We start from the raw sequence: 113046 nt of genomic DNA, 5'->3' as shown, positions 1-113046 counted from the left end.
TGCGCCTGGAGGACCGCGCCCTCCACGGCGTTACGGGCGTCGGCCGACTGGATCGCGACGATGCCGGGGAACGCGACGACGAGGCGTCCGTCCTCGTGCAGTGACGCGATCGCGGCGTCGGCGACCCTGCTGGGCCCACCGGCGAGGAAGGCGGCCTCCAACGGATCGAACACCGCGCCGTGCTGCGCGTCGGGCTGCGGAGGCGTCGGCTGCCGGATGCGGGAGACACCGACCAGCAGACCGGCCGCCGACACCCCGATCAGGATGGCGAAACAAGCCGACAGGATCTCCAAGACCATCGCCCCCTACCCCCGTCGCAGCGTGAATCGCGCCGCGCGCAACCACCGTGTGACCGGCCCCGCGTCCAACGGTGCGGGCCCGGACCGTTCGAGCCACCACCGTGTCAGCCTGCCGCGCGCCTCCGCGTCCTCGGGCTGCCCGGACAGGAGCAGCCGCTCGGCGAAGTCCAGCGCGTCACGCCGGTAGCCGCCGGACATCGGCCGGGTCTGGGCGTACGCGAAGAAGTCCGCGCGAAAACTCCCGCCGAGAATCTCCGGCAGCTCGGGCGCCACCTTCGCCACGACGTCCGCCCGCTTGCCGGTCAACGCCCGGCTCTGCACGGCAAGCCGGGCCCGGTCGAACCCTTCGGGCGCGGGCGTCCCGGCCACCAGGGCGGACAGGAGCGCGGTCTGCGCGAGGGCGAGCCGCTGACGGGTGGCGTCGGGCACCGCGGCAGCTTCACCGGTCGCCGGGGCTGTGCCGGAAGCGCCCTCACCGGAAGCAGGCGCCTTCGTCCGCACGGTCTCCCGTATCGCGTCGAGCTCCCGCTCCAGCTCCCGCGGCGCCGGAAAGTTCTCGTCCCGCTCCAGCAGGACACCCGGCGGGCTTACCCGTGCGGCCAAGTCCGAAAGGATCGCGAGGACCGGCTCGGGCACCGGGTGCGCGTGGCTGTCGTGCCAGACGCCGTCCCGCTCGAAACCACCGGCGACGTGCACGTACGCGATGGCCTCGACCGGCAGCTCGTCCAGGGCCTTCGACGGGTCCTCGCCGCGGTTGACGTGGTTGGTGTGGAGGTTCGCGACGTCGATGAGCAGGCGTACGCCCGTGCGCTCGACGAGCTCGTAGAGGAACTGTCCCTCCGTCATCTCCTCGCAGGGCCAGGAGATGAGCGCCGCGATGTTCTCCACGGCGAGCGGCACCGGCAGCGCGTCCTGCGCGATGCGCACGTTCTCGCACAGCACGTCGAGGGCGTCACGGGTACGCGGCACCGGCAGCAGGTGGCCCGCCTCCAGCGGCTGCGAAGCCGTCAGCGGGCCCCCGGCGCGTACGAACGCGATGTGCTCGGTGACCAGCGGCGAGCCCAGTGCCTGCGCGCGCTCGGCGAGCGCGGCCAGGCGCGTCTCGTCGGGGCGGTCGGCCCCGCCGAGGCCGAGCGAGACGCCGTGCGGCACCACGGTGACGCCGCGCTCGCGCAGCCGGAGGAGGGAGTCGGGGACGTGCCCGGGGCACAGGTTCTCCGCGACAGCCTCGACCCAGTCGATGCCGGGCATCCGTTCCACGGCGTCCGCGATCTCCGGACGCCACCCTATTCCGGTCCCCAAATGCTTCATGTTCCCCCTCCTCCGCCAAGACCCCGCGTCGTGCCCCGTGTCTTGGGAACGTGTGCAGGAGTCATGGCCCCGGCCGCAGCGGCCGAACCCCTGAGGAGGGACGTTCAGAGCTACATTTGAGGTTCCGGCCGGTTCGTGTTGACTTCGCCGGGCGGCGGGGGCGAAGGCCGTGACGTGGTGGACACATCGCCGGTCGGACCGGCCGCCGGGGGCACCGGAGGGACGCCGGAGGGCGGGGGAGGACCGCTGGGGCTGGCCGTCGCGGTGGCGGCGCCGCCGTTCGCGATGTCGTCGAAGTCGACGAGGCCGGTGGCCTCCAGCATCGTGATGTGGTCGAGGACCGTCTGGTTGGAATCGGTGGCCAGCTGCCGGATCAGGGTGTTGCGGGTACTGTCACGCACATCGGCGATCGCGCTGAAGACCTTGCCGTGCGATACCCGCAGCAGATTCGCGAACTTCCGCTGGTACGTCTCGCCGCTGGCCTCGGTCAACTCCTGCAGCCAGCCCTGCTGTTCGGCGGTGGGCTGGTTCGGCAGCTCCACGCCGAGCTGCGCCGCGACCGAACGGGCCCGCTTGTCGAGGTCCGTGTGGCCGACGATCAGATGGTCACCGGCCTCCTTGATCGCCTCGGTCGGCGCCCGCTCGACGGCCTGCTGGCCCGCGGGTATCTCCCAGAGGCCGGCGAGCCGCACCTTCACCAGCAGATCGCGGTCGGCGGCGGAGAGCGGACCCCACTGCGTGGCCACGGACCCGGCGGCCAGATTGGCGGGCCCCGTGCCCGAACGGTCGGCGTAGGACCACATGGGGAACGCGAGCGCGCCCAGAGTGACCACGAGTGCCGCGATGATCAGAGCCGTGCCGTTGATTCGCCGCAATGTGCCGTGCCTTCCTGCCCGTCAACCTGCCGTGGGGGCAAGCTACTTCCTGGTACCGGTTACTGGTACCGGGAGATACGGAAGAGGCGGGCGTGATGTTCAACGCTTTTCAAAGCCTTCCCTGTCCGGTGTGATGCCCCGGCGACCGCCCCAGGAGGGCCAGCATCTCCTCCAGCGGCGATGCACCCTCGCCGGTGGGCAGCGGCGGCGCGAACGCGGCTCCGGGGCCTCGGTGTTCGGGGTCCTTCGGGACCCGGCGGGCTACGTCGAGCGCGGCATCCACGACCGGCCGGGGGAGGTCGAGGCCGACGCCGATGTCGATTCCGAGGGTGGTGGCCACGTCCCAGGAGTGCACCACGTAGTCGAGCAAGTGGAAGCCGACGGCGGTCCGTCCCGGGAACGCCCCGCCGACCTCGGGCAGCGTGAACCCCCGCTCCAGGACACCCTCTTCGGCGAACGCGGCCAGCACGTGCCGCACCGACTCGTCATAGACCTTGAACGGGTCGCGGCCGAGATCCGGCGCGATCCAATACGTACGGTCGGCCCCCGAGCCCCGCGCCGCCGCCGCGAACCCGTGGTGTTGCGCGGCCATGTGCGCCACCAGATCGCGCAGCGTCCAGCCGGCGCAGGGGGAGGGGCGTTCCCAGTCGGTGTCGCGGGCGATGCGGAGGATGCGGAGTGATTCTTGGAGGGCGGTGCGGTCGAGTGCGATGAGGTCGTGCATGAGGTCTCAGGGTCCCTTCGGAGAGTTAACTACCATGTCTGGCCAGGGAGTTGGGTCGCCGATGAGCGTGCTCGCAGTCGCCCAGAGAGTGCCAGGGGCGAGCCCGTCCACCGCCCAGGCGGTGGCGCGCATCGAGCCCCGGCTCCGGTGCGCGCGGACGATCCGCAGATGGTCGGGGCGTCCGACGAACGCGTGCAGGGATCGCTCGTCGGTCCAGACCGAGACGGATCCCGAGCGCTTGCGCCACGGATCGATCCAGAGCCACATGCCGACGGCGCCGGGCGTCCGTGGCCAGGTCCGACGCAGTCGGAGCCCTGACAGGGCGATCGGCACGGTCTGGGTGTGCCGGTGGGCGGTGAACTCCGTGACACTCACCAGGAGTTGGCCCGGCGCGTGCACCTCCGGGCCCGCTTGCCACGGCGTACGCATGATCGATCGGGGGATCGGTGAAGACATGCGACGAGCTTAAAGCTAAACGAACGGTCGTGCTACTTGTTTGACCGGAGCGGGCCCGGAACCAGGTCGGCGGGGCCGCGCTCAGGAGTGTTCTGGTGCGGCGTCCAGGGGGGTCTGGGGGATTTGAGGGACCTGTGACGGGTCCGTCGCCGCAGCGCGCAGGCGTGCCGTGATGGCGGCGCCCGCCCTGCGGTAGACGCTCGGCTCGTCGTGCAGCACCGAGTGCGCGTTCGCCATCTCCATCAGCGCGATGAGCTCGAAGGCGAGCTGGGGGACGTCGGTGCCGGGGTGCAGCTCGCCGGTGTCGCGGGCCTCCGCGACGCACCGCTCGACCGTGCCGGTCCATTCCCGGTCGGCGAGGACCAACGCGTCGTGCACCGCGCCTTCGCGGGCGTCGAACTCGGCGATCACCCCGTGGAAGAAGCAGCCGCCGGGAAAGACGCGCTGTTTCGAGTAGTCGAGCCAGCGTGCGCACAGGTGCCACACGCGGTCGAGGCCGGGCGGGGACTGCGTGGCCGGTTCCACCACCGCGTCGAGGAAGATGCGGCCCGCCGCGCGGATGGTCGCGAGCTGCAGTTCCTCCTTGGAGCCGAAGAGCGCGAAGACCCCGCTCTTGCTGAGCTTCAGCTCGGTGGCGATGCGGCCGACCGAGAGCGCGTCCAGGCCCTCGACCGAGGCGATGTCGACCGTGCGGCGCAGGACGAGACGCCGGGTCTGGTTGCCGCGTTCGACGCGCCCGTCGAGCTTGGAGCCGCGTGGGCGGGCGGCGCCGGTATCTGCACCTACGCCAGCACGCACGCCTGCATCCGTGCCCGCATCCACGTCGTCGCTCGCGCCGAGCTCGCTCGCCATGTCGGTCTCCTCAGCGCCGTTCGGTCGTGCGTTTGTCGAGGTACATCCTCCCCCGTGGCACCGGGCTCGGGAGCGGCCTCGGCCCCACGGTCACCCTCGACGCGGGGCGGGAGGGTCTCCTCAACGCAGGGCGGGGTGGTCGGCCACCACGGTGCAGGAGCCGGGGGCGATCTCCGTGAAGCCGGCGTCCCGCACCACCGGCAGGCCGCTCGCCACGAGTTCGCGCCAGAGGGCGGCGTCCGGGGTGCGGACGGAAAGTGGGAAACCGGCGTCCCGCCAGGCCACGCGCTCCTCGTCCGACAGCTCCCACCAGGCCAGTTGGGCACCGTGCCCCGCCTGCGCCATCGCCTTGCCCGCCGACATGTCGACATCGGGGCTCATCCACAGGACCGGCGCGGTCGCGTCCGCCGGTGGAACCGCCTCCGGGTCGTCCAGGTCCGTGCCCGAGACCTGGAGGCGGGCCAGGTCCTTGGGCCAGCCGTCCAGCGGCACCGGCGGGAAGACGCGGACCTCTGCCGACTTGCCCGTCACCGTGATACCCGGGAGTGCCTCGGCCCGCCGCCACTCGGCGCCGCGGGCCCGCCGCACCACCTTGCGGATCCTGGCGTCCTGCCAGTCCCGCATGGCCTGCGCCCACTCGCCGTCGCCGCCGGACCGCTCGTCGCCGAGCATGACGAGCACCGCGCGGGCCGCGGTCTCCAGGGCGTCCGTACGGTGCGGGGGCTCGGCACGCTCGATGCGGGCCACCAGCGGCAGTACGTACTGCGGCGCTTCGTCGCGTGTCGTCTGCTCCACGCGGAAGGGGCTGTCCTGGGAGTCCGGGGTTTCCGGGGTGTCCTGCGGCTGGGGATTCCCGGCGGTCTGGTCGCTGCTCACGCGTCCAGTCTGCCAGGCGGAAGATCGGCGGTCGGGCCGGCCTGCGGGCTGGCATCGCGCAGGGGGTGAGCGCGCCGCTGCCGGGTCCGGGCGGCGGGTGGCAGGTGCCCGGTGGGTCAGCCGGAGCAGGCCGTGCGCTGCGCCTCGTGCCACTCACACACGGGGCACAGCGTCACACCCTTGTACGACTCCGGGTACTCGGTGGGCTCACGGCACAGCACACACTCGGCGAGCGGGCCCGAGTGGGAGGTGGCGGATGCGGTGTCGTCCATGTCGGCAGCCTAGCCGCGTGCGCGAGCCTCCCCCGCCGCCCTGATCTGCTCCGACACCCGGACGAACCGGAAGCCGCGCTCGCGCAGCTTCGGGACGATCGTCCGCAGGGCACGTTCCGTCGTGGGAGCCGCGCTGCGGGTGCAGTGCATGACGACCACCGAGCCGGGCCGCACCCCGTCGAGCACCTGCCGGGCCACCGCGTCGGCGTCCGTCGCGAAGGCGTCGCCGCTCACCACGTCCCACTGCACCGCCGTGACACCGCCCGGAGCCAGCGCCCGCAGCGCCCGCTTGTCGTAACAGCCGCCGGGGAAGCGGAAGTACGGCACCTGGCGCTCGACACCCGCCTTGCGGAAGGCGGCGAAGGCGCGTTCCACGTCGGCGCGCATACGGGAGGCGGGGACGGTCGGCAGGCCGTAGCAGCGGTCGGTGAAGGCGTAGTGGCTGTACGAGTGGTTGGCCACCTCGAAGAGAGGGTCCCGGCCGATGTCCTTGGCCTGCGCCGGGTACTCCTCGGCCCACCGCCCCGTCATGAAGAACGTCGCGGGCACCTTCAGCCGGCGCAGGGTCGACACCAGCGCCGGATTGTCGAACCGTTCACCCGCCGCGGCGCGTGGCCCCTGGTCGGCGGTCATGTCGGCGTCGAAGGTGAGCGCGACGGCGGGGGCGGCGGACGCGGGTGAGCGGGGGGCGTTCTTGAAGACGGGAGTGAGGCCCGCGGGGCCGGGGGCGAGCGTCGCCGGGCGGGGCGGTGCGCTCGCGGTGGGGCGCGCGGTCTTGTCGCGGTTGCCGGGTGCGGGGTCCGTACCGCAGGCGGCGAGTGCGGTGAGGGCGAGGGCGGTCAGGGCGCAGGCGGCGGTCAGTGTCCGTGTCGGGGCGATCATCTGGCGAACGTATCGACATAAAAAGGACAAACTGCCGAAGGTGGCGGCCACGCTGCCCAGCACTGCCCCGGACGGCCGAATCATCGCCCGCGCCGCTGACGCTGACGTACTGCCTGCGGCGGTGTCGGTGTCGGCGTTGGCGGGGCGGAGGGGCGACCGAAAGCCCATTGGGCACCGACCTGCCCGGCCGCCGGTGCCCCACGCGGCAGCCAGCAGCTCGCGCGGTCGTCAGTGCGACGTCAACTTCCTTACAGGAAAGCCTCGTTCGCCGACTTCAACGGGCCCGAGTCACCCCACGCTGCCCCTAGATCCAGCCGTCCAGCGACCCCATGTACGCGTCGAAGTCGTCGCGGTGGATGGTGTGCCCGGCGCCCTTGACCGTCCGTACCTCGAACCCGCGCCGCTCCAACTCCCCCCTCAGCTCGTCGGACACGAGGAAACTGGGGTCCGCGACCTGCACCAGTGACGGGACCGTCGGCGCGGCGGGCGTGCGGTCGATGGCATTCGTCCCGGAGACGGCGAGCGCGGTGTCCGGGTCCCAGACGGCCAGCGTGGCGACCTCGACGTCGAGATCGGCCTCGTCCCAGCGCGGGTTCAGATTCGCGATCGTCGTCCGGCTCGCATGCCGGAACTCGACGAATACGGAGGGGTCCACGCCTGGCGCACCGAGCGCCCACGCCGGGTCGGAGTACACGGCCCGTGCCGGCGCGAGCCGCTCCACGGCGAGGGCCAGCGCCATCCCGCCCAGCGAGTGCCCGACCGCGAGCTCCACCCCGCTCGGCACGGTGTCGACCAGGTCGTCCGCGAATATCTCCGCGCTGTACGGGCCGCGCCCGCTCGCCCCGTGCCCGCGCAGGTCGACACCGATCACCCGGTATCCCTTGTCGGCGAGGGCGGGTCCCACGCGGCGCCAGGTGCGGTGGTCCGACATGATGCCGTGGACCAGGACGGCGACGCGCTCGCCGGTGCCCCATTCGCGGGTGTGCAACTTCATGCTGATGACCTGCTTTCCAACGTCTGCCTGCCTTGCGGTGTTCTTCTTTCGAGCGCCTTGCTTTTCAGCGTCTCGCCTTTATACGTCTTGCTTTTCAGCGCCTTCTTTCGCAGCGTTCGTACGTTGTCCTTGCCGATGCCTCAGCGAACTCCGCGTATCGGGCGGACCGCGAGCGCGCCGAGGACGGACAGGACGGCGCCCGCGATGAACAGGGCCGTGTAGCCGCCGCCGTCACTGCCTCCGCAGAGCGAGACGATGACCGACGCGACGAACGGGGCCAGGATCTGTGGGCCCGCCTGTGCCATGTTCAGTACACCCAGATCGCGGGCCGCGTCGTCGGCGCTCGGCAGGATCATGGACACGAGCGCGTTGTCGACGGCCATGAAGCAGCCGAAGCCGAGGCCGTTGAGGGCGGCGAAGACGAGCATCGCGGTCCAGTTCGGCGAGACGGCGGGGATGAGAAGGGCGACGGCGGAGATCACCGCGGAGGCCGCGACGAACAGCTTGCGCCGGTCCATCCGGTCCGAGAGCACACCGCCGGCGACCGTGGACACGGCCATCGCGACCGCGCTGATGGGCGCGAGGACGGCGACGGCGTCCTCCGGGTCCATGCCGGCGGGCAGGGCGATGTGGTCCTGGAGTATGTAGAGCTGGTAGCCGAAGACGCAGAAGTAGCCGAGCACGAGCAGGGCGCGCCCGATGAACGCCCAGCGGAAGTCGCGGTGACGCAGGGCGCCGAGAAACGCCGCGAACTGCTTCTTGAGCGGGGCCGACGCGGGCTCATCCGACGTCTCCTGCTGCGGAGTTGGCTCTTTCCGCGCGGATGACCTCGGCTTCTCCCGGGCGAAGGCGGTGAACAGCGCCGCCGAGAGCGCCACGAACAGGCCGAGCACCAGATATCCCGTACCGAGGTGGTCGGCGAACACCGAGCCGATGAGCGCGCCGAGGGTGGAGCCGATCGGCAGGCCGATGCCGACGGCCGCGGACGCCCTGCCGCGGGCGGCGAGCGGCACGCGATCGGGGACGACCGAGGTGAGGGCGGCCTGGAAGACGTTCATCACCGCCTGGCCCAGACACCAGGCGATCGTCACGAGCAGCACCGTCCGGACCCCGCCGAGCAGGGCCATCGCGCCGACGGCGGCTATACCGCCGCCCAGAATCCAGGGATTGCGCCGGCCGCTGCGGTCGGAGAGGGCGCCGGCCACGGGGTTGAAGATGGTGGCGAAGACCGCGCTGACGCCGCTGACGAGGCCCAGCATCGCGACCTTGTCGGCCTTGTCGATGTGCTCGATCTGGAGGGGCAGCAGCACGCTGCCCACGCCGACGTAGAGCGTGTACATCGCGGTGTTGGCCAAGGTCAGGAGGGGCATGAGGCCGCGGGGAGTGCTGGGGGTGCCGGTGGTGTTGGGGGTGCCGGCGGTGCTAGTGGTGCCGGCGGCCGGGGGCGGCTGGTCCTGGTGAGCGGAAAGGGCCACGATGCCCTCCTCCTCAGAAGGTCGGTCGTGACGACCGAAGGGGTGGGTGACACGTGTAACTTGACACGTGTAAGTGCATTCCTAGCACCCGCCCCACGTCCGCACCAGAGCCGCGGCGGCAAAAAGCCGCAGTGAAAGGATGGGCAGCAGATGAACGGCAGCTCGGACCCTCAGAGGGGTGGCATGTCAGGTCCTCAGACAGGTGCGGGTGGGGTCGCGGGTCATCAGGCAAGCGGCACTTCAGGTCCTCCGAGGGCCGTGCCGACGCCGACCAGCACCTCTGTCGCCCGCCTCGCCGGTGTCTCACGCGCGACCGTCAGCTACGTCCTGAACGGCCTGGCCGCGGGGCGCGTCAGCGACGCCACGCAGGAGAAGGTCCGCGTGGCCGCCGAGGAGCTCGGATACGTGCCGCACGCCGCCGCCCGCTCCCTGCGCTCCGGCAGCAGCGGGCTCGTACTGATCGCCGTGCCCGCCGATACGGTGCCCGCCTTCGGGCCGCTGTTCACGAACTTCGTCGCCGCGTTCCAGGCGGAGTTGCAGGCGTACGGATACACCGGTGTGCTGCACGGTGCCAGTGCCGGGAACACCCCGCGGGACGCCGCCCGTGCCTGGGCCGAGCTGCGGCCCGCCGCCGTCATCGCCATGATCGGCGCCCCGCTCGACGAGGCCTCCGTCGAGACGCTGAAACGCTCGGGCACCTCCGCCGTCGTCTCCTACGGGCCGCCGCCCGCACCCGGCGCGCACGGTATCGCCATGGACCAGGAGGAGGTCGGCGCCGTGGCCGGTGCGCATCTCCTCGGAGCCGGGCATCGGCGTATCGGCGTCGTCGTCCCGGTCGAGCACGGCCTCGCCATGTTCAGCGCGCCGCGCCTGGCGGGCGTTCGGTCCGCTGCCGCCGCGTATCCCGACGCGCGGGTGGGACCGGTCGAGCTCGCCTACGCGGAGGAGTCGGCGGCGGAACTGGCCGCTGGCTGGCGGGACTTGGGCCTGGATGCGGTATTCGCCTACAACGACGAGTACGCCATGCTCCTGATGCGGGCCTTGCAGGACACCGGAATCGACGTCCCCGGCGAGGTGGCCGTCGTCGGCGCGGATGATTTGCTGCTCGGCAGGCTGCTGCGGCCGAGACTGACGAGCGTACGCATCGAGCTGCCCCCGCCCGCCGAGGTGGCTGCCTTGGTCGACCGCCTCATCCGCGAGCCGGACACGCCGCCGACGGTGCACGGGCGATCGACGGCGCACATCGAGGCCAGGGAGTCCAGCGGCAGGCAGGGGTGAGACTTCAACCAGCAGTCGGCAATTGACGACCTACAACTGCCGTCCAGCAAAAGACAACTGACGCGCCGCCACTTAAGGAAAGGCCTCACCCATGCGCTCCACCCTCTACAACGTTGCCTTCGACTGTGCCGACGCATACGAACTGGCCCAGTTCTGGAGCAAGGTGGTGGGCCACCCGCTCAACGACGACGATCTCCCCGGCGAATCGACCGCGGCCATCGCCCTGCCCACCGGTCTCCACCTCTATTTCGCCGAGGTCTCGGAGCCGAAGACCCAGAAGAACCGTGTCCACCTCTGCCTGCGGCCCGAGAGCACCCGTGACGCCGAGGTGGAACGGCTCCTGGAGATAGGTGCGACCGTGGCGGCGGACCGCCGGAACGCCGATGGCTCGGGCTGGGTGGTCTTCACCGACCCCGAGGGCAACGAGTTCTGCGTGCTGCGCAGCGCGGCGGAGCGTGCGGTCGGCGAAGCGGCCAGTTGTGACCGTGCCGCTGTGTGAGAGCACCGGGCTCGGTCCCTCAAGCCTCTACAACACCTTCGGCGGCAAGCGTCAGTCGTATCTGCGCGCACTGCGGCGCTACTACGAGACCAGCACCGCCGAGCAGGTGGCGATCCTGCGGGGCGAGGGCTTCGACCGGGTGGAAGGAGGAGCTGCGCGCGGTCGTGACGGCCGGAAGGCGCAAGGGGGAGCTCCGGTCGGCGGCCGACGCGTGGACCGTGGCCCGCCGGGTGCAGAGCACGTACTACGGCCTGCGCGTTCTCGCCCGCGTGCAGGACGACCGGCAGGCGCTGCTCGACACGGTGGAGAGCGCGCTCGCCGAGCTGTGACCGGCGGGTCTTCCCGGCGGCGCCCCAACGGCGCCCGCGTGCGCGGCACTTGAGTGCTGCCGGGTCGCACAGAATCGGCGCGTCATCGCCGCGGGATCTTTGTTCACGTGCAGTATCCCCAGAAGTAGCGGCGGCTGGTTGGATGTGCGACGCCCACCCCCCGTTCGGACGCCCATCCCCGTTCTCAGGAGATTCAGTGCCGCACCCAGCGCTGCGCAGGACGCACGCCGCCGCGATCACCACGGTGCTCGCCGCGGCCACACTCGCCGCCGTCGCTCCGTCCGCGACCGCCGCCGACGCGCCTGCCGCCTCTGCCGACACTCCCGCACTCAAGGTGCTCTCGTACAACGCGTTCCTCTTCAGCAAGACCCTTTACCCGAACTGGGGTCAGGACCACCGCGCCAAGGCCATACCGGCCGCGGACTTCTTCCAGGGCAAGGACGTGGTCGTCCTCCAGGAGGCCTTCGACAACTCCTCGTCGGACGCGCTGAAGGCCAACGCCGCGAACCGTTACCCGCACCAGACCCCCGTCATGGGCCGCAGCAAGGGCGGTTGGGACGCCACCGGCGGGGCGTACTCCTCGGTGACCCCGGAGGACGGCGGCGTGACCGTCCTGAGCAAGTGGCCGATCCTGCGCAAGGAGCAGTACGTCTACAAGGACGCCTGCGGCTCCGACTCGTACTCCAACAAGGGCTTCGTCTATGCCCAGTTGAACGTCAACGGCACGAAGGTGCACGTCGTCGGCACCCACGCCCAGTCCACCGACCCGGGCTGCGGTTCCGGTGAGGCGGCCGCGACGCGCGCCCTGCAGTTCAAGGAGATGGACGCCTTCCTGGACGTTAAGAACATCCCGGCGGGCGAACAGGTCATCGTGGCGGGGGACTTCAACGTCGACTCCCGCAGCGGTGAGTACGCCTCGATGCTCGCCGACGGCGGCTTCGCCCCCGCCGATGGCCGCGACGGGCACCCCTACTCCTTCGACACCCAGGACAACTCCATCGCGTCCGAACGCTACCCGGACGACCCCCGCGAGGATCTGGACTACGTCCTGCACCGCAAGGGCCACGCCCGCCCCGCCAGCTGGCGCAACGAGGTGGTCAAGGAGCAGAGCGCGCCCTGGACGGTCTCCAGTTGGGGCAAGGAGTACACGTACACCAACCTGTCCGACCACTATCCGGTGATCGGCTCCTAGAGCCTGACCCGAGCGCCCCTGGGCGCTCGGGTCAGAGCCGGTCAGCTCCGGTCAGGTCCGGTGCCAGGGGCCCGTCACCGCGAACGTGGTGCCGGGGGTATAGCAGTTGACGTACATCGTGTCGTGGTCCGGTGAGAACGAGACGCCCGCGAACTCGCCCCACTCGGGCTCATCGGGGGTGCCGATGTTCTGCCGGCCGCGGGCCATCGCGTAGACCTCGCCGCGGCGCGTGAGGCCGTACACGTGCTGGGCGCCGCCCCCGTCCTCGGCCACCATCAGGCCGCCGCTGGGCGCGAGGCAGATGTTGTCGGGGGACTCGCCCGGCAGCTGGATGTCGGTGCTCGGGCCGAAGACGATCACCAGGGTGAGGCGGCGCTTCGACGGTTCGTAGCGCCAGATCTGCCCGAAGTGGTCGGCCGCCGAACCCTCCGCGCTGTGGGCGAACGACGAAACGAAATAGACGGAGCTTCCGCCCCAGTAGCAGCCCTCCAGCTTCTGCGCGTGCGTGATGCCCTTGGGCCCGAAGTCCTGGAGGCGGATAGGAGTTTGGGCGGCGAGCGGATCCGGTACGTCGACCCATTCGATGCCCGTGAAGCACGCGCCCGTCTCCTGGACCGCGGACAGGTCGGGTACGCCCGGCACGCGCATGGCCTGGAGCTTGCCGCCCGCGCGGAGCGAACCGCGGCCGCCCTCGGGCTTCTTGGGCAGGAAGCGGTAGAAGAGGCCGAAGGGCTTCTGGAAGGCGTCCTCGGTCTCGTAGACCACGCCCCGCCTGGGATCGACGGCGATCGCCTCGTGCTGGAAGCGGCCCATCGCGGTGAGCGGCACGGCTCCGGTGCGGCGCGGGTCGACGGGGTCGACCTCGAAGATGAAGCCGTGGTCCTTGGTGTAGCCGTTCGTGCCTGCTTTGTCCTCGGTCTCCTCGCAGGTCAGCCAGGTGCCCCAAGGCGTGGGCCCACCCGCGCAGTTGACCGCGGTCCCGGCGATCGCGACGCGCTCGCCCAGGACGTTGTTGTGGCGGTCGAGCGCGAGCGCCGTACAGCCGCCCTTGCCCATCGGGTCGTAGGTGAGGCCCTTGACCGTGGGCACGGGGACTCTGCCGTCCGCGCGGTTCTCGTGGTTCCGGACGAGATGGGTGCCGCCCTTCCTCCCTCGGAAGGCGGCCATGCCGTCGAAGTTGCTCGGCACCTTGCCCTCACCGGAGGACAGTGCGTCGCCCTCCCGGGAGAGGACCTTGTAACGGAAACCTTTCGGCAGATCGAGCAGCCCGGCGGGGTCGGGCACCAGCGGCCCGTACCCGGCCTTGCCCTGCGCGGCAGCGCTCCCCGCGAAGAGTTCAGTGAGCGCACCGGTGAAGGCGATTCCCGCACCCACCGCACCGGTACGGGCTAGCACTTGCCGTCGTGTCGTGGACATAAAAGGTCGACCTCCTGCTGGCGGACAGGAACATGACCGGATGTGTGTACCACGCGCTTGGGCGTGCGGGAACCACGCGCGTAGCGGTGAGTCGCTACGGCTTTACGAGGCCCCTCGCGTCCCGTGCGAGCGCCGTGAGCCGGGAGATGGCCCGGAAGTACTTCTTCCGGTAGCCGCCGTTCAGCATCTCCTCGCTGAACAGCTGGTCGAAGGGGACGCCCGATGCCAGTACGGGCACCTCGCGGTCGTACAGCCGGTCGGCGAGCACGACCAGGCGCAGGGCGGTCGACTGGTCGGGGACCGGCGTGACGTCGGTGAGGCAGACGGCCCGGAGGTCGTCGGTGAGCGCTCCGTACCGGCTGGGGTGGACGCGTGCGAGGTGGTCGAGCAGCTGCGGGAAGTCGTCGAGGCTCGCGCGGTCGGTCGCGTACGCGGCCTTGGTGACCTGCTCCTCCGAGTACGGAGCGGGCGCCTCCGGAAGACCCCGGTGGCGGTAGTCCTCGCCGTCGATGCGCAGCGACTTGAAGTGGGTCGCAAGACCCTGGATCTCGCGCAGGAAGTCGGCGGAGGCGAACCTGCCCTCACCGAGCTTGCCCGGCAGGGTGTTCGAGGTCGCGGCGAGCGCGACGCCCTCGTCGACGAGCCGTGCGAGCAGCGAGGAGACGAGCACCGTGTCGCCCGGGTCGTCGAGCTCGAACTCGTCGATGCAGAGCAGCCGGTGACCGCTGAGCGTGCGCACGGTCTGCTGGAAGCCGAGCGCCCCGACCAGGTTCGTCAGCTCGACGAAGGTGCCGAACGCCTTCTGCTCGGGCGCGGCGGGCGTCGCGTGCCAGAGGGAGGCGAGGAGGTGGGTCTTGCCCACGCCGTAACCGCCGTCGAGGTAGACACCGCGGGGGCCCGTGGGGGCGGCGGGCTTGGCGCGGCCGAACCAGCGCTTCTTGCCCGACCCGGATGCGTGCGCCCCGCCGAGCCCGGCGGCGAAGCCGCTCAGGACCCGCACGGCCTCGGTCTGGCTCGGCTGGTTCGGGTCCGGTATGTACGTATCGAAGCGGACGGAGTCGAAGCGCGGCGGCGGCACCATCTCGGCGACCAGACGGTCGGCGGGCACATGGGGCTCGCGGGCGCACAGCGACAGGGGAGCCGCTTCGGCTATGGGGCTCTGCCCGGGGGCGGCGGTGGAGGACGACACGGTTCCTAACTCTAAGCGCCGTGCAAGACTGCTGGACATGCGACGCCTGTTCCCTGTGACCGACCAGACAGACGAAACATCCGTACGACCGGACGAGACATCCGTACGAGCGGACGAGGCATCCGTACGAGCGGACGAGGCATCGGTACGGGAGTGGGAGCTCGGGGAGCTCGCCGACGCGTACGCCTACCCGCCGGGCGACGCCCCCTGGCTGCGCGCCAACATGGTGTCCACGCTGGACGGGGCGGCCCAGCACGACGGCCGGTCGCACCCCATCTCGAACGCCACCGACATGCGGATCTTCGGCACCCTGCGCTCGGTCGCCGATGCCGTGGTCGTGGGTGCCGAAACGGTACGCCAAGAGGGTTACCGCCCGGCACGCGCGCGTGAGGCCTTCGCCGAGCGCAGGGCTGCGGCCGGGCAGACGGTGGTGCCCGCGATCGCGGTCGTCAGCGCGAGCCTCAACCTGGATTTCACCCTTCCGCTTTTCACCTCGCCCCTGGTGCCCACACTCGTGGTGACCGGTGCGCAAGCGCCCGCCGACCGGGTCGCGGCGGCCGAGAAGGCGGGCGCGGTGGTGGTGGTCGCGGGGGAGGGCGCCGTGGTCGAGCCGGAGCGGGTCGCGCCCGCCCTGGCCGAGCGCGGCCTGACCCGGCTGCTCACGGAGGGCGGGCCCCGGCTGCTCGGCCAGTTCGTGGCGGCGGGCGCCCTGGACGAGCTCTGTCTGACGGTGTCCCCGATGCTCACCGCGGGGGACGCGCAGCGGATCGCCTGGGGGTCCGCGCTCGCGGTCCCGGAACGCTTCGCACTGGCTTCCGTACTGGAGGAGGCCGGGTTCCTGTTCACCCGATACCGTCGAACCTGACAATCAGCGGAATCAGCCGTTCCGTTTCGCTTCCGTTGGGCACACTAAAAGTCGCAGACCCCGTGCGGCCACGGGGCAGGATGGTTTCCGCAGGGGCCTGCCGAGACAGACTCTCGGCAGCCCACGGATGAGAAGGGCGCCTGTCGTGTTCACAAGCGTATTGATGATCGAGAAGGCCCTGACCTCCGCCGACGTGGAGTTCGTCACCACCTTGCACGGCGAGGAGACGGTCACCTTCCGGGTGCTGCTCCAGCCCCGCGGCGACCAGGCGGACCGCCTGCTGCGGGCCATCGACGACGTGGCTCTGGGGGAGCTCGACGAGGCGGCGAAGGAAGGGGACGTCCCCGAGGGGCAGGACGCCACGGCCCCCGCGCAGAAGGCGCTCGCCGTCTCGCTGACGGCCCTGCGCGCGTCGGGCTGCGACGCGACCGGACAGCTGATCGAGGACCACCCGCTCGACGCGCTCAGGCAACTGGTCGACGAGGCGAACGCGGACGAGGTCATCGTGCTGACCGACCCGCACTACGTGGAGGAGTTCTTCCACCGGGACTGGGCGTCCCGTGCCCGGCACAAGGTGGGCGTGCCGGTCCTGAAGCTGTTCTCGCACACCGAGGACTAGGAATTAGGCTGGGCCGGCCCAGTTACTAGGCTGGACCCCGCCGGGCCGCACGGCCCGGCGCGTTCAGTCGCCGTCACACCTGGAGAAGAACCTATGGCACCCGGCCTTCCCACCGCCATGGACCGACCGCACTTCATCGGCATCGGCGGCGCCGGAATGTCGGGCATCGCCAAGATCCTGGCCCAGCGTGGCGCCAAGGTCGCCGGCAGCGACGCGCGGGAGTCCGCGACCGCAGAGGCCCTGCGGACCCTGGGCGCCACGGTCCACATCGGCCACGACGCCGCGCACCTCGCGTCCGACGCGACCTGCGTGGTCGTCTCCTCCGCCATCCGCGCCGACAACCCCGAGCTCGCCCGCGCCACGGAGCTCGGCATTCCGGTCGTGCACCGCTCGGACGCGCTCGCCTCCCTCATGGAGGGCCTGCGTCCGATCGCGGTGGCCGGCACGCACGGCAAGACCACGACGACGTCGATGCTCGCCGTCACCCTCTCCACCCTCGGCCTCGACCCCTCGTACGCGATCGGCGGCGACCTGGACGCGCCGGGCTCGAACGCGCTGCACGGCGACGGCGACATCTTCGTGGCCGAGGCGGACGAGAGCGACCGCAGCTTCCACAAGTACGCGCCCGAGGTCGCCATCGTCCTGAACGTGGAGCTCGACCACCACGCCAACTACGCGTCGATGGACGAGATCTACGAGTCCTTCGAGACCTTCGCGGGCAAGATCGTCCCCGGCGGCACCCTGGTGATCGCGGCGGACCAGTCGGGCGCGGCGGAGCTGACGCGGCGCGTGCGCGACGCGGGCGACCTGAAGGTCGTCACGTACGGCGAGTCGGAGGGCTCCGACCTCCGCATCCACAAGATCACCCCGCGCGGCCTGACCAGCGAGGTCACGGTGATCCTGAACGGCAAGTTCCTGACCTTCACGGTCTCGGTCCCCGGCCGCCACTACGCCCACAACGCGGTGGCCGCCCTGGCCGCGGGCATCGCCCTCGGCATCCCGGCGCACAACCTCGCATCGGCCATCGGCTCGTACACCGGCGTCAAGCGCCGCCTCCAGCTCAAGGGCGAGGCCGCGGGCGTACAGGTCATCGACTCGTACGCGCACCACCCCACCGAGATGAGCGCCGACCTGGAGGCGATGCGTTCCGCCGCGGGCGACTCGCGCATCCTCGTCCTCTTCCAGCCCCACCTCTTCTCCCGCACGCAGGAGCTCGGCACGGAGATGGGCCAGGCCCTGGCCCTCGCGGACGCCTCCGTGGTCCTCGACATCTACCCGGCGCGTGAGGACCCGATCCCCGGCATCACCAGCGCCCTGATCATCGACGCGGCCGTGGCGGCGGGCGCCGACGTGCGTGCCGTCCAAGACAAGGCGGAGGCCGCGGCGGTCGTCGCGGGAATGACGCGGCCCGGTGATCTCGTTCTCACCATGGGAGCGGGCGACGTCACGGACCTCGGCCCGCAGATCCTGTCAGAGCTGTCGAAGTAATCGACCGCGGTTCTCGAAGTAAGGGGTTCAGTCTCATGTCGTACGACGTCGAGAAGCCGGACGAGCAGTGGCGCGCGGAGCTGAGCCCCTCGGAGTACGCGGTGCTGCGCCAGGCGGGCACGGAGCCCGCGTTCGTGGGTGAGTACACCGACACCAAGACCAAGGGCGTCTACTCCTGCCGCGCGTGCGGAGCGGAGCTGTTCACCTCGGCGGAGAAGTTCGAGTCGCACTGCGGCTGGCCGAGCTTCTTCGACCCCAAGGACACGGACGCGGTCGAACTCCTCCAGGACTCCTCGCACGGCATGGTGCGCACGGAGGTGCGGTGCGCACGCTGCGGCTCGCACCTCGGCCACGTATTCGAGGGCGAGGGCTATGCGACACCGACGGACCAGCGGTACTGCATCAACTCGATCTCGCTGACGCTGGCGGCCGAGGAGGGCTGAGCGGCGGTTCACGTGACGGGCGCCCGGCAGCGGACAACCGCTGCCGGGCGCCCGTTCGTGGTCCGGAACGTCAGAACGTCAGCTTCCAGCTGTTGATGTAGCCGGTGTCCTGCGCCGCCACGTCCTGCACGCGCAGCTTCCAGGCGCCGTTGGCCGGTTCGCTCGATGCGTTGACCGTGTAGGTCGCGATGACGTTGTCCGCCGAGTCGTTGCCGCTCGAGTTCTTCAGGCGGTATGCCGTGCCGTCGGGGGCCAGCAGGTCGACGACCACGTCTCCGCGCCAGGTGTGCCGGATGTCGACGTCCGCCTTGAGGGTGGCGGGGGCGTTGCCCGTGCGGCCGGTGATGTTGATCGACGAGGTCACGGCCGCGCCGTTGTCCGGGATGGCGACGTCAGCGGTGTTCTCGTACGTGTCGCCCGGCGGGACGGGAGTCTCCGTGCCGAGCGTCCAGACGGCGTGGGCTATGGCGTCGCTGTTGCGGTCCAGGGCCGTGTCGTTGATGTTCGACGTCGTGTCGCACGACGAGTGGTAGCAACGGTCGAAGGCCTGGCCGGCCGTGCCGCCCCACTTCTGGGCCTGGGCGCTGGACTTCGTACGGCTCGCGCCGGTGAAGAGGCCGCCGACCGGGATGCCCACGTTCTTGAAGCTCGCGTGGTCGGAGCGGCCGTCGCCCTCGGTCTCGATCTCCGTGGGGACGTTCAGGGCCGCGTAGTAGTCCTTGAAGGTCTTCTCGATCGTGGGGTCGTCGTCGTAGACGAAGTAGCCCGGGTTCGGGGAGCCGATCATGTCGAAGTTGAGATAGCCGGAGACCTTTGAACGCTCGGTGGTGGGGAGGTTGTTGACGTAGTACTTCGAGCCGATCAGACCCAGTTCCTCCGCGCCCCACCAGGCGAACCGCAGGTGTTTCGTCGGCTCCAACTGCGCGCGTGATACCGCGAGTGCCGTCTCCAGGACTCCTGCCGAGCCCGAGCCGTTGTCGTTGATGCCGGGGCCCGAGCTGACGCTGTCGAGGTGGGCGCCCGCCATCAGGACCTTGTTCGGGTCGCCGCCCGGCCAGTCAGCGATGAGGTTGTAGCCGGTGGCGCCGCTGGAGGTGAACTGCTGCACGGTGGTGGTGAACCCGGCCGCGTCCAGCTTGGCCTTCGCGTAGTCGATCGAGGCCTTGTAGCCGGGGCGTCCGTGGGCGCGGTTGCCGCCGTTGGCCGACGCGATGGACTGGAACTGGGAGAGGTGCGCCTTGACGTTGGCGAGCGGGATGTCGGGGGCCGCGAGCGTCGGGGAGGGCGCGGCGGTGGCCGCGGGCGCGGCGGTGGCGAGCAGTCCTGCGGCGGCGAGGGTGGCGACGCCCGCGGTGGCCCGTCTCAGGGCGCGGGGTATGGCGGGTCTGGAGATTCTCATGTGGGGCTCCGAATTCCGAACAACGAGGGGGACGGAACGTACTGACGCCCTGCGACGCGGATGCCGCAGGGCGCTGGAGCTGTGCTGAGCAGAGGTGCAGAGGTGGGGCGCGTGGTGCGTTGCCTGATGTTGGGGCTGGGGCGGGGCAGCGTCAAGAGGCGAAACCGGTCAGATGCCGGTCAGCCAGTTTCGGATAGCGGACACCTCGCGCGCCGACGCGTCCCACCGGGTCCTTGCCGTCGCCGGGCTCAGTCCTCTTCCGGTGTCTCCGGACGCAGCAGCGGGTGCTTCACACCCGGGAACACCCGGGCCTTGATCACCGGCTCGGCGTCCGCACCCTGGACCACCGTCTCGGCGATGCCCCAGGGGCGGCCGGGCAGGACGACGAAGATGGTGTACGAGGACGCGCAGCCCATGCACTCGTAACGGTCCACCCAGGTCTCGACCTCGGTGCGGCTGCCGGGATAGCGGGCCACGTGGCGGTGGCGGGCGTGGCAGCGGTCGCACTTCTCACCCGGCTCGCAGGTGCCGCCGCAGGGGCACGGCACGTCCAGGGTCTCGGCCGGCTGCCAGCGCTGCGTGACGACGGCCTCGCGGGTGGCGCCCATGTCCTTCATGGCCTTGAGATTGCGGGCGGCGACGTTGTACGACTCGCCGGTCGACGTCATCCGGTTCCGGATCACGTCCTTGCGTCCGCGGTTCGTCGTCATTCTGGGCCTCCTGGGGTTCACGCAGCCCACCAGGAGGCCCATGAGATCGGTCCCTCTACGGTACCCGCCGTCCGGCGCGGGCCCGAATTCCGGACCGCGGTCCGGACTACTCGATGACCAGCTCGACCTCGATATTGCCGCGCGTGGCCTTGGAGTACGGGCAGTACGCGTGCGTGGCCTCGACCAGCTGCTGCCCGGTCTCGCCCGCCAGGGAGTCCGGCAGCTCCACGCGCATCACGACCGCGAGCCCGAAGCCCGCGTCGTCCTTGCCGATGGAGACCTCGGCGGTCACCGAGACGTCCTTGGTGTCGACCTTCATCTCACGGGCCACCGCCCCCATCGCACTGGCGAAGCAGGCCGCGTACCCGGCGGCGAAGAGCTGCTCGGGGTTGGTGCCCTGTCCGTTGCCGCCGAGGGCCGGGGGCATGGCGAGCGCGAGGTCGATCTGACCGTCGGAGCTGACGGCGCGGCCCTCGCGGCCGTTGGCGGTGGCGACGGCGGTGTACAGCGCGTTCATGGGTGTCCTCTTCCCTCGGGGGGCGTGCTCGGTGGCTATGCCATAACCATTGCACACAATTAAGTTGTGCACAACTTAATCGTGCGTGCCAGGTACGCTGGGACCCATGACGTCATCGCCGACCGCCGTACCCCCCGGGCCGACCGGGCCTCCCGGGTCGACCGGAGGCGAGCTGCCCGGCGTGCCCGACGCCGAGCTGCTCCGCCTCGACCACCAGGTCTGCTTCTCGCTGCACGCCGCCTCGCGCGCCTTCGGCGGCGTGTACCGCGATGCCCTCAAGGATCTGGGGCTCACGTATCCCCAGTACCTGGTCATGCTGGTGCTCTGGGAACACGGCCCGCAGCCCGTCAAGGCGATCGGGGAGCAGCTGCGCCTCGACTCCGGCACGCTTTCGCCGCTCCTCAAGCGACTGGAGAGCGCGGGACTCGTGCGCCGCGAGCGCAGCGCCGCCGATGAGCGCTCCGTCACCGTTCAGCTCACGGACGCCGGAGCCGAGCTGCGCGAGCGGGCGCTGCCCGTCCCGCGCCGGATCCTCGCCTCGACCGGCCTGACGGTCGAGGAGGTGCTTGCCCTGCAGGGGCTCCTCGGCCGGCTGACGGGGGCGCTGGACGAGGCTCAGTGAGACGCGGATCAGCCGGTCGCGGCCCGCGTCACCGCTTCAGATCGCGCACGTACTTCGCGAACTTCTCCAGGCCGTCGATGTTGCGCGGCCCGCTGATGCCCTCGTTGTAGTCGAGGACGAAGAAGTTGTTCTTCTTCACGGCGGGCAGGTCCTTGGTGTGCGGGGACTTCTTCAGGAAATCGATCTTCTTCTTGGCGGGCATGTCGCCGTAGTCGAAGATGATGATGACCTCGGGTTCGGCCTCGGCGACGGCCTCCCAGTTCACCTGGGTCCAGCGCTCGTCGAGCCCGTCGAAGATGTTCCTGCCGCCGGCTGCCTTGATGATGTCGTTGGGCGGGACCTGGCTGCCCGCCGTGAAGGGCTGGTCCGTTCCGGAGTCGTAGAGGAAGACGGGGAGCGGGTCGCGCTTGAGGGATGTGGGGGCCTTGGACTCGGCGGCGGCCACGCGCTTCTTGAGGCCGCTGACCACGTCGTGCGCCTTCTTCTCGACCTTGAAGATCTTGCCCAGGCGGTCCAGGTCCGAGTAGAGCGCCTTGAACGGGGTTACTTTCTGCGGGTACTTGGGGTAGTTGAAGCAGCTCTCCGTGTGCATGAAGCTCTGGATGCCGAGCTTGTCCAGGATCTGCGGGGTGATGCCGCGCTGGTCGCTGAAGCCCGAGTTCCATCCCGCGACGACGAAGTCCGACTTGGCCTCCACGACGAGTTCCTTGTTGAGCAGGTCGTCGCTGAGCATCTTCACCTTGGCGTACTCCGAAGCCCAAGGGGACTCGCTCACCGGCGGGTTGGCCGGAGGCATCACGTAACCGTGGACGTGTTTCGTCAGGCCGAGGCTGAACATCTTGTCCGCGCTGCCGCCCTCGTAGACCACCGCGCGCTGCGGGGTTCGGTACGCGACCGGCTCACCGCAGCGCTTGACGGTGACCTTCTCGGAGGCGCCCGCGGACCTGGGGTCCGGGTTGACCTCGGCGCCGCAGCCGGCGAGCAGCAGGGACGCCGCGAGCGCCGATCCGATGGTGGTGCGTGTTCTGGGCATGGTCCGGTGGTGCCTTTCACAGGGGAGTGGAGGGGGCTAAAGGGGAGTGGAGGGGGCTAAAGGGGAGTGGAGGGGGCTAAAGGGGAGTGGAGGGGCTGAGCGCGTAGAGGAGTTGGGGGTCGCCGGTCAGCGGGTGGGTGATCACGCTGGCCTTGACGCCGAACACCTCGTCGACGAGACCGGTCGTGAGCACCTCTTCCGGCGTACCGGCGGTCACCAGTGCGCCCTGGGACAGCACCCCGATGCGGTCGCACGCGGCCGCCGCGAGGTTGAGGTCGTGCAGGACCACGAGGACGGTGAGGCCCGAGCCCTTCAGGAGCGAGAGGAGCTCTATCTGGTGGCGGACGTCGAGGTGGTTGGTCGGCTCGTCGAGGACGAGGATGCGCGGCTCCTGGACCAACGCCCTTGCCAGCAGGACCCGTTGGCGTTCGCCGCCCGACAGGGTCAGTACGCCGCGGTCGGCGAGGCGGGTGAGGTCGAGGAGCGCCATCGTCCGTGCGCACAGGTCGCGTTCGCGTGCGCCGAGTGCTTGGTTGCCGCGCAGGTGCGGTGCGCGGCCGAGGGCGACGACTTCCTCCACAGTGAAGTCGAGGTCTACTGCGCCGTCCTGGGCCATCGCGGCGACGAGCTGCGCACTGCGGCGCGGCGCCAGGCGTGAGAGGTCGTCGTCGCCCACCCTGACCACGCCGGAGCTGGGGCGCAGCGCGCGGTAGACGCACTTGAGCGCGGTGGACTTGCCGCTGCCGTTCGGGCCCACCAGCCCCACGATCTGGCCGCTGCCGACCTCCAGGGACAGGTCCCGGACGAGGAGCTTGCCGTCGATCGTCACGGACAGACCGTCGAGTGCGAGATTCATGGCATCCATCTCAACGGCCCCCGAACATATAGCCCTTGCGCCGCATCAGCGTGACGAACACCGGTACGCCGACCAGTGCCGTGATGACCCCGAGGGGCAGTTCGCGCGGCGCCACGAGGGTGCGCGACACGAGGTCGACCCAGACCATGAACACCGCTCCGACCAGCGGTGCGACGGCGAGTACGCGGGCGTGGGTGGCCCCGACCACCATGCGTACGAGATGGGGCATGACCAGGCCGACGAAACTGATCGCGCCGCTCACGGCGACCATCACCCCGGTGATGAGCGAGGCGAGCAGGAGCAGGCCCTTGCGGTGCCGGTCGGGGCTGATGCCCAGGCTCGTCGCGGTCTCGTCGCCGAGCGCGAGGACGTCGAGCGCCCGGCTGTACCGGTGGAGCATGGCTGTGCCGAGCACCACGCAGGCGGCCACGACGGGGAGGGCGCCCCAGCTCGCGGCGCCGAAGCTGCCCATCGTCCAGTACAGGACCATGCTGGTGGCCTCGCTGTCCGGCGCGAAGTAGATGATCACGCTCATCACGGCCTGGAAGCCGAGTGCCATGGCCACACCCGTCAGGACGAGCCGCAGCGGCGAGAGCCCGCCGCCGCGGCTCGCCGATGCGACGTACACGAGGAGGGAGGCGACGAGCGCTCCGATGAACGCTCCCGCCGACACCGCGTAGATGCCGAGGGCCGCGAGGCCGCCGGTGACGGTGACGGCGACGGCTCCGACCGAGGCCCCGGACGAGACGCCGAGTACGAAGGGATCGGCGAGGGCGTTGCGCACCAGCGCCTGGATGGCGACGCCGACCGCACTGAGCCCGGCGCCCACAAGTGCCGCGAGGAGCACGCGAGGTGTACGGATCTGCCAGACGATCTGATACGTCGTCACGTCACCGGAATCGATGCTCCCGCCGCTGATCGCGGCCCACAGGAGCCGGGCGGTGTCGCCCGGCGAGACGACGGCGGAGCCGAGGCCGATGGCCACGACGACGGAGCCGAGGAGGAGAAGCAGCAGCCCGGCACAACCTGCCACCAGCCCCACCCGGGAGGAAAGCAGACTCCGGACGCTCTTGGCCCGGGGGCCCGATGGAGGCGCGTCAGGGACGGGAGCAATGGCTGCCGAGGGGGAGATCGCGGGCGGCGGGGGCATGGCGGGGCGGGCCTCTCGGTCGGGTTGGGGGTAGTTGGGTTGGGGGTGGGTTCGGGTGCGGTGGAGACCTCGGCAGGCGCCGGCGGATGGCTGTGGAGGGCCGGCAGGGTGAGGCCGTCAGGGGTGGGCCGCCGGGGTTGGGCTCCGCTTGCGTCGGGGATCGGCCGCCGGGGGTGGGCCCCGCTTGCGTCGGGGCAGGCGCGGAGGAACGGCTCCGGGACGGCACTAGGTGACGGTCCCGCCTCCCTTCTCCGGACCGTCCGCTGCGGGGATCTCGTTCGCAGGGCTGACGTGGCTTGTGGGGTTCTGCTTCGCGGGGGCGTCGTCTGTGGGGGTCTGGACCGCCGGGTCGTCGTTCGTGGGGGTCTGGGTCGTCGGGTCGTCGTCTGTGGGGGGCTGGGTCGTCGGGTCGTCGTCTGTGGGGGTCTGGACCGCCGGGTCGTCGTTCGTGGGGGTCTGGGTCGTCGGGTTCCGTTTCGGCGGAGTTCCGTCCGCCGGTTGATCCGTGCCCGGGTCCCGATCGCCCCGATCCCGATCGCCCGGGTCCTGATCGCCCGGGTCCGGGTCGCTCGGGTCCGGGTCGCTCGGGCCCCGGTAGCTCGGGTCCGGGTAGCTCGGGTCCGGGTAGCCCGGGCCCCGGTAGCCCGGGCCCCGGTCGCTCGGGCCCCCGTCCTCCGGGTCCCGGCCCCCCGGGGCAACCGCTTCAGCCCTCAGCACGAGAACCGCCGCCACCAGTGCCGCCACCACCAGCAGCCCGAAGGTTGCGGCGATTCCCGCGTAGCCGGCCAGGCCAAGGCCCAGGCCGCCCAGGCCCGCGCCTGCGAAGACTCCGAGGCTCATTCCCGCCGCGTTCACGCTCAGGGCCGCGCCGCGTTGCGTGCCGCAGCGGCGGACCAGCAGGCTGATCACGCACGCGGCCACCACGGCGTGGCTCGCGGCGTGCAGGGACGTCATCGCGAGAGCCAGCGGCAGCCAGTGCGTGAAGTAGAAGCCCACCACCGAGACGAGCGCGGCGACCAGGCCGATCGCCAGCAGCCGCTCGGTGCCGATCCGCGGCTCCTCGGAGTTCGCGACCCGGCCCGTGAGGAGGTTGCTCACGAAGAACGACGCCCCGCTGAGCGTCCACACGAACGCGAAGAGCCCGGGGCCGAGTTGGAAGCGGTCGTCGTAGTAGGCCGCCAGGTAGGAGAGGTAGCCCATGAACACCGCCGTGCGCAGCAGGGCGATGAGAAGCAGGGGGGCTACCCCCGGGATCCTCGCCAGTGACGCGAACGAGGCCGCGTAGCCCAGGCGTTGGGTCGGCTCTACCGCCTCCACCCGCTTGTCCTTGCCGCGTACGTAGAAGATCGCCGCGAGCAGCAGCGAAACCCCCGTCACCGCGAACAGATCACCCTGCCAGCCCCAGAGCAGCGCGGGCAGCGCGATGACCGGCGCCGCCAGCATCGCCGTCATCGACTGCGTCGCCGTGACGAGTGTCGCCGCGCGCCCCGCCGCCTTCCCCGAACCGAAGCGGTCGGCGGCGGCCGCGGTCAGCGCCGGGTTCAGTACCGACGTACTGGCGCCGACGAGCAGGCAGAACACGGCGAGCAGAATGAAGTCCCCGCTCGCACCGAGCGCGGCGGAGACCCCGAGCGCGGCGAGACCGCCCGCCGCTGCCCACTCCTTGCGCACCCGGTCGATCAGCGGGGCGAGCGCGGTGCCCACCAACAGGGCGGCGAGACCGCCGAGTCCGCGCAGGCCGCCAAGGGTCGCGACACTGCTGTCCGCGTCCTCGGCCATGGGCACCAGATACGTGCTGAAGATGGTGAACGGCAGCAGACCGACCGCGGAAGCGACCAGGACGGGCCACAGCGTACGGGCCATCCGCAGGTCGCCCGGTAGTGCTTCTTCAGTGACGGCCGGCGACGCGGAAGCCGCGGACTGCCCCCTGGAGTTGACGCTCACGCCGCCTCCTTGTAGCGGTAGAGCGGCGTCTCGTCGGCGCTGAACTGCGAGAAGGCGAAGGGTTCCGCGGAGAGCCCGGTCACCCCGGCGGGCAGGAACGCGCGGGCCACCGCGCTGCCGCTCTGGGCGTACACCACCAGCGGCACCCCGTGCTCGCGGCAGTGCGCCAGGATCAGGTCGAACGTACCGTTGCTCAGCGTCATGCCGGTGGCGACCACGGCGTCGGCCTCCTTGAGCACCTCCGTCATGTCGTCGGTGATCCGGTCGCCCCACTGGGTCGTACGGAGATTGAGGTCGCAGGGCAGACAGACGCCACCCCGCTCACGTATCGCCGCGACAAGGGGGTTGACCACACCGATGAGCGCCACCTTCGCGCCCGGCTCGATGTCCAGCAGCCCGGCGATGGCGGCATCGCGGGCCTCCGCGCGGACCTCCGGCGTACCGGTGGGCAGCGTGACGCGCTCGGCATCCGCGGCGTCCCGGTGCGGGCTCACCTGCGCGAGATACGCGTCGAGCGCGGCGATGCGGACGGGCGTGGACTCGGCCCGCAGCAGCTTGTCGAGGCTGTGGCCCGAGGCGTTCTCGCAGAAGTCCGGGGTGAGTTCACCGGCCTCGAAGGAACAGGCGCCGAACGCCGTGCCGACACGGAGCAGCAAGTAGTGGTTGTGGTACGTCACTTGGCCGCCCGCGAGCCGGGTGGTGTTGTACAGCCAGAACGCGCTGGTGACGGTGAGGTCCTGCGGATCGGGACCGTACGCGCCGGCCAGGACGGCGTCGATGAGTTCCGCGACGTTGTGGGGCGTGCGCGGATCGGGGTGGGACATGTGGTGTGCCTTCGGGAGTGGGAGTGGGGACGGGGGTGGTTGCTGTCAGGGGAGGTCGGGCCAGGACGTCGTCGACCAGGGGTGCCGCAGCTCGTCGAGTGAGGTGATTTCGTGGGGCTTCAGGGTGTCGATGTCCGGCGCCTGGGCGTGTTTCGCGTAGGCGCTCTCTACATAGCGATGACCCGTGTCCGCCGCGATGAACACATACGTACGGGAATCGTCTCGGCGCTGTTCCCACAGCGTGGTCAGATAGGCGGCGCCGGTGGAAAGGCCGGCGAAGATTCCGCTGGTCCGCAGGAGCGAGACCGCGCCGGAGACCGCGCAGTCGAAATTCACCCAGTGCACGCGGTCGTACGCCTTGTGCCGGACGTTCTGGAATTCGATGGCACTGCCGATCCCGGCGATGATCATGTCCGGGTCGGCCACGTGCTCCGAGCCGAAGGTGACGCTGCCGAAAGGCTGCACGCCGATGAGTGACACATCGCGGCCCGCCTCCCGCAGATAGCCGGCGATGGCGCCGGTCGAAGCTCCCGAGCCGACCCCGCCCACCAGGGCGAGCGGACCGTCGGGCACCTCGGCGTCGATCGTCTCGGCGACCTCGCGATAGCCGAGGTAATGAATGCTGTCGTGGTACTGCCGCATCCAGTGGTACGAGGGATTCGCCTCGAGTATCTCCGCGATGCGCCGCACTCTCAGCTCCTGGTCGAGCCGGAGATTCTTCGAGGGCCGCACCTGTTCCAGCGTGGCGCCGAGTATCTCCAGCTGGACCCGCAGTGTGTGGTCCACGGTCGTGGAACCCACGATGTGGCATTTCATTCCGTGGCGGTGACAGGCGAGCGCGAGCGCTTGCGCGTAAATGCCGCTGGAGCTGTCGATGAGGGTGTCGCCGGGTTTCACGGCGCCGGAATCAAGAAGGTGACGGACTGCTCCCAGGGCCGAATAGATCTTCATCGTCTCGAACCGGAGACAGACCAAGTCCGGCTCCAGGGATATGAGATCGGGTTTCTTCACCGCTTCGGCTATGTGGTCGTGCATGTCTGCCCCCTGTGTGTCCCTGGACGTGGGTCCCCGGGTGTCCCTGTGTGTTCCTGCGTCTGCCGCCGAGCCGAGAGCATCACACTAGATGAAAATGATTGTCAAGACGGATAGGGTTGTGGCAGCCTGTGGGCGCTGAAGATGTCGGGACGTCGGGAGGAGACTTGTGAAGCTGTCCGTGGAGGCCGGGCCGAGGCCACGCGTGGCGGGTGCGGGATCGGCCGGCATCGGAGTGGGTACCGCCTTCGGGACCTTCGGCGAGCTGCTTCAGGGCGTGCTGCCGGAGGGGGACGGGGACTTCCTGGTGACGTTGCCCGTCGCGCGGTGGACGATGGCCACGTTCCGGCGGGAGCCCGACTCCGGGGGTGAGGTGACGGTCCGGCCCGCGCGCAAGACCAAGGCGCTCCAACTCGCCCGCACCATTGGTGAGTTGGCGGAGCGGCAGACCGGAGTGTCGACCGGGGGGACCCTCCACGTCGACAGCGTCATCCCCGAGGGCAAGGGTCTGGCGAGCTCCTCGGCCGACCTGGTCGCGACCGCGCGTGCGGTCGGGCAGGCGCTGGGTGTCGCGATGCCGCCGACGCGTATCGAGCGGCTGCTCGCGGACATCGAGCCCACGGACGGTGTGCTCTACCCGGCGATCGTCGCCTTCCACCACCGCACGGTGCGGCTGCGCGGCGTCCTCGGATCACTCCCGGTCATGGCCGTGGTGGGGATCGACGAGGGCGGCTCGGTCGACACGGTCGACTTCAACCGTATCCCCAAGCCGTTCACCCTGGCCGACCATCATGAGTACGCGCGCCTGCTCGACCGGCTCGCGTGCGCCGTCCGCCGCCGCGACCTGGCGGAGGTCGGCAGGGTCGCGACCCGCAGCGCCCAGATGAATCAACTCCTGCGCCACAAATGGACGTTGGGGCCGATTCGGGAGATCTGCCGGGAGGTCGGGGGCCTGGGTGTCGTCGTGGCGCACAGCGGCACGGCCGTGGGCATCCTCCTCGACACCGAGGACCCCTCGTACACACAGCGTGTCAGCGCGGCGGCGCAGGCGTGCGGGGAGCTGATGGGTGGGCGTACGGAGGGCGGGGTTTCGGTGTACCGGACGCTGAGTTTCGCGAACGGTCCGGGCTAGGAGAGCACCCGAGCGTTCCGGGCTGGAAAAGCACCCGAGCGGTCCGGGCTAGAAGAACACCCCGCACTGCAGCAGCACGTTCGCGTACGGCGTGGCCTCGCCGGTGCGTACCACCAGGCGGGCCGTGGCCGTGCGGCGCTTGAGTTCCTCGTGGGGGACCAGGGTGAGGGGGGTGACGCGGGAGGACAGGAGGTCCGCTGTCGCCGGGCTCGCCTGACGGACCTCCGTCGCCGCCGTTCCGCCCTCGGTCACCAGCTCGGCGAGCAGCCCGTCAAGTACCTCCGCGAACGACGGGACCCCCGCCCGGAAAGCCAGGTCGACGACCCGCGGCCCCGGCGGGATGGGCATGCCCGCGTCGCAGATGAGGACCGTGTCCCCGTGGCCCAACTCGGCGAGTGCGCCGGACAGATGGCGGTTGAGGATGCCGGTCTTCTTCACGCGCTCGCCACCTCGTCCGCCGTCGGGTACGACTCCTGCGCGCCCCGCCGGGTGACCGAAGCGGCCCCCACGCGCGCCGCGTACGCCGCCGCCGTCGGGAGGTCTTCGCCGAGGCCGAGGCGCCAGGCCAGGGCCGCCGTGAACGCGTCGCCCGCGCCGGTCGTGTCCACCGCCTCCACCTTCGGGCTCGACACCGTGACGGGGGAGCTGTGGCCGTCCGCCGTCAGTGCTCCCTGCGCGCCCAGAGTGATGACCACCGAGCGCGGGCCGAGGGCGAGCAACGCCCGCGCCCAGTCCTCGGGGGAGCCCTCGACGGCCGCGTCATCGCCCAGGATGTAGCGCGCCTCGTGCTCGTTCACCACCAACGGGTCGCACGCCGCGAGGACTTCGGGCGGGAGCGGGGCCGGTGGAGAGGGGTTGAGGACGAAACGGGTGGCGGCGGGCACGGTGCGTACGACCTCCGTGACCGACTCGATGGGGATCTCGAGCTGCGTCGAGACCACTCGGGACGCGGCGAGCAGGCTGCCCGCCGCGCGGATGTCCTCGGGGGTCAGCCGGGCGTTGGCGCCCGGCGAGACCACGATGCTGTTGTCGCCCGACGGGTCGACGGTGATCAGCGCGACGCCCGTGGGCGCCCCGCCGACCAGCACGCCGACCGTGTCCGCGCCCGCCGCCCGCTGCGAGTCGAGCAGGAGCCGGCCGTGGGCGTCGTCGCCGACCCGCGCGAGCAGAGCCGTGCGGGCTCCGAGCCGAGCCGCCGCGACCGACTGGTTCGCGCCCTTGCCGCCGGGGTGCGTGACGAGGTCGGAACCGAGGACCGTCTCGCCGGGGGCGGGCCGGCGCTCGACACCAACCACCAGATCGGCGTTGGCCGACCCGACGACCAGGAGGTCGTACGTGGCGTCGTCGATATGAGGCTCGTGGTCGTGCATCTGTGGGTCCAACTCCTGCTCGTACGGTGTTGAGGCAATGGAGGCGCGGTCAGGAGAAGTCGGCCGCGTTCTTCTTCGTGACCACCTTGACCGGGACCTTCACCGTCTCCTCGACCTTCTTGCCGCGCATCGCCTTCACCGCGTTCTGTACGGCGATCCTGCCCAGCTCCTTCGGCTGCTGGGCCACGGACGCGTACAGCGTGCCCGCCTCGACGGCCTTGAGTCCGTCGGGGGTTCCGTCGAAGCCGACCACCGAGACCGACTTGCCCGCCTTGTTGCCGAGCGCCTTGGCGGCGCCGAGGGCCATCTCGTCGTTCTCGGCGAAGACGCCGTTGATGCCGGGGTTGGACTGCATGAGGTTCGTCATGACGTCCAGGCCCTTGGTGCGGTCGAAGTCCGCGGGCTGGGAGGCGACGACCTTGATGCCGGGGTACTCCTTGATGCCCTCGGCGAAGCCCTTGCCGCGCTCGCGGCTCGCCGACGTGCCCGCCACGCCCTGGAGCGTGACGATCTTGCCCTTGCCGCCCAGCTTCTCCGCGAGGGTCTTCGCGGCGAGCTTGCCGCCCGCGACGTTGTCCGAGGCGACGAGCGTCGCCGCCTTCGCCTTGTTCACGCCGCGGTCGGCGGCGATCACCGGGATGTCGGACTTGTTGGCGCCGCGCACCGCGGGGCCCACCGCGTCCGAGTCGACGGGGTTGACGATGATCGACTCCATGCCTTCGCCGGTGAAGTTCTGCAGCTGGTTGGTCTGCTGCGATGCGTCGTTCTGCGCGTCCGTCACCGTCAGGTCGACGCCCGCCTTCTTGGCCTCCGCCTGCGCGCCCTCCTTCATCTGCACGAAGAAGGGGTTGTTGAGGGTGGAGAGCGACATGCCGATCTTCGTCGTCGTACCGGACGAGCCGTTGTTGAAGAAGGAGACGGCGCCCACGACGGCCGCCACCAGCACGGCCGCGATGCCGAGCTTCAGTATCTGCGGACCCTTCTTCCCGCCACCGGCCGCCGCGCCCGTCGAGGCCCCCGGAGTCGCCCCCGCCTTGCGCCGCAACGTGTCCAGGAGGACCGCCAGCGCGATGACGACGCCGATCACGACCTGCTGCCAGAAGGCGGACACCGAAAGGAGGTTGAGGCCGTTGCGCAGCACCGCCAGGATCAGCGCACCGATCAGCGTGCCGGACGCCTTGCCGACACCGCCCGCCAGGCTGGCGCCGCCGATGACGACCGCCGCGATCGCGTCCAGCTCGTAGCCCTGCGCGGCCTGCGGCTGCGCGGAGACCAGGCGGGAGGCGAGGACGATGCCCGCGACGGCGGCGAAGAGGCCGGACAGGCCGTAGATGACGAGCTTCTGCCGCTTCACGCGGAGCCCGGAGAGACGGGCCGCCTCTTCGTTGCCGCCGATCGCGTACATGGAGCGGCCGATGTACGTACGGCCCAGGATGAGGGCGGTGACCAGACCCATCGCGATCATCACGATGACCGGGACCGGCAGCCACCCTCCGATGGTGTCACCGAGGTTGGAGACCGAGTCGGGGAACGGGATCGGGCTGCCCTGCGAGATGACCAGGGAGAGACCGCGGGCCACCGACAGCATCGCCAACGTCGCGATGAACGGCGGGAGTTTGCCGTACGAGACGAGCAGACCGTTGACGAATCCGCACGCGATGCCGGTGCCGACGGCGAGAACGACCGCGAGCCAGACCGGCAGCCCTTCGGACGTCGCCGACCACGCAAGAACCGTCGCGGAGAGCGCAGCCACCGAGCCGACCGACAGGTCGATGCCCGCCGAGACGATCACGAAGGTGACACCGAACGCGAGGATCGCGGTGACGGCCGCCTGCACGCCCACATTGAGCAGGTTCTGGGTGGTGAGGAAGTCCCCGGACAGCAGCGACATCGCCACCAGGAGGACGACCAGGGCGCTCAGCGCGCCGTTGTCGAGCAGCACGCGGCGCAGACCGGTGGCGCCACCCGCGTTGCTCTTCAGCGTTTCAGTGGCCACGGGAGGCCTCCCCTTCGTTCGCGTCGTTCTGTGTCGCTGCCGACACGTCTGTCGGTGCGGTGGTGCTGACGGCCAGCGCCATCACCGCGTCCTGCGTCGCCTCGTCCGCCGCGAGTTCGCCCGCGATGCGGCCCTGCGCCATGACGAGCACGCGGTCGCTCATGCCGAGGACCTCGGGCAGATCGCTGGAGATCATCAGGACCGCGTGCCCGGAGGCTGTCAGTTCGTTGATGAGCTGGTAGATCTCGACCTTCGCGCCGACGTCGATGCCGCGCGTCGGCTCGTCGAGGATGAGGACCTTGGTGTCGGCGAGCAGCCACTTGCCGATGACGACCTTCTGCTGGTTGCCGCCGGACAGCGTGCGCACATGCTGGCCGAGGCCGGCCATCCGCACGCCGAGCTGCTCGGCGATCCTGGCGGCCGCGACCCGCTGCCCCTTGAGGTCGACGAGCCCGGAGCGCGTCGCCGAACGCAGCGTCACCAGGCCGAGGTTCTCCTGAACGGAGGCGTCGAGCAGCAGCCCTTGCCCCTTGCGGTCCTCCGGTACGAGGCCGATGCCCGCGCCCATCGCGGCGATCACGTCATGCCGGGGCAGCCGTTCGCCGTGTACGTCGACGGAGCCCGCGTCGTACGGATCGGCGCCGAAGACGGCGCGGGCCACCTCGGTGCGTCCCGCGCCGACGAGCCCCGCGAGGCCGACGACCTCCCCGGCCCGCACCTCGAAGCTGACGTCGTGGAAGACGCCGTCTCGGGTGAGGCCCTTCACCGTGAGCAACTCACCGCCGGTGTCGGGACGTTCACGTGGGTACTGCTGCTCGATGCTGCGGCCCACCATCAGCCGTACGAGCTCGTCCTCGGCGGTCGACGCGGGCACCTGGTCGACGCTGCGGCCGTCGCGCAGGACGGTCACGCGGTCGCCGAGGGCGGCGATCTCCTCGAGGTGGTGGGTGATGAAGACGACTCCGACGCCGTCCGCCCGCAACTGCCGCACGATCGCGAAGAGCTTGTCGACCTCCTCGCTCGTCAGGACGGCCGTCGGCTCATCCATGATCAGAACGCGGGCCTCCAGGCTGAGCGCCTTGGCGATCTCCACCATCTGGAGCCGGGCGATGCCCAGTTCACGTACCTTGGCGCGCGGCGACACCTGGACGCCGACCCGCTTCAGGAGCTCCTCGGCGGCCGACTCCATCGCCTTGCGGTCGATCATCCCGAAGCGGCGCGGCTGGCGGCCCAGGAAGATGTTCTCGGCGACGGTGAGGTCGGGTACGAGGTTGAACTCCTGGTAGATCGTGGCGATGCCGAGCCGCTCGGCGTCCTGCGCGCCGTGGATGCGGGTCTCCTTCCCGTCCACGAGGATGCGGCCGCTGTCGGGGCGGTAGGCGCCGGAGAGCATCTTGATGAGCGTGCTCTTGCCCGCGCCGTTCTCACCGAGCAGGACGTGCACCTCGCCGCGGCGCAGGTCGAAGTCGACCGAGTCGAGCGCGACGACGCCGGGGAAGGTCTTGCGTATTCCCTCGATGCGCAGCAGCTCGTCGGGGTCGCGGTCGGCGCCGCGCGGCAACTCCTCTGCGGTACTCACGTGTTGCTCCTCCGGTCGGTGGGGGACTCGCCGCAGGAGCGGCGTACGACGAGACGGGCGGGCAGGGTGACGGACCGGGGGCTCCTGCCCTCGATCAGGTCGACCAGGGCCTGCACCGCCGCCCGGCCCAGATCACCGGTCGGCTGGGCGATGGCGGTGATCGGCGGGTCGGTGTGCACGAACCACGGGATGTCGTCGAAGGCGGCGAGCGCGATGTCGTGCGGCACGCGAAGGCCGCGCCCGCGGATCGCGTCCAGCGCGCCGAGGGCCATCAGGTTGTCCGCGGCGAAGATGGCGTGGGGCGGCTCGGGCAGCGCGAGGAACCGCTCGGTGGCGCGCAGCCCGCTGTCGGCCTGGAAGTCGCCCTGCCCGATGTACTCGGCGGGCAGCGGGAGCCCGTACGCGGCGAGTGCGTCGCGGAAGGCCTCGACGCGCTCGCTGCCGGTGGTGGTGGCCGCGGGCCCGGCGATGATCGCGAGCCTGCGGTGGCCGATCGCGTGCAGGTGGGCGACCAGGTCACGGACGGCTTCGCGGCCGTCGGCGCGGACGACGGGGACGTCCACGCCCGGGATCCAGCGGTCCACGAAGACCATCGGGGTGCTGGAGCGCGCGGTGTCGAGCATCAGCGGGGAGCCGCCGTCGGTGGGGGAGACCAGGAGCCCGTCGATCCGCCGGTCCAGGAGCGTGCGCACGTGGTGGTCCTGCAGCTCGGGCCGCTCGTCGGCGTTGCCGATGATCACGCTGTAGCCGAGTGCGCGGGCCGCCTCCTCGACGGAGCGGGCCAGGGCCGTGAAGTACGGGTTCAGTACGTCGCTGATGACCAGCCCGAGCGTGCGGGTCTGGGCGGTGCGCAGGGAGCGGGCGACGGCGTTCGGGCGGTAGCCGAGGCTCTCCGTCGCGGCGATGACGCGGGCACGGGCGGCCGGGCTGACCGAGGGGTGATCGTTCAGGACGCGCGAGACCGTGGCGACGGATACGCCTGCCTCGGCCGCGACGTCCTTGATGCTCGCCATCGCCGGTCCACCTCCTCGTGGAATCGATTACACGGAGGATTGGAATCGATTACACGGGCAGGTGGCAAGACCCTGACGGGACAGCGAGACCAGATTGTGATGCGGGGCGCTCAGGTGAGCGGGACGATCACGGGCGCCCCCGGGTCGCTACCGGATCACTGGAACGGCACCGTCAGCCACGGGCTGTCCGGATCCGAGACCAGCTCGCGGTGGGCCTGGAGGACGGTCGTGTACCAGTCCCCGAACTGCTCCTCGTCGAAGTGGAGGCAGCGCCCGAGGACGTAGCCGGCGGAGAACTCCTCCCATGACGTGTACGCCGTCCGGGCCGCGTGGCTCGCCCGCCCGACGGCCGCCTCCAGCTCGGCGTGGGTCGCGTACCGGGCGCCGCGCCCCCAGCGGGCCATCTTCGACGCGCGCCCGATGTCCCAGGCCGCGATGGTGCGGACATGGCCGTCGGGCGGCAGGAGCTCGTCGGCCCTGAAGCGGGACTCGTAGCGGATGATCTTGCCGACGAGGCCGCGCAGCGCGGCGACGAAGTCGTCCAGGTCGGGGTCGTCGCCCGGCTTGTGCGCGACATCATGGCCGCCGTTCTCGGCCATGCGGTTGCGGATCGTCACCTCCACGCACCGGCGCCACAGCTCCGGGTCGACGCGCGGGCCGAACTGCTCGATCAGTGACGTACGGGCGCCGAGGACGAAGTCCCAGTACCAGGGGCTGACTTCACCGTTCAGGAGCCGCTCCTGTGTGTCGAGCCAGTCCTCGCGGCCGTGCACGCCCCACCACTCCGCGAGGCGCTCCACCTCCGAGTCGTACCCCGCGCCGTGCCAGTGCAAGGTGTTCCAGGCGTCGCCGTTGGCGAAGCAGAGGTGGGCGCCGCAGGCCAGGCCGTGCAGCAGGACGGGGGACTCCGGGGCGCCGGTGCGTCGGGTGTCGATGCGGTCGTGCAGACGGCCGTCGACGTAGAGGTCCGCGTGCAGGTCCGCCCAGACATCCCGTTCCTCGTCCGTCGTGAGATAGAACTGCTGGCAGGGGGTGGCCGCGTTGACCACCAACAGGTCGATGTCGTCGGGCAGTTCGGCGGCGAGCATGCCCAGCGTGACGAACTCGTACACCACCTCGGGGTGCGGGCGCGGCAGAAGACCGACGGTGTACATCTGCGCGATCCGGCGGCCGTCGGGGAGGTCGATGGTGAGGACCGGGCGCTCGGTCGCACCCGGCACGACGTGGGTCGCGGCCACCGGGCGGTACAGACCCGTGACGGCTATCGCCCGCAGATAGGTGTACCCGTCGTCGGCCTCGCACAGTTCGTACAGATGCTCTTCGAGGTCGGCCGGCGCCTGCCAGGGGGTGCCGTCGTCGGGAGCCTCTGCGCTCGGGAAGATGTCGTCGTGGTTCTCGTCATCGGTGGCGGGGACGGCTGCGCCGTGCATGCGGGAGTCTCCGTGGTCGACGGCGCGCGGGCTCGCGCGCGGGGTTCGCGGTGGATCTTGAACCGTATCCGATGGCTACCGCGTACTCGGCACGTGGACCGGCACCGACTTGAGCCCGTTGATGAAGTTGGAGACAAGGCGCCGCGGCGCTCCGGCCGGCTCCGGAGGCGCGGGCCACACGTCCCGGAACTCCTCGTACAGGACCCTGAGTTGGAGTCGTGCGAAGTGTGCGCCGAGGCAGACGTGTGGGCCATCGCCGAAGGAGACGTGGGGGTTGGGGGAGCGGGAGAGGTCGAGCCGGTGCGGGTCCGCGAAGACGCGCTCGTCGTGGTTGGCGGAGGCGTGGAAGACGACCACCTTGTCCCCGGCGCGGATGGTCCGGTTCGCCAGGATGGTGTCCTTGGCGGCTGTCCGGCGGAAGGTGAGGACCGGGGGGTGGTGGCGCAGGAGTTCGTCCACGGTCGTGGAGATCGGGGCGTCGCCCTCGCGGAAGCGGCGGTACTCGTCCGGGTGCTCGGCGAACGCGAGGAGGCCGCCGGGCGCCGCACCGCGCACGGTGTCGTTGCCCGCGACGGTGAGCAGGAAGAAGAACATCTCCAGCTCGGGGGCGGTCAGTTCGGGGTCGGTCGCGAGGGTGGTCATGATGTCGTCGGCGGGTACGCGGCGCTTGTGTGCGGCGAGGTCGCGCGCGTAGCCGAACATGTCGCGCAGCATCGCCGGTGAGCGGGGGTTGACCGGCTTGCCGTCAGGGCCGAGCGTCAAGGCCGCTGCCTCTTCCGGGTCCTGGTAACCGATCACGCGCTGGGTCCAGTGCAGCAGCAGGCCGCGGTCGCTCTCCGGAACGCCGAGGAGGTCGGCGAGGTTGAGCAGGGCGTAGTCGTCGGTGACGGCGGGGACGAGATCGCAGATGCCGTCGGAGTCCCCGGCCCGGTCCATGGCCGTCGCGAGCAGGGTGCGGGCCCGGTGGCGCACCAGGGACTCGAAGCGTTCGACGCGCCGGGGCGTGAACGCACGGCTCACCATCCTCCGTAACCTGCCGTGCGCAGAAGGGTCCTGATTCAGCATCATGCGCCGTATGAACGGCAGGTCGTCCGGGTCCGGGTCGCGGATCTGCGTGGCGCCCAGATACGACGAGTACGTGGCGGAGTCCCTGAGCACCCGGACGACGTCCTGGTGCCGGGTCACCGCCCAGAAGCCGGGCCCCGCGGACCAGTCGAGCACGCGCGGCTCGTTCTGCCAGGCGACGGGGCACCGGTCGCGCAGGATGCGATAGCGGTCGTGCGGCACCCCGGCGGCGTACTGCCGGGGGTCGAACACATCGGGGACGGCGGTCAGTTCGGTGCTCACGAAAGGCTGTCTCCGCTCACTCGGTCACTCGCGCCGTCCTTGCGCAGAAAGTCCTCCACGGCGCGGATGAGCGCCAGCGGCGTCTCGTCCATCGCGTAGTGGCCCGCCTGGGGGAGCTCGGTGAGTTCGGCGCGCGCGTACCAGCGCAGCCAGGTCCGGCGCATCAGCTCCGCTCCCAGCGCGGGGTCCAGCTCCCCGACCACCGCGAGGGCCGGCACGGTCGAGCCCTCGATCCGGTCGTGGAAGTCCTCGCCCGCCCAGGAGTCGAGCCAGGTACGGAAGGCCTTCGCATCGCTCACCTCCAGCGAGCGCTCCACCATGCGGTCGAGCCAGGCCGCCGGCCGGGTGCCGCCGGTGGTGACATCGATGATGGCGCGGCGGTTCCCCGGCAGCCGGTCGGCCTCGGCGAACAATTCCCACTGCTCCGGCGGAAGTTCGAGACCGGACGCGGGCACGGGCGAGACGCCGACCAGCCTGCGGACCCGGTGCGGTGCGATCGCGAGGACCCGCTGGGCGACGCTGCCACCCATGGAGTGGCCGATCAGCGAGAAGCGGTCCCAGCCGAGGAGGTCCGCGAGCGCGACGACGTCGGCGGCCCCCTCGGAGGTCGTGCAGGCGCCGGCGGCGTCCTTGGCCTCGCCGTATCCGCGCAGATCGACCACCGCGTACTGGAAGGACGCGAGGTCGAGGTCCGCGAGCAGCGGCGCGTACGCCGAGCGGTCGGCGAACCAGCCGTGCACGGCGATCACCTTGTGGGGGCCGTCGCCCAGGAGGGCGTGCGGGAGCTGGAAGGACGGGGAGGAGGCCATGTCGACTCCGATCACCTTGCGGAAGGCGCCTTGAGGAAGTGGCCGTGCGTGGCGGCCCGGGACAACGTTGGACCCAACCCCTCGGGCCCGCAAGGGTGCACTGCGGTGCACTGGCGCGCACCGCGTCTCCGGAGAGCAGGGCGTGGTCCGAGTGATGACCGAGGAAGGTGAAAACTTGGCGGACGGCCTGCGATCGAGGCGCGCGGATGGTCACAATGTGGCATGGCCATCCGCCGACTCAGCTATCGGCTCGACGAGGAGCCGGTCACCGGAGCCGTCCGTCTGATCCCCGCACAGGCGGGGCCGCAGGAGCAGGAGAGCGAACAGACCCCGGAATCCCCCGAGGTGGCCGAGTACGTGCGCGCCGTCGGCCACCGTGAAGGACTCAGCCGCAGCAGACTCCCCGGGGGCGGCGCGCTCCTGTGCGCCACCGTCGACGCGGGGCGCCGGGTCGACGCCGTATGCGTCGACGCGCTCGATGAACTCCCAATGCCCGCACTGGACTTGTCGACAGAGCAGCTCGTCGGCTTCGCCCGCGAGAACGCGCCCCGGGTCGAACCCTTCCTCGCCGACGTGCGCCGGTTGTTCGACGAGCGGGCCGGACGGCAGATCGTCGTCGCCGCACACGACCCGCTGACGGTGGCCCACTGGGTCGCGCTCGCCTGTGCCTCGCTCCCCGGACCGTACGCGTCCTCGCTGACGTTCAGTACCTGGACGGCGCAGCCGCGACGCGCGCCGCAACAGATCCTCGGCATCGGCCCGGACGCCGACTTCGACCGGTTCGACGGCACGACGCTCGACCACCTCTACCGCGTCCACGACGGCATCGGCGGCCAGGGGAGCACCCCGATACCCGACACCTGGGCCGAGGTGACCGCCCGGCAGTGGATCGAGGGGACACCACCCCAACCGGGCGCCGATGACGACCCGTTCGCGCTGACACGACCGACCCTCGACGTACGGCAGTTGGCCGCGATGTCCGGTGACGCCCGCCAGGAGATCGTCCGAGCCCATGCCGCAGCCGTGGCCGAGCAGAGCGCGGGCAGCCCTCTCGTCGACGAGCTGTACGCCCTGTGCCAGGAGCTCGGCACGGAGGACCGCGCCGCCGCCGAACCCCTCGCCCTCGCCCTGGCCCGGCACTACGTGTCCGTGGCCGAGGACCAGGACACGCTGCCCGACCTCGCCGCCTGCGAACGGCTGCCGCTGAGCGCGGAGGCCTGGCTGCGGCTGCGCGGAGAGTTCGGCGGGCGCGCGGACGACGAACTGCGCCGCAGACTGCGCGCCCCCATGGGGACCTGGACCGAGCCGCTGCGGCTCGCACTCGCCATGGGCGCGGACGCGGGGCGCGGACTCGACGAGGCCATGCGGCGGCTCGCCAGGGCTCTGCTCAACCCCGGGCGGCGCGAGTGCGCCGAAGCCGTCGAGGTCCTGGAGGCGCTGGGCCACACCGGTCTGAACCGGCGGGTCCTGAAGCTGCTCGCGCAGGACCTCAACGACCCGAAACTGGACCGGCTGCGTGACTTCGTCAACGCACCGCAGGGAGCGTGGCTCCTGCGGCACATCGACGACGCTCCCCTCGCCCTCCGCCTCGCCGAAGCCGCCGCGCGCCTGAGGAGGGAGTCCGGCGGGCCGCGAGGCGCCGACCTCTTCGACGCGCTGACGGAGCTGCTGCCGGGGCGGCGGGTGCACGACGTCGAGACGCTGCGGCTGCTGTGGCGGCTGGTGTGGGGCGGCCGGCAGCCCGACCGCGTCGACATGATGCGCCTCGCCAGGACCTGCACGGCACGCCTGATCATCGACGCGGGCTACGGCATCCGTCTCATGGGCCTGCTCATGGAGCCGGAACGGGTCGACGCCGAGCTGGTCGACCTGGCCAGGGCCCTGCACGCCCTGCGCCTCGGCCCGCGTGAGCGCGCCACCGCCGGACTCCTCGTACTGGCAGCGGACTTCGCCGACCTGCGGGTGCCCGCGGACCGCGCCGTCGGCGAGCTCGGCACCACCCTGCGGCGGGCGTCTCCCGTCCATGTCGTCCTGCGCAGGGGAGTGGACGAGCTGGTCGCGCGGGGCCTCGCCAGGGTGGACCCGGCCGACCTGTACCGCTCGGGGGTGCTGCGGGACCTGATGGCCGCGGAGGGCAATGTGCTGCGGGCGTACCGCGCTCACCTGCTCGACGACGGGGCCTGCGAGCGCCTGGTCCACGCACTGCCGCACAACCCCGCTCTCATCGCCGCGCTCTACAACACCTGGCGGCCCCGCCAAGGGCGCGGGGTCACCGCGGAGTGGCAGCGGGTCTCCGAGGAACTGCTCGCGCGAATCCTGGCCCCCGTACTGCCCCGGCTCGAGGACCTGGTGCTCGGTCAGGTCGCCACGGAGCTGGCCCGGCTCACGGAGAGGCGGGGACAGCAGCGCGTCCAGGAGTGGAACGCGTGGCGCGCCGGACTGGCGGAGGCTCAGGGCCCACCGAGACCGCAAGGTCCCCCGAGACCGTGAGGCCCCCCGAGACCGCAAGGCCCCACCTCCTGACACCTCTTCCACAGACGACCAGCCCCCGCTCCACAGACGACGCGCGAGAGGACCAGCGTGAGGAAGACCAGCGACACCAGTGTGACCGTCGAGGCGCAAGCCGCCGCCGACAATTTCCCCGGCGGAAGCATGGCCAACCGCCCCGTGCACTTCATCTGGATGCTCGACTGCTCGGGCTCCATGGGCGTGAACGGCAAGATCGGCGAACTGAACTTCGCCATCCGCGAGGCCATCCCCGAGATGCAGCAGGCCGCCGAGTCCAACCCGGCCGCCTCGCTGCTCGTGCGCGCCATCTCCTTCGCCAGCGGCGCGAGTTGGCACGTGGGTGAGCCGACCCCGGTGGACCGGTTCTCCTGGGAGGACGTGCACACGTACGGCGGCACCGACATGGGCGCCGCGTTCAAGCTCGCGGCGGGCGCGCTGCAGACACCGCCGATGCCGCAGCGGGCGCTGCCCCCGGTCCTCGCGCTCGCATCCGACGGGCAGCCCACCGACGACTGGCGCGCGGGCCTGCGGGAGATCGACGCGACGCCGTGGGGCAAGCGCGCCGTGCGGGTCGCGGTGGCCATCGGGGACGACGCGGACAAGGGCATGCTCAAGGAGTTCCTCGGCAACCCGGAGCTGGAGCCCCTGCAGGCCAAGAACCCCCGCCAGCTCGCCGCCGCCATCCGCTGGATGTCGACGGCCGTCGTCAAGGACGCGTCGACGCCGAAGGTCGAGGACGCCAGGCCCGCGTCCCCGCTCGGCCCGGCGCCGCTGACCAAGGACGACGAAGACGACATCTGGTGAGCGGCTCCTCGACACCGGCAGGCACCCAGCGGGCGACCGACAGCTGGGCCCTGCTCAGCGCCACGGTCAAAGGGGTCGGCAAGAAGTACAGCCAGGACAGCTGCGGTGTGCTCTCCGTGGCCGAGGGGCGCGCCGCGGTGCTCACCGTCGCCGACGGCCATGGCTCCGCCGCCCACTTCCGCAGCGACTTCGGCTCCCGGTGGGCCGTCGAGGAGTTCACCGCGTGCGCGGAGGGCTTCGCGCGGGAGGCCGTGCGGGTGGGCGCCGACGCGACCGGCTGGAACGGCCTGCGCGCCGAGGCCCGCAGGCTGCCGCAGCAGGTGGCGCACCGCTGGCGCGAGCGCGCGCTCCTGCACGACTGCAACTCCCCGGCGCACGGCGCGCGCCGCCTGTCGGCCCCGGCCGACGAGCCGCCCGACCTCGCCGTGTACGGGAGCACGCTCATAGGCACCGTAGTCACCCAAAGCATGCTGTTCTGTTGGCAGTTGGGCGACGGGGACATCGTCCTCGTCGACGCGGAAGGCACCCCGCACACTCCGCTCTCGACAGGACCCGACATGGGGGACGAGACGGACTCGCTGTGCGAGCCCGAGCCCTGGCGCAAGATGCGCTCGCACTGGCAGCCCTTCACCGGGGGCGCGCCGCCGGTCGTGCTCCTGTCCACCGACGGCCTCTCCAAGAGCTTCGCCGACCACCAGGGGTTCCTGGACTTCGCCACCGGCGTCACCGAACGCGCCGCGGAGCAGGGCGTGCCCGCGGTGCAGGCACAGCTCGCGGACTGGCTGGAGCGCGCCGCCAAGTTCTCCGGTGACGACACCACGTTCGTGGGCGCCTTCGCGGCCACGGCACCAGCTGAGACCGAGAGAGGAACCGCATGGTGAACGGCATGCTCGCCGCCGGAAAGACCCTGGTGGCCGAGTCGGGGGAGAAGGTGAAGGTCGCCGAACTCTTCGGCTCCGGCGGCCAGGGCGAGGTCTACCGCGTGACGACGCCACAGGGCGACCGCGCGCTGAAGTGGTACTACCCGCAGCTGGCCGACGCCCGCCAGCGGCAGATCCTCGAAGGGCTCATCGCGCGCGGCTGGAGCGACGACCGCTTCCTGTGGCCCACGGCGATCGTCCTCGACCCGGAGGGCAGCCAACCGGGCTTCGGCTATCTCATGGACGTACGCCCGTCGCGCTTCCAGGATCTGCCCGCGCTGTTCCGCCGCGACCCGTCGGTGTCGGCGGCGACGATGCGCACGCTGGTCACCGTGGCGCTGCACACCGTCGAGGCGTACAGATCGCTGCACTCCAGGGGCATCGCCTACCGCGACATCAACTGGGGCAACATCTTCTTCGACCCGCGCACCGGGGACGTGCTGGTGTGCGACAACGACAACGCGGTGGTGGAGGGCGAGTCCGCCGCGGTCGCGGGGACGATGGACTTCATGGCACCCGAACTGGTGCGCCGCGACAAGGGGGTGCAGCCCGGCACCCAGACCGACCTGCACTCGCTGGCCGTCCTGCTCTTCCTGCTCCTCATGAACGACCACCCGTTCAACGGCGCGCAGGCCCTGCAGATCCGCTGCATGGACGAGGCCGCCAAACGGCGTCTCTACGGTACCGACCCCGTCTTCGTCTACGACCCCTCCGACGCCCGCAACCGGCCGGTCCCCGACGAGCAGCCGACCGTGGTCGCCACCTGGGGAGCGCTGCCGCCGATCCTGCGCGACCTGTTCATCCGTACCTTCACGGAGGGGGTACGGACACCGGTCAAGCGGGTCCGCGAGTCGCAGTGGTGCCACGCCCTGAGCCAGGTCCTCGACGCCATCACCCAGTGCGGCTCCTGCGGCAAGCAGAACCTCACGCAACCGGACGGCGCGGCCCCCGACTGCTGGAAATGCGGTCGTACGCTGGTGCTGCCGCCGCGGCTCGAACTGGTCACCGGTACGGGGACCTCGCGCACCCGGCGCGGCATCAGGCTCGCCCCGAGCGCGCGGGTCTACGCCCATCACCTCGTCGAGTACCCCGACCGGCACGACTTCCGGGCCGTCGTGGGCGAGGTGACCGCACACCCGCAGAACCCGGGGAGGTTCGGCCTCACCAACCACACCAAGGACGTGTGGACCGCGCGGAAGGACGACGGGACCGTGCGGGACGTGGAGCCGGGCCGGACCATCGCGCTGCGCGAGGGGCTGCTGCTCGAGTTCGGGGGCGGGGCCGAGGCGGAGGTCCGGGGCTAGGGCCGAGAGGACGCGGGCGGCTGCTTCGTGCGCCACCGACGCCACCACGTCCGCCACCAGGGGGTGGGCGGCGGCGGGAGCGGTGGCGGCGCGGCGGGCAGCACGGCCCGCGCGGACGGCGCGCCGATGGCCACGGCGTCCGGCCTCGGCAGCGCGGTCACGGTGAACCGGCACTCCGCCGGGGAGACCTGGAGCACCACGGGCCGCCCGGAGACGTGCTGGCTGCGTGCCACGCGCCGCTCACCGCCGCGCAGCCCGTCCTCCCAGGAGATGAGGGTGAGGACGGCGGGCTCGGGCCACGCGAACCGCAGCTCGGCGCGGTCGGCGGCCACGCGCCGCACCTCCAAGTCCCTTACCTCTCCCTGGTGTTCGACCACCACGTTCGGTCCGGAGACCGCGCGGTCGCCGAGCACGCTCACGGCCGTCATCCGCAGCCGCTCACGGGGCGGCGGCAGCACGTCGACGGAGGTCGGCGGCGCGCCGTCGGGCGGGTCGAGACGACCCACATGCTCGGACACGTCCGCGCCCCGTGGCACGGGATGCGCGAACCACGGCACCAGGTGGGCATCCCCGCGCGTGGGCGGACGCCACGCGACACGTACACGGCCGTCGTCGAGGCGCCGTACGGAGAGCTCCTCCACCGGCGACGGCCAGCGTTCGACACGGGCGGTGACCGTACGCCCCGGTGACCGGACGAGCCGCCCGCCGGGGCCCGCGTAGGCGCACCGGACCTCGTAGACGTAGCCGCCCACGGCGAGCGGCGTGTCCAGGAGCCGGTCGTGCTCGCAGAACACCCGCTGCCCGGGGCCGTTGTCGCCGTCGGCCCTCCGCACGACACTGACCTCCAGGGCCGAAGGGTCGGGCAGCCACCGCAGCCGCACGCCGTCCGGCACCGCTTCGACGCGCAACTCCGTGACGTCCGGCGTGAGCAGTACCTGTGCGGTGACGCGCGGGACCCCGGCGATGCGGTCCCCGCGCATCGGGAACACGGCGTAGCGCAGCGGACGCCCGGTGGGGGGATCGAGGTCGGCCCGCGCGAGGGCGGTGTCGTCGGCGGACACCTCGACGGCGAGTTCGGGAGCGCCGTCGGGGTACCGGAGCACGCGGTACGACACCGGGGTGGTGGCCGGGCGCGTGTGCGTGTCCCGGCCGTGCCGGCTCGGGGCGCGCCAGGAGAGTCGTACGGTCCGTTCGCCGACGGAGGCCGTCACCTCCGACTCCGGTGAGGTGGCGGGGGCGTCGGCCAGGAGCGCGGCCACGCGCAGGAGACCGGCCCGCGCGTCCACGTCGTCGCGGGCCTGCCGCAGGGCGCCGAGCCAGGCGGCGGCCGCGTCACGCAAGTCGCCCCTGGACGTCAACTCATCTGCTGTGCAGCAGAGTTGGCCGACCGTGGCCGCCCGGGACCGAAGCGTGCCGAGCAGTGCGGACAGGACGTGATCCGTGGGCGCCGGGGCGATCAGCTCCGCGAGCCGTTCGGCCTCGCGAAGACCGGTGCCGGGCCAGACGTCGTTGAGGGTCTCGGCGGCGTGCCTGGCCTCTCCGGACGCCGGGAAACGGACGGCGGAGACGGCGTCCACGAGCGGTCCGGCCTCGGTGCGGTGCACACCGAGGGCGACGGCGTGCGCGGCAGCGGGAGGTGTGCGGGAGGCCCTGCCCTTACCCTCCGCGGCGCTGTCGACCAGCCGGCAGCACAGCTCCCACAGGACGATGCGGCGCAGGCCCATCGGGTCGTCGCGCACGACGGTCTCCAGGGTGTCCACGACGGCGGCCACGTCCAGGGCGCGCGGGTGTGCGGAGGCGTTCCACCGGGCGCGGCACTCCTGGACGTACGCCAGGTCGACGCGCTGCCACAGGCCGCCGCGGGCGGGGAACCACAGGCCGTCGAGGATGCGGAAGCCGTCGTCGGTCTCCGCTTTCGGCAGTGTGCCGAACAGTGCCTGCGTCGACTGCCCGGAAGCGCTCGCGGGGGCGCTCGCGGGCGCGTTCGCCGGCGCGGGAGCGCGGAGGGCGTCGGCGGCGTGTCGGAAGCCCAGTTTCCTGATAGCCGCGTGCAGTTGGACGTAGCCGCGCATCGCGGGGAAGGCGGGGAGGTTCGGCAGGGGGAGGCCGGAAACGTCGTCCGGCGGGCGCTCGCCGGGGAGCCAGTTCGTCATGGATCAGCCGCCGGGCACCGTGTAGAAGTACACCCTGACCGTCGCCGTCGACACGGGGTCGCCCAGTTTGTGGAAGTCGTCCGTCGCCGTCTTCTTGGTGAACATCCCCGGACGGCCCTTGTTGAGAAGCGAGTTGACGCGGTGCGCGTACGCCTCGCCGCTCCTGGACCCGCCGAACGTCAGCACGAGCGCCGCCTCACGGCCCGCCCACTTCCCTGTGCTCTTGTGGATCTGCGCGGCGAGATCACCCTTGTCCGTGCCCTTGACCCGGAACTCCTCGGGCTGCAATTCCACCGAGCGGGGGCCCGTCGGGGTGGGGGACGGGGAGGGCTTCGGGCTCTCCTTGGACGCCTTGGGGCGGTCGGCCAGGGGGTCCGGGCGGTCGGCCATCGACACCAGGGCCAGGACGAGGAGCAGATCGGCGAAGAGCCATCCCGCGAGTACGACCACGCTGATCCGCCCCCGGCGCCGCGTTCGGCTCACGCGTCGCCTCCGCCGGGCGACCGGTGCGGGGGCCACGGCGGCGGCTCGACGGGGTCGGCGGGTGCGGGGATGTGCCGTCCGCGGGCATGCAGGGCGCGGGTCGCCTCACTGCGGAGACTGTCGTCGGCGACGTGCTCGTCGATCGTCTGCTCGTCGACCGTCTGCTCGTCGGCGGCGAGCCCGTCGGCAGTGTCGACGCTGAGGCCGCTCCACGGATCGCCGGTCGCCGTGTGGACGCCCGTCGGATGGGCGCCCGCTGTGCCGCCGTTCATCTCCGCGCCGCCTCTCCAGCCGTGCCCATTGCCCGCGGCCCCGGCCGGGGCAGGCACGCTCGGCGCCCCCAGCGGCATCGATGACCCCGCCAGCGCGCCGATCCGTGCGTCGAGCCGTGCCGCCGCGTCCTGCCAGTGCGCCGCCGCCGCGTCCCACCGCTCCGTCGCCTCACGCATTCCGTCCACCGCGTCGCCCGTACGCCCGGTGCTCGCGACCAGGGCCTGCGACGCGCGGTCGGTGGCCTCGGCCACCGACTCCGACTTGGTGACCAGCGACTGCTGCGCGGCGATCAGGGACTTCAGCGAGGCCTCGACCGTGTCGCCCGCCGCCTTGACGCGGTCGGCGATGCCCCGCGCCGCGTCCGCGCCCGCCGTGCTCGCCTTGTCCGCCGCCGTCCGGCCGTCGCGCAGGGTCTGCTCGATGCGGGATGCCGCGACGCCCAGCTTCGGCACTTCGAGGGTGAGCGCGTCCGCCGCCGCCTTCAGTGCGTCGATGGATTTGCTCACCGTCGTCGTCGTACCGGTCAGTGCCTTGTGGCTGGTCTCCGCCTTCGACGCGAGCTGCCGCATCTGGCCCGCCGCCTTGGTGAGCTCGGAGGTGAACTGCTGGGGCGAGGCGCTGCGGTGCGGGGCCAGCACCATCTGCGTACGCGTGAGGACGGAGGCGAGTTCGGCGAGGAGACGCTCCCGCTCGCTCTGTTGCTGCGTCTCCTCGCGCTCCGTGCGCGCCCGCACTCGTGCGTGCCACACCGACAGCAGGACGAGGAGGGCGATCAGGAGCACCGCCATCAGGGCGACGTTCTCGAAGCGGCCGAGGGGCGACAGATGCCCGCCGAAGCCGGACTGCCACAGCTGGAGGAAGGGGCGCGTCGACTCCTTGGGGTCCTCCTTGCTCAGGTCGCCGTACGCCCGCACCGCCTCCCGCAGCCCGAACCACGTCACCAGGAGCGGAATGAACACCAGAATCCCGAGGGCGGCTTCGAGGCGGCCGTCGTGGCGCCCCGCCCGCCCGGCGGGCGGCGTGAGGACACTCTCGGGACGTACGTAGGCGTCCACGAGATCCACCTCGGCCCACCGGTCGAGCTGGTGGGCCGGTTTCAAGTCCGCTGCAAGCACCGACAGTTCGGCCGAACGGGGCGCGAGTGATGGATGGGCCGCCAGACGCTGCAACTCGTCGATGAGTTTCTGCTTGTCCAGCAGTTCTGCGGGCGTCAAACGCTTCCCCCTGTTCTCGGGCCCCGCCGGTGGCGCACGTCGCGGTTCAACCGCCGCAACAGGGCCCCGGCATCGGCATGTTCAGGATTCCATGTGAGGCACTTCCCCAGGGCCTCAATCGCTTCATCGCGCCCCCCGAGTCGCTGCACTTCGACCGCGTGCCGGTAGGTGCGCTCCGCGAGCAGCCCGCGCACGCGTTCGCTGGTCGGGTCGTGGCCGTACGCGCACCGCAGCCAACGCTCGGCGTCGGCGAAGTGGCCGGGCGAGGTGTCGGCCATCGCGGCCGCGCAGTGCACGTCGATCATCGCGTCGAGCACGTCGGCTCCGGCGGGCCTGGTGGCCGCCCCCATCCACGCCGTGTGCGAGGCCTGCACGGCCTCCTCGTACCGGCCAAGTTCCAACAGGCTCTCCGCTCGGGCGAGTTGACGCAGCGCGACCCGGTCGACCGGAGGCGGAGGCGGAGGCGGAGTCTGGGTGTCGGGCACGACGGACGGCGGCTCCGCCGTCAGCTCGTCGAGCAGCTCGCCCGCCTCCGAGACGATCTCCCGCAGCAGTGCCACCGCCTCCTGTGCGCGCCCCTGTCCCACGAGCAGCCGCGCCTGCTCCACATCCCTGCGCGGCGAGAACGAGAACTCCCGGGCCTGTTCGACGCCCCCGACCACCGTGGCCGGCAGGGCAGGCGCGTCCGACAGTGTGTCCTCCGCCGGGTCGGCGGGCTGCGGCGGGCCCTCCTCCAGCGCGGTGGACCCGGCGGCCCCGCCCGCGAGACGCACCGCGTGCTTCAGCGCCCCCAGGGCGAGCAGCTCGGGCGGCGCCTGCACCCGGCGCCCGCCGAGCTCGGCCACCCCCGAGCCGATCTGCTCCATCAGGGTGGTGCCGCCCGTCAGGAGCAGCGTGTCGACGTCCGCGGGAGTCATCCCCGCCTGGCCGAGCAGCGACCGCGCACGGTCGACCGTACGCCGCACGTACCGGGCGAGGTAGGCGTCCAGGTGGGGCCGCGTGAACCGCACCTCGAGCGGCGGCCCCGCCCCCACGTCCAGGGACAGCTCGGCGGCGTCCGCGCCGCCCGGTGTGCTCAGCGCCTCCCGCGTCTCCTGCGCCCGCTCCCGCAGCGCGAGCCACACCTCCGGGTCCACGCCCGGCACCGAGCTCGGCCCGCGGTGCCTGCGGAGCAGACGTACCGCCGACGACAGGAACTCCCCGTCGAAGGCGCGCCCGCCCGAGGTGGCCGCGCCGTCGAGGCCGAGCGCGCGGTAGTGCCCCCGCACCCCGCGGACCAGGCCGAGTTCGAAGCCGTCGTACCCCATCCCGTACACGAGAAAGGTCCCGCTGTCCCGCTCCGATGAGTGCCCGACGACCGCGGCCATCGCGTCGCTGATCAGCCGCGCGGGCGCGAGGCCCGCCTCCTGTGCGGCGTCCCGCAGCGCCGCACGCTGCGCCGACCGGTAGGAGACGGGCACGCTGATCACGGTCTGCGCGACCGTCGCCGACGTCAGGGCCTCGAGCCGCTCCCGCAGCTCCCGCAGCCTCCGCACCACCAGGCGCTCCGGCGGGAACGAAGCCCCCCGCACCAGGACGGGCCGCCCACCGCCGACCCGGCTCTTGAGGCTGGGGAAGGAGACGGGCAGGACGCCCGCCGGGGCGGGCTCGCACAGCAGCCACGGCCAGTCGGGCCGGTCGGGTGGATCGGGCAGGTCGGGCAGGCCGGGCCGGTCGGGCCGGTCGAAGGGCGCCGTGTCGAGCCGGCGCGCGGGCTGCCCCGGCACCGCGAACAGCGCGCGCAGGCCCGTGCCGCCGAAGTCGAGCCCGAGGCACACGGAGTCGCGCCCCGCCCCCGCACTCATCCGTCGACCGTGTCTTCCCCGACCTGGAGGATGCCGCCGTAGTCGGGCCGGTCGGGCAGCGACCGCACCCGGCGCTCCGACTGGGCCACCGCCACCAGACTGCGGAGATTGCGGGCCTGCTGCGACGTCTGCACCCGGTTGCCCTGCCGGTGGGCCTGCTTGACGAAGTCGACCGCCTCGTTGATCTGCCGCACCGTGTCCGGCGGCGCGCCCTCCGAGGCCAGCTCCGCCTGCCGGAACTGGCTGGCCAGGCCGCACTGGTGGAACACGTCGTCGAGGAGCAGCTCGGTGAGCCGCTTGTACTCACCGCTGTCACCCATCGCCGCCGCCCGCTGCGCCTGCTCGATGTCACGGCGCACCTTCATCGCCTGCACCGGCTCGATGTACGTGCCGTACCGCTTCAGGAAGTGGTCCGCCTCCCGCTCGGCGTACCCCAGCTCCTCGCGCAGCACATGGCTGTCGACCTCCGCGCCCGTCTCCGGCGGCGGGGTCCTCGGCCGCTCGCGGTTCGGCGTCGCCTCCAGGGTCATGTCCGTGCCGCGCACACTGATGCGTACGGTGATGATGCGGTCGGCGGAGTAGTTGAACGACACGTCCACATGCCGGTTGACCTCGATCTCCTGCGGCAGGTCGAACTCGACCACGCCCTGCTCGTGGTTCTCGCTCGCCACCTGGCTGTCGCCCTCGTAGACCGGGACGCGGATGCGGCGGCTGTCGGTCGCGTGGAAGGTCCGCTGCCGCGGCTCGGGCAGCGGATAGGGCGAACCGGCCGGAATGATCTCCACGAACACATCGCGCTGGGAGCCCTTGACCGCGGCGATCCCCATGGCCATGGGCGTCGACTCGTACAGGCCCGTCGAACCGACGGGGCGGGCGTTGACCAGGCTCTCCGCGCAGTCCTCGCAGGTCTGCGCGGAGTCGTCGTTGACCTTGGCGCACTGCGGGTCCGGGCACTCCACGCCGTCCAGGGTCTCGGCGAGCACCCCCGCGCCGAAGGCGACACACTCCATAGGGTTGATGTTCCTGCGGACCTTCTCCTTGCCGAAGTACCCCTCGACCGCCTCGTACACCGGCCTGGTCAGCGTGCCGCCGCCCACCAGGAGGACGTCGGAGATGTCGCCGGGCGCCAGTTCGTAGCGGCCGAGGGTCTCCGTCACCAGGTCCATCGTCCGGGAAACCAGCGGCGCGATCATCGCGTTGAACTCGCCCTGGGAGAGCGTCATCTCGACGTCGAGCACGCCCTTCCGGCCGGTGTACGCCGCCGGGATCACGATGTACGTCTCGTCGAGGTCGTTCAGCTCACGCTTGGCGCGCTCGGCGGCCTTCTTCGCCTGGAAGAGGAACGACTTGTCGCCCGACGGGTCGACCTGGTGCTCGTCCCGCATCCACTGGATGATCCGCTCGACGATGGCGAGGTCGAAGTCGTCACCGCCGAGCCAGATGTCGCCCGCCGAACGCAGCACCTGGAACTGGCTGTTGCCCTCCCCGTCCTTGACCGCGTTCAGGACCGAGATGTCGAAGGTGCCGCCGCCCAGGTCGTAGACGAGGACCCGGCTGCGCTCACCGCCCGGCTTGTGCAGGCCGAAGGCGACCGCGGCGGCCGTGGGCTCGTCCACGATCTTCTTCACCACCAGGCCCGCGCGCTCGGCGGCCTCACGGGTGGCGGCGCGCTGGGCGTCACGGAAGTAGGCGGGCACGGTGATCACGGCGTGCGTCACCTGTTCGCCCAGGGTGCGCGTCGCGTCCTGGACGAGCTTCTCCAGGATCATCCGCGATACGTCGGCGGGGGTCAGGATCTTCTCGCCGAGCAGCACGTGGGCGCGCGGATCGTCGTCCGGCCCCGCGACGATCTCGTAACTCAGCCTGCCGCGCGCCTCGGCCACCGACGTGTCCGCGAAGTCCCGTCCCATCAGGCGCTTCACGGACACCACCGTGTCCTTGGGCTGCCTCATCGCCCAGTTCAGCGCGTCCTCGCCGACCAGCGGCTGGTGCGGGCGGTCCTGCCGGGCCAGGCCCACCACGGACGGGGTGAGCCGTTCGCCCTTGCTGTTGGTGAGCACCGCGATGTCCGCGCGGTGCGGGTCGTGGGCGGCGACCGCGCTGTTCGTGGTGCCGAGATCGATGCCGATGGCCTTCATGAACGCTCCGTTCCCTGCTCAGGGCCGCCGGTGACGGCGACGACCACCCGGGCGGCGCGCAGGACGTGCCCCCGGTATCGGTATCCGCGCTGCAGAATCTCCAGGACCTCGTCGTCGGCGGCACCGGGCGGGGCGGCGCGGACCTCGGTGACGTGGTGGGTCTCGGGGTCGGCGCGCTCGCCGACGCGGCCCACGGGCTCAACTCCCTGACCCGCCATGGCTGTTTCCAGCTGGCGCGCGATCAGTTCCAGGCTTCTTCGGTACGACTCCGGGTCGCCCGCCCTCCCGTCGGCGAGCAGCCGGTCGAAGGAGTCCAGAGTGTCGGCGAGCACGAGAAGGAGCTGCTCGGTCAGTGCCCGGTGGGCGGCGTCCCGCGCGGCGATGGCCAACGAGTTCTCGTAGGCGAGGCGGGCGGCGGTGGCCGTCGCCGCGGGGGACGGGTCCTGCGTACTCATCGAAGGCGGTTCCTCAGATGTCGAAGGTGATGAGGGTGTCGAGGAGGTGCGTGATGCCATCCGGGAGCGGCTGTGGGGGCGGATCCTCGCGCCCGAGAGGCTCCCGCACGGCGAACGCGGCGCCGAGTGCGGCGTCGAGCACCGCGTCCGCCGCCGGTAGCTCCGCGGTCAAGTCAACGTCGTACAGAAGCAGTTCGGCCAGCATCCGGCGGCGTACGACGCGCAGCTCCTCCCAGGCCTGCTGAGTGGCCGGTGTCATCAGGCGCCGCGCGAGCAGCTCGAAAGAAACGTCCTGAAGGCCGGCGTGCGGCATACCGGGGGTGACGCCCACCTCGGCGAGCGCGTCGTAGGGGTACGGGCCGCCGTCCCAGCTCGTCGCGGGGTCCTTGATCACTGTTCGTCTCCCTCTGCCGCGCTGTCGATGAGGCCGTCGAACCGCCGCCGCACCGCGTCGAGCAGGGCCCGCCGGATACGGCTGTTCGTCGGGTCGGCGCGGGTGGCGCGGATCAGGTGGTGCAGGGCGCGCCGGATGTCGCCGCGGCCGAGGGATTCCTCGGCTCGGTCCGTCAACAGGGCGGCCCAGGCGCCCAGTTGATTTTCATCCGGCGGGTCCTCCTCGCTGTCGCTGCGCATCAGCTCCCGCAGTCCTTCCACCCCGAGGTCCTGGGCGAGGAGCCGCTCCAGCTCGTCGAGGGCCTCGCCGAGGGTCTCCCGGTAGCCGTGCGTCAGGGCCTGCCCGAGACCCACGTCCAGGAGGCCGAGCGCTTCGTGGAGGATCTCCAGGCGGCCCGGAATCGTGTGCGTGTGCGCGTCGAGGGTGAAGACCAGGGCGCGCGCCAGATTGTCCCGGGCGTGGCTGGACGCCGGATTGAGGGCAAGGGCGCGGCGCAGGTCGGCCTCGGCCCCGTAGGCGTCGGAGCGCATGCCGTACTTGGTCCGCGTATAGCCGCGCCACACGCCACGCATGGACAGCAACGCCGACAGTTTCGCCTGCAGTTGATCCACCAGGTCACGTTCGAGCGGATGCAGGACAGGCGGTACCGCCTCGACGAGCGTGACGGCCTCGTCCAGGCAGTCACCGCGCTGTGCGCCACCACGGTCGACCAGGGCCTCGACGCGGCCGAGCACGGCGGTGACCACGGCCTTCTTGCTGCGCGCCTGCATACCGGCCCGCCGGGACACGCGCACGAGCTCGGCCCACTCGTCGAGTGCGCGGTCGAGGCCGCCCGCGCCGTCGGCGAGGGCGGTACGGGAGAGGGCCAGGCGCACCCGCACGGCCAGCTCGACGCCGTCCTGGAGCAACTTGGTCCTCCGCTCGGGAAGTTGTACGTACGCGGGGTTGCGGCGCAGGAAGTCCCGGCAGTGCGCGCACGCCTCGATGTGCGCGGCGGGAGCGGGGGCCGATGCCGGGCCCGCGCAGTCCTCCGGGAGCGTGGTGAGGGTGGCGAAGGCGGGCAGCGCACGCAGGGCGGGCTCGAACTTGTGGACTTCGGAGAGGGCGAAGCTCTGCGCCAACTCCGAGAAGGCCCACCGCAGTTCGCGCGCCGCATAGGCCCCGGGGTCCTTTCCTAGCTCGGCCGCCGTGTCCAGGGTGGCGGCGAGTGCGCCGAGCGGCGCCTCCAGGTGGAGCAGGCGCAGGTAGCGCGGGCCGCAGGCGAGGGGGGCGGATCCGGTGCCGGCTACGTCGCGCAGGCCACCCAGGTCCTTCAGGACGCGGGCCGCGCCGAGTTCGGCCTCCAGGAGGGCAGCCAACTCCTCGTAGGCGGCGGCCTGTTCGGGACGCTCCTGCTCGGTGTGCCGCTGTTCGCACGCGGACAGCTGCCCGAAGAGGTGCTGGCTCAGTTCGAGCCGCAGCTGGGCCATGTCCTCGCCCGGCAGATCCCGTCCGTAGCAGGCGGCGCGCTCGGCGCGCCAGCCGTCCCAGTACTCGTCGTCGCTCAGGAGCGTCGCCCAGTAGGCCAGCGCGGACTCCCAGGCGGTGACGGCGTGCTCCCAGGCCCCGCTCTGCTCCAGCTCCTGCGCCTGCCAGAGCCGGGCGGCGGCGAGTCCATGGACGACGGCCATGTCGCCCGGAGCCGCCGCGAGCCGCCGCTCCCATTCGGCGGCGGCCGCTTCCCGGTCCCGGGCGAGCAGCAGCAGGAGGGGCGCGTCGCGGGGAAAGCGTTCGCACAGGTCACCGATGAGCCCGGCGCCGGCCCCCGTCCCGGAGCCCGCCCCGGACCCTGCCCCGTCGTCCGGTGAGAGTCCGGCCATCGCGTCGCGCAGTGCGTCGGGGGAGTGCCACCGGTACAGGAGTGCGTCCAGTTGGAGCCGCCGCGCCGGAAGTCGCAGCCGGTCCCAGGCGACGCGCTCGGACCACGTCATGCCGCCGCGTTCGAGCAGTGTGTACGAGGCGTCGTTGACCACGTCCATGGTGGCGCCGGGGTCGACGCCGGCGTCGCGCAGTGCGAAGTAGGGGTACGTCGGGTCGCTGGACGCGAAGGGATCGGCGACGAGCGGGGCGCTGGTGAGGCCGTCGGCCCACGGCAGCAGTTCGAGCAGCCGTCGGAGCCTGCGGCAGCGTGCGTCGGCCCGGTCGAGGCCCTCACCGGCCCGCTCGTACGCGGCGACGGCGTCGCTCCACCGCCCGCCCGCTTCGAGTAACCGCCCCTGTGCGTAGGCGAGATGGGCCTCGGCGTCCCGGTGCCCCGCACACTGCTGGAAGGCGTCGGCGGCCTGCTGCCACTCCTGGTGGGCGTCGGCTAGACGCCCGCGCGCGTAGGCACCGAGCGCGGCGGCGTCACGGTACTCCCCGAGTGAGGCGGCCTCCTCCTGCACCCGCCCCCAGTCCCCCTCGGTCTCGGCGAGCCGCACCTGGGCGTACCTCCGCCGGACGACGGCATCCTCAAAGCCTGCGGCCTCGGTGCCCAGGGCACCGTAGGCACCCACGACATCACGCCACTGCGACGCACTGGCCGCGCCCGCCTCATCAATCCGAGCCCGCGTGTACCGCCGCCGCACCACGACATCTTCCCAACTGCCGGGCAGCGCCTCGTAGCTGAGGAGCGCATCGGCCCAGTCGCCGCTGAGCTCGTGGGTGCGGGCGAGAGCGTAGAGGTGGAGGTTGCGGGGTTCTTGGTGGGGGTCGGGCTCGCTGTCCGGGGAGGCCGTGTTCGCCCCCTCGGCAGCCTCGGCAGCCTCGGTGGGGCAGGGGAGGGGCTCCCGGCGGGGGGTGTCGTCGGTGCTCGCTTCGGGTTCCCCTGCGGGGAGCCCCCGGGCGTAGATCTCGCAGGCCCCCGCCCAGTCGCCCCTTGCCTCGGCCAGGCGGCCCTCGGCCTTGCGGCGCAGGGCGCCGACCGTGCCGGTGCGGCCCGTGTCGGGGACGTCGGCCAGCAGGCTCAGGACCGCGTTCCAGTCGCCGCGCAGTGCGGCGGCGACGCGGGCGCGCGCGTAGCGGCGGCGGTCGCGCACATCGCCGTGGGCGTACGTGTCGGGCAGCCGGCCGAAGCCGTCGATCACGCCGGACCATTCGGCGCGGGCGTCGGCGACCCGGCCGCGTGCGTACAGGAGGCGGTCGGGCACGTCGAGGAGGTCCGACGACAGCCGGGCGAAGCAGTCCAGCGCGTCCTGCCAGCGCGCCTCGTCCTGGCAGCGGCGGCCCTGCGCGTAGGTCCCCAGCGCCTCCGCGTCGTCGAGCCCGCTGCCCGCCTCGGCCGGCCCCGCGGCGACGCACTCCGCGAACGCCTGCGCAGACTTCGACCAGTCACCGCCGGAAGCCGCCAACTGGCCCTGGACATAGTACTTGCGCGGCCGCACATCCCGGTGCTCCGGGGGCAGCAGGCCGAGGTTCACCAGTGCTTCGGGCCAGTCGCCGGTGGCCGCCGACTCCAGCGCGTGCTGGTACACCCGCTCCCGCAACCCGCTCAACCACGGCTCCGCGTCCCACCCTTGGGCTGCAGCGGCTTCCAGGTCGGCCATCGCCTCCGCCCAGGCCTCACGGTCCGCGGCACAGCGCCCCCGCGCGTACAGCAGCCGCACACTCCCATCCAGGAATCCATCGGCACCGGCGAACCCCACTACGGCGTCGGCCCAGGCACCTTCCCTCTCGGCGGCACGACCGCTTGCGTAGGCGTACCAGCGGGCGAGGTCGAGGCCGGGGGTTTCATCCCCCGCCTCCGCGCACCCCGCCCCCGCCTCCGCGAACGCCCGCGCCTCCCCGAACGCCGCCCTCGCCGCCCCCCACTCCTCCGCCTCCGCAGCAGCACGCCCCCGTACGTACGCCGCCCGAGCCGTGGAGTCCTCGAGCCCTCCGCACGCCGCGTACCCGGACTCCGCCCCGCTCCACTCCCCGGCGTCCTGCGCGACCCGCCCGCGCACGTAGGCCGCGCCCGCCGCGGCGCCGAGGTGGTCGGGCCGCAGGGCGAGGACATCGGCGTACGTGACCGCGGCGGGCGCCCAGTCCGAGCGGTGGCGGGACCGCTCGGCGGCGCCGAAGGCCTCCGACACGTGGAGTTCGTCGCGGGCCGCGGCGAGGCGGGCTGCCGTGTCCCTGAGGCCCGCGGGGTGCGCGGAGAGCAGCTCCTCGTACCGCGCCACCGCCTCGGCCCAGTCGCCGGACCCCTCGGCGGCACACGCCTGTTCCGACAGCCCGCTGAGGTGCCGCAGGCGCTCCACCTCCGCGGTGAGGCAGGCCGGCGGGGGGCCGGGCAGCGCGCCACGGAAGGCCTCGAACCGCTCGGTGACCGCCTCCGCGTCCGCGTCACGCTCCGCGGCCAGCAGCGCGCACAGCTTCTCCAGCTCCACCCAGGCGAGCTCGAACGCCGCCTCCGCACGCAGCCGCCGCTGTTCGTCCTCGAACTGGCGGGTCTCGGCCCGCAGTATCCGCTGCACCTGCGCCCACTGCCCCAGGTCGCGCTGGAACCGCGCCGCGCCGATCAGGACCGTCGACTCGACGTGCCCGACGGGCCGTTGGAATGCCAGCAGCGCGTCCGCCCCTTCACGCAGCGGATCGGCGACGGCGCCCCCGTCGTCCCGCACCTCACGCGCCTTGAACAGCCAGCCCTGACGGCACGACTCGTGCAGGAACAGCGCGGGCGTCGCCCACTCCACCGCCGTGTGGCCCGGCAGATGCGAGATGCGGCGGCGCGCGGCGCCCATGGCCTCGTCGATGGTGCGGTTCGCCGCGAGTCCCTTGAACAGCTCCGGGCTGAACTGCCCCGCCGACACGTCACTCACCCGCCCCCGCATCGCCACCACGGCGGGAACACCCCCGCCGATCAGCGCCTGGGCGAGCCCGGAGAAGGGCTCCGCGAGTGAACTGTCCGCGCCGGAGCAGAGGTTGAGCACGACGAGGCGCAGACCCGGCGCCTTGAGGAGGATCCCGCTGAGAAGATCGGCGGGCACGCGGTCGACGCCGCCGCCCTCGGTCTCCAGGGCCACCACACCCTTGCCGAGTTCATGGTCGTACGCCCCGTGCGCGATCAGCAGCAGCGCGGTGGGCAGAGGGGAGTGCGCGCCGAGGGCCATCTCCAGGCTCTTGCGCGTCGCACGTTCGAGCACGGTGGTCTGCACGGCGACCTCGGGCAACTCCTGGCGCAGCGCTGCCACTTCGGTGTCGGGGCGCAGAGGCCGAAGGCCCGCGTCGACGGGTGACGCGCAGGCCACGAGCAGCCGGATCAGGCTCGGCTCGTCCGCGGGCTCGGGGAGCCGCTGGCCCAGTGGGCCACCGGGCAGCGAACGCACCAGCGAGTAGCCGTGGTTGAGGGCGAGCGACTGCTGCGGTTGCCCCGGCGGCGCGCACAGCGTCTCGAAGGGGAGGTCGCGCAGTTCCTCCGGCACGTCGAACCGGATCCGCAGCCCGCGCGCGGGCCGCATCCGCTGGGCCCGCTCCAGCGCCAGACCGACGCAGGCGCCGACGCCCTCCGGGTCGGGCCCGGGACCGGGCCCTGGGCCCCGCTCCCCGAAGAGCAGCCGGAAGACACCGCGCCCAAGGCCCCGAAGCTGCGCCACGGTGTGCTGCTCGCCCATGGGGGCGAGGCCGAGCTCGGCGGAGATCAACTGGTCCCACTGGTCACGGAACGCCGCGGGCTCACCGTTCACCGCGATCACTTCGGCGGCGGTCGCGGGGCCGTTCGCCGTGACCAGGTAGCGGGACGTGCCGATGGGGCGTATACGGATGCGGAGTTCCTCGTAGGCGAGCATTCGGCCGCCGTCACCTCCCGCTCTCTGGCCGCGCGGCCTCTTGCGGCACCGCTTCTTGCCGCTCTGACCCGACACGGCCCAGGTCGGCCAGGGCGGCGTCGCGCTGCTCGGTCAGCTCGGGATCCTCGGGGAAGTGGACGAGCGCGGCGTCGATCCGGTCCAGTGCTTCCCGCAGGGCCGCCCTGGCCCCGGACACGCTCCCCGAACGCCACCGCCGCGCCGCGAGCCCGCGCAGTACGACACCGAGGCTGACCTGCGCGCGCAGCAGATGCGGGTTGAAGGCGACGGAGCGTCTCAGGTCTGCCGTGGGTCCGTCGAGGAGGGTGCCGTCCCGATTGACCGCGGAGATGCCCCGGTCGGCGAGCAGCCGCGCCAACTGCCCCTCCAGCCTGCCTCGTTCATTGGCGCCGGTGATGGAGCGGACCGCCTCCAGCGTCTTCACGGCCCGGGTCGGATCTCCCGCGCGATGCGCCGCCCGCGCCGCGCCGAGCGCGAGGTCGACGACGGTCACCTGGGTCTCGCGGTAACGGTCCATCTCCCGGCTGTGCACCAGGGCCCGCCGCCACGAGGCCGCTGCCGCGTCGAAGTCGGGTCGCGCCGCGAGGAGTTCGAGGCGCCCCAGGTCGATCCGGGCCCGCAGCGCCAGGGCGCGGGCGTCGCGGGTGAGGCGGCGGTGCTTGTCGGGGTGCCCGGCATAGGCGGGGTTCAGCTCGTCGAAGCGGGGGCAGTCCGGTTCGCAGATGGCGGCGGCGACGGTGCGCTCGCGGCAGTCGGGGCAGCGCAGTTCGGTGAGCGCGGCGAGGGCATCGGCGGGCTTGTCCTGCTTCAGGAGGAGCTGAGCGAAGCCAAGTTCGGAGAAGGCGAAGGCCAATTGGGTGCGCGCGGCCGTGGATGCGCTGGTGCTCGCGCTCGCGGCGAAGGCGCCGAATTCGTCGACGAGGCCGAGCGCAGTGATACGTAACGGACCGCCCAGCAGAGAGGCCTCGTGATGCCCGGCCGCTGGGAACCCGCCCGCCCCAGCCAGAATCCTGGCGGCGTCGGCCTCCCGCTGAAGCAGCGCGCCGGTCGGCACACGGCCACCGGTGACACTCTCCGGCAGCCGCCGCTCGAGCAGCTCCCGCAGATCGGCCCGGAGCCCCGCGTCGAGCCCGTCCTCCACGGGTACGCCGAACCGTGCCTCGGCCGCGCCGCGCCGGTGCTCCCAGAAGGAGTCGTCGTGCAGAAGCGCACCCCAGGCGGCGACACACTGCTCCCACCCCTGGCCGCCCATTCCGCCCGAGTTGAGCAGAGCGAGACCCAGGGTGTGGGTGATCCGGTAGTCGGCGGGTCGCCGCCGAGTGGCATCCACCAATAGCTCAACGGCGGCGTCACGCCGCCCACCATGAACAAGGACGACGGCATACAACGGCACGAACGCACCCTCAACAGCGCCGCCCAACGACAGGGCCCTCTCAATCAACCGAGCGGCCCGCCCAAACCTTGGCCCCTCCAGACCGCCACCCCACTCAACCCCCTCCGCATCCCCCTGCCCGCCCAGCACCCCCAACGCCGCCTTGCGCAGCAGCAGGCCAAGGCCCTCAGTCGCTCCCGCGCCCGACAGCGCCGCCACGACCCAGCGGCCGTCCGCGTCCAGCGCGTCCTCTTCCCTTGCCGCGCGCAGGTCGGTCAGCGCCTCCTCGTACCGCCTCAACCGAGCCCGCGCATAGGCCCGTTGGATGCGCGCTCGGGGGTGCGGCTTCGGGCGGGCCAGCGCCGAGGTGAAGTACTCATCCGCCGATTCGTACGCCTCCATGTGGGCCGCCGCGCATCCCAGCCAGTGCAGGGGATGGGACGCGTCGGGCTCTGACTCGTGCGCCCGGCGGAAATGCGTGGCCCCCTGCTCGAAGTCGCCCGCCGCGAGGCGAATTCGCCCGAGGCCGACATCGGCCCGCGCCCGGAGGACCACATCGGCCCGCGCCCGGAGAGCCTCGTCGTCCCCCGCCCCGCCCTCGGTCAGGGCAAGCGCAGCCAGGAAGTCCCGCTCGGCGGCTTCGAAAGAGCGGCGCGCCAGGTTCGACTCGGCCCTCGCGCAGGCCTGTTCCGCGCCGCTCCGGTCCCTCTGCGGCCCCACCTCACCACCCCCGATCCCCGGCGGATCAGCCGGCAGCCGCCTCGTCCAGTTCGGAGCGCCAACGGCCCTGTTCCCTGTCGTAGTGCAGCGGGCCCTCGCGGAAGTCAGCCAGGTCGAGGCCGAGGAGCTGGTCGTACGCCTCGCCCGGCAGGCCAGGCTCCAGGACCACCCGCAGTCCCGTACGCCGGTCCTGGAGCACCAGGGGGCGAGGGGCGGAAGTGGCAGGGGCCGCGGGGTCCGTCGTGCGCGCCGACCTGCGTACGACATCCTTCAGCGCCGTGTACGAGTCCTTCACCGCCTCCGCGCCAAGACCGCTCAGGAACGCTTGCAGTGGCAGGGACGCCAGCATGATCCAGGGGATCTCCGCCGCGCCCCGGTGATCGACCGCGCGGCGCACCCGGGCCGTGTGGACGCCCAGGCCTTCCAGGGCGGAGACCAGATCCCGCCGCAGGTCGTCGGGGGCGTCCCGGTCGAGGAGTAGCTCCGCGGGCAGCGGGGCGTCGGTCATGTGGGCGGTCCTTCCCGGGCGGCTGGTGTCGTGCCTGGTCTCGTCGCTGACGTGGAAGCTGATCTCCGTCCCGCAGCCTAGAGGCGCCCACCGCGCCGGGGCGGGGAAACCTACGATTCCGCCGCCGCGGCTTCCACCGCCTTCCGCTCCAGCTCGGCCAGCAGCGCGTCGGCGGTGGCACGGCCCCGGTCGGTGTCCTGCAGCGCATGGAGCATCCGCTGTGCTCGTATCGCCTGGGTGTAGTCACCGAGGAGCACGAACTCCTCGCGGAGAAACGCTAGTTGGGGCCTGCTGGGTCCGGTGGCGTCGAGCGCGCGGATCAGGTAGGCGCGGGCCTGCTCCACCATCCCCTGCTCCCGCGCCAGCTCCAGCCAGGTGCATTCCGGTTCGTCGTCCGGGTCCACCCCATAGTTGGAATCATCGAACGAGCGCGCCCACTCCCGGACTTCACCGGCCTCCTCCGGAAGCCCGCCCAGGCCGCACCAGGTGTCGTACGCCGTCTCATGCACCTCGCGCAGCAGCGGCAGGTCATCGGGCAGGCACTGGAGTCCCACGAGGACGACGGCGAGCCGCAGTTCGTCGGACATGGAGGCGTCCGCCTCGTGTTTGAGGAGGTGGCGCAGGAGGGTGTGGTCCGTGTTCCGCCGGTCGTACTGCGCGGCGCGGAGCACCGCCAACCTGCGCCCGCGGTTTCCCGCCACGCCGTCCCGGACCGCGCGGTCACCCGTCCGCAGCAGGGCCAGGTCGGTGCGCCCTTTGGCGAGCACCTGTTCCCACAGGGGCGGGCGGGGGTGGGAGTCGAGACGCCTGTACGCCCGGTGCTCGACGGCGTTGAGGAGGAGGTGGTCCGGTTCTGTGCGCAGGAGCGCCGCGTGCAGGCGCGCGACCAGCTGCACGGGGGAGCGCTCGGGGAGCCCGAGCGCGCCGCGCAGCTCGGTGCGGCGCTCGTCGAGATCGGGCACGCAGTCCTCGCGGAAGTCGCCTTCCGTGTCGGCGATCTCGGCGAGTATCCGTGCCCCCCCGTCGGTCGGCGAAAGGCCCACGTAGTCCTGCCAGCCGGGCAGCCCGACGAGGATTTCCAGGGCTTCGTCCACGCTGTCCCCGATGGCCCCGGCGGACCCCTCGGAATCGGCGTACAGCACGGAACCGTCCCCGCACACGAAATACGTGCCCCCCGAATCGTCCCCCGCGATCGGTTCCAGCGGGCCGCCCGAGGCCAGGCGAACCTCTTCGACGTGGTCCGCGCGGGACAGGTCGAATGCGAAAGGGAACGCGGCCAGCTCGGCCAGACGTGGATCCTGTCGCAGCAGGCGGAGTGCACGTTCGGTCATGCTTCGAAAGTAACAGCGGTCACTGACAGCAGACCCACAACAGGACTCCCCAATTCCCTATACGCTTTCCGATACTTTTACTGCGGAATGGGGGATTCGCGGAACTGTGTCGGGGGTGCCGGGAGTCTTCTCATGTGAGGGGGCGGCCACTGACCGGGCCGTTCAACCGGCCTCAGAGCAGGGGAATTCGGGGCATTCGGCCCCAGGGCTGAGGCGCATTGCGTGTGCATTGATCAACACGGGGGTGTTCATCTTGACCGACATCATTGAGCGCATCACGGAGAGCCTCACGGAGCGCCCGGCGGAGACGCCGACGGGGGAACTGACGGCGGAGCTGACGCCGTACGTCACGCCGCTGCCGGTGCCGCCGGTCCTGCGGCCGGACTCCGTCGACGTACGCGACGAGACCGATGTGCCCGCGGAGACCGAGGTCGCGCTGCGCCCGGCCTGGATCCGCCTGCACCCGCAGCTGCCGCCGACCCTGATGTGGGGGTACGGCGGATGTGTGCCGGGGCCGACGATCGAGGTGCGGCGCGGCAGGCGCGTCCGCATCGCGTGGACCAACCGCATCCCGAACGGCGCCGAGTATCCGGTCACTTCAGTAGAAGTGCCGCAGGCCGTCCCGAGCCCCGCCACCCTGCCGGGGCGCGCGGGAGTCGAGCCGAACAAGGACGTGGCCGCGCTGCCGCCCTGGTCGGTGACGCACCTGCACGGCGCGCAGACCGGCGGGGGCAACGACGGATGGGCGGACAACGCCGTGGGCCCCGGCGACGCACAACTCTCCGAGTACCCGAACGACCACCAGGCGGTGCAGTGGTGGTATCACGACCACGCCATGAACATCACCCGCTGGAACGTCCAGGCGGGGCTGTACGGCACGTATCTGGTGCGGGACGACGAAGAGGACGCGCTCCATCTCCCCTGCGGGGAGCGGGAGATCCCGCTGCTGCTCGCCGACCGTAACCTGGACACGGACGAGGACGGGCGCCTGAACGGCCGCCTGCTGCACAAGACCGTCATCGTCCAGGCCGAGAATCCCGAGACGGGCAAGCCGGTCTCGCTCCCCTTCACGGGCCCGTACAGCACGGTGAACGGCCGCATCTGGCCGTACGCGGACGTCGACGCGGCCTGGCACCGTTTCCGCCTGGTGAACGCGTCGAACGCCCGTATCTACGATCTCGTCCTCGTCGACGAGGAGAACAACCCCGTGCAGGGTGTGATGCACCAGATCGGCAGTGACGGCGGCCTGTTGCCGCGTCCCGTGCCGGTCGACTTCGACGAGGAGCTGCCCACGCTCACCGTCGCGCCGGCCGAGCGCATGGACCTCCTGATCGACTTCCGTGCCCTCGCGGGCACGCGGCTGCGTCTGGTGAACAAGGGCCCCGGCCAGGCCCCCGGGGTGCCCGACCCGGCGAACGGCGTGAGCTATCCGCAGGTCATGGAGTTCCGGGTGCGGGACGCCGAGGTCGAGGACTCCTTCGCACTCCCGGAGATCCTCTCGGGCTCGTTCCGCCCGCTGAGCCATGACGTCGAGCACGGCCACCGCCTGATCGTCCTGACGCCGCCCGCCACGAAGGGCGGCGGAGGACATCCGGAGATCTGGGAGATGACGGAGGTCAAGGACGCGGGCGACATCCGGGTCCCGACCGAGGGCGTCATCCAGCTGCGGGGCGCCGACGGGAAGACGAAGACCTACCGCCGGACCGCCCGCACCTTCAACGACGGCCTCGGCTTCACGATCGCCGAGGGCAGCCACGAACAGTGGAGCTTCCTGAACCTCGCGGTGAACCCACCGGTCACCCACCCCATGCACATCCACCTGGCCGACTTCCAGCTCCTCGGCCGCGACGCGTACGACGTCTCGGGCTTCGACGTCACCGTGGGCGGCACCCTCGCGCCGGTCGCCTTCGACCCGAAGAAGGAGATCCCCCTCGCCCCGAACGAGCGGGGCTGGAAGGACGTCTTCCTGGTCCCGGGGGGTCAACTCCTGCGGGTGATGGGCAAGTTCGACGGCGCGTACGGCCGTTTCATGTACCACTGCCACCTCCTGGAACACGAGGACATGGGCATGATGCGGCCCTTCGTCGTCATGCCGAAGGAGGCCCTGAAGTTCGACCACGGGGCGGGTCACGGCGGCCACGAGGGAGGTCACACGGGCTGACGGATACCGCACACCTGGACGTCACTCTTTCGTGAATCGTCGCGCCGGGTGACGCCGGGTAGTTCTGTGGCCGGAGGCGAGCCCATGGAACAGACTGCGTTGCGTCCCAAGCCGATGCCCGGACAGGAATCGGGGCCGGGCGGCGAGTACGGCAGATTCGGCGCCGGGCGGAGGTTCGGCATCGGGCGAAAGGCCCGCGCCGGGCGGACACCCGGGGCGAGCCACAGAGGCGGCCCTGGCCCCGGGGCCGGGTCAGGCTCCAGCCCCGGGTCCGGGGCCGGTCCCAGATCCGGCCACCGTCCGCACGCCGCGCGGCGGCGCGGACGGCGGCTGGTCACCCTGCTCTTCGGGCTGCTCTTCTCGGCTGTCCTCGTGCTGACGGGGGTGGGTCTTGGCACCGTCAGCGCCACCGTCATAGGCATGAGCAAGCTCGCCGACATGCAGAAGCAGGCGCAGAAGCAGGCTCAGGGGCAGGCGCAGGGCGATGCCAAGGGCAAGGGCGCGCAGGCACCGCCGGGCGGCCCTGCGGTGCCCGGTGCCCCTGTCGCTCCGGGTACGGCGTCCAAGCCCGCCACCCCGCCGAAGCCGCCGCGGAAGGAGGCCGACAAGGCGGGGGAGCGGACCGCCGCGCGCCCCACGCTCGGCGTGGAGGCCGTCGACGCCCCCAAGGGCGCGGGGGCCCTGCTCGTCGGCGTGCACAGTCCGGGTCCGGGCTATACCGCCGGTCTCGTACGCGGTGACGTACTGCTCGCCCTCGGCAAAACCCGCGTCACCTCGGCCAAGGCCCTGGCGGCCGCGGTCGCCGCAGCCGCGCCGGGGAGGAACGTCACTGTGACCGTCCGCCACGCGAGCGGAGGGCGGCAGCTGCTGTCGGTGACGCCGGGCTTCGTGACATGAGGCGGCGTGCGGCGAGGTGGCGTGCTGCGAGGTGGCCCGCAGCGAGGCGGCGTGCGGCGAGGTGGCACGGCGTGACATGACGTGACGGGGGCCGCCGCAAATCGGCTCGCGCACGCGTCGGGGCAGGGGCAGGATCGGCACCACCGGTACCGCGCGGTACCGCCGTCCCGCCGAACCGCCGTGCACGCCGAAGCGAGCAGCCCTGGAGGCCCCCATGACCGGCACCCCCGCGACCGGCATAACCGGTACCCCCGCGCCCTTCACCGCCGACGACTACAAGGCCCGCATGGACCGCGCCGCGGCCGACGCGGCGGACGCGGGGCTCGCCGGACTGCTGGTCGCGCCCGGCCCCGACATGGTCTGGCTCACCGGCTACCGGCCGACCGCCGACACCGAGCGCCTCACCGTCCTCGTGCTCACCGCGGGTCAGGAGCCGGTGCTCGTCGTGCCCACCCTGGAGGCCCCGGACGCGGAACTGGCCGCGGGCGCGAGGGCGCTCTCCTTGCGGGACTGGACCGACGGCAAGGACCCCTATGCGGCGACCGCGCCGCTCCTGGACGTCGACGGCCGCTTCGGGATCAGTGACAACTCCTGGGCCATGCATCTCCTCGGCTTCCAGAAGGAGCTGCCGAACACCTCCTACGTGTCCCTCACCGAGGCCCTCCCCATGCTGCGCGCCGTCAAGGACGCCGCCGAGCTGGAGCGCCTCGCTGCCGCGGGCGCCGCCGCGGACTCCGCGTACGAAGAAATCAAGAAGGTCCCCTTCGCGGGCCGCAAGGAGACGGACATCGCCGCCGATCTCGCCGACCTGCTGCGGCGGTTCGGGCACTCCCAGGTCGACTTCACCGTCGTCGGCTCGGGACCGAACGGCGCCAACCCGCACCACGAGGCGAGCGCGCGCGTCATCGAACACGGCGACATGGTCGTCCTGGACTTCGGGGGCCTGCTGCACGGCTACGGCTCCGACACCTCGCGCACGGTGCACGTGGGCGAGCCGGGGGCCGAGGAGCAGCGCGTCCACGACATCGTGCGCGAGGCGCAGGAGGCGGGCTGCCGCGCGGTGCGGCCCGGCGCCGCCTGCCAGGACGTCGACAGGGCGGCGCGGGCGGTGATCGCCGATGCCGGGTACGGCGAGCAGTTCATCCACCGCACCGGGCACGGCATCGGCGTCACCACCCACGAGCCGCCCTACATGATCGAGGGCGAGGAACTGCCACTCGTGCCCGGCATGTGCTTCTCCGTGGAGCCCGGCATCTATCTGCCGGGCCGCTTCGGCGTGCGCATCGAGGACATAGTGACGGTCACCGACGACGGCGTACGGCGCCTCAACTCCACGCCGCGCGAGCTGGCGATCGTCAACTGACCGCCCCCCCGCAGGCCCGGTAATGCCTCAGGGCGTCGCGAGCACCGCGCACGACTCGGCCGGCAGCCGCAGCAGACCGTCCGCGCCGGGTGCGGTCACCGGCTCCCACGCCGCGAGCACCCGCGCGCCACGGCCGCCCAGCGGGATGTCGACCGTCTCCTTGCCGATGTTCACCGCGACCCGCAGATCACCGCGCTTGATCGCGAACCAGCGCTTCTGCTCGTCGTACGCGACCCGCAGCGCCGCCAGGTCGGGGTCGAGGAGGTCGCCGCGGGAGCGGCGCAGGGCGATCAGCTCGCGGTACCAGGCGAGCACGCGCGCGTGGGGGTCGGTCAGGGGCTCGGCCCAGTCGAGACAGGAACGGTCCCTGGTGGCCGGGTCCTGCGGATCCGGAATGTCTCCCTCGGCCCAGCCGTGCGCCGCGAACTCCCGCCGCCTGCCCCGGCGTACGGCATCGGCGAGTTCGGGATCGGTGTGGTCCGTGAAGAACTGCCAGGGCGTCGCGGCGCCCCACTCCTCGCCCATGAACAGCATGGGCGTGAACGGCCCGGTGAGGGTGAGCGCGGCGGCGCAGGCGAGCAGGCCGGGGGAGAGGGTGGCGGAGAGCCGGTCTCCTTGCGCGCGATTGCCGACCTGGTCGTGGGTCTGCGTATAGCCGAGGAAGCGGAACGCGGGAGTCCGGGCGCGGTCCACGGGGCGGCCGTGCCGGCGCCCCCGGAAGGTCGAGTAGGTGCCGTCGTGGAAGAAGCCGCCGGTCAGCGTCTTGGCGAGCGCGGCGAAGGGCGCGCGGGCGAAGTCTTCGTAGTAGCCGCTCGCCTCACCGGTGAGTGTGGTGTGCAGTGCGTGGTGGAAGTCGTCGTTCCACTGCGCGTGCAGGCCGAGACCGCCCTCCGCGCGCGGGGTGACGACGCGCGGATCGCCCTGGTCGGACTCGGCGATCAGTGAGAGCGGCCTGCCGAGCTCGCCGGCCAGCTCGTCCACGGCCGCCGAGAGCTCTTCCAGGAAGTGGCACGCGCGCGTGTCCCGCAGCGCGTGCACCGCGTCCAGACGCAGGCCGTCCAGGCGGTAGTCGCGCAGCCAGGCGAGCGCGCTGCCGGTCAAGTACGCGCGCACCTCGTCCGAGCCGGGGGCGTCGAGATTGACCGCGGCCCCCCAGGGAGTCTGGTGGGTCTCCGTGAAGTAGGGCCCGAAGGCGGGCAGATGGTTGCCCGAGGGGCCGAGGTGGTTGTGGACGACATCGAGGACGACCCCGAGGCCGTGCGCGTGCGCGGCGTCGACAAACCGTTTCAGCGCGTCGGGGCCGCCGTACGGCTCGTGCACGGCCCACAGGGAAACACCCTCGTACCCCCAGCCGTGCCGCCCCGGGAACGGGCAGAGCGGCATCAGCTCCACATGGGTGACGCCGAGCTCGGCGAGGTGGCCGAGCCGCCCCGCGGCCGAGTCGAGCGTGCCGTCCGGTGTGTACGTCCCCACGTGCAGCTCGTACAGGACCGCGTCCCGCACTCCGCGCCCCGCCCAGGGCGCGCGCCACGCGTACCGGTCGTGGTCGACGACGGCGCTGAGCCCGTCGGGGCCGTCCGGCTGGCGTCGCGAGCGGGGATCGGGCAGTACGGGCCCCTCGTCGAGCGAGAAGCCGTACCGCGCCCCGTCGGCGGCGTCCGCCCGCGCCGTCCACCACCCGGCCCGGCCGTCGGCCCGCTCCATCGCGCTCGTGGCGCCCTCGCACTGCAGCGCGACACGCTCGGCCCCGGGTGCCCACACCTCGAACTCCACCGACAGTTCCCCCTTGTCCGCCATCCGCTGTCGTCCGTCCGTCTGCTGCCGTACGTCATCTGTGGTGACGTACGTCCCATCGTGCTGCAGAAGTGATCGGTTCGCGGTCGTTCCGCGTTTTCTGGACACCCCGGCCGAGCTGACCGACAATCACCAGGGTGACGTCGTCCTTTGAGATCCACACGTACCCCGCGCGGCTTACCGACGCCGAGCGAGACAGGGCGCTGGAGGTGCTCAGGGAGGGCGCCGCCCTCGGCAAGCTGTCGCACGACACGTTCGTGCGGCGCATGGAGCTGGCGCTGGCGGCCCGTCAGCCCGACGAACTCGCTGCCCTCACCGCCGATCTGCGGACCGAAGGACGCCTGGCGCGGGCGGTGTTCGGCTCTGTCGGCGCGGTCTCCGGGTTCACGGTCCGGCTGCGCAGGGCCTGGCAGGCCGAGAAGCTGCCGAAGCTGCTGCTTCCGGTGCCGGCGAACCCGTATCCGCTGCGGATCGGCCGCGACCCGGCGAACGGCCTCAGGCTCAGCCACGAGACGGTCTCCAGGGTGCACGCCGAGCTGAGCAGGCAGGGCGGCATGTGGGTGCTGCGCGACCTCGGTTCGACCAACGGCACGTCGGTGAACGGCCGCAGGGTGATCGGCGCCGCCGTGGTGCAGGACGGCGATCAGGTCAGCTTCGGGAAGATGGGCTTCCGGCTCTCCGGTTCGTGAAGCGCGCTTTCGTGAAGCCCGCTTTCGTGAAGCCCGCTCAGGTCCCCACGCGCGCGTGGCGCGCCGCGGCGACCGTCGTCCGTGACTGGTGCTCGACCTGGTTCTCCAGTGGCACCCAGCGCGCCCTGAACCGCTCGGCGAACGCGTCGCTCCAGTGCAGGACGAGCCGTTCGAGGCGCGGCGCCGCAGGGTCCCCCGCCGCGTCGAGGACCCGCAGCAGCATCGCGGCGGCCCGCAGCGGAAGGCGGCGTCCGAAGGCGTCCACGCTGCCGATGTACGCCATCGACGTCCCCGCGGGCGGCAGCCGGGCCCAGTCGTCGGCGAGGCCAGGCACCAGGTCGAGCGCCCAGCGCGCGGCCCGCAGCAGCGGCCCCCGCGCCTCCGGGAGCCGTGGCAGCGCCTCGTCGAGAATGTCCTCGACCAGGCGCGCGTCCCGCCGCAGCCGCTGCGAGTAGCCGCGCAGCGCGAGCACCGGGGAGGGATGGACCGCCGCGTCGTCCACGAGGTCGCTGGCCCACATGGGGACCTCGACGATGGCCGTCAGGCCGCCGTACCGGTGGGCGTGGTGCCAGGTGGTGTGCCGGGCGTCCTCGGGAAGGCTCGGATAGGCGGCCGCCGAACCGGGACCCGGCAGCACATGGACCCCCGGCCCCGAGACCGGCCAGCCCGCCGCGTCCGAAGCCCCCGTCTCCACCGGTATGTGCAGCTCCGCGGCCGACTTGGCGAACGGCTCCGCCAGTCCCGGTATGTCCCGCGTCAACTGCACCCAGCTGCCGCCGAGATCGGTTCCGTGCAGCGACACCTGCAAGTAGGGCCGCAGTTCGTCGATGACGCCGGTCAGGACGCGGGTCTCGGGAGGCAGCCGGTCCGGCGGCAGCACGGAGGGGGACCACTCGGGCTGCTCGGGGCCCGCGGGGCGGAAGAAGTGCCGGTGGTAGTCGAAGAGGGAGCGCGGGGCAGGCGTGCGGTGGAGGTGCGCGCCGTCCGGGTCGGCGCACAGGAGGAAGTGCCAGGAGGTGTCGGCGCGCAGATCCTCGTCGCGCAGGGTCCACTCCGCGAGGTGCAGCAGTGTGGAGCCGCCGGTCGGTTCGTTCGCGTGGGCGCCCGCGACGACCAGGACGGCGCGCGGGGAGCTGCCGACGGACAGCAGGTGCAGAGGTCTTCCGGCGCGCGACGCGCCCACCTGGCGCAGGGAGCTGAGCTCGGGGCGATGAGCGGCCAACTCCCGGGCGGACAGCACGAGTTCGGCCACACTGGGATAGCGCTGCTCCGCCAGTTGACTCACCCCCGTCTTGTCCGCTGACGCAACCCGCAGTACGCCACGCGGTCGGGCACGTGTCAAGCGTGCGACCCAATGGATGTCACCCCACGTCGCCCTTGTCCGACAGCGTCACCCGAATGGGTGTATGGGAACTGCGTGAGCGGCCCTTCGGTGATGCTCTGAATCCGTGCCCCCGAGAACCGTGTCGTCGAGCTCGGCCCCTCGCGGGCACCCTTTGTCACCGTCCCCGCCGAGTCCGTCCTCAACCCCCGGACGGGCCGGCATCCCCAGCCTGCCGGCCCCCGGCAGCCTGCTGGCCCCGGGCGTGGAGCGTGATCCCTATCCGCTCTACCGCACGCTCCGCGAAGGGTTCCCCGTCGTCCGCGACGAGCTCCTCGGGGCCTGGCTCCTCAGCAGGTACGCGGATGTGCGGGCCGCGCTCGTCGCCACCCGGCCCGGTGCGGCGGGGCCCCGGCCGAGCCCGGCCCACCTCAGGCTCCTGGAGCCCGCGCTACGGTCCTCCGCCGAGCGCACCGCCTTCGTGCTCGCCCGGCGCATAGCCGGGCGGCGAGAGGTCGACCTCGTCGCCGAGTTCAGTGCCTGGCTCCCCGCGGCCGCCACCGTCGCCGCCCTCGGGCTGCCCTGGGAGGACGCCGCGCGCGTGCAGGAGTGGTGCCGTACGGGCCACCCGCAGTCCGACGCCTCCCACCCGGAGTTGGCCGCGCTGCTGCGCCCCCACGTCGAGCGGCGGCGTGCCCACCCCGGTGCCGATCTGCTCTCCGCGCTGTGCGGCGCCCGGGTGGACGGGCAGGCGCTCTCCGAGGCCACCGTCACCGGTCTCGCCGGGACGCTTCTCACCGGAGGCGGCGAGACCACCGCCCTCGCGCTGGCCTCCTTCCTCGCCAACCTCCTCGACCATCCCGCCCAGTTGGATCTCGTGCGCGCCCGCCCGGGGCTGATACCCGGCGCCTGGGCGGAGTCCCTGCGCCGCGACCCGCCTGCTCCCGTCGTACTGCGCCGCGCGACCGCGCCGATCACCCTGGGGGGCACCACGCTGCCCGCGGGAGCCGTCGTGGCCTGCCTCATCGGCTCCGCGGGCCGCGATCCGTTTCGCTTCGCCGACCCCGACCGCTACGACATCTTCCGCGCGGGACAGCACCTCTGCCCGGTCTCGCCCCTGGCCGGCCTGGTCGCCGAATGCGGCCTGCGGGCCCTGCTCGACGCCATGCCGGGCCTGCGCTGGGCGCCCGGCTTCAGACCCGCGCCCCGGGGCCTGATGGCGCGGGCGCCGCGCCTGCTACTCGTCCGCCCCTCCTGAGACCTGCTCCTGCCCTGCCGGGACCCGCTCCAGAAGCACCACCGGCAACTCCCCGAGGAGCTCCTCCACGCGCGCGTGCCCCGTGAACTCCCGCCCCGGGGTGAGCAGATCCGCCCACCGCCCCGGCGGAAGCCCCAGTTCCGTATCGCGCCAGCCGCCCGCTTCGGCCAGGCGCGAGGAGAGCCGGGTGACCGCCGCGATCACCTCTCCGGAGCGCGCGAAGGCCACACAGTGCGCCGCTCCAGGACCCCGCGCCGCCAACGGCTCGTACGTCGCAGCGCCGCCGAAGAGCTCCGGGCGCCGCCTGCGCAGCCGCAGCGCGGTCGCCGTGAGCGCCAGCTTCTCCTCGGAGAGGTCCCAGCGGTCACGGTGCTGCTCCAGGTACTCCAGGACGTGCGGCTGGAACCGCACGGGACGCCGGTTGTCCGGGTCCACCAGGGCCCGGTACTCGCCCTCGGTGCCCTGGTAGAGGTCGGGCACCCCGGGCATCGTCAGCTGGAGCAGCGCGGCGCCGAGGACGTTCGCCCGCACATGGGGCCGCAGGGCGCCCGCGAACTCCGCCACGGTGTAGAGCGGCGGCCCACAGGGGCCCGCCTCCACGAACGCCGTCACGGCCTTCTCGTACGCCTCGTTCGGCTCGGTCCAGCTCGTGTGCAGGCCCGCCTCGCGCACATGCTTCAGGAGGGCGTTCTGCAGCCGTTCGTCGTAGGGGAAACCGAAGCCGACGGCCGTCTGCCAGGCCGCCCAGGCGAGTTGGGGGTCCGGCGCGCTCGTGCCACCCACGCGCGCGGTCTGCTCGGTGACGTCGACCAGGAGGTCGGCCCACCGCTCCGGGCACTGCGTGAGGACGGCGATGCCCGCCCGTACGTCGGCGCTGCGCTTCGTGTCGTGCGTGGTCAGCACCGTCCCCCCGTAGGGCCAGTCGCGCTGCACGCGCGCGCAGTAGGCGTGGAAGGCCTCCGGGGAGAGCGCGGGGCGCTCGGGGGCGCCGCCCACCTCGGCCGCCGACAGGAGCGGCGCGTGCCGGTAGAACGCCGTGTCCTCGACGGCCTTGGCCCGCAGCGCCGACGAGGTCTGCGCGAACCGCGCCCGGAAGCCGTCGACCGCTGGCCCGGACCCAAGACGGCCCAGGGCCAGGTCCCGTACGACATCGACCGCCTCGGCCTCCTCCCGCACGGCGAAGGCCGCCTTCGCCTCCTCGGCGGCCCTCACCGTGAGCACCGAAGCCGGTTCGGCGCCCCCGGAGACGTAGGGCCGGTAGACGGGAAGCCGCACGAGCAGCTCCAGGAGCGCGGTGCGCAGCGCCCACGGGGCATGGTCGCGCAGCGCGGGGTCCGCGGCGCAGAGCGCGGTCGCCTCACGCGTGAGGCGGTCGGTCTCGGCGGCCAGCTCATGGGTGAGCACCTTGTACGCCGCGCGCCGCACCGTCGCGTCCCAGTCGCCGCCCCGGTCCACCGCCGGCGCCGCGAACCGCCGGTACTGGCCGAGGAGCTCGCCCGCCCCCGCCGGGTCCGTGAAGAGGCCGTCGAGGTGGCGCAGCGCGTCGTAGCCGGTGGTGCCCGCGACGGGCCACGCGGCCGGCAGCCGCTCCCCGTCGGCGAGGATCTTCTCGACGACCGTCCAGCGCCCGCGTGTGGCTTCGTGGAGCCGCTGAAGGTACGCCCCCGGCTCCGCGAGCCCGTCGGGATGGTCGATCCGCAGCCCCTCCACGACCCCCTCCCGCAGCAGTTCGAGGATCTTCGCGTGGGTCGCCTCGAACACTTCGGGGTCCTCGACGCGCACCCCGATGAGGTCCGAAATGGTGAAGAAGCGCCGGTAGTTGAGTTCCGTACGGGCAAGCCGCCACCATCCGAGCCGGTACCACTGGGCGTCGAGGAGCTGAGGCAGGGGCAGCTCAGCGGTGCCTTCGCGCAGGGGGAACGCGTGCTCGTGGTAGCGCAGCACGTCGCCGTCCACCCGCAGACGCTCCAGCTCGTCCCCGACCCCGCGGCCGAGCACCGGCAGCAGCACGCGCCCGTCGCCCGCGTCCCAGTCGATGTCGAACCACCGCGCGTACGGCGACGCGGGACCCTCCCGCAGGACCTCCCAGAGGGCGTGGTTGTGGCACGGCACCGCCGCCATGTGGTTCGGGACGATGTCCACGACGAGGCCGAGCCCGTGCGCCCGCGCGGTGCGCGAAAGGGACCGCAGCCCCTCCTCGCCGCCCAGCTCGTCGCGCACGCGCGCGTGGTCCACGACGTCATAGCCGTGCGTGGACCCCGGAACGGCCTCGAGGACCGGAGACAGGTGCAGGTGCGAGACCCCCAGCGATGCCAGGTACGGGACGGCCGCCTCGGCGGCTTCGAAGGGGAACTCCGGCTGGAGCTGCAACCGGTACGTGGCGGTGGGCGGCGGCGGAACCGCGGACTCTGGGCGCTCAGGCGTCATGCGAACGTACGTACCCGCCTGGCGGGCTTTCGTGCCATCGACTCATGCTTCTGGCCGTCAGAGTGTCGCTAGCTTCGGACGATGGCTGCAAAAGCACAGGTCGCACAGGACGGGCCGCGGGACGATCGAGACCACCCCGAGAACCGCGCGCACCGGGGCGCGCCCGGCCTCCTCGGCACCTACCGGGAAGTGATCGGGCACACCGGAGCGCTCCTTCCGGTGATCTCGTTCCTCGGCAGGCTCCCCGTGGCCATGATCCAGTTCGGCAGCGTGCTGCTGGTCACCGAGACCAGCGGATCGCTCGCCACGGGCGGCGTGGTCGCCTGCGCGCTGGCGCTCGGCCAGGTGACCATGGGCCCGCTCGTCGGCCGCCTCGCCGACCGGCGGGGCCAGCGCTCCGTCGTCCTCGCCTTCTCGCTGCTCAACGCCGTGGCCATCGCGGTGTACACCCTCGGCGCCCTCCTCGACCTGCCCACGCCCGTGCTCGTCGCCCTCGCGGTGCTCGCCGGCGCGAGCATCCCGGGCATCGGGCCGCTGGCCCGCGCACGAGCCGTCCCGCTGGTCCGCCGGGCGGGCGGAGACAGCCGTCAAGTCAACACCGTGCTGTCCCTGGAGAGCACGATGGACGAGCTCTCCTTCGTGCTCGGCCCCGCCTTCGTGGGCCTGGCCGCGGTGGCGGGCCACCCGGCCTACGCCTTCGGTGCCGCCGCGCTCCTGGTCGCCGTCTGCGGCTCCGGCTTCGCGCTGCACCCCACGGGCCGGACGGTACGGGCGACGCAGGAAGCGCCCCATGTGACGGGGGAGGCACCACGCGCGCGTGGCGACCGCGGCCGGCAGCGCCTGCCGCGCGCGGTCGTCGTCGTACGCGTCGGGCTCGTCTTCGTCGGCGTCCTGCTCGGAGCCTGTGGAGCGGGCATCACGGCCCTCACCGAGGAGTTGGGGCAGCCGGGCCAGGCGGGGCTCGTCTACGCCGCCATGGGCGTCATGAGCGCCGTCGTGGGGCTCTCCATGGCCGCGCTGCCCGAGCGCTTCGGCCTGTACGCGCGCTGGCGCGTGGCGACAGCCGCGGCGGCGCTGCTCTCGCTCCCGCTGGTGTGGACGGACAGCATGACGGGTCTGTACCTCGTGGTGACCGTCTTCGGCGCGATCTTCGCCCCGAACCTGATCACCGGCTTCGCGCTCACCGAGCGCTCCTGCCCGCCCCAGCGCCTCGCCGAGGGCATGACGTTCGCGGCGAGCGCGTTCGTCGGCGGCCAGGCGGTCACGCTCGCGGTGGCGGGCCGCCTGGCCGAGTCCTACGGCCCCGGAGCGGCGTTCGCGCTCGGCAGCGCGGCCGCCGCCGTCGCGTTCCTCGTCGCGCTCGTCGCCCGCCCCCCGGCGGAGGGCGGGCGGGAGGTCACGCGGGACGCCGCAGGACGGTGAGGCTGCGGTCGGTGAGCGTCAGGCGTTCACCGGCCCCCGCCTTCGGCCCCGTGTCCGTCGGCACGCCCGCCTCCAACGAGGTGTCCACGATCACCTCCCACTGACGGCCGTGATTGACCGGGACGACGAACTCCAGCGGCTGGTCCGACGCGTTGAACATCATCAGGAACGAGTCGTCGGTGATCCGCTCGCCGCGCGTCCCGGGCTCGGAGATGGCGTTGCCGTTCAGGAACACCGTCAGCGCCCGAGCCTGCGACGCGTCCCAGTCCTCCTGCGTCATCTCATCGCCCTCCGGCGTGAACCACGCGATGTCGGACAGCTCGTCGTGCGTGCCCTCGACCGGGCGGCCGTGGAAGAACCGCCTCCTGCGGAACACGGGGTGGTCGCGCCGCAGCCACGCCATCGCGCGCGTGAACTCCAGCTGGCTGCTCTCGCCCTGCGGCCAGCGCACCCAAGCGATCTCGTTGTCCTGGCAGTAGGCGTTGTTGTTGCCCCCTTGCGTCCGGGCGAACTCGTCGCCGTGGCTGAGCATCGGCACGCCCTGCGAGAGCATCAACGTCGCGATGAAGTTGCGCATCTGCCGCTCGCGCAGCTCCAGGACGTCCGGGTCCTCCGTATCGCCCTCCGCGCCGCAGTTCCACGAGCGGTTGTGGCTCTCGCCGTCCTGGTTGTCCTCGCCGTTGTCCTCGTTGTGCTTGTCGTTGTACGAGACGAGGTCGTGCAGCGTGAAACCGTCGTGGCAGGTGGTGAAGTTGATCGACGCCAAGGGGCGCCGCCCGTCGTCCTGGTAGAGGTCGGATGAGCCGGTGAGCCGGGACGCGAACTCCGCGAGCGTGCGCGGTTCGCCCCGCCACAGGTCGCGCACCGTGTCGCGGTACATGCCGTTCCACTCGGTCCACAACGGCGGGAAGTTGCCCACCTGATAGCCGCCCTCGCCGACGTCCCACGGCTCGGCGATCAGCTTCACCTGGCTCACCACGGGGTCCTGCTGCACGAGGTCGAAGAAGGACGACAGCCGGTCCACCTCGTGGAACTGGCGGGCGAGCGTCGCCGCGAGATCGAAGCGGAACCCGTCCACGTGCATGTCGGTGACCCAGTGCCGCAGCGAGTCCATGATCATTTGGAGTACGTGCGGCGACCGCATCAGGAGCGAGTTGCCGGTCCCCGTGGTGTCCATGTAGTAGCGGGGATCGTCGGTGAGGCGGTAGTACGAGGCGTTGTCGAGGCCCTTGTAGGAGAGCGTCGGGCCCAGGTGGTTGCCCTCGGCCGTGTGGTTGTAGACGACGTCGAGGATCACCTCGATGCCCGCCTCGTGCAGCGCCTTCACCGCCTGCTTGAACTCCAGGACCTGTTCGCCCCGGTCGCCCCAGGAGGCGTACGCGTTGTGGGGCGCGAAGAAGCCGATCGTGTTGTAGCCCCAGTAGTTGTTCAGGCCCATGTCGACCAGACGGTGATCGTTCACGAACTGGTGCACCGGCATCAGCTCCAGCGCCGTCACCCCCAGTTGCACGAGGTGATCGATGACCGCCGGATGCGCGAGCGCCGCGTACGACCCGCGCAACTCGTCGGGCAGGTCCGGGTGTTGCATGGTCAGGCCCTTCACGTGGGCCTCGTAGAGCACGGTCTCGTTGTACGGGGTGCGGGGCGGCCGGTCGTCGCCCCAGTCGAAGTAGGGATTGACCACCACCGACGTCATCATGTGCGGCGCCGAGTCCATGTCGTTGCGCTTGTCCGGGGCGCCGAAGCGGTAGCCGTACACCTCCTCGCCCCAGTCGATCCGGCCGCTGACCGCGCGCGCGTACGGGTCGAGAAGGAGCTTCGCCGAGTTGCAGCGGTGCCCCTGCGCGGGGTCGTAGGGACCGTGCACACGGAAGCCGTACCGCTGGCCCGGCATCACGCCGGGCAGGTACGCGTGGAGTACGAACGCGTCGGACTCACGCAGCTCGACGGCTGTCTCCGAGCCGTCGTCGTGCAACAAACAGAGCTCTATGCGGTCGGCGGCCTCGGAGAAGACCGCGAAGTTCGTACCGGCGCCGTCGTACGTGGCACCGAGTGGATACGCCTGCCCTGGCCACACCTGCATGCATATGACTCTTCCACTACCGCCCCCTCGGCTCGGGGTCACTTCGCTCAAGGTTCCCCGAAAGTAGGGCAACCACCCAGGAGTTGAGCCCGTCTAACCGATCGACCACATACTCGGTATGCCCATGAGTGGGACACCAGGGGAAGAAGGGGGAGGATGTGCGCGAACTAGTCAGACGCCATCTGGGGAAGGTAGTGGCGGGCACGGCGGTCGCTGTGGCCGCCACCGCCGTGATGGCAGGAATCACACTGCCGGGAACGGCCGGGGCGGGGGAGTCCCGAGGTCAGGACCGCAGTGCGGCCGCAGGAGCGGCGCAGCAGAACGCGATCCCGAAGGACGCGGTCGTCGAGGCCGCGCCCGAAGAGGGCGAAAAAGGCATCGGCAGCGACCCGTTGACCGACGACGAGATGAAGCGGGCCGAGACGATAGCCATGAAGGGCGACCTCCGCAGGTCCGCCCGTGACGTGGAGGGGGACCGCGGCCCCCAGCTCCTCGCGAACAATCTGAGCGAGGTGGCCCCGACCGAGGCCGTCGACCCCGAAAGGCCGCGCCGCGCGGACATCGTCTACTACGACTACAAGAACGACGCGCTGGTCACCAAGACCGTCAATCTCGCCACCGGCAAGGTGGAGAACACCGACACCTCGCACGGCGTCCAGCCGCCGCCGGCCAAGGACGAACTCCGTGAGGCCGCCGAGCTGTTGATCGCCGATCCGCTCGGCGCGGACCTCAAGAAGGACTACAAGGACGCGATGGGCAAGGAGCTCACCTCGCCCGGCCAGCTGACCCTCAGCGCCTTCGTCTTCCACAAGGAGACCGTCGAGAAACTACCGGCCCCGCTCGACAAATGCGGCGAACACCGGTGCCTCAGTGTCGTCAGCAAGGTCGTCAACGGCCCCTGGATCGACACCCGCGACCTCATCGTCGACCTGAGCGACCGCAAGGTCACCCGCCTCCGCTGAGCGGCACAGGCACCCGCTCGCACTCTTTCGCTTCCGCACAAGGGAGTCATCTCGCATGCACGTGAACAGACTTGGGCGCGCCCGCAAGCGCGCCTCCATCGGCCTTGCGGTCACCGCGCTCCTGGGCGCCGCCGTCGCCGCAGCAGGCCCGGCGGGCGCCACGCAGAACAGCGCCAAGGACGCCCCCGCTGCCGCCGCCCCGGCCTGCAGCGCCGACTACCGCATCGAGCAGACCGTCGACGGCGGCACCACCTGGCGCATGTGCTGGCACTACAACACCAACGCCGGTCTGGTCCTCGACAACATCTCGTACCAGCCGAAGAACGAGCCCAAGCCCATACCGGTCCTCACCAGCGCCCGTCTCGCACAGGTCCACGTGCCCTACGACGACGGCGAGAACGAGTACCAGGACATCACCGGCGCCTCCTTCGGCACGGACCTCCTGCCCCTGAAGCCCGCCGAGTGTCCCGGCGGCACCATCAAGACCGTCAAGGTCGGCAACTCCTCGCCCATCCCCGGCGGCAAGGTGAAGGGCCTGTGCACCACCACGCGCGCGCGTGGCCACGCCTACCGCATGACCCCGGACATCTACGAGAATCCGGAGAAGATCTACCAGGCGCAGGGCAAGGACCTGCTCGTCTACACCGTCAACCAGGCGTCCTGGTACGAGTACATCACCGAGTGGCGCTTCTCGTCGGACGGCACGATCACCTCGAACGTCGGCGCCACCGGCAGCCTCTCGCCCAGCGACTACAACGGCACCGACGGCCGCGGCTGGCCCATCGGCAAGGGCGCGAGCGACTACGCGGAGAGCCACAGCCACAACGTCTCCTGGCGCCTCAACTTCGGCCTCGACGGCTCCCCGAAGGCCAAGGTCGAGCAGTACGACTCCAAGGTGACGCCGCCCACCGGCAACGGCCAGCCGAAGACGAAGACCACCCGCACCCCCGTCACCAAGGAACTCATCGGTGACGTCAAGGGCATGCGCTGGTGGCGCGTGGTGAGCACGGCGGGCAAGAACGCAGACGGCCACCCCAGGTCGTACGAGATCGTGCCGGGCCGCTCCGTCAAGCACCCGGGGCGCGCCTACAGCAACCACGACGTGTACTTCACCGAGTACAAGAAGTGCGAGCAGTACACCAGCGACAACCTCTCGTCGAACTGTGGGCCCAAGAGCGTCGACAAATGGGTCAACGGCCAGACGCTCAAGCACCCGATCACCTGGGTCAACATCGGGTTCCACCACGTCGCACGCGACGAGGACCAGCAGCCCATGCCGGTCCACTGGCAGGGTTTCTCGATCGCCCCGCGTGACGTGACCGCTATGAATCCGCTCACTCCCGCCGACCTCGCCGGCCAGAACGGCAATCCAGAGGGCGGTAGTTGAGAAAGCTCCCTCTCCATCCTGCTGCACCGGCCGCCGCTCCCGGAGTACCCTTCCTTGATCGTTGAACGGGGGAGTGCTCGGGGGAGCGGAAGGGGTGCGCTGGGTGAGCTCGGGAGGGCGGGAACTGCCCCCTGGTGACGAGGGTCACGAGGGGGGTTCCGCGGACGGCCCGCCCGGAGCGGTGTCCCTGGCGCGGCCGATGGAGATGGGATCTCAGATCGGACCCGAACTGGACTGGGGCGCCGACGCCTGGCGCGAGGTGCGCACCCGCGCCCAGCGCGCCGGGCGGGCCTACATCTGGCTGAATCTCGTGGAACAGCGGCTGCGCGCGGTCGTGGCCGCTGTCCTGCGCCCCATCTACGAACCGGTCCACGCCGACGACTGGGTGGTCGCGGCCGCCGGGCCCGCCGGACAGGAGTGGGTGCAGCGGGCCGTCGCCGTACGCGAAGTGAGCCGCCGCAAGGGCTACTTGCTCGACCCGGCGGACGACAACGTCCTGAGCTTCCTCACGCTGCCCCAGCTGCGCGAGCTGATGGTGCAGCACTGGCCGTGCTTCGAGCCGTACTTCGACGACCGCAGGGACGTCGAACTCGCCCTCGACGAGCTGGAAGTGACCCGCAACGTCGTCTCGCGCAACCGCGCCCTGTCCACCGCCGTGCTCGACCAGGCGGAGCGCGCGTCGGCGAGGCTCCTGGACATACTCGGCACGGGCACCGACACCCCGTCCGCACGCCGGTTGCCCGTCGACGCCGTCGAGTCCCTGGTCGGCGACCGGTATGCCGACGTGGTGGGCGTCCACCCGGACCGGGTGCGGCTCCTGCGGCAGTTCCCCGCCGAGGACATGTTCGGCGGCGCCCGGCGCGTCGACGCGATCGGGATAGGCCTGAACCTCCTGGTCCAGAACTTCTCCGGACGCCGCCTCGTGCGGCTCGCCGAGTCCGGCTGCCGGGTGCGGCTGCTCTTCCTCAACCCGGCGAGCAGCGCGGTCAAGCGCAGGGAGCGTGAACTGGGCCTGAAGCGGGGCGAGCTGAGCCGCAGCGTCGAGATGAACATCCTGCACATGCGCCGGGTGCGGGCCCGGCTGCGTGACCCGGGCGCCTTCGAGATCCAGGTCTTCGACGAGACGCCGCGCTTCACCGCGTATCTGGTCGACGGGGACGGCGCCGACGGCATCGCGGTCGTCCAGTCGTATCTGCGCAGGACGCGCGGGATGGAGGCGCCGGTGCTCGTGCTGCGCGGCGGCCGCCGGGTGGTGAAGGCGGACGAGCCGGACGAGAACGGACTCTTCGCGACGTACCGGGAGGAGTTCGAGCTGGCCTGGGCGGACTCGCGGCCGGTGTCCTGAGCCCGGTCTCCCGCGCCGCCGGCCCGGTCTCCCGCGCCGCTCCGGCCGGCAAGCGGAACGCGGACCTCGGATTGTCAGTGGTGCGTGGGATCGTGGTGGTCAATGGGGGAAAGCACCACAGAGAAGGGGGGCGGCCATGGGCTGGCACCGGGAGCTGCTGATCGGTTTCGACCTGGAGACCACCGGGACGGACCCGCACGAGGCACGCATCGTCACGGGCGCGGTGATCGAGGTCAGGGCTGGCGAGACGCTGGGCCGCAAGGAGTGGCTCGCCGACCCGGGGGTCGAGATCCCGGCGGATGCCGAGGCGGTGCACGGCATCTCGACCGAGCGGGCGGCGGCGGACGGCAGACCGGCCGCGGAGGTCGCCGACGCGATAGCGGCGGTCCTCGTGTCGTACTGGCAGACGGGCGTCCCGGTCGTCGCGTACAACGCCACCTTCGACCTGACCCTGCTCGCCGCGGAGTTGCGCAGGCACGGCCTGCCGTCCCTGCGTGAGCGGCTGGGCGGCGCGGAACCGGCCCCGGTCATCGATCCGTACGCGATCGACCGCTCCGTCGAGCGGTATCGCAAGGGCAAGCGGAACCTCGAAGCGGTCTGCACCGAGTACGGCGTGCTCCTGGAGTCGGCGCACGACGCCACGTCGGACGCCCTGGCCGCGGCCCGCCTGGCCGGCGCGATAGCCGAGCGTCACCCCAAGCTGGCCGCTTTCGGCCCGGCGGAGCTGCACCGTCGCCAGGTCGAGTGGTATGCGCAGTGGGCGGCGGACTTCCAGAAGTTCCTCAGGAAGAAGGGCGAGACGGACGCGGTGGTGGACGGGACGTGGCCGCTGCGCGAGGAGTTCAGCGCGTCCGGCGTCTGACGTCTCAGAACGGATACCACCGCACGGTCGCATCCCCGTCCCGCAGCGACGCCACCCGGCGGCGGAACTCGGCCAGGGCCTTCGGATTGGTGGGGGCATGCTGTGCGACCCATGCGCAGCTGGCCGTCTCCCGGGCGCCGCGGAGCACCGCGCACCCCTCCCACTCCCGCACATCCCACCCGTACTCATCGACGAACCCGTCGTACGCGTCGGTCGGCAACCCGTAGCGGTCCCGGGAAAGCGCCATGACGACCAGATCGTGCTCGCGCAGATCGGAGGAGAACGTCTCGAGGTCCACGAGAACCGGCCCGTCCGCGCCCACCAGGACGTTCCGCGGCAGGGCGTCACCGTGAATGGCCCCGGGCGCGAGCCGCGGCGAGAGCGCCGACGCCGCCGCCTCGAACCCGTCCCTGCGCTCGCGCAGGTAGTCCGCGTCCTCGACGTCGACCGCGTCGCCCGCGAGCCGCAGCCACCGCTCGACCCCGCCGAGGAGCTCGCGCCGTGGCAGCTCGAACCCGGGGGCGGGCAGCGCGTGCACGCGCCGCAGCAGTGCGGCGAGGTCGCGCGGCTCAGCGGGCCGCACGGCCTCCGGCAGCCGGTGCCACACCGTCACCGGATGCCCGTCCACCAGGCGGGGTTCGTCCTCGGCGGCCCGCACCGCGGGCACCCCCGACTCCTCGAGCCAGCGCGCGACCCGCAACTCCCGCCGTGCACGGTCGAGGAGCTCGGGCGCCGCACGCCCGACCTTGACCACCGACCCGCCGGAGCCGAACACCGCGTTCTCGCCGAGCGCGAGCAGCGCCGCGTCCCGACCGAGACCCGCGGCGTCCAGTACGTCCCGTGCCCGCGCCTCGTCCATCCGTTGCCTCCCGCACCCTTCGTTCCGTTCGCTGCGTTCGCCGGCACAGTCTCCCATTCGCACTGGCCAAGCGGCTGTGAGGCCTGCGTAGCTGCTTGACGTATCAAGATCCCATCAGCACGATGACGGGGGCCGCCTGGGCGGCCAAACCTCGATGAGCCGCCCAAAGGAGCCGATTCCGTGACATTGGCGACCGCGCAGAAGCGGTCAGCGAGAGGCGCGTCCGCCCGCAGAGGTGCGGACCACGGCGCCTGGTTCCTGGTCCTGCCCGCGCTGATCCCGATCCTGATCCTGAGCGTGGGCCCTCTTCTCTACGGCATCACGCTCGCGTTCACCGACTCCCAGTCGGGCCGCACCGAACCCACCGAGTGGATCGGCCTCCTCAACTTCCAGGACCTGTGGCACGACACCCTGTTCTGGGACTCGTTCCGCATCGGCCTGCTGTGGGCGGTCGGTGTGACCGTGCCGCAGTTCCTCCTGGCCCTCGGCCTGGCCCTGCTGCTCAACCAGAATCTGCGCTTCCGCTGGCTGGCGCGCTCGCTCGCGATCATCCCCTGGGCGATGCCCGAAGTGGTCGTCGGCATCATGTGGCGCCTGGTCTACAACCCCGACGCGGGTGTCCTGAACGAGACCCTGAGCAGCCTCGGCCTCGGGGACGGCCGCGACTGGCTCACGGGCCTCGGCACCGCACTGCCCGCCGTGATCGTCGTGGGCATCTGGGCAGGCATGCCGCAGACCACCGTCGCGCTGCTCGCAGGCCTCCAGAACACCCCGCGCGAACTGCACGAGGCGGCCGAGATGGACGGCGCCGGAGCCTGGCGCCGCTTCCGCACGGTCACCTGGCCGGCGCTGAAGCCGGTCGCCCTCGCCATCACGGCGCTCAACTTCATCTGGAACTTCAACTCCTTCGCCCTCGTCTACGTCCTGACGAACGGCGGCCCCGGCGGCCGCACCCGCCTCCCCATGCTCTTCGCCTACGAAGAGGCTTTCCGCTACGGCCAGTTCGGCTATGCCGCGGCGATGGGCTGCGTGATGGTCGCGGTGATCTCGGTGATCCTCGCCTTCTACCTCGTGGGCCGACTGAAGGGAGGCGACGAGAAGTGAGCACCACACGCACCAGCAAACCCGCGCGCGCCGGGCAGTACCTCGCGCTCCTCGGCTACCTCGTCTTCTTGGCCTTCCCCTTCCTCTGGCTGATCTCCACGGCCTTCAAGCCGCCGCGCGAGCTGGCCAGCCTGCACCCCACCTGGATTCCCAAGGACCCGACCCTCGCCAACTTCCGGCAGGCGTTCGACGAGCAGCCGCTCCTGCGTGCCGCGGGCAACTCCCTGATCGCGGCCGTCTGCGCGGCACTCATCGCGGTCGCCATCGCGACACCCATGGCGTACGTCATGGCGCGCCACCGCACGTTTCTCGCGCGGGCGGCCACCGGCTGGGTCGTGGTCAGCCAGGCGTTCCCCTTCGTCCTGGTGATCATCCCGCTCTTCCTCGTCCTGAAGAACCTCGGCCAGATCAACTCGCTGCCGGGTCTGATCATGGTCTACGTGGTGTGGGCGCTGCCCTTCGCGCTGTGGATGCTGGTGGGCTATGTGCGCGCCGTACCCACGGAGTTGGAGGAGGCCGCGGCCGTCGACGGCGCGGGCAAGCTGCGTACGCTCGTCTCGATCACCGCGCCGCTGCTCGCGCCCGGCATCGTGGCCACGATCCTCTTCGCCTTCATCACCGCGTGGAACGAATTCTTCTTCGCGCTCGTCCTGCTCAAGACCCCGGAGAAACAGACGTTGCCGGTCGTCCTCACGCACTTCATCGGCGCGGAGGGTGCTGCCGACCTCGGCCCGCTCGCCGCTGCCGCGTTCCTCGCCACGCTCCCCTCGCTCGTCATCTTCGCGATCATCCAGAAGCGGATCACGGGCGGCATGCTCACCGGGGCGGTGAAGAGCTGATGCGCGCACGCCTCACCACCGCGGTGACCGCGGCCCTCGTGCTGCTGCTCGCCGGATGCAGCGGTGACTCCAACAGCTCCGACGACGGCAGGGTCACCCTCCGCTTCCAGTCGCTGGCCTGGCAGAAGGAGTCGGTCGACGCCAACAAGGAACTGGTCGAGGAGTGGAACGCGAGCCACCCGGACGTCAAGGTCGAGTACGTCCAGGGCAGTTGGGACAGTGCCCACGACCAGCTCCTCACCTCCTTCGAGGGCGGCGAGGCGCCGGACATCATCCATGACGCGTCGGACGACCTCGCCGACTTCGCGTACGGCGGGTATCTCGCGGACCTCGGCGAACTGCTCCCCGACCGGCTCAAGTCCGACATTCCCGAGCGCAGTTGGCAGACGACGACGTTCGGTGACGGTGTCTACGGCGTGCCGTTCCTCCAGGAGCCCCGCGTCCTGATCGCCAACGCGAAGTGGCTGAAGGAGTCGGGCGTACGCATCCCGACCCCCGAGAAGCCCTGGTCCTGGGACGAGTTCCGCTCGGTCACCAAGGAACTGAGCGATGGCAAGGGCAAGTACGGCGTGGCCTGGCCGCTCAAGGAGCCGGTGTCCGCGACGCTCAACCTCTCGCTCTCCACCGGCGGCCGGATGTTCCACCGCGGCGAGGACGCCAAGGTCGACATCCGCTTCGACAAGGCCGACGAGATCATGCCCCGTACGGTCCACGACCAGGTCAACACCGACAAGAGCGCATCCAGCACCACCCTGGGCATGGGCGGCTCGGACACGCTGCCGGGATTCTTCGGCGGCAAGTACGCGATGGTCCCGCTCGGCTTCTCCTACCGCCAGCAGATCGTCCAGCAGGCACCCAAGGGCTTCGACTGGCAGGTGCTTCCCGCCCCGGCGGGAGCGGAGGGGCTCGCGCAGGGCGTCAGTCCGCAGACGCTTTCGGTCTCCGAGGACACCGAACACAAGAAGGAGGCGGTCGAGTTCATCGACTTCCTCCTTCAGCCCGAGAACATGGTGCGCCTCGCGCAGGGCGACTGGATGCTCCCCACGGGTACGGAGGCCTTGAAGGACCCGGCCCTGCGCACCGAGAAGAACGACTGGGCGGTGGGCACGGCCCTGGCGAAGGATCTCCGCTCGGCCCCCGCGCAGTCGGTGCGCGGCTACGCGGAGTGGAAGGACAAGGTGGCGACCCCGGTCCTGCAGGAGTACTACAGCGGAGCCATTGACCTGGACGAGCTGAGACACCGGCTGGTCGAGGACGGGAATCTGGTCCTCGCGCGGTATCAGCGGTAGGCGCGGTTCCCCGCGCCCCTTCGGGGGCGCGGGCGACACTCAGACCGCCACCGACTCCTCCATCTCCTCCTCGGACTCCGCGGCCTCAGCGGACTTCGCGGACTTCGCGTACTCCGCGGAGGATTCGTGGCGCCGGCCCCGCTCCCAGAGCGCCGCGACGGCGGTGATCACCAGCCCGGCGAGCAGCCAGACCGCCAGCGTCCAGACGTGCCCGCCCAGTGCGTGGCCACCGAAGTAGAGGTGGCTGCGGATGCCCTCGACGAATCCGGCGCCGTTCCAGAAGGCGTGCAGCGAGCCGAAGAAGCCGTTCTGCAGCTCGGGCCTGAACAGGCCGCCGGAGGACGTGAAGTTGAGCATCACGAAGAGGATCATCATCGTCAGCGTCGTCCAGCGCTTCAGGAACGTGTGCAGCCCGACGCCGATGAAGAGGATGCCGGCCGAGTACAGCCACGCCATGGCCCACACGCCCCACAGGCCCTGGTGCACCAGGTGGAAGACGGGCCCGGCGAGCGCCGCGCCGATCAGGCTCACGGCGAACGAGACACCGACCGCGAGCCCCGCCCGTGCCCGCATCCGCATCCCGGCCCCCGCGGCGCCGAGCGCCGCCACCGACGCGTACGAGCCGATGCTCACCGCGACGAGCAGGAAGAACAGGCCCTGCCCCGTGGGGTCGTCGTCGACGGTCGCCGCGACGTCGGTGACCTTCAGCGGGACACCGTGCCCGGCGGCGACCGGCGTGAAGACCTTCTCCACCGCCATGGCGCTCATGTCGGAGCCCGCGGTGGCCACCATCACCTCCGGGGTCCTGGCATCGGGGATGTAGGCACCCGAGATGTCCATCGACTTGAGCTCGTCGACCGCCTGCGCGCGGGAGCCGACGGTCCGCACGTCCAGGGCGTCGCCCGCCTTGTCCTTGACGGTCTGCGCGAGGGCCTGCGTCTGCTCGCCCGATCCGACGACGGCGATCGGCAGGTCGTGCGGCTCCGGAGTGACGAACGCGCCCATGTAGGCGAGGCCCATGCCGAGGCACATCAGCAGGGGCGTCACCAGGTGGAGCAGGACGTGGCGGAGTGGTCCGGAGGCGGTTGCCGGGCCGGCTGATGCCTTGTGGGCGGGCGCCGAGGTGGCGGTCATCGGGAGACCTCTCGAAATGGTTGGCTTATACACTCATTCTCGGTGTTGTACTGTACAACCATTCGCGAAGAGGGAGAAATCGTGGCCGACGGTGACGGGTCCGACAGGGACGGGTCCATCGAGATCATTCAGCGGGAGATGACGGCGTTCGCCCGGCGGGCCCGCGCCACCGCCGCACGCATGCACCCCGAGCTGTCGCTGGTCTCGTACACGCTCCTGAGTCATCTCGAATACCAGGGCGGATGCCGGGCCACGGACCTCGCGGCCCACTACACGCTGGACAAGTCGACGATCAGCAGGCAGGTGGGCGCCTTGGAGAAGGCCGGTCTCGTGGAGCGGCGGCTCGATTCGACCGACCACCGGGTGCACGTGCTGCATCTCACCGACCGGGGGATCGAGGTGCTCGCGCAGGTCACGGACGCGCGCCGGATCGCGTTCCGTGAGCGCCTCGCGGAGTGGGGCGAGCCGGACCTGGAGAAGTTCGCCGAGTACTTGCTGCGCTACAACGACGCCGCGTCGCGCGGTGACCTGTCTTTCGAGTAGGGGAGGGCCGCATCGAAAGAGCCAGGAGGGGGTCGCATCGAAGAGGTTGCACGAGACGTATCGTCTCGCTTAAGGTTGGCGCATGACCTCACTCCAGCGTGCCCATATCGCCATGTTCTCGATCGCCGCGCACGGGCACGTCAACCCGAGCCTCGAAGTGATCCGCGAGCTCGTCGCCCGCGGCCACCGCGTCACGTACGCGATCCCGCACCTCTTCGCCGAGAAGGTCGCCGCGACCGGCGCCGAGCCCGTTCTCTACGAGACGACGCTGCCGGGTCCCGACGACGATCCCGAGGCCTGGGGGACCGAGCTGATCGACAACATCGAGCCGTTCCTCACCGAGGCGATCGAGACGCTGCCGCAGCTGGCGGCGGCGTACGCAGGCGATGAGCCGGACCTCGTCCTGCACGACATCACCTCCTACCCCGCACGCGTCCTCGCCCGCCGCTGGGGCGTGCCCGAGATCTCGCTCTCGCCGAACCTGGTCGCCTGGGACGGGTACGAGGAGGAGGTCGCCGAGCCGATGTACGCCGAGCTGAAGGAGACCGAACGCGGGAAGGCCTACTACGCGCGCTTCCACGCCTGGCTGCAGCAGAACGGCATCACGCAGCACTGCGATCCGTTCGTCGGCCGCCCGCCGCGCTCGCTCGTCCTGATCCCCAAGGCGCTCCAGCCGAACGCGGACCGGGTCGACGAGAGCGTGCACACATTCGTCGGCGCCTGTCAGGGCGACCGCTCGGCGCAGGGCGACTGGCAGCGTCCCCCGGGCGCGGAGAAGGTGCTGCTCGTCTCGCTCGGCTCGTCCTTCACCAAGCAGCCCGGCTTCTACCGCGCCTGCATCGAGGCGTTCGGGGAGCTGCCCGGCTGGCATGTGGTGCTCCAGGTCGGCAAGCACGTCGATGCGGGGGAACTGGGGGATGTCCCGGCGAACGTGGAGGTCCACCCGTGGGTGCCGCAACTCGCGGTGCTCAAGCAGGCCGACGCCTTCATCACGCACGCCGGCGCCGGCGGCAGCCAGGAGGGGCTCGCCACCGGGACGCCGATGGTCGCGGTCCCGCAGGCCGTCGACCAGTTCGGTAACGCGGACATGCTCCAGGGGCTCGGGGTCGCCCGGCACCTGCCGATGGAGGAGGCCACCGCGCAGACGCTGCGGGACGCGGTGCTCGCCCTGGTCGACGACCCGCAGGTGGCACGCCGCCTCGCGGAGGTGCGGGCCGGGATGGCGGGGGAGGGCGGCACGAAGATGGCGGCGGATCTGATCGAGGAGGAGCTCGCGAAGTCGGCCGGGTGTGACACTCCGTGAGGCGTTTCCGTTGCGTCACGGGCGTTTCTGTTACGTACCTGTCGTTCGGTAACGCTCAGGTAACGCATGGTGGTTCTGGCATGGGTATTGACTCGTCCTGAAAGGTTGACCGTTACCCCCGGCCAAAGGTTGCACGGTCAGGTTCTTGTTCCTTGAACCAACACCTTCCTAGCGTGAGGTGAACGCTCCGCGAACGCCAGGAAGTTGACCCCCATGAGACGAGACATACCGCCCCTCGCAGAGGTGCGCCGCATCACCCAGAAGAAGCGCGACGCGTGGTGGACCGTGATGCTGGTCGATCCGGTCGCCACGCCGCTCGTGCGGTGGACGGCGATGCGGACGAGAATCACGCCCAACCAGATCACCTGGGGCGCGTTCTTGCTGGGGCTCGTCTCTGCGGGGTTCTTCGCGCTCGGTGACTGGCAGTGGCTCGTCGCCGGCGCCGTCGTCTACCACTTCAGCTTCATCCTCGACTGCATGGACGGCAAGGTCGCCCGCCTGACCGGCACCGGTTCGGTCTTCGGCGCGTGGCTCGACTTCGTCTTCGACCGCATCCGCGTCATGGCGTGTGCGGTGGCCCTGATGGGCGGCCAGTTCCACCGCACCGGGGATGCCTTCTACATCTGGGCCGCGGTCGCCGTGGTCGCCCTCGACACGCTGCGCTACATCAACGGGCTCGAGATCTTCAAGATCCGGCACACCATGCGCAAGCAGATCAAGGTCCGCATGCGGGCGGCCCGCCGGGCGGAGAACGAGGCCGAGCTGGCCTTCATGGAGGACCTGCTCCGGGAGAACCCCGAGGCCGACATCGAGCAGGACCTCCAGAAGACGCGGGCGGAGCAGGGGGTCCCCGAGGCTCCGGAGGCTCCCGCGTCCGGGCCCAAGCGCCAGGTCATCGACCTGCACCAGGAGTTCAGGGGCAAGTTCCCCGCCTACCTCCGGGCACGTTCCTTCCTGCTGCGGCACCGCATCCGTACGCACCTGGTGAGCGGCATCGAGTTCCAGATGGGCGTCTTCATGATCGGCCCGCTGTTCGACGTGGTGCTCCCGGCGACGATCGTCTCCGGCGCCCTGCTCCTCGTCTTCGAGCTGGCGATCATCTACAAGCTGCTGCTCTCGACGCGGGACTTCACGCGGACGATCGACTCCTTCGAGGAGCGCAAGCTGATCGCCGCGGCGTAGGCGCGTATCACCGAGTTCGTCATCGAGCGCCGGACAGGCTGGGTACCTCCAGCCCGTCCGGCGCTCGACGTACGTCACAAGCCCCTTACATCTATGAGGACTTGAAGGATTCGCCCGCGCGGTGTCCGATCTGGCGCCGGGGGCCCGTTTTGTTATTACAGAACCTTGTTGAACAAGTCACAGGTGTATGTAGGTATTGATCTGCGCGCGTCAATCAGACATGGTTTCGTCCCAACGCCCGGAGATCTTCCGGATCTCAAGGGTCGTTGCAGTGAAGTTTTGAAACCCCCCACATCCCCCCACATCACCACGAGGAGACCCCTCTTCATGGCAACTCACAAGCGTGCACGCTCGGTGAAGCTCGTCTCGGCGATAGCCGCCACGGCCACCGCAGTCGGCGTCACCGTCTTCGCCACCTCGTTCGCCGGCGCGGCGACCCCCGCCGAGGGCAAGGTGTACGGAGCCGACGCCAAGGGCGCCGTCTCCGGCAGCTACATCGTCATGCTCGACGAGAAGGCCGACAAGGGTGCCAAGTCCGACCTGGCCGAGGAGTACGGCGGCGAGCTGAAGCGGAACTACTCCTCCGCGATCAACGGCTTCTCGGCGAAGAGTCTCAGTGAGACCGAGGCCAAGCGCCTGGCGGCCGACCCGGCCGTCGGCAAGGTCGTCCAGTCGAAGAAGTTCACCATCGACGCCACGCAGGACGACCCGCCGTCGTGGGGCCTCGACCGCGTCGACCAGGCGGACACCGCGGGCGACAAGAAGTACACGTACCCGGACGCCGCCGGTGAGGGCGCCACCGCGTACGTCATCGACACCGGTGTGCGCGTCAGCCACAAGGACTTCGGTGGTCGCGCCACGTCCGGCTTCGACGCCATCGACAACGACGACAACGCGGACGACGGCAACGGCCACGGCACGCACGTCGCCGGCACCATCGCCGGTGAGGCGCACGGCGTCGCCAAGAAGGCGAAGATCGTCGCGGTCCGCGTCCTCGACGACCAGGGCTCCGGGACCACCGAGCAGGTCGTCGCGGGCATCGACTGGGTCACCAAGAACCACCAGGGCCCGTCGGTCGCCAACATGAGCCTGGGCGGCGGCGCCGACGAAGCGCTCGACGCGGCGGTCCAGAAGGCGATCGCCTCCGGCGTCACCTTCGCCGTCGCGGCCGGCAACGAGTCCTCGGACGCCGGCCAGGGTTCGCCCTCCCGCGTGAAGGAGGCCATCACGGTCGCCTCCTCCACCAAGGACGACGAGCAGTCGGACTTCTCCAACTTCGGCTCCGTGGTGGACATCTACGCCCCGGGCTCGGACATCACGTCCGCCTGGAACACGGACGACAACGCCACCAACACCATCTCCGGCACGTCGATGGCCACCCCGCACGTCGTGGGCGCCGCCGCCCTCTACGTCGCGGCCCACCCGGACGCCAAGCCGGACGCCGTCGCCAAGGCGCTGACCGACGGCGCCACGGCGGACAAGATCTCGAACCCGAGCGAGGGCACGCCCAACAAGCTGCTCAAGGTCGTCGAGTAAGCACCCTCTCGTCGCTCCCACGAGCGACACCCACGGGACCGGCGGCCGTCGCGCCCACCCCCACGGGGCGCGGCGGCCGCCTTATGGTGTGCGGATGACGGTCAAGGCATACGCGGCTCTGCTCCGCGGCATCAACGTGGGCGGCAGCAGGAAAGTGCCGATGGCTCAACTGCGCACGCTGCTCGACGGGCTCGGGCTCGGCGACGTACGCACCCATCTGCAGAGCGGCAACGCGGTCTTCACCTGCGAGGCCGGCGACGAGAACACGCTGGCCGCGCGGATCGGCGAGGCCATCGAGCGGCACTTCGGGTTCACCGTGGACGTCCTGGTGCGCGACGGCGCCTACTTGAAGGCGGTCGCCGACGCCTGCCCCTTCCCCGCGGCCTCGCTCGAAGGCAAGCAGTTGCACGTCACGTACCTCTCCGAGCCGGTCGACGTGTCCCGGTTCGACGCGATCGACGCGGCGGCCTTCCTCCCCGAGGAGTTCCGGCTCGGCGACCGTGCGCTCTACCTCTACGCACCGGACGGCCTCGGCCGCTCGAAGCTCGGCGAGGCCCTGTCGCGGCCCGTCCTGTTCCGGGGCGTCATCGCCACGTCCCGCAACTGGAACACCGTCACCAAGCTGGTGGAACTGACACAGGAGTTGGACCGTGGCTGACCGCACGCCCGCCGTCGAGGCGGCCATCGAGGCCGAACTGCGCCTGCTCGCCCCCGAGGTGCGTGCGTCCCCCGAGCTGCTCGGGCAGCTGCTGCACCCGGAGTTCACCGAGTTCGGCACCTCGGGCACCCACTGGGACCGCGCGTCCATCATCAAGGCCCTGACCGAGAGCACGGACCGGGAGGGCCGCCCGATCATGACCTCCCGGATGCGGGGCGTCCAGCTCGCCGAGGACATCGTCCACCTCACCTTCGACACCGACAGCAACGGCCGTACGTCACACCGCAGTTCGCTGTGGCGTCTTTACGAGGGCGAGTGGCTGCTCTGGTTCCACCAGGGAACGCCGTTCAGCGCGGACGGACCGTCCGAGGCCTGAGGCCGCCGGAAGCCGGATCTTCCCGGGGTGATGTGCGAGGCTCGGCCTCATGCGCTACATCATCATCGGAGCAGGGGCGATCGGCGGCACCGTGGGCGGGCGTCTGGCCGAGAGCGGACATGACGTGGTCCTCGTCGCGCGGGGCGCGCACTACGAGGCGGTGCGGGAGAGCGGCCTTCGGGTCAGGACGCCCGAAGGGACCCTGACGCACCGCCTCCCGGCCGTCCAAGGCCCGGCGGAACTGGGCGAGTTGAGGGCTGACGATGTGCTGTTCCTCGCCGTGAAGACGCAGGACTGCGAGGCCGCCGTCGACGCCTGGAGCGGTCGTCCGGTGGCGGGCGGCGGGACGGCGGGCGAGGTTCTGCCGCTGGTCTGCGCGCAGAACGGCGTCGAGAGCGAGCGCATCGCGCTGCGCCGCTTCCGGCGGGTGTACGGGATGTGCGTCTGGCTGCCCGCGACCCATGTCGAGCCCGGCATGGTCTCCGCGGCCGGCGCCCCGTACACGGGCATCCTGCACATCGGCCGCTACCCGAAGGGCACGGACGACACCGCCCGTCTCGTCTCCGCCGACCTGGAGAAGTCGAAGCTGCTCGCGCCCGTCGTGGCGGACGTGATGCGCTGGAAGTACGGGAAGCTGCTCGCCAACCTGGCCAACTCCATCGAGGCGGTCAGCGGCGCGCTCTCCGACAACGAGGCCGTCGCGCTCTATCGGCTGGCCCGCGCGGAGGGCGAGGCGGTGCTCGAAGCCGCCGGCATCGAGGCGGTGAGCGAAGAGGAACAGAAGGAGACCCGTGGCGACCGCATCCGCCTGGAGCCCCTGGACGGCTCGGTACGCGGCGGCGGCTCCTCCTGGCAGAGCCTGACCCGGGGCACGGGCACCATCGAGGCGGACTACCTCAACGGCGAGATCGCCCTGCTCGGCCGACTGCACGGCGTACCGACACCGGTGAACGACACTTTGCAGAACGCGGCGAACACCTTCGCACGGGAGCGACGCGAGGCGGGTTCGATGCCGGTGCGAGATCTGCTGGGGCTCGTGACGGCGGCGGAGGAGCGGGCCGGCGGCGTTCAGTGAGCGGTCCAGCCTCCATCGAGGACGAGGTTCGCGCCGGTCATGTACGAGGAGCGGTCCGATGCCAGGAACAGGGCCGCCTCCGCGGCCTCCTCCGGGGTGCCGAGCCTTCCCAGCAAGGTTCGTTCCTCGAACTGCCTGCGCCGCTTGTCGGGGTCGCCCGTCGAGTCGAGGGCCGTCTGCAGCAGGTCGGTGAGGATCACGCCGGGGCTCAGGGTGTTGACCCGGATGCCGTCGGCGGCATGGTCGACGGCCACCGCCCGGGTCAGTTGCAGCACACCTGCCTTGGACGCCGAGTAGGCCGCGACCGCCTCCGAACCGACCAGCGCGAGCTCGGAGGCGACGTTCACGATCACGCCACCGCCGGCGTCGCGCATCGCGGGCACGGCATGCTTGACGCAGAGGAAGACGCCCTTGAGGTTGACGTCCATCAGCCAGTCCCACTCGCCGACCGTGGTGTCCTCCACCCGCTTGGCGAACTCCACCCCCGCGTTGTTCACCAGCGCGTCGAGCCGCCCGAACCGTTCCACGGCCCGGCGCACCAGAGCGACGACGTCTTCCTCGCGGGTGACGTCGCAGCGCACCGCGAACGCCTCCCCGCCCTCGTCCGCGATCAGCCGCACGGTCTCCGCGAGCGGCCCCTCCTTGTCCCCGGCCACCACGACCTGAGCCCCGTCCGCCGCCAGACGCCGTGCGATGGCGCGACCCAGCCCGCTGCCCGCTCCGGACACCACCGCACATCGGCCGTCCATGGACATGCTCCGCTCCCGTTCACTCGTCACCGCTCCATTTGAACCTGTCCTCAGCCGAGGACCGAGGTCATCAGGAGCGTGGTGCGGCCGTTGTCCTCAGCAACCGCCTTGCCCTGCGTGTAGCCGAGGCGCTTGAGGACGGTCAGGGAGGCCGTGTTCTCCGCGTCCACCGTCGCGTGCACCTCGGTCAGGGCCAGCGTCTGATGGCCGTACGTGGTGAGCAGACGGGCCAGCTCCGTGCCGAGCCCCACGCCCCAGCTGCCGCGGAAGAGACCGTAGACGATCTCGTGACCGTCGAGCCACTTCTCGGGGGACGGCTTGATCTCCGCGTGGCCGATGTAGCGCCCCTCGTGCCGCACCGCCCAGACCGGGAACTGGTTCTCGGCGTACACGAGGCCGAAGATCCGGCGGAACAGCGCGTGGGTCTGCTCCACGCTCTGCATCCCGTCCCCGAACCAGCGGCCCACGGCCTCGTCCTGGAGGAGCGAGACGAACTGTTCCTCGTCGGCGGCGACATAGGGGGACAGAATCAGACGCTCGGAACGGAGTACGGGGGTCATCGGCGTGACGGTAGGGGCACAAGGGGTAGTTCGGCAACCGGATTGACTAATCCGTGGGCCGCGGCAGTCCGATCGGGTTGGGGAAGGGGACGACGCCGGCCGTCAGGATCTCCCGCACCGGCCGTTCCAGCGCGGCGAGCAGCGTGTCCGCGTCCCGCGCGGCCAGCGGGCGCAGCAGACGCGCCGAAAGCCGGTCCGTGGCGTCCTCGATCAATTCACGCTCGGTGCGGCCGTGTTCGGTGATGTGGCCCTCCCCGTCCACCAGGCCGCGCCCGCGCAACCGGTCCACCGCTTGCGCCCACTCCTGCTCGTCCCACCCCCTGTCGTGGCGGATGGTGTCCTGGTCCACGCGGCCCGTGGCGGCGGCGAGCACCAGCGACTCACAGGCGTCGAGGCCGTGGTCGGCCAGCACGGCGACATGCGCGTCGCCCCTGAACTCGCGCACGCACGTGGCCAGTTGCCACAGCCGCTGCACCGGGTCGGACCGCTCGCTCACGTCGCGGTTCGCCGCGAAGAGCGGGCGGGCCAGCGCGGGCGCGTCCTCGACCATCGCCGCGAGCGGCGGACACAGGGCGGCGGCCTGGTCGTCGATGTCCGGGACCAGCACGCGCAGGGCCCGCGCCGTGCAGGCCGCGCGCTCCTCCACGATCCGGCCGGGCGACGCGTACTGCCAGGCGGACGGAAGGGCACGCTCCACCATGCCCGGGGCGAAGACCCCGAGCGCGGCCGTCGCGGCGCCCGACTCGACCGGGCCCATGGGAGCCGTGCGGGCCGCGAAATAGCCCATCCAGAAGCCCTTGAGGCCGAGCGCCCTGCCCAGGTCGCGGCAGCGCTCCTCGAAGTAGATCACTGCGTGCAGGGGCTCGGTCCGCAGCCAGAGCGTCCGGGATCTGGAGAGCGTCATGAACCCACAAACTAGGCCAGCACGGGAACCCGCGCCAGGGGAGTAACGTGCCCAAGCTCTCAGGCCGGTTCGACCAGGCAGGAATCAGGGCCGTTCTCGACGCGGAAAACGTCGGCCTTTCCCGTGGGGGTCGCGGCGTAGAGCGTGCCGTCGGGAAGGGTCAGGGTATCGACTGCCCGGACCTTGGTGGCGAGGCTTCGGCTGTTTCCCTTGAACGTGTGAACACGGCCGGCGGAAACGTGGATACCGCAGTTCTCGAACACTCCGAGCTGTGCCTCACCCCGGCCGGATCTGACCGGTGATCCATCTTTTGACGTCAGCCCCAGAAGACGGACGCGCTGAATGGTTCCGCCGGCGCCGAGGGAATAGGAACCTACGACGACGTCATCGTCCTGGGTCGAGCAGTCACTGACGAATCCCGGTATCCGGCGCACCAAACTGCCGTCGGACATCCGGTATTCACCGGGGTTCTTTCCCAAGGTGATGACGGAGCGGCGCTCCGTGGAAATGCAACCGACAGGGCCGGGGAGCTTTTCCGGGACTTCCCTCGGTTCTGCGGAGGGATGCTTCAAGTCGAGGACAAGGGTGCTCCACTTCTCGGCTCTTCCCTCTCGCCGACTGGAAACCGTCAGCATGGACCGGTCCGCGGCGATACGCCCTTGAGCATTGACGGAATTCTTCGCGAACGATTTCCGGCGCGAAGCTCCCTCGAGGTTCGAGACCATGCCCTTCGAGGTGGAACCCACCCACCGTCCAGGGGCCGGGCTCCAATACACGTTGACGTTGGGGTCCTTCAGAGAAGTGACCTTGCGTGTCGCCTTGCCCGTCCGCCAGACGATTCGGGAGCCCGCGACGCCGGGCGACATCTCGTGAGTGGTGGAGAAAACCGCGTTCGGGCAGGTGTCGGTGCAGTGCGTCTCGACCGGGAAGGTCTTTTTCTCCTTCCACACCGTTGCTCCCGCACGGGTGTGTCCCGCGAGTTCCTCGCGGTCGCTGTCGTAGGTGATGTAACCGGCGCGGTCGGCGTCCACAAGGGTGATGTTCTGGGCCTTCCACGCCCCCTCACCCGGGGTGGCGGAAGGGGCAGCTCCGGGAGAGGTGGTGTCCGTGCACCCGGAGAGAAGGGCGACGACGGAGACGACGGCTGCCGTGCCGGTGGTCAACCGGCGGTGGGGGGCTTTACTCATCGGCTTCTTTCCGATTCTGACGAGCGGTCCGGGGTCCCCGTGTGGCTGTCCCCGGACCGCTCGCACTACCGCAGGCGGGTGATGATCAGAAGTTGAACGTCAGGGCCGCTTCGCAGTGCGTCGGCCACTTGTCCATGAAGAACCAGGCCTCCACCCCGAGGCGCGTCTTGCCCTTCTTCGTCTTCACATCAGGCGTGTGGTAGTACCTCCAGGAGGACTTCAGATTCTTCTCGCCCTCCTTGTACTCGACCCAGCCCTTCTTCTTCGTGTTCCCGCTGAAGAGGAAGGCCTGGAAGTCGTTGTCCTTACGCTTGCTGACGCCGCCCTGGCTGCTCGTCTTGAACTTGTACGACATGTGGTCGTACGTGGTCCGCGAGGACTTGTAATAGTACGAGACGACCTTTACCTTGGCCTGCTTGCTCGGTGTCCAACCACCCGTGCAGACCGCGACGGGGCTGGTCTTGATGACCCCAGACGCGGACGTGTCGGATGAGTCGGCTGCATTCGCCGGCATGGTCAATGCCAGCACACCGGTGGCCGCCAGAGCTGCCACCGCTGTCTTGCTACGCGTTTGCACGCTTCCCCTCTCGTTTGTTCAACGAGATGATCTTCGCAGCGATAACTGGGAAGGACAAGGGAGTTGAGCTGCATCTGAGCTGGCTATGCCGCCGAATAATGGATGCGGCTCGATACGGAAATCGCCGAATCGTGGCGTTGGAGAATTAGTCGGGCCATTTCAGGACAGTTGCTCAGCGGGGCTCCGCAGAAGTCGGCATCCGCCGACACGGCATCGGCCGAGATCCGGTCCGGCAGGACTCCGGGCGCGATGACGTACGGCGCCACGGCGATACGGCCGATGCCGGCTGCGCGCATCTCCCGGATGGCGTCCCTGGTACGGGGCAGAGATGCGGAGGCGAACGCAGGCCGCACGGCGCACCAACCGGTGTGCCGCCACTCCCGCGCGATTTCAGCGATCACTGCGATCGCCTCCGGGTCAGAGGATCCCGCCGAGGCCAGTACGACCCCGGTCGAGGATTTGTCGGCGGGTGTGAGGCCGGCCTCGTACAGCCTGCGCTCCAGCGCGTCGAGGAGCAGCGGCGAGGGGCCGAGCACCTCGGCCTGCCGGATGCGCATCCATGGCAGCCGCGCGCCCGTCTCGCGCAGTACGGCGGGGATGTCGGCCTTCGCGTGGAAAGCGCGGGTAAGCAGGAGCGGAAGGGCGACCACGTCACGTACGCCCTCCGAGGCCAACTTCGCCAGCGCCTGTGGCACGGACGGCGTGTTGAAGTCCAGGAAACCGGCCTCCACCCGCAGCTCCGGCCGCAGCGACCGCACCCGGCGCACCAGGGCGTGCACGGTCGCGGCGTGCCGCGGATCGCGGCTGCCGTGGGCGGTGACTAGGAGGGCGGAGCGCTGCATGTCGTGTGCTCAGTTCTTGACGAGGAGGCCGCGGTTGCGAAGGACCCAGCGCTCCAGAGGACTGAAGATCAGCAGTTCGACGGCGATGCCGACGATGAGGATGAGCAGGATCGCGGCAAGGACCCAGGCCATGTCCTGAAGTTCACGTCCCTGTTCGAGGAGTTGCCCGAGCCCTACGCCCAAGTCGCCTGACTTGACGATGAGTTCGGCGGCCATAAGCGAGCGCCAGGAGAAGGCCCAGCCCTGCTTGAGGCCCGCGATGTATCCGGGCAGAGCCGCCGGAAGCAGGATGTGGCGCACGGCATTGAAGCCTCGCGCCCCGACTACTCGGCCTGCCCGCAGATACAGGGGCTGGATCTGATCGACCCCGGCCACCAGACCGTTGGCGATGGACGGCACAGCGCCGAGCAGGATCACCGCGTAGATGGTGGCGTCGGTGAGTCCGAACCAGATGATCGCCGCGGGCACCCAGGCCACGGACGGCAGGGACTGCAGCCCGGACATGATCGGCCCGATCGCGGCACGCACCACCTTGACCCGCGCGATGATCAGCCCGAGTGGTGTGCCGATGGCCAGGGAGATGAGGAAGCCGAAGGCACCCCGGGAAAGGCTGGTCCACACGAAGTCGAGAAGGGTGCCGTCCAGCCACTTGTCCCGTAGCACCCGCGCCACGTCCACGGGGCTCGGCAGCAGATAGTGCTCTTTGACCTTGAAGTGGTAGGCGAGCTGCCACAGCACGAGGACGATGGTCACCGCCACGAGCGGTGGCACGGCCTTCGAGAGCAGCGTCCTGCCGATGGGAGTGCGCTGAGTGGCGCGCGTGTCCAGGGCGTCGAGACCGGCCTCCAGGCCTGCCAGTTGGTCGGACGCGGTGCCCGGCGCTCCCGGCTCGCTCTCCGATTCCTTGTGCTTGACGTCAGTGCTGGCCATGTCGGCGGATCTCCCCCCGCAGCTGTTCGGTGATGTCGATGGACAGATCGGCGACCGCGAGGTCCTCGATCCGGCGGGGGTGCGGGATGTCGACCGTCCACTCGCGGGCGATACGGCCGGGGCGGGACGACAGCAACACCACTCGCTGAGCGAGGCGGACCGCCTCACGGACGTTGTGGGTGACAAAGAGGACCGAGAGGCCGGTCTCCCGCCAGATGCGGGTCAGCTCGTCATGCAGCACGTCCCGGGTGATGGCGTCGAGGGCTGCGAACGGCTCGTCCATCAGCAGCAGTTGACTGTCCTGGGCGAGGGCACGCGCCATGGCCACACGCTGTCGCATGCCGCCCGACAGCTCGTGCACCCTCTTGCCGTGCGCTCCCTTGAGCCGTACGAGCTCCAGCAGGCGCTCGGCCTCGTCGCGACGGTCAGCTTTCGGCAGGCCGCGCATCTTCAGGGCGAGTTCGATGTTCTTGCCCGCGGTCAGCCAAGGGAAGAGCGCGTGCTCCTGGAACATGAGGGCGGGCCGTCCACCGGGCACGTCGATGACTCCGGCAGACGGCGCATCCAAGCCCGCCGCCAGGCTGAGCAGGGTGGACTTGCCGCACCCGGAAGCTCCCAGGAGGGTGACGAACTCGCCCGGGGCGACATCGAGCGTGATGTTGTCGAGGACGAGCTGCGAGCCCGCGGGCCCGGCGAAGGATTTGGAGACATGCTCGAGACGCGCGGCGTACTCGGCTGGTCCGCCGTCGTCCGGGGCCGTGGTGCTCTTGGTGAGTGTGCTGGTCATGGTGGTCACCTCCTGGGAACTGACGGGATGCCGGATCTACTTGAGGCCGAGACCGGCGTCGTCGACGCTCGGCTGTCCCTCGGCCTCGAGGACCTTGTTGAGGGGCCGGAGGTCGTAGATCCCCTTCAGATTCGGCTTGTCGAGAAGGCCCGCCTTGACCGCATGATCGGCCTCGGTTTCGAGGGTGCTGGCCAGCGGGTCGTCGGTGAAGTCGATGGACTTCCATGCCGGGTCGATGACCTCGGCGGGCAGCGGCTTGCCGACGAGCTCCTCCAACTGGGTGTTGGCGGCGGCCTTTGCCTTTTCCGGATTGGCGTTGATCCACTTGTTGGTCTTCACCGTGCCGCGCAGAACGGCGTCGACGACCTTCGGGTGCTCGTTGAGGAAGCTCTGCTTCACGATGATGTTCGTGATCACGAACTTCTTGTCGGGCCACAGGTTCTTCTCGTCGAGCAGGACCTTCCCGCCGTCGGCCACCAGCTTGGAAGCGGTCGGCTCGGGCACCCAGGCGGCGTCGATGTCACCGTTCTTGAAGGCGATCGGCGTCACCTTGTTGTCCGTGCGGGTGACGGTGACATCGCCCTTGCCCGAGCTGGCGTCCACCTTGAACCCCTTCTCGGACAGGTAGTTCAGCAGGGCGACGTCCTGGGTGTTGCCCAGCTGCGGAGTAGCGATCTTCTTGCCCTTGAGATCGTCAAGGTTCTTGATCTTCTTCGGGTTGACGACCAGAGAGACTCCACCGGAGGCTGAGCCGGAGATGATCCGCAGGTTCTTCCCCTTGGACTTGGCGTAGCCGTTGATCGAAGGGGAGGGGCCGATCCAGCCGATGTCGATCGAACCGGAGTTGAGCGCCTCGATCTCGTCCGGGCCCGCGTTGAAGTCCTGAGACTTGATCTTCGTGCCGCCCAGTTCCTTCTGGAGCTGCCCCTCCTGCAGGCCCACCAGCGCCGTGCCGTGCGTCAGGTTGGGGAAGTAGCCGAGCCTGACTTCCTTCAGGCCTCCGATGGGCGCACCTTTGACGGCCACCTTTTCCTTGTCGTCCTTGGCTTCGGATCCGTAGCCGCAGGAGGTGATCACCACGGCGAGCAGCGGCAGGGCGGCGGCGGCGCCCAGGGCGCGGCGGCGGCCGGTGGTGCGGGAAGTGCGGGAACTGGCAGGCACGGGAGGTGGTCCTCTCGTTGGCCCGGCGGTCACACCGTCAGGGTGTGGCCGGGAGATCGGCAGGTTTTCGTCTTCGCAGGTCGAACTCGCGGGGGGTGTGGGCGCGCAAGCGGTGCGCGTACGTCATCACGCACATCGCCCGACTCCGCCCTGCCCCGCGCCGAGGGCGCCGCTGCCGACGCGGCCGCCCTCCTTCGCGAAGGTCGAGAAATAGTCGATCGTGGCCATGGTCAGAAGTCCCAGCCCTCGTCGTCCGCCGCCTTCTTGGCCTCTTCGACCGTCTCGACGGCTTCGGCGAACGCGTCGCCCGCCATGCCCGCCGCGAGCGTCGTGCCGTCGGCCGGGTCGATCAGGAGGAACGAACCGGTGCGGCGCGAGGCTGCGTACGAGTCGACGGCGATCGGCTCGGCGGTGCGGATCACTACGCGGCCGATGTCGTTGGCGACCAGCTGCCCCGGCTCCGGGTGCTGGGAGAGGTCGTCCAGGGTGAGCCGCGAGGGGATCTCCTTGACGATCGCCTTGACCGTGCGGGTGGTGTGCTTGAGCAGCACCCGCTGGCCCACGCTCAGCGCGGTGTCCGCGACGTGGCAGACCGTCGCCGTGAGGTCCTGCGAGGTCCCCGGCTGGTCGCCGCTCGGCACGATCAGGTCGCCGCGCGCGATGTCGATGTCGCTCTCCAGGAGCAGCGTCACGGACTGCGGCGTCCACGCGACATCCACCGGCGTGCCGAGGAGGTCGATGCCCGCGATCTTCGACGTCTTGCCCGAGGGAAGCACGGTCACGGACTCGCCGACGCGGAAGGTGCCCGCCGCGATCTGTCCCGCGTAGCCCCGGTAGTCGGGGTGCTCCGCGGTCTGCGGGCGGATCACGTACTGGACGGGCAGGCGTGCGTGGCAGGAGGTCAGGTCGTGGCTGACCGGCACCGTCTCCAGGTGCTCGAGGACGGTGGGGCCGCCGTACCAGTCCATGTTGGAGGACGGCTCCACCACGTTGTCGCCGGCGAGCGCGGAGATGGGGATCGCGGTGATCTCCGGGACGCCCAACTCGCTGGCGTACGCGGTGAATTCCTCGGCGATCTTCGCGAAGACGGTCTCCTCGAAGTCGACGAGGTCCATCTTGTTCACGGCGAGCACCACGTGCGGGACGCGCAGGAGCGCGGCGACGGCCGCGTGCCTGCGGGTCTGCTCGATGACGCCGTTACGGGCATCGACGAGGACCACGGCGAGGTCGGCCGTCGAGGCGCCGGTGACCATGTTCCGGGTGTACTGCACGTGTCCCGGGGTGTCGGCGAGGATGAACCGCCGCTGCGGGGTCGCGAAGTAGCGGTAGGCGACATCGATGGTGATGCCCTGCTCGCGCTCGGCCCGCAGGCCGTCGGTGAGCAGCGCGAGGTCGGGCGCCTCCTGGCCACGGCCGAGCGAGACGCGCTCCACGGCCTCCAGCTGATCGGTGAGGACCGACTTGGAGTCGTGCAGCAGCCGCCCCACCAGGGTGGACTTGCCGTCGTCGACGGAGCCCGCGGTGGCGAACCGCAGCAGGGTGGTGGCCGAAAGCTGCTCGGCGGAGAGCGGCTGCGCCTTGTCGGGTTCGGTGGTGCTGGTCATGTTTAGAAGTACCCCTCGCGCTTGCGGTCTTCCATCGCGGCCTCGGACATCTTGTCGTCGGCGCGGGTGGCGCCACGCTCGGTAAGACGGGACGCGGCGATCTCGGTGATGACGGCGTCCAGGGTGGTGGCGTCGGAGTCGACGGCGCCGGTGCAGGACATGTCGCCGACGGTGCGGTAGCGGACAAGGCGCTTCTCGACCGTTTCGTCGTCCTTGGGGCCGCCCCACTCGCCGGCGGTCAGCCACATGCCCGAGCGCCGGAACACGTCACGCTCGTGCGCGAAGTAGATCTGGGGGAGTTCGATGCCCTCGCGGGCGATGTACTGCCATACGTCGAGCTCGGTCCAGTTGGACAGGGGGAAGACGCGGACGTGCTCGCCGGGGGCGTGGCGGCCGTTGTAGAGCTGCCACAGCTCGGGGCGCTGGCGGCGCGGGTCCCACTGGGAGAACTCGTCCCGCAGCGAGAAGACCCGTTCCTTGGCGCGGGCCTTCTCCTCGTCGCGGCGTCCGCCGCCGAAGACGGCGTCGAACTTCTCGCTCTGGATCTTCTCGGTGAGCGGGACGGTCTGGAGCGGGTTGCGGGTGCCGTCGGGGCGTTCGCGCAGCTTGCCCGCGTCGATGTAGTCCTGCACGGAGGCGACGTGCAGCCGCAGGCCGTGCTCGGCGACGACGCGGTCGCGGTATTCGAGGACCTCGGGGAAGTTGTGCCCGGTGTCGACGTGAAGGAGCGAGAAGGGGATCGCCGCGGGGGCGAACGCCTTCAGCGCCAGGTGCAGCATGACGATCGAGTCCTTGCCGCCGGAGAAGAGGATCACCGGCCGCTCGAACTCACCCGCCACCTCGCGGAAGATGTGCACCGCCTCGGACTCAAGGGCGTCCAGGTGGGACAGCGCGTACGGGCTGTCCGTCTCCTCGGTCACTGTGGCCACGGTCGTGGTCATGCTGCACCCCTTTCGTTCGCTTCTCCGCCTGCGCGGCGCAGAGGTGCGGGTTTCGCGGTCGTCTGCGGCTGGGCGGCCGCGCATGCGTCGCTCACAGGACACCCCTTTCGATGAGCAGCGCGCGCACGGCCGCCGCGGACTCCTGCACGGTCTGGTCCTGGGACTCGATGCGCAGATCGGGTGACTCGGGTGCCTCGTAGGGGTCGTCGACCCCGGTGAGCCCGGAGATCTCGCCGGCCGCCTGCTTGGCGTACAGACCCTTCACATCGCGTACGGAGCAGACCTCCACCGGCGTGGCCACGTGGACCTCCAGGTAGGGCGTGCCGCCCGTCTGGTGGCGCTTGCGTACCGCGTCGCGGCTGTCCGCGAACGGCGCGATCACCGGCACCAGGACCTTCACGCCGTTACGGGCGAGCAGTTCGGCGACGAAGCCGATGCGCTGCACGTTCGTGTGCCGGTCCTCGCGGCTGAAGCCGAGGCCCGACGAGAGGAACTCACGGATCTCGTCGCCGTCGAGCACCTCGACCCGGTGGCCGTCCTCGCCCAGCTTGCCCGCGAGTTCGTAGGCGATGGTGGTCTTGCCCGCGCTGGGCAGGCCGGTGAGCCAGATGGTGGCTCCGGTGGTCACGTGCTTCTCCGATACGTTCCGGGGACCGGTGTCCTGCTGAGGCCGAGTCGCTGTCTGAGGCTCTGTCATCAGTGGATCCCGCACTCGGTCTTGGCGTTGCCCGACCAGCGTCCCGCGCGGGCGTCCTCGCCCTCCAGGAGACGGCGGGTGCACGGCGCGCAGCCCACGGAGCCGTAACCGTCCATGAGGAGAGGGTTGGTGAGGACGCCGTGCTCGGTGACGTAGGCGTCCACGTCGTCCTGCGTCCAGCGGGCGATCGGCGAGACCTTGACCTTGCGGCGCTTCTCGTCCCAGCCGACGACCGGGGTGCCCGCGCGCGTCGGCGACTCGTCGCGGCGCAGGCCCGTCGCCCACGCGGAGTACGAAGTCAGGCCTTCCTCAAGGGGCTTGACCTTCCGCATGGCGCAGCACAGGTCGGGGTTGCGGTCGTGCAGCCGCGCGCCGAACTCGGCGTCCTGCTCGGCGACGCTCTGCCGCGGCGTGAGCGTGATGACGTTGACGTCCATCACGGCGGCCACGGCGTCACGGGTGCCGATGGTCTCGGGGAAGTGGTAGCCGGTGTCGAGGAACACGACGTCCACTCCGGGGCGGGCGCGCGAGGCGAGGTGGGCGACCACCGCGTCCTCCATGGAGGAGGTCACGCAGAAGCGGTCGCCGAAGGTCTGAGAAGCCCACTGGAGGATCTCCAGGGCGGAGGCGTTCTCCAGGTCGCGCCCGGCCTGCTCGGCGAGCGCCTTCAACTCCTCGTCGGTGCGCTGCTCCTGTTTCTGAGCAGTCGTCATATCTCTTCCCCTCCACCGCTGTTGCGCTGAACTCCCTGGGCGAGCAGCCCGAGGAACTTCAACTGGAAGGCCCGATTGCACGCGGCGCATTCCCAAGCGCCGTGACCGGTCTCGTTGGGACGCAGGTCCTCGTCGCCGCAGTAGGGGCAGTAGAAGGGTGCGGCGCGCTCGCTCATGACAGCGCCTCCTCGCTGGCGCGGGCCACCCAGGTGGCGAAGCGCTCGTCGTCCGCGCGCTCCTTCTCGAAGCGCTTGATGACCCGCTCGATGTAGTCGGGCAGCTCGTCCGAAGTGACCTTCAGACCACGGACCTTGCGGCCGAACCCGGCCTCGAGGCCGAGCGCGCCGCCCAGGTGCACCTGGAAGCCCTCGACCTGGTTGCCCTCGCCGTCCAGGACCAGCTGTCCCTTGAGGCCGATGTCGGCGACCTGGATGCGGGCGCAGGCGTTCGGGCAGCCGTTGATGTTGATGGTGATCGGCTGGTCGAACTCCGGGATGCGGCGCTCCAGTTCGTCGATGAGCGAGGCGCCACGCGCCTTGGTCTCGACGATCGCCAACTTGCAGAACTCGATGCCGGTGCACGCCATGGTGCCGCGCCGGAAGGGGGAGGGAGTGACCCGCAGGTCAAGGGCTTCGAGCCCGGCGACGAGGGACTCGACCTGAGCCTCCTCGACATCGAGCACGATCATCTTCTGCTCGGCGGTGGTACGCAGCCGGCCGGAGCCGTGCGCGGCGGCCACATCGGCGATCTTCGTGAGCGTCGCGCCGTCCACACGGCCGACGCGGGGTGCGAAGCCGACGTAGAAGCGGCCGTCCTTCTGCTTGTGCACGCCGAGGTGGTCGCGCCAGGTGCCCGCGGGCTGCTCGGGCGCGGGCCCGTCGAGGAGCTCGCGCTCGAGGTACTCGTCCTGAAGGATCTGCCGGAACTTCTCGGGTCCCCAGTCGGCGACGAGGAACTTCAGGCGGGCACGGTTGCGAAGCCGCCGGTAGCCGTAGTCGCGGAAGATGCCGATGACGCCGGTCCACACCTCCGGCACCTCGTCGAGCGGAACCCAGGTGCCGAGCCGCACGCCCAGCTTGGGGTTGGTGGAGAGCCCGCCGCCGACCCAGAGGTCGAAGCCGGGCCCGTGCTCGGGGTGGTTGACGCCGACGAAGGCGACGTCATTGATCTCGTGCGCGACGTCGAGCTGCGGCGAGCCCGAGATGGCGGTCTTGAACTTGCGCGGCAGGTTCGAGAATTCGGGGTTGCCGATGAAGCGGCGCTGGATCTCGTCGATGGCGGGGGAGCCGTCGATGATCTCGTTCTCGGCGACACCGGCGACGGGCGAGCCGAGGATGACGCGGGGCGTGTCACCGCAGGCCTCGGTGGTGGAGAGCCCCACGGCTTCGAGCCGCTCCCAGATCGCGGGGACGTCCTCGATGCGGATCCAGTGGTACTGCACGTTCTGCCGGTCGGTGAGGTCGGCGGTGCCGCGCGCGAACTCCTGCGAGATCTCGCCGATGACGCGCAGCTGCTCGGTGGTCAGCCGCCCGCCGTCGATCCGGACCCGCAGCATGAAGTACTCGTCGTCCAGCTCCTCCGGCTCCAGTACGGCGGTCTTGCCGCCGTCGATGCCCTGGCGACGCTGGGTGTAGAGCCCCCACCAGCGCATACGGCCGCGGAGGTCGTTCGGGTCGATGGAGTCGAAGCCGCGCTTCGAGTAGATCGTCTCAATGCGTGTCCGCACATTGAGACCGTCGTCGTCCTTCTTGAACTGTTCGTTGCCGTTGAGCGGCGTGAAGTGGCCTACGGCCCACTGGCCCTCACCACGGTGACGGCTCACCTTGCGCCTGGGCGCGGCAGTCGTGGGCTTTTCGGGGGTGGCAGCCATGGCTATTACGTCCTTCAAGGGCGGGCTGAGGGCGGCTCTGACCTGCACACTTCGCGCAGGAGGCGCGGCGGTGCGCAAAAGGTCGGTCAGGAAGAGAGAGGCGGCGGCGCTGGTGCTGTCAGCTCGCCGGACACATGGCGCTGGACATGCGGCAGAGATCGACGTGACGCCGACTCACCAAGGCAATTCCAGTGCGATCCATGACGGAAGCGTGTCATGGGACTTTCGGCCCAGTCCACCATTATCCAAAATGTGGACCGCTGGGTCTCGCTATGCGAGACGGTGTGGTCTCGGTCACTTCTTCCGGCACCCCTGAGGGGGTCGCGGAGCTACGCGCCGGGCCAGGGGCCAGGGGTGGGAACGTCCGGCTCCTGTTCGACCTTCGTGTCGAACAGCTTGAAGCCGCGCCGCAGGTAATTGTCCATGGCGTGCTCGCCGTCCTTGGAGCAGGTGTGCAGCCACACTCGCTTGGTCGGGGTGAGCTCGGACCACCGCTCGGCGAGGTCCCAGGCCCGCCGCACCCCGTACGCGAGCAGGTGTCCGCCGATCCGTCGGCCCCGGAAGGCGGGGATGAGGCCGAAATACACGATCTCCACGACACCCTCGTCCCGCGCCGCCAGTTCCACATAGCCGGCGGGCGTTCCCCTCTCGTACGCGACCCAGGTCTCCACGCCCGGCTTGCCGAGCTCCTCCTGCCACTGGGCGTAGGAGAGGGAGAGGCGGTCCGTCCAGCGGATGTCGCCGCCGACGGAGGCGTAGAGGAAGCGGCTGAACTCGGGCGAAGGGATCTCGGCCCGGACGATCCGCACGTCGTCGCCCTCGGGGGCGGCGGCGGGAAGCAGATCCGTGGGAGCGGTCTGCTTCAGGGACCAGGTGGTGACAGTGAGGCTCATGCAGGTCAGAGAATCACGGCGCCGGGACGGCGGCCAAGGCGGGCAACCGCACTCAAGGCTCCGGCACCCTCCGCGCCGCCTGCACCGCGGGCGCCGTCGAGTGCGGCAGCAGATTCGCCGGGTGCTCCGGCATGATCACCATCACGTCCACGTCCTCGGGGAAGCGGTAGGGGCGGTGGGCCAGGAGTCCGCCCAGGTAACGCCGGACCCGGGAGAGCTCGGCGCGGACCGTCACGGTGCGCGCCGGATCGCCGAACATGTCATCGGCGAGGCCCGACGCGCTGCGGCCCTTGCGGTGGGTGCTCAGGAGGAACAGCAACTCGGCATGGCGCGGGCTGAGTTCGTGCGTCCAGCCGCCGGTGCCGTCACCCTCGACGGTGACCGACCAGCGGCGCGGCCCGCTCACGTCCAGGATCACGCGGGTCGCGGTCAGCGGCCGCGGGTCGTCCTCGACGCGCAGCAGCCAGCCGCCGGGCAGCGGTTCCACCGTGCAGGTGCCGAGCGAGGGCAGCCACATGTGGCCCGCGGCCATGGCCTTGGGCAGCGCGAGCCGGTCCGTGGGCGGCATACCCGTGACCGCCGCCGTCCACCCGTGGGCGTCCACCGCAAGGGCGCGCCCCGTGAGGCGCGCGAGGACCGGCGCCGCCACCGAGCGGAGCCGGTCGAGCGCCGTCACATGGGTCTCCCGCAGCCGGGCCTCGGCGAGCTTGGCCACCGAGTCGACCAGGGCGAGCGTCGCCGGATGCATCGTGTTCAGCGGGCCGCTGATGTCGACCACGCCGAGGAGGCGGCCGTCGCGGGGATCGGTGATGGGCGCGCCCGCGCATGTCCACGCGTGGTGCGTCTCCACGAAGTGCTCGGCGGAGAACACGTGCACGGGGCGGCGCACGACGAGCGGTGTCCCGATGCCGTTCGTGCCGACGACGCTCTCCGCCCAGTCCGCGCCCAGTTCGAAGCCGAGCGAGTCCGCCTTGCGCAGCACCGGGGCGTTGCCCTCGCGCCACAGCACCCGCCCATCCGGGTCACAGACGACCATGATGTGGTGCGCCGCGTCCGCCACCGAGACGAGCGCATCGCGCAGCACCGGCATGATCTCCGCCAGCGGCGACGCGCGCCTGCGTTTCTCGAGCTCCTCGACGCCGAGCAGCCTGGAGCGGTAGTCGTGGTCGGGATCGACCCCGTCGAGCTTCATGCGCTCCCAGGACTCCTCGATCACCGGACGCGGCAGCACGCGCGGGTGCACCCCGGCGAGCGCCGCGTGACGGACACCCGCGAGGAGCCGGGCGGCCTGCGTACTGTCCATGGCGGAGATCCTCGCGAGGCTGATCGTCGAAGTCGCGTTCATCACCGGGTCCTTCCCGAGCAGAGCCGGCGCGTCGGGGCACTCACTCATCGTGCCCCTTCGGCGACCGCAAGGGTATTGGTTCAGTAATGAACAGCTGACTTGCAACCATCTGCAACTCTCGCGAACGGCCGTGCGGTGATCGAAGCTGATGCCGACGCCGTTCGCGCGGCGTGCACGCTCCGCAACGGAGCCAGAACGCGGGGGTGGTGCCGTGTCGGCGCAGCACCACCCCCGCGCTTCCGTCATGACCCGCCGGACGGCTTCTAGTTGTCGCGCGGAGCCGCCCGCTCCACCACGGAGGCCAGATCGAGGCTGTGCGGCAGCGTCCCGAACGCCGAGCCCCAGTCACCGCCGAGCCGCGAGGCACAGAACGCGTCGGCCACCTCCGGGGGCGCGTACCGCACCAGCAGCGAGCCCTGGAGCACCAGAGCCATCCGCTCCACGAGGCGCCGGGCCCGCGCCTCGATGGCGTCCAGGTCGGCGAGTTCGGTGAGCAGCCCCTTGATCGCGCCGTCCAGACGGTGATCGGCGCCGCGGGCGAGGCCCACCTCCTGGAGGAAGGCGTTCAGCGCCAGCGGCTCCCGCTGCAACGCACGCAGCACGTCCAGCGCCTGTACGTTCCCCGAGCCCTCCCAGATGGAGTTGAGCGGCGACTCGCGCAGCAGCCGCGGCATCCCCGACTCCTCGACGTAGCCGTTCCCGCCGAGTACCTCAAGGGCCTCCACCACGAGGGGCGTGCAGCGCTTGGTCACCCAGTACTTCGCGGCAGGCACCGCGATCCGCAGGAACGCGCGCTCCTGCTCGCTCCCGTCGTCGTAGGCGGCGGCGAGACGCAGCGCGAGCGTCGTGGCCGCCTCCGACTCCAGGGCCAGATCGGCGAGGACGTTGCGCATGAGCGGCTTGTCGATGAGCTTGCCGCCGAACGCCTCGCGGTACGTGGCGTGGTGCACGGCCTGCGCGACGGCCTGCCGCATGAGCGCGGCCGAACCCACGACGCAGTCGAGCCGCGTGGCGGCCACCATCTCGATGATGGTGCGCACCCCGCGCCCCTCTTCCCCGACCCGGCGCGCCCACGTCCCGTCGAACTCGACCTCGCTCGACGCGTTCGACTTGTTGCCCAGTTTGTCCTTGAGGCGCTGAATGGCGAAGGCGTTGCGGGTGCCGTCCTCAAGGACCCGCGGCACGAGGAAACACGTCAGTCCCGCACCGGTCTGCCCGAGCACGAGAAAGCCGTCGGACATGGGCGCGGAACAGAACCACTTGTGGCCCGTGAGTTCATAGGCACCCTCTTCCGCGAGAGCACGCGCGCGTGTCGTGTTCGCACGCACATCGCTGCCGCCCTGCTTCTCCGTCATGCCCATCCCGAAGAGCGCTCCGGCCTTCTGGGAGGCGGGCCGCAGCCCCTCGTCGTAGACGATGGAAGCGAGTCGCGGCTCCCACTCTGCGGCGAGCGCGGGATCCGTCCGCAGCGCCGGAACCGCCGCGTGCGTCATGGAGACCGGGCAGCCGTGCCCCGCCTCGACCTGCGACCAGACCAGGAACCCGGCCGCGCGCCGCAGATGGCCGCCGGGCTGCGACCAGGCGGTCGTCAGACCCGACGACACCGCCTTGCCGAGCAGCCGGTGCCATGCCGGATGGAAGGTGACTTCGTCGATGCGGTTCCCATAGCGGTCATGGGTGTGCAGAACGGGCGGATTCTCATTGGCCAGGAACCCCCATTCCCGCGCCTGCGCCGAACCCGCGGTGCGCCCGAGCAGGGAGAGGTGCTCGCGGGCGCCGTCGAGGAGCGCGGGATCGAGATGCCGTTCGACCCCTTCCACGAGGGCGCGGTCAGACGTAAAAACGTCATATCCCACCAGGGGCGGAGCCTGGTTGGTCACTGTGTGGGTGGTGGCTGCCATGCCGCTACGGTAAGGAGGTGCACCAGGCAAAAGAAACACCCGGGAGGCCGTCCGGCCGCTGGAACCGGGCCCGCGCTCTCTACAGCAACGTCTCCAAGCGCAGGACCGCCTGGCTGCTGCTCAAGGACACGGTCAACTCGTGCGTGGAATACCGCATCCTGGGACTCGCCGCCGAGGCGGCGTTCTTCACGCTG

The 113046-nt window shown here is 70.9% G+C and carries 101 protein-coding genes (2 of these 101 running past the window's edge); 35 read left to right on the top strand and 66 right to left on the bottom strand.

Annotated features, from left to right (window positions below; genetic code table 11):
* The 11 genes from ACIBCK_RS12545 to ACIBCK_RS12495 form a co-directional block, all read right to left on the bottom strand.
* Positions 1 to 299, bottom strand: the beginning of a protein-coding gene (locus ACIBCK_RS12545; protein ID WP_399389435.1) for a TIGR04222 domain-containing membrane protein. 670 nt of this gene lie to the left of the window's left edge; only the first 299 of its 969 coding nucleotides appear in the window; it begins with the start codon at positions 297 to 299; the stop codon falls past the left edge of the window.
* A 6-nt stretch (positions 300 to 305) separates the two neighbouring features.
* A complete protein-coding gene (locus ACIBCK_RS12540; protein WP_399389433.1) occupies positions 306 to 1610 on the bottom strand; it encodes a DUF692 family multinuclear iron-containing protein in 1305 nt (434 codons plus the stop codon).
* 110 nt (positions 1611 to 1720) lie between these two features.
* Positions 1721 to 2485, bottom strand: coding sequence for a DUF4142 domain-containing protein (locus tag ACIBCK_RS12535; protein WP_367045757.1), 765 nt, complete (start codon positions 2483 to 2485; stop codon positions 1721 to 1723).
* Between the two features lie 109 nt (positions 2486 to 2594).
* The gene (locus tag ACIBCK_RS12530; protein WP_399389431.1) at positions 2595 to 3209 is read right to left on the bottom strand and encodes a TIGR03086 family metal-binding protein; all 615 of its coding nucleotides are present in this window, start codon (positions 3207 to 3209) and stop codon (positions 2595 to 2597) included.
* Positions 3210 to 3215: 6 nt separating this feature from the next.
* Positions 3216 to 3665, bottom strand: coding sequence for a hypothetical protein (locus tag ACIBCK_RS12525; RefSeq protein WP_399389430.1), 450 nt, complete (start codon positions 3663 to 3665; stop codon positions 3216 to 3218).
* Positions 3666 to 3746: 81 nt separating this feature from the next.
* On the bottom strand, positions 3747 to 4517 hold the full coding sequence (locus ACIBCK_RS12520) for a TetR/AcrR family transcriptional regulator (protein WP_399389427.1): 771 nt from the start codon (positions 4515 to 4517) through the stop codon (positions 3747 to 3749).
* Between the two features lie 120 nt (positions 4518 to 4637).
* Positions 4638 to 5393, bottom strand: a complete 756-nt coding sequence (locus tag ACIBCK_RS12515) for an aminoacyl-tRNA hydrolase (protein WP_399389425.1) — start codon at positions 5391 to 5393, stop codon at positions 4638 to 4640.
* A gap of 116 nt (positions 5394 to 5509) precedes the next feature.
* Positions 5510 to 5665 carry a hypothetical protein gene (locus ACIBCK_RS12510; protein ID WP_399389423.1) on the bottom strand — a complete coding sequence of 52 codons (156 nt, stop codon included), beginning with the start codon at positions 5663 to 5665 and terminating at the stop codon, positions 5510 to 5512.
* Between the two features lie 9 nt (positions 5666 to 5674).
* Positions 5675 to 6547 (bottom strand): polysaccharide deacetylase family protein, encoded by an 873-nt coding sequence (locus tag ACIBCK_RS12505; RefSeq protein ID WP_399389422.1) that lies wholly within the window; start codon positions 6545 to 6547, stop codon positions 5675 to 5677.
* 304 nt (positions 6548 to 6851) lie between these two features.
* A complete protein-coding gene (locus tag ACIBCK_RS12500) occupies positions 6852 to 7541 on the bottom strand; it encodes an alpha/beta fold hydrolase (protein ID WP_399389421.1) in 690 nt (229 codons plus the stop codon).
* A 140-nt stretch (positions 7542 to 7681) separates the two neighbouring features.
* Positions 7682 to 9016 (bottom strand): MFS transporter, encoded by a 1335-nt coding sequence (locus tag ACIBCK_RS12495; RefSeq protein ID WP_399389419.1) that lies wholly within the window; start codon positions 9014 to 9016, stop codon positions 7682 to 7684.
* Positions 9017 to 9274: 258 nt separating this feature from the next.
* Between ACIBCK_RS12495 and ACIBCK_RS12490 the strand changes: the two genes are divergently transcribed.
* The 4 genes from ACIBCK_RS12490 to sph all read left to right on the top strand — a co-directional run bounded on the left by ACIBCK_RS12490 (position 9275) and on the right by sph (position 12314).
* Positions 9275 to 10294, top strand: coding sequence for a LacI family DNA-binding transcriptional regulator (locus ACIBCK_RS12490; protein ID WP_399389418.1), 1020 nt, complete (start codon positions 9275 to 9277; stop codon positions 10292 to 10294).
* A gap of 91 nt (positions 10295 to 10385) precedes the next feature.
* Positions 10386 to 10793: a VOC family protein gene (locus tag ACIBCK_RS12485; protein WP_399389416.1), complete on the top strand. Its 408-nt coding sequence runs from the start codon at positions 10386 to 10388 to the stop codon at positions 10791 to 10793.
* The gene (locus ACIBCK_RS12480; RefSeq protein ID WP_399389414.1) at positions 10790 to 11122 is read left to right on the top strand and encodes a TetR family transcriptional regulator C-terminal domain-containing protein; all 333 of its coding nucleotides are present in this window, start codon (positions 10790 to 10792) and stop codon (positions 11120 to 11122) included. The genes ACIBCK_RS12485 and ACIBCK_RS12480 overlap by 4 nt, the downstream gene beginning before the upstream one ends.
* A gap of 196 nt (positions 11123 to 11318) precedes the next feature.
* Entirely contained in the window at positions 11319 to 12314 is a 996-nt protein-coding gene (gene sph, locus ACIBCK_RS12475; protein ID WP_399389412.1) for a sphingomyelin phosphodiesterase, read from the top strand.
* Between the two features lie 51 nt (positions 12315 to 12365).
* Here sph and ACIBCK_RS12470 read toward each other — a convergent pair whose 3' ends face one another.
* The gene (locus ACIBCK_RS12470; RefSeq protein WP_399389410.1) at positions 12366 to 13730 is read right to left on the bottom strand and encodes a PhoX family protein; all 1365 of its coding nucleotides are present in this window, start codon (positions 13728 to 13730) and stop codon (positions 12366 to 12368) included.
* A 94-nt stretch (positions 13731 to 13824) separates the two neighbouring features.
* Positions 13825 to 14919: a cell division protein ZapE gene (gene zapE, locus ACIBCK_RS12465; protein WP_399389408.1), complete on the bottom strand. Its 1095-nt coding sequence runs from the start codon at positions 14917 to 14919 to the stop codon at positions 13825 to 13827.
* Between zapE and ACIBCK_RS12460 the strand changes: the two genes are divergently transcribed.
* From ACIBCK_RS12460 to msrB, 4 genes are all read left to right on the top strand, one after another.
* Positions 14882 to 15784: a pyrimidine reductase family protein gene (locus ACIBCK_RS12460; protein WP_399389406.1), complete on the top strand. Its 903-nt coding sequence runs from the start codon at positions 14882 to 14884 to the stop codon at positions 15782 to 15784. The two genes, zapE and ACIBCK_RS12460, sit on opposite strands and share 38 nt — an antisense overlap.
* 145 nt (positions 15785 to 15929) lie before the next feature.
* Positions 15930 to 16403 carry an indole-3-glycerol phosphate synthase gene (locus tag ACIBCK_RS12455; RefSeq protein ID WP_399389404.1) on the top strand — a complete coding sequence of 158 codons (474 nt, stop codon included), beginning with the start codon at positions 15930 to 15932 and terminating at the stop codon, positions 16401 to 16403.
* A gap of 93 nt (positions 16404 to 16496) precedes the next feature.
* The gene (murC, locus tag ACIBCK_RS12450; RefSeq protein WP_399389402.1) at positions 16497 to 17891 is read left to right on the top strand and encodes a UDP-N-acetylmuramate--L-alanine ligase; all 1395 of its coding nucleotides are present in this window, start codon (positions 16497 to 16499) and stop codon (positions 17889 to 17891) included.
* Between the two features lie 35 nt (positions 17892 to 17926).
* The gene (msrB, locus tag ACIBCK_RS12445) at positions 17927 to 18334 is read left to right on the top strand and encodes a peptide-methionine (R)-S-oxide reductase MsrB (RefSeq protein WP_399389401.1); all 408 of its coding nucleotides are present in this window, start codon (positions 17927 to 17929) and stop codon (positions 18332 to 18334) included.
* 70 nt (positions 18335 to 18404) lie between these two features.
* On the opposite strand, the gene ACIBCK_RS12440 is transcribed toward msrB, so the two are convergent.
* The 3 genes from ACIBCK_RS12440 to ACIBCK_RS12430 form a co-directional block, all read right to left on the bottom strand.
* Positions 18405 to 19733: a M28 family metallopeptidase gene (locus ACIBCK_RS12440; protein WP_399389399.1), complete on the bottom strand. Its 1329-nt coding sequence runs from the start codon at positions 19731 to 19733 to the stop codon at positions 18405 to 18407.
* Positions 19734 to 19981: 248 nt separating this feature from the next.
* Positions 19982 to 20443, bottom strand: a complete 462-nt coding sequence (locus tag ACIBCK_RS12435) for a hypothetical protein (RefSeq protein ID WP_399389397.1) — start codon at positions 20441 to 20443, stop codon at positions 19982 to 19984.
* Between the two features lie 106 nt (positions 20444 to 20549).
* Positions 20550 to 20960 carry an organic hydroperoxide resistance protein gene (locus ACIBCK_RS12430; protein WP_361054176.1) on the bottom strand — a complete coding sequence of 137 codons (411 nt, stop codon included), beginning with the start codon at positions 20958 to 20960 and terminating at the stop codon, positions 20550 to 20552.
* A 106-nt stretch (positions 20961 to 21066) separates the two neighbouring features.
* On the opposite strand from ACIBCK_RS12430, the gene ACIBCK_RS12425 reads away from it, so the two are divergent.
* Positions 21067 to 21582 (top strand): MarR family winged helix-turn-helix transcriptional regulator, encoded by a 516-nt coding sequence (locus ACIBCK_RS12425; protein WP_399389396.1) that lies wholly within the window; start codon positions 21067 to 21069, stop codon positions 21580 to 21582.
* Positions 21583 to 21610: 28 nt separating this feature from the next.
* Here ACIBCK_RS12425 and ACIBCK_RS12420 read toward each other — a convergent pair whose 3' ends face one another.
* From ACIBCK_RS12420 to ACIBCK_RS12395, 6 genes are all read right to left on the bottom strand, one after another.
* Complete coding sequence (locus tag ACIBCK_RS12420) at positions 21611 to 22615, bottom strand: ABC transporter substrate-binding protein (protein ID WP_399389394.1); 1005 nt, start codon at positions 22613 to 22615, stop codon at positions 21611 to 21613.
* Between the two features lie 76 nt (positions 22616 to 22691).
* Entirely contained in the window at positions 22692 to 23471 is a 780-nt protein-coding gene (locus tag ACIBCK_RS12415) for an ABC transporter ATP-binding protein (protein ID WP_399389392.1), read from the bottom strand.
* A gap of 10 nt (positions 23472 to 23481) precedes the next feature.
* Complete coding sequence (locus ACIBCK_RS12410; protein ID WP_399389390.1) at positions 23482 to 24504, bottom strand: FecCD family ABC transporter permease; 1023 nt, start codon at positions 24502 to 24504, stop codon at positions 23482 to 23484.
* Positions 24505 to 24846: 342 nt separating this feature from the next.
* Positions 24847 to 26565 carry an MFS transporter gene (locus ACIBCK_RS12405; RefSeq protein WP_399389389.1) on the bottom strand — a complete coding sequence of 573 codons (1719 nt, stop codon included), beginning with the start codon at positions 26563 to 26565 and terminating at the stop codon, positions 24847 to 24849.
* Positions 26562 to 27389, bottom strand: a complete 828-nt coding sequence (locus ACIBCK_RS12400) for a Rossmann-like domain-containing protein (protein ID WP_399389387.1) — start codon at positions 27387 to 27389, stop codon at positions 26562 to 26564. Before ACIBCK_RS12400 ends, ACIBCK_RS12405 begins: the two co-directional genes overlap by 4 nt.
* A gap of 45 nt (positions 27390 to 27434) precedes the next feature.
* On the bottom strand, positions 27435 to 28424 hold the full coding sequence (locus ACIBCK_RS12395; RefSeq protein WP_399389385.1) for a pyridoxal-phosphate dependent enzyme: 990 nt from the start codon (positions 28422 to 28424) through the stop codon (positions 27435 to 27437).
* A 172-nt stretch (positions 28425 to 28596) separates the two neighbouring features.
* Between ACIBCK_RS12395 and ACIBCK_RS12390 the strand changes: the two genes are divergently transcribed.
* A complete protein-coding gene (locus ACIBCK_RS12390; protein ID WP_399389778.1) occupies positions 28597 to 29553 on the top strand; it encodes a kinase in 957 nt (318 codons plus the stop codon).
* 48 nt (positions 29554 to 29601) lie between these two features.
* Here the strand turns inward: ACIBCK_RS12390 and rbsD are convergent, their stop codons facing one another.
* The 8 genes from rbsD to ACIBCK_RS12350 all read right to left on the bottom strand — a co-directional run bounded on the left by rbsD (position 29602) and on the right by ACIBCK_RS12350 (position 39097).
* Positions 29602 to 29991, bottom strand: a complete 390-nt coding sequence (gene rbsD, locus ACIBCK_RS12385) for a D-ribose pyranase (RefSeq protein WP_399389383.1) — start codon at positions 29989 to 29991, stop codon at positions 29602 to 29604.
* Positions 29988 to 30923, bottom strand: a complete 936-nt coding sequence (locus tag ACIBCK_RS12380) for a ribokinase (RefSeq protein WP_399389382.1) — start codon at positions 30921 to 30923, stop codon at positions 29988 to 29990. Before ACIBCK_RS12380 ends, rbsD begins: the two co-directional genes overlap by 4 nt.
* 49 nt (positions 30924 to 30972) lie before the next feature.
* Positions 30973 to 32919 (bottom strand): substrate-binding domain-containing protein, encoded by a 1947-nt coding sequence (locus tag ACIBCK_RS12375; protein ID WP_399389380.1) that lies wholly within the window; start codon positions 32917 to 32919, stop codon positions 30973 to 30975.
* Positions 32909 to 34498 (bottom strand): sugar ABC transporter ATP-binding protein, encoded by a 1590-nt coding sequence (locus ACIBCK_RS12370; protein WP_399389379.1) that lies wholly within the window; start codon positions 34496 to 34498, stop codon positions 32909 to 32911. Before ACIBCK_RS12370 ends, ACIBCK_RS12375 begins: the two co-directional genes overlap by 11 nt.
* Positions 34495 to 35511 carry a LacI family DNA-binding transcriptional regulator gene (locus ACIBCK_RS12365; protein ID WP_399389377.1) on the bottom strand — a complete coding sequence of 339 codons (1017 nt, stop codon included), beginning with the start codon at positions 35509 to 35511 and terminating at the stop codon, positions 34495 to 34497. Before ACIBCK_RS12365 ends, ACIBCK_RS12370 begins: the two co-directional genes overlap by 4 nt.
* A gap of 155 nt (positions 35512 to 35666) precedes the next feature.
* On the bottom strand, positions 35667 to 36941 hold the full coding sequence (locus ACIBCK_RS12360) for a DUF1266 domain-containing protein (RefSeq protein ID WP_399389375.1): 1275 nt from the start codon (positions 36939 to 36941) through the stop codon (positions 35667 to 35669).
* Positions 36942 to 37016: 75 nt separating this feature from the next.
* Complete coding sequence (locus ACIBCK_RS12355) at positions 37017 to 38288, bottom strand: cytochrome P450 (protein WP_399389373.1); 1272 nt, start codon at positions 38286 to 38288, stop codon at positions 37017 to 37019.
* A complete protein-coding gene (locus ACIBCK_RS12350) occupies positions 38285 to 39097 on the bottom strand; it encodes an alpha/beta fold hydrolase (protein ID WP_399389370.1) in 813 nt (270 codons plus the stop codon). Before ACIBCK_RS12350 ends, ACIBCK_RS12355 begins: the two co-directional genes overlap by 4 nt.
* A gap of 222 nt (positions 39098 to 39319) precedes the next feature.
* Between ACIBCK_RS12350 and ACIBCK_RS12345 the strand changes: the two genes are divergently transcribed.
* From ACIBCK_RS12345 to ACIBCK_RS12330, 4 genes are all read left to right on the top strand, one after another.
* Positions 39320 to 41587, top strand: a complete 2268-nt coding sequence (locus ACIBCK_RS12345; RefSeq protein WP_399389369.1) for a GTPase-associated protein 1-related protein — start codon at positions 39320 to 39322, stop codon at positions 41585 to 41587.
* 162 nt (positions 41588 to 41749) lie between these two features.
* Entirely contained in the window at positions 41750 to 42409 is a 660-nt protein-coding gene (locus ACIBCK_RS12340; protein ID WP_399389776.1) for a tellurium resistance protein, read from the top strand.
* Entirely contained in the window at positions 42406 to 43290 is an 885-nt protein-coding gene (locus ACIBCK_RS12335) for a PP2C family serine/threonine-protein phosphatase (RefSeq protein ID WP_399389367.1), read from the top strand. The genes ACIBCK_RS12340 and ACIBCK_RS12335 overlap by 4 nt, the downstream gene beginning before the upstream one ends.
* Positions 43284 to 44633: a serine/threonine-protein kinase gene (locus ACIBCK_RS12330; RefSeq protein ID WP_367045824.1), complete on the top strand. Its 1350-nt coding sequence runs from the start codon at positions 43284 to 43286 to the stop codon at positions 44631 to 44633. The genes ACIBCK_RS12335 and ACIBCK_RS12330 overlap by 7 nt, the downstream gene beginning before the upstream one ends.
* On the opposite strand, the gene ACIBCK_RS12325 is transcribed toward ACIBCK_RS12330, so the two are convergent.
* From ACIBCK_RS12325 to ACIBCK_RS12275, 11 genes are all read right to left on the bottom strand, one after another.
* On the bottom strand, positions 44630 to 46786 hold the full coding sequence (locus ACIBCK_RS12325; RefSeq protein WP_399389365.1) for a hypothetical protein: 2157 nt from the start codon (positions 46784 to 46786) through the stop codon (positions 44630 to 44632). The two genes, ACIBCK_RS12330 and ACIBCK_RS12325, sit on opposite strands and share 4 nt — an antisense overlap.
* Before the next feature lie 3 nt (positions 46787 to 46789).
* On the bottom strand, positions 46790 to 47269 hold the full coding sequence (locus tag ACIBCK_RS12320) for a hypothetical protein (protein ID WP_399389363.1): 480 nt from the start codon (positions 47267 to 47269) through the stop codon (positions 46790 to 46792).
* Positions 47266 to 48756, bottom strand: a complete 1491-nt coding sequence (locus tag ACIBCK_RS12315) for a hypothetical protein (RefSeq protein WP_399389361.1) — start codon at positions 48754 to 48756, stop codon at positions 47266 to 47268. Before ACIBCK_RS12315 ends, ACIBCK_RS12320 begins: the two co-directional genes overlap by 4 nt.
* A complete protein-coding gene (locus ACIBCK_RS12310) occupies positions 48753 to 50600 on the bottom strand; it encodes an Hsp70 family protein (protein WP_399389359.1) in 1848 nt (615 codons plus the stop codon). The genes ACIBCK_RS12315 and ACIBCK_RS12310 overlap by 4 nt, the downstream gene beginning before the upstream one ends.
* Positions 50597 to 52738 (bottom strand): Hsp70 family protein, encoded by a 2142-nt coding sequence (locus ACIBCK_RS12305; protein WP_399389357.1) that lies wholly within the window; start codon positions 52736 to 52738, stop codon positions 50597 to 50599. The genes ACIBCK_RS12310 and ACIBCK_RS12305 overlap by 4 nt, the downstream gene beginning before the upstream one ends.
* On the bottom strand, positions 52735 to 53193 hold the full coding sequence (locus tag ACIBCK_RS12300) for a nucleotide exchange factor GrpE (protein WP_399389355.1): 459 nt from the start codon (positions 53191 to 53193) through the stop codon (positions 52735 to 52737). Before ACIBCK_RS12300 ends, ACIBCK_RS12305 begins: the two co-directional genes overlap by 4 nt.
* A 13-nt stretch (positions 53194 to 53206) precedes the next feature.
* Positions 53207 to 53587: a hypothetical protein gene (locus tag ACIBCK_RS12295; RefSeq protein WP_399389353.1), complete on the bottom strand. Its 381-nt coding sequence runs from the start codon at positions 53585 to 53587 to the stop codon at positions 53207 to 53209.
* Positions 53584 to 59373, bottom strand: a complete 5790-nt coding sequence (locus tag ACIBCK_RS12290; protein ID WP_399389351.1) for a CHAT domain-containing protein — start codon at positions 59371 to 59373, stop codon at positions 53584 to 53586. Before ACIBCK_RS12290 ends, ACIBCK_RS12295 begins: the two co-directional genes overlap by 4 nt.
* 10 nt (positions 59374 to 59383) lie before the next feature.
* Positions 59384 to 61483 (bottom strand): tetratricopeptide repeat protein, encoded by a 2100-nt coding sequence (locus tag ACIBCK_RS12285; RefSeq protein WP_399389349.1) that lies wholly within the window; start codon positions 61481 to 61483, stop codon positions 59384 to 59386.
* Between the two features lie 25 nt (positions 61484 to 61508).
* Positions 61509 to 61991, bottom strand: a complete 483-nt coding sequence (locus tag ACIBCK_RS12280) for a hypothetical protein (RefSeq protein ID WP_399389348.1) — start codon at positions 61989 to 61991, stop codon at positions 61509 to 61511.
* A 110-nt stretch (positions 61992 to 62101) separates the two neighbouring features.
* Complete coding sequence (locus ACIBCK_RS12275) at positions 62102 to 63322, bottom strand: hypothetical protein (RefSeq protein WP_399389346.1); 1221 nt, start codon at positions 63320 to 63322, stop codon at positions 62102 to 62104.
* Positions 63323 to 63575: 253 nt separating this feature from the next.
* On the opposite strand from ACIBCK_RS12275, the gene phsA reads away from it, so the two are divergent.
* The 3 genes from phsA to ACIBCK_RS12260 all read left to right on the top strand — a co-directional run bounded on the left by phsA (position 63576) and on the right by ACIBCK_RS12260 (position 67743).
* Positions 63576 to 65483 (top strand): O-aminophenol oxidase PhsA, encoded by a 1908-nt coding sequence (phsA, locus tag ACIBCK_RS12270; RefSeq protein WP_399389344.1) that lies wholly within the window; start codon positions 63576 to 63578, stop codon positions 65481 to 65483.
* A 420-nt stretch (positions 65484 to 65903) separates the two neighbouring features.
* A complete protein-coding gene (locus ACIBCK_RS12265) occupies positions 65904 to 66380 on the top strand; it encodes a PDZ domain-containing protein (protein ID WP_399389342.1) in 477 nt (158 codons plus the stop codon).
* A gap of 214 nt (positions 66381 to 66594) precedes the next feature.
* Complete coding sequence (locus tag ACIBCK_RS12260; protein ID WP_399389341.1) at positions 66595 to 67743, top strand: M24 family metallopeptidase; 1149 nt, start codon at positions 66595 to 66597, stop codon at positions 67741 to 67743.
* A 27-nt stretch (positions 67744 to 67770) separates the two neighbouring features.
* Here the strand turns inward: ACIBCK_RS12260 and treZ are convergent, their stop codons facing one another.
* Entirely contained in the window at positions 67771 to 69516 is a 1746-nt protein-coding gene (treZ, locus tag ACIBCK_RS12255) for a malto-oligosyltrehalose trehalohydrolase (RefSeq protein WP_399389774.1), read from the bottom strand.
* A gap of 158 nt (positions 69517 to 69674) precedes the next feature.
* Here treZ and ACIBCK_RS12250 point away from each other — a divergent pair, with 158 nt between their 5' ends.
* Complete coding sequence (locus ACIBCK_RS12250) at positions 69675 to 70226, top strand: FHA domain-containing protein (protein WP_399389340.1); 552 nt, start codon at positions 69675 to 69677, stop codon at positions 70224 to 70226.
* 37 nt (positions 70227 to 70263) lie between these two features.
* Here ACIBCK_RS12250 and ACIBCK_RS12245 read toward each other — a convergent pair whose 3' ends face one another.
* Positions 70264 to 71511: a M14 family zinc carboxypeptidase gene (locus tag ACIBCK_RS12245; protein ID WP_399389338.1), complete on the bottom strand. Its 1248-nt coding sequence runs from the start codon at positions 71509 to 71511 to the stop codon at positions 70264 to 70266.
* Between the two features lie 301 nt (positions 71512 to 71812).
* Between ACIBCK_RS12245 and ACIBCK_RS12240 the strand changes: the two genes are divergently transcribed.
* Complete coding sequence (locus ACIBCK_RS12240; protein ID WP_399389336.1) at positions 71813 to 72805, top strand: cytochrome P450; 993 nt, start codon at positions 71813 to 71815, stop codon at positions 72803 to 72805.
* Here ACIBCK_RS12240 and treY read toward each other — a convergent pair.
* Positions 72785 to 75232 (bottom strand): malto-oligosyltrehalose synthase, encoded by a 2448-nt coding sequence (gene treY, locus ACIBCK_RS12235; protein WP_399389334.1) that lies wholly within the window; start codon positions 75230 to 75232, stop codon positions 72785 to 72787. The two genes, ACIBCK_RS12240 and treY, sit on opposite strands and share 21 nt — an antisense overlap.
* Positions 75233 to 75313: 81 nt before the next feature.
* Between treY and ACIBCK_RS12230 the strand changes: the two genes are divergently transcribed.
* The gene (locus tag ACIBCK_RS12230) at positions 75314 to 76654 is read left to right on the top strand and encodes an MFS transporter (protein ID WP_399389332.1); all 1341 of its coding nucleotides are present in this window, start codon (positions 75314 to 75316) and stop codon (positions 76652 to 76654) included.
* Here ACIBCK_RS12230 and glgX read toward each other — a convergent pair.
* Positions 76629 to 78737 carry a glycogen debranching protein GlgX gene (glgX, locus tag ACIBCK_RS12225; protein ID WP_399389330.1) on the bottom strand — a complete coding sequence of 703 codons (2109 nt, stop codon included), beginning with the start codon at positions 78735 to 78737 and terminating at the stop codon, positions 76629 to 76631. The genes ACIBCK_RS12230 and glgX overlap by 26 nt on opposite strands.
* 158 nt (positions 78738 to 78895) lie before the next feature.
* Between glgX and ACIBCK_RS12220 the strand changes: the two genes are divergently transcribed.
* From ACIBCK_RS12220 to ACIBCK_RS12205, 4 genes are all read left to right on the top strand, one after another.
* Complete coding sequence (locus tag ACIBCK_RS12220) at positions 78896 to 79699, top strand: Tat pathway signal sequence domain protein (RefSeq protein ID WP_399389328.1); 804 nt, start codon at positions 78896 to 78898, stop codon at positions 79697 to 79699.
* Between the two features lie 55 nt (positions 79700 to 79754).
* Positions 79755 to 81086 (top strand): copper amine oxidase, encoded by a 1332-nt coding sequence (locus ACIBCK_RS12215; RefSeq protein WP_399389325.1) that lies wholly within the window; start codon positions 79755 to 79757, stop codon positions 81084 to 81086.
* 103 nt (positions 81087 to 81189) lie between these two features.
* Entirely contained in the window at positions 81190 to 82431 is a 1242-nt protein-coding gene (locus ACIBCK_RS12210) for an SAV2148 family HEPN domain-containing protein (RefSeq protein ID WP_399389323.1), read from the top strand.
* Positions 82432 to 82567: 136 nt separating this feature from the next.
* Positions 82568 to 83293, top strand: coding sequence for a 3'-5' exonuclease (locus ACIBCK_RS12205; RefSeq protein WP_399389321.1), 726 nt, complete (start codon positions 82568 to 82570; stop codon positions 83291 to 83293).
* 4 nt (positions 83294 to 83297) lie between these two features.
* Here ACIBCK_RS12205 and ACIBCK_RS12200 read toward each other — a convergent pair whose 3' ends face one another.
* Positions 83298 to 84152: a phosphotransferase enzyme family protein gene (locus ACIBCK_RS12200; RefSeq protein WP_399389319.1), complete on the bottom strand. Its 855-nt coding sequence runs from the start codon at positions 84150 to 84152 to the stop codon at positions 83298 to 83300.
* A 180-nt stretch (positions 84153 to 84332) separates the two neighbouring features.
* Here ACIBCK_RS12200 and ACIBCK_RS12195 point away from each other — a divergent pair, with 180 nt between their 5' ends.
* The 3 genes from ACIBCK_RS12195 to ACIBCK_RS12185 are packed head-to-tail and all read left to right on the top strand — an operon-like array spanning position 84333 to position 87384.
* Positions 84333 to 85256, top strand: a complete 924-nt coding sequence (locus ACIBCK_RS12195; protein WP_399389317.1) for a carbohydrate ABC transporter permease — start codon at positions 84333 to 84335, stop codon at positions 85254 to 85256.
* Complete coding sequence (locus ACIBCK_RS12190) at positions 85253 to 86095, top strand: carbohydrate ABC transporter permease (protein WP_367045878.1); 843 nt, start codon at positions 85253 to 85255, stop codon at positions 86093 to 86095. The genes ACIBCK_RS12195 and ACIBCK_RS12190 overlap by 4 nt, the downstream gene beginning before the upstream one ends.
* A complete protein-coding gene (locus ACIBCK_RS12185) occupies positions 86095 to 87384 on the top strand; it encodes an ABC transporter substrate-binding protein (protein ID WP_399389314.1) in 1290 nt (429 codons plus the stop codon). Before ACIBCK_RS12190 ends, ACIBCK_RS12185 begins: the two co-directional genes overlap by 1 nt.
* A gap of 39 nt (positions 87385 to 87423) precedes the next feature.
* On the opposite strand, the gene ACIBCK_RS12180 is transcribed toward ACIBCK_RS12185, so the two are convergent.
* Entirely contained in the window at positions 87424 to 88518 is a 1095-nt protein-coding gene (locus ACIBCK_RS12180; RefSeq protein WP_399389312.1) for a hypothetical protein, read from the bottom strand.
* 138 nt (positions 88519 to 88656) lie between these two features.
* Between ACIBCK_RS12180 and ACIBCK_RS12175 the strand changes: the two genes are divergently transcribed.
* From ACIBCK_RS12175 to ACIBCK_RS12145, 7 genes are all read left to right on the top strand, one after another.
* Complete coding sequence (locus ACIBCK_RS12175; protein WP_399389772.1) at positions 88657 to 89061, top strand: MarR family winged helix-turn-helix transcriptional regulator; 405 nt, start codon at positions 88657 to 88659, stop codon at positions 89059 to 89061.
* A gap of 82 nt (positions 89062 to 89143) precedes the next feature.
* Positions 89144 to 90364 (top strand): macrolide-inactivating glycosyltransferase, encoded by a 1221-nt coding sequence (mgt, locus tag ACIBCK_RS12170; RefSeq protein WP_399389310.1) that lies wholly within the window; start codon positions 89144 to 89146, stop codon positions 90362 to 90364.
* Between the two features lie 213 nt (positions 90365 to 90577).
* Complete coding sequence (locus ACIBCK_RS12165) at positions 90578 to 91546, top strand: CDP-alcohol phosphatidyltransferase family protein (protein WP_399389308.1); 969 nt, start codon at positions 90578 to 90580, stop codon at positions 91544 to 91546.
* Positions 91547 to 91873: 327 nt separating this feature from the next.
* A complete protein-coding gene (locus ACIBCK_RS12160) occupies positions 91874 to 93082 on the top strand; it encodes a S8 family serine peptidase (RefSeq protein ID WP_399389306.1) in 1209 nt (402 codons plus the stop codon).
* A 94-nt stretch (positions 93083 to 93176) separates the two neighbouring features.
* Entirely contained in the window at positions 93177 to 93740 is a 564-nt protein-coding gene (locus ACIBCK_RS12155; RefSeq protein ID WP_399389304.1) for a DUF1697 domain-containing protein, read from the top strand.
* Positions 93733 to 94116, top strand: coding sequence for a DUF4440 domain-containing protein (locus ACIBCK_RS12150; RefSeq protein WP_399389302.1), 384 nt, complete (start codon positions 93733 to 93735; stop codon positions 94114 to 94116). The genes ACIBCK_RS12155 and ACIBCK_RS12150 overlap by 8 nt, the downstream gene beginning before the upstream one ends.
* Before the next feature lie 49 nt (positions 94117 to 94165).
* Entirely contained in the window at positions 94166 to 95191 is a 1026-nt protein-coding gene (locus ACIBCK_RS12145) for a ketopantoate reductase family protein (RefSeq protein WP_399389300.1), read from the top strand.
* On the opposite strand, the gene ACIBCK_RS12140 is transcribed toward ACIBCK_RS12145, so the two are convergent.
* The 19 genes from ACIBCK_RS12140 to ACIBCK_RS12050 form a co-directional block, all read right to left on the bottom strand.
* On the bottom strand, positions 95185 to 95946 hold the full coding sequence (locus ACIBCK_RS12140; RefSeq protein WP_399389299.1) for an SDR family NAD(P)-dependent oxidoreductase: 762 nt from the start codon (positions 95944 to 95946) through the stop codon (positions 95185 to 95187). The two genes, ACIBCK_RS12145 and ACIBCK_RS12140, sit on opposite strands and share 7 nt — an antisense overlap.
* A gap of 44 nt (positions 95947 to 95990) precedes the next feature.
* Complete coding sequence (locus tag ACIBCK_RS12135) at positions 95991 to 96500, bottom strand: GNAT family N-acetyltransferase (protein WP_399389297.1); 510 nt, start codon at positions 96498 to 96500, stop codon at positions 95991 to 95993.
* 46 nt (positions 96501 to 96546) lie between these two features.
* On the bottom strand, positions 96547 to 97404 hold the full coding sequence (locus tag ACIBCK_RS12130; protein ID WP_399389295.1) for a hypothetical protein: 858 nt from the start codon (positions 97402 to 97404) through the stop codon (positions 96547 to 96549).
* A 59-nt stretch (positions 97405 to 97463) separates the two neighbouring features.
* The gene (locus ACIBCK_RS12125; protein WP_399389293.1) at positions 97464 to 98435 is read right to left on the bottom strand and encodes a hypothetical protein; all 972 of its coding nucleotides are present in this window, start codon (positions 98433 to 98435) and stop codon (positions 97464 to 97466) included.
* A 241-nt stretch (positions 98436 to 98676) separates the two neighbouring features.
* Positions 98677 to 99144, bottom strand: a complete 468-nt coding sequence (locus tag ACIBCK_RS12120; protein ID WP_399389291.1) for a hypothetical protein — start codon at positions 99142 to 99144, stop codon at positions 98677 to 98679.
* Positions 99145 to 99251: 107 nt separating this feature from the next.
* A complete protein-coding gene (locus ACIBCK_RS12115) occupies positions 99252 to 100010 on the bottom strand; it encodes a sirohydrochlorin chelatase (protein ID WP_399389289.1) in 759 nt (252 codons plus the stop codon).
* Positions 100011 to 100019: 9 nt separating this feature from the next.
* On the bottom strand, positions 100020 to 100940 hold the full coding sequence (locus ACIBCK_RS12110) for an ABC transporter permease (protein WP_399389288.1): 921 nt from the start codon (positions 100938 to 100940) through the stop codon (positions 100020 to 100022).
* Positions 100927 to 101727, bottom strand: coding sequence for an ABC transporter ATP-binding protein (locus ACIBCK_RS12105; protein WP_399389286.1), 801 nt, complete (start codon positions 101725 to 101727; stop codon positions 100927 to 100929). The genes ACIBCK_RS12110 and ACIBCK_RS12105 overlap by 14 nt, the downstream gene beginning before the upstream one ends.
* A 36-nt stretch (positions 101728 to 101763) precedes the next feature.
* Positions 101764 to 102888, bottom strand: coding sequence for an ABC transporter substrate-binding protein (locus ACIBCK_RS12100; RefSeq protein ID WP_399389284.1), 1125 nt, complete (start codon positions 102886 to 102888; stop codon positions 101764 to 101766).
* A gap of 230 nt (positions 102889 to 103118) precedes the next feature.
* Positions 103119 to 104492 carry a sulfate adenylyltransferase subunit 1 gene (locus ACIBCK_RS12095; RefSeq protein ID WP_399389282.1) on the bottom strand — a complete coding sequence of 458 codons (1374 nt, stop codon included), beginning with the start codon at positions 104490 to 104492 and terminating at the stop codon, positions 103119 to 103121.
* Positions 104493 to 104494: 2 nt separating this feature from the next.
* A complete protein-coding gene (gene cysD, locus ACIBCK_RS12090; protein ID WP_399389280.1) occupies positions 104495 to 105433 on the bottom strand; it encodes a sulfate adenylyltransferase subunit CysD in 939 nt (312 codons plus the stop codon).
* Between the two features lie 91 nt (positions 105434 to 105524).
* A complete protein-coding gene (cysC, locus tag ACIBCK_RS12085) occupies positions 105525 to 106130 on the bottom strand; it encodes an adenylyl-sulfate kinase (RefSeq protein WP_399389278.1) in 606 nt (201 codons plus the stop codon).
* Positions 106130 to 106843 carry a phosphoadenylyl-sulfate reductase gene (locus tag ACIBCK_RS12080; RefSeq protein WP_399389277.1) on the bottom strand — a complete coding sequence of 238 codons (714 nt, stop codon included), beginning with the start codon at positions 106841 to 106843 and terminating at the stop codon, positions 106130 to 106132. Before ACIBCK_RS12080 ends, cysC begins: the two co-directional genes overlap by 1 nt.
* Positions 106840 to 107019, bottom strand: a complete 180-nt coding sequence (locus ACIBCK_RS12075) for a hypothetical protein (protein ID WP_160507861.1) — start codon at positions 107017 to 107019, stop codon at positions 106840 to 106842. Before ACIBCK_RS12075 ends, ACIBCK_RS12080 begins: the two co-directional genes overlap by 4 nt.
* On the bottom strand, positions 107016 to 108713 hold the full coding sequence (locus ACIBCK_RS12070) for a nitrite/sulfite reductase (protein WP_399389275.1): 1698 nt from the start codon (positions 108711 to 108713) through the stop codon (positions 107016 to 107018). Before ACIBCK_RS12070 ends, ACIBCK_RS12075 begins: the two co-directional genes overlap by 4 nt.
* 118 nt (positions 108714 to 108831) lie before the next feature.
* Positions 108832 to 108915 (bottom strand): putative leader peptide, encoded by an 84-nt coding sequence (locus tag ACIBCK_RS12065; RefSeq protein WP_323178717.1) that lies wholly within the window; start codon positions 108913 to 108915, stop codon positions 108832 to 108834.
* A gap of 127 nt (positions 108916 to 109042) precedes the next feature.
* Complete coding sequence (locus ACIBCK_RS12060; protein ID WP_399389273.1) at positions 109043 to 109606, bottom strand: GNAT family N-acetyltransferase; 564 nt, start codon at positions 109604 to 109606, stop codon at positions 109043 to 109045.
* A 52-nt stretch (positions 109607 to 109658) separates the two neighbouring features.
* Positions 109659 to 110951 (bottom strand): GAF domain-containing protein, encoded by a 1293-nt coding sequence (locus ACIBCK_RS12055; protein WP_399389271.1) that lies wholly within the window; start codon positions 110949 to 110951, stop codon positions 109659 to 109661.
* A gap of 263 nt (positions 110952 to 111214) precedes the next feature.
* Entirely contained in the window at positions 111215 to 112852 is a 1638-nt protein-coding gene (locus ACIBCK_RS12050; RefSeq protein ID WP_399389269.1) for an acyl-CoA dehydrogenase family protein, read from the bottom strand.
* A 17-nt stretch (positions 112853 to 112869) separates the two neighbouring features.
* Between ACIBCK_RS12050 and ACIBCK_RS12045 the strand changes: the two genes are divergently transcribed.
* A protein-coding gene (locus ACIBCK_RS12045) for a YihY/virulence factor BrkB family protein (RefSeq protein ID WP_399389267.1) crosses the window boundary here: on the top strand, positions 112870 to 113046 show its beginning. It continues 966 nt past the right edge of the window; only the first 177 of its 1143 coding nucleotides appear in the window; the start codon lies at positions 112870 to 112872; its stop codon lies beyond the right edge, outside the window.

The sequence above is a fragment of the Streptomyces sp. NPDC051218 genome (assembly GCF_044455475.1).
In the GTDB taxonomy this organism is placed as follows: Bacteria; Actinomycetota; Actinomycetes; order Streptomycetales; family Streptomycetaceae; genus Streptomyces.
Note: the sequence above shows the minus strand (reverse complement) of the source record. Positions and strands in the feature narration are given on the sequence as shown.

What these genes read in the sequence shown, in the direction of transcription:
- ACIBCK_RS12540 (WP_399389433.1), bottom strand. Translation starts at nt 1,610, where the DNA reads ATGAAGCATTTGGGGACCGGAATAGGGTGGCGTCCGGAGATCGCGGAC.
- ACIBCK_RS12530 (WP_399389431.1), bottom strand. Translation starts at nt 3,209, where the DNA reads ATGCACGACCTCATCGCACTCGACCGCACCGCCCTCCAAGAATCACTC.
- ACIBCK_RS12525 (WP_399389430.1), bottom strand. Translation starts at nt 3,665, where the DNA reads ATGTCTTCACCGATCCCCCGATCGATCATGCGTACGCCGTGGCAAGCG.
- ACIBCK_RS12520 (WP_399389427.1), bottom strand. Translation starts at nt 4,517, where the DNA reads ATGGCGAGCGAGCTCGGCGCGAGCGACGACGTGGATGCGGGCACGGAT.
- ACIBCK_RS12510 (WP_399389423.1), bottom strand. Translation starts at nt 5,665, where the DNA reads ATGGACGACACCGCATCCGCCACCTCCCACTCGGGCCCGCTCGCCGAG.
- ACIBCK_RS12505 (WP_399389422.1), bottom strand. Translation starts at nt 6,547, where the DNA reads ATGATCGCCCCGACACGGACACTGACCGCCGCCTGCGCCCTGACCGCC.
- ACIBCK_RS12500 (WP_399389421.1), bottom strand. Translation starts at nt 7,541, where the DNA reads ATGAAGTTGCACACCCGCGAATGGGGCACCGGCGAGCGCGTCGCCGTC.
- ACIBCK_RS12485 (WP_399389416.1), top strand. Translation starts at nt 10,386, where the DNA reads ATGCGCTCCACCCTCTACAACGTTGCCTTCGACTGTGCCGACGCATAC.
- ACIBCK_RS12470 (WP_399389410.1), bottom strand. Translation starts at nt 13,730, where the DNA reads ATGTCCACGACACGACGGCAAGTGCTAGCCCGTACCGGTGCGGTGGGT.
- ACIBCK_RS12460 (WP_399389406.1), top strand. Translation starts at nt 14,882, where the DNA reads ATGGGGCTCTGCCCGGGGGCGGCGGTGGAGGACGACACGGTTCCTAAC.
- murC (WP_399389402.1), top strand. Translation starts at nt 16,497, where the DNA reads ATGGCACCCGGCCTTCCCACCGCCATGGACCGACCGCACTTCATCGGC.
- msrB (WP_399389401.1), top strand. Translation starts at nt 17,927, where the DNA reads ATGTCGTACGACGTCGAGAAGCCGGACGAGCAGTGGCGCGCGGAGCTG.
- ACIBCK_RS12440 (WP_399389399.1), bottom strand. Translation starts at nt 19,733, where the DNA reads ATGAGAATCTCCAGACCCGCCATACCCCGCGCCCTGAGACGGGCCACC.
- ACIBCK_RS12435 (WP_399389397.1), bottom strand. Translation starts at nt 20,443, where the DNA reads ATGACGACGAACCGCGGACGCAAGGACGTGATCCGGAACCGGATGACG.
- ACIBCK_RS12430 (WP_361054176.1), bottom strand. Translation starts at nt 20,960, where the DNA reads ATGAACGCGCTGTACACCGCCGTCGCCACCGCCAACGGCCGCGAGGGC.
- ACIBCK_RS12425 (WP_399389396.1), top strand. Translation starts at nt 21,067, where the DNA reads ATGACGTCATCGCCGACCGCCGTACCCCCCGGGCCGACCGGGCCTCCC.
- ACIBCK_RS12420 (WP_399389394.1), bottom strand. Translation starts at nt 22,615, where the DNA reads ATGCCCAGAACACGCACCACCATCGGATCGGCGCTCGCGGCGTCCCTG.
- ACIBCK_RS12415 (WP_399389392.1), bottom strand. Translation starts at nt 23,471, where the DNA reads ATGAATCTCGCACTCGACGGTCTGTCCGTGACGATCGACGGCAAGCTC.
- ACIBCK_RS12400 (WP_399389387.1), bottom strand. Translation starts at nt 27,389, where the DNA reads ATGTCCCACCCCGATCCGCGCACGCCCCACAACGTCGCGGAACTCATC.
- ACIBCK_RS12395 (WP_399389385.1), bottom strand. Translation starts at nt 28,424, where the DNA reads ATGCACGACCACATAGCCGAAGCGGTGAAGAAACCCGATCTCATATCC.
- ACIBCK_RS12380 (WP_399389382.1), bottom strand. Translation starts at nt 30,923, where the DNA reads ATGCACGACCACGAGCCTCATATCGACGACGCCACGTACGACCTCCTG.
- ACIBCK_RS12365 (WP_399389377.1), bottom strand. Translation starts at nt 35,511, where the DNA reads ATGGCGAGCATCAAGGACGTCGCGGCCGAGGCAGGCGTATCCGTCGCC.
- ACIBCK_RS12360 (WP_399389375.1), bottom strand. Translation starts at nt 36,941, where the DNA reads ATGCACGGCGCAGCCGTCCCCGCCACCGATGACGAGAACCACGACGAC.
- ACIBCK_RS12350 (WP_399389370.1), bottom strand. Translation starts at nt 39,097, where the DNA reads ATGGCCTCCTCCCCGTCCTTCCAGCTCCCGCACGCCCTCCTGGGCGAC.
- ACIBCK_RS12345 (WP_399389369.1), top strand. Translation starts at nt 39,320, where the DNA reads ATGGCCATCCGCCGACTCAGCTATCGGCTCGACGAGGAGCCGGTCACC.
- ACIBCK_RS12340 (WP_399389776.1), top strand. Translation starts at nt 41,750, where the DNA reads ATGGCCAACCGCCCCGTGCACTTCATCTGGATGCTCGACTGCTCGGGC.
- ACIBCK_RS12330 (WP_367045824.1), top strand. Translation starts at nt 43,284, where the DNA reads ATGGTGAACGGCATGCTCGCCGCCGGAAAGACCCTGGTGGCCGAGTCG.
- ACIBCK_RS12325 (WP_399389365.1), bottom strand. Translation starts at nt 46,786, where the DNA reads ATGACGAACTGGCTCCCCGGCGAGCGCCCGCCGGACGACGTTTCCGGC.
- ACIBCK_RS12310 (WP_399389359.1), bottom strand. Translation starts at nt 50,600, where the DNA reads ATGAGTGCGGGGGCGGGGCGCGACTCCGTGTGCCTCGGGCTCGACTTC.
- ACIBCK_RS12305 (WP_399389357.1), bottom strand. Translation starts at nt 52,738, where the DNA reads ATGAAGGCCATCGGCATCGATCTCGGCACCACGAACAGCGCGGTCGCC.
- ACIBCK_RS12300 (WP_399389355.1), bottom strand. Translation starts at nt 53,193, where the DNA reads ATGAGTACGCAGGACCCGTCCCCCGCGGCGACGGCCACCGCCGCCCGC.
- ACIBCK_RS12290 (WP_399389351.1), bottom strand. Translation starts at nt 59,373, where the DNA reads ATGCTCGCCTACGAGGAACTCCGCATCCGTATACGCCCCATCGGCACG.
- ACIBCK_RS12280 (WP_399389348.1), bottom strand. Translation starts at nt 61,991, where the DNA reads ATGACCGACGCCCCGCTGCCCGCGGAGCTACTCCTCGACCGGGACGCC.
- ACIBCK_RS12275 (WP_399389346.1), bottom strand. Translation starts at nt 63,322, where the DNA reads ATGACCGAACGTGCACTCCGCCTGCTGCGACAGGATCCACGTCTGGCC.
- ACIBCK_RS12265 (WP_399389342.1), top strand. Translation starts at nt 65,904, where the DNA reads ATGAGCAAGCTCGCCGACATGCAGAAGCAGGCGCAGAAGCAGGCTCAG.
- ACIBCK_RS12260 (WP_399389341.1), top strand. Translation starts at nt 66,595, where the DNA reads ATGACCGGCACCCCCGCGACCGGCATAACCGGTACCCCCGCGCCCTTC.
- treY (WP_399389334.1), bottom strand. Translation starts at nt 75,232, where the DNA reads ATGACGCCTGAGCGCCCAGAGTCCGCGGTTCCGCCGCCGCCCACCGCC.
- ACIBCK_RS12230 (WP_399389332.1), top strand. Translation starts at nt 75,314, where the DNA reads ATGGCTGCAAAAGCACAGGTCGCACAGGACGGGCCGCGGGACGATCGA.
- glgX (WP_399389330.1), bottom strand. Translation starts at nt 78,737, where the DNA reads ATGCAGGTGTGGCCAGGGCAGGCGTATCCACTCGGTGCCACGTACGAC.
- ACIBCK_RS12215 (WP_399389325.1), top strand. Translation starts at nt 79,755, where the DNA reads ATGCACGTGAACAGACTTGGGCGCGCCCGCAAGCGCGCCTCCATCGGC.
- ACIBCK_RS12205 (WP_399389321.1), top strand. Translation starts at nt 82,568, where the DNA reads ATGGGCTGGCACCGGGAGCTGCTGATCGGTTTCGACCTGGAGACCACC.
- ACIBCK_RS12200 (WP_399389319.1), bottom strand. Translation starts at nt 84,152, where the DNA reads ATGGACGAGGCGCGGGCACGGGACGTACTGGACGCCGCGGGTCTCGGT.
- ACIBCK_RS12185 (WP_399389314.1), top strand. Translation starts at nt 86,095, where the DNA reads ATGCGCGCACGCCTCACCACCGCGGTGACCGCGGCCCTCGTGCTGCTG.
- ACIBCK_RS12180 (WP_399389312.1), bottom strand. Translation starts at nt 88,518, where the DNA reads ATGACCGCCACCTCGGCGCCCGCCCACAAGGCATCAGCCGGCCCGGCA.
- ACIBCK_RS12175 (WP_399389772.1), top strand. Translation starts at nt 88,657, where the DNA reads ATGACGGCGTTCGCCCGGCGGGCCCGCGCCACCGCCGCACGCATGCAC.
- mgt (WP_399389310.1), top strand. Translation starts at nt 89,144, where the DNA reads ATGACCTCACTCCAGCGTGCCCATATCGCCATGTTCTCGATCGCCGCG.
- ACIBCK_RS12165 (WP_399389308.1), top strand. Translation starts at nt 90,578, where the DNA reads ATGAGACGAGACATACCGCCCCTCGCAGAGGTGCGCCGCATCACCCAG.
- ACIBCK_RS12160 (WP_399389306.1), top strand. Translation starts at nt 91,874, where the DNA reads ATGGCAACTCACAAGCGTGCACGCTCGGTGAAGCTCGTCTCGGCGATA.
- ACIBCK_RS12155 (WP_399389304.1), top strand. Translation starts at nt 93,177, where the DNA reads ATGACGGTCAAGGCATACGCGGCTCTGCTCCGCGGCATCAACGTGGGC.
- ACIBCK_RS12145 (WP_399389300.1), top strand. Translation starts at nt 94,166, where the DNA reads ATGCGCTACATCATCATCGGAGCAGGGGCGATCGGCGGCACCGTGGGC.
- ACIBCK_RS12140 (WP_399389299.1), bottom strand. Translation starts at nt 95,946, where the DNA reads ATGTCCATGGACGGCCGATGTGCGGTGGTGTCCGGAGCGGGCAGCGGG.
- ACIBCK_RS12135 (WP_399389297.1), bottom strand. Translation starts at nt 96,500, where the DNA reads ATGACCCCCGTACTCCGTTCCGAGCGTCTGATTCTGTCCCCCTATGTC.
- ACIBCK_RS12130 (WP_399389295.1), bottom strand. Translation starts at nt 97,404, where the DNA reads ATGACGCTCTCCAGATCCCGGACGCTCTGGCTGCGGACCGAGCCCCTG.
- ACIBCK_RS12115 (WP_399389289.1), bottom strand. Translation starts at nt 100,010, where the DNA reads ATGCAGCGCTCCGCCCTCCTAGTCACCGCCCACGGCAGCCGCGATCCG.
- ACIBCK_RS12110 (WP_399389288.1), bottom strand. Translation starts at nt 100,940, where the DNA reads ATGGCCAGCACTGACGTCAAGCACAAGGAATCGGAGAGCGAGCCGGGA.
- ACIBCK_RS12105 (WP_399389286.1), bottom strand. Translation starts at nt 101,727, where the DNA reads ATGACCAGCACACTCACCAAGAGCACCACGGCCCCGGACGACGGCGGA.
- ACIBCK_RS12095 (WP_399389282.1), bottom strand. Translation starts at nt 104,492, where the DNA reads ATGACCAGCACCACCGAACCCGACAAGGCGCAGCCGCTCTCCGCCGAG.
- cysD (WP_399389280.1), bottom strand. Translation starts at nt 105,433, where the DNA reads ATGACCACGACCGTGGCCACAGTGACCGAGGAGACGGACAGCCCGTAC.
- cysC (WP_399389278.1), bottom strand. Translation starts at nt 106,130, where the DNA reads ATGACAGAGCCTCAGACAGCGACTCGGCCTCAGCAGGACACCGGTCCC.
- ACIBCK_RS12080 (WP_399389277.1), bottom strand. Translation starts at nt 106,843, where the DNA reads ATGACGACTGCTCAGAAACAGGAGCAGCGCACCGACGAGGAGTTGAAG.
- ACIBCK_RS12075 (WP_160507861.1), bottom strand. Translation starts at nt 107,019, where the DNA reads ATGAGCGAGCGCGCCGCACCCTTCTACTGCCCCTACTGCGGCGACGAG.
- ACIBCK_RS12070 (WP_399389275.1), bottom strand. Translation starts at nt 108,713, where the DNA reads ATGGCTGCCACCCCCGAAAAGCCCACGACTGCCGCGCCCAGGCGCAAG.
- ACIBCK_RS12065 (WP_323178717.1), bottom strand. Translation starts at nt 108,915, where the DNA reads ATGGATCGCACTGGAATTGCCTTGGTGAGTCGGCGTCACGTCGATCTC.
- ACIBCK_RS12060 (WP_399389273.1), bottom strand. Translation starts at nt 109,606, where the DNA reads ATGAGCCTCACTGTCACCACCTGGTCCCTGAAGCAGACCGCTCCCACG.
- ACIBCK_RS12055 (WP_399389271.1), bottom strand. Translation starts at nt 110,951, where the DNA reads ATGAACGCGACTTCGACGATCAGCCTCGCGAGGATCTCCGCCATGGAC.
- ACIBCK_RS12050 (WP_399389269.1), bottom strand. Translation starts at nt 112,852, where the DNA reads ATGGCAGCCACCACCCACACAGTGACCAACCAGGCTCCGCCCCTGGTG.